At 72.1% G+C, this 109,783-nt stretch carries 125 protein-coding genes and 1 pseudogene (2 of these 126 running past the window's edge); 27 read left to right on the top strand and 99 right to left on the bottom strand.

Annotation, left to right across the window (positions count from 1 at the left end; genetic code table 11):
- Positions 1 to 322, bottom strand: partial view of an alcohol dehydrogenase catalytic domain-containing protein gene (locus ASD16_RS02250; protein WP_055912333.1) — the 5' end (the start) only. 791 nt of this gene lie to the left of the window's left edge; only the first 322 of its 1,113 coding nucleotides appear in the window; its start codon is at positions 320 to 322; the stop codon falls past the left edge of the window.
- A 138-nt stretch (positions 323 to 460) separates the two neighbouring features.
- Between ASD16_RS02250 and ASD16_RS02245 the strand changes: the two genes are divergently transcribed.
- The gene (locus tag ASD16_RS02245) at positions 461 to 1,591 is read left to right on the top strand and encodes a serine hydrolase domain-containing protein (protein WP_055915581.1); all 1,131 of its coding nucleotides are present in this window, start codon (positions 461 to 463) and stop codon (positions 1,589 to 1,591) included.
- Here ASD16_RS02245 and ASD16_RS22145 read toward each other — a convergent pair.
- From ASD16_RS22145 to ASD16_RS02220, 5 genes are all read right to left on the bottom strand, one after another.
- Positions 1,588 to 3,972, bottom strand: a complete 2,385-nt coding sequence (locus ASD16_RS22145) for a ricin-type beta-trefoil lectin domain protein (RefSeq protein WP_055912331.1) — start codon at positions 3,970 to 3,972, stop codon at positions 1,588 to 1,590. The genes ASD16_RS02245 and ASD16_RS22145 overlap by 4 nt on opposite strands.
- A gap of 243 nt (positions 3,973 to 4,215) precedes the next feature.
- Positions 4,216 to 4,632 (bottom strand): NUDIX hydrolase, encoded by a 417-nt coding sequence (locus ASD16_RS02235; RefSeq protein ID WP_055912330.1) that lies wholly within the window; start codon positions 4,630 to 4,632, stop codon positions 4,216 to 4,218.
- 49 nt (positions 4,633 to 4,681) lie between these two features.
- A complete protein-coding gene (locus ASD16_RS02230; RefSeq protein WP_055915579.1) occupies positions 4,682 to 5,155 on the bottom strand; it encodes an NUDIX hydrolase in 474 nt (157 codons plus the stop codon).
- Between the two features lie 2 nt (positions 5,156 to 5,157).
- Entirely contained in the window at positions 5,158 to 5,814 is a 657-nt protein-coding gene (locus ASD16_RS02225; protein WP_055912328.1) for a response regulator transcription factor, read from the bottom strand.
- Positions 5,811 to 7,115, bottom strand: coding sequence for an ATP-binding protein (locus ASD16_RS02220; RefSeq protein WP_055912326.1), 1,305 nt, complete (start codon positions 7,113 to 7,115; stop codon positions 5,811 to 5,813). The genes ASD16_RS02225 and ASD16_RS02220 overlap by 4 nt, the downstream gene beginning before the upstream one ends.
- A 136-nt stretch (positions 7,116 to 7,251) precedes the next feature.
- Between ASD16_RS02220 and ASD16_RS02215 the strand changes: the two genes are divergently transcribed.
- Complete coding sequence (locus tag ASD16_RS02215; protein WP_055912323.1) at positions 7,252 to 8,679, top strand: PspC domain-containing protein; 1,428 nt, start codon at positions 7,252 to 7,254, stop codon at positions 8,677 to 8,679.
- The gene (locus ASD16_RS02210; protein ID WP_055912322.1) at positions 8,679 to 9,317 is read left to right on the top strand and encodes a hypothetical protein; all 639 of its coding nucleotides are present in this window, start codon (positions 8,679 to 8,681) and stop codon (positions 9,315 to 9,317) included. Before ASD16_RS02215 ends, ASD16_RS02210 begins: the two co-directional genes overlap by 1 nt.
- 60 nt (positions 9,318 to 9,377) lie before the next feature.
- On the opposite strand, the gene ASD16_RS02205 is transcribed toward ASD16_RS02210, so the two are convergent.
- From ASD16_RS02205 to ASD16_RS02160, 10 genes are all read right to left on the bottom strand, one after another.
- Positions 9,378 to 9,947, bottom strand: a complete 570-nt coding sequence (locus ASD16_RS02205) for an aromatic ring-opening dioxygenase LigA (protein WP_082570550.1) — start codon at positions 9,945 to 9,947, stop codon at positions 9,378 to 9,380.
- 137 nt (positions 9,948 to 10,084) lie between these two features.
- Positions 10,085 to 11,224 (bottom strand): glycosyltransferase family 4 protein, encoded by a 1,140-nt coding sequence (locus ASD16_RS02200; protein WP_055912319.1) that lies wholly within the window; start codon positions 11,222 to 11,224, stop codon positions 10,085 to 10,087.
- Between the two features lie 51 nt (positions 11,225 to 11,275).
- Positions 11,276 to 11,686 carry a DUF3817 domain-containing protein gene (locus tag ASD16_RS02195; protein ID WP_235523074.1) on the bottom strand — a complete coding sequence of 137 codons (411 nt, stop codon included), beginning with the start codon at positions 11,684 to 11,686 and terminating at the stop codon, positions 11,276 to 11,278.
- Complete coding sequence (gene guaA, locus ASD16_RS02190) at positions 11,683 to 13,269, bottom strand: glutamine-hydrolyzing GMP synthase (RefSeq protein ID WP_055912317.1); 1,587 nt, start codon at positions 13,267 to 13,269, stop codon at positions 11,683 to 11,685. The genes ASD16_RS02195 and guaA overlap by 4 nt, the downstream gene beginning before the upstream one ends.
- Positions 13,270 to 13,345: 76 nt before the next feature.
- On the bottom strand, positions 13,346 to 13,939 hold the full coding sequence (locus ASD16_RS02185; protein WP_157453761.1) for a hypothetical protein: 594 nt from the start codon (positions 13,937 to 13,939) through the stop codon (positions 13,346 to 13,348).
- A 113-nt stretch (positions 13,940 to 14,052) separates the two neighbouring features.
- Positions 14,053 to 15,882: a hypothetical protein gene (locus ASD16_RS02180; RefSeq protein WP_055912313.1), complete on the bottom strand. Its 1,830-nt coding sequence runs from the start codon at positions 15,880 to 15,882 to the stop codon at positions 14,053 to 14,055.
- Between the two features lie 100 nt (positions 15,883 to 15,982).
- The gene (locus ASD16_RS02175; protein ID WP_055912312.1) at positions 15,983 to 16,534 is read right to left on the bottom strand and encodes a hypothetical protein; all 552 of its coding nucleotides are present in this window, start codon (positions 16,532 to 16,534) and stop codon (positions 15,983 to 15,985) included.
- A complete protein-coding gene (locus ASD16_RS02170; RefSeq protein WP_157453760.1) occupies positions 16,531 to 16,983 on the bottom strand; it encodes a hypothetical protein in 453 nt (150 codons plus the stop codon). The genes ASD16_RS02175 and ASD16_RS02170 overlap by 4 nt, the downstream gene beginning before the upstream one ends.
- Positions 16,980 to 18,395 (bottom strand): hypothetical protein, encoded by a 1,416-nt coding sequence (locus ASD16_RS02165; RefSeq protein WP_055912308.1) that lies wholly within the window; start codon positions 18,393 to 18,395, stop codon positions 16,980 to 16,982. Before ASD16_RS02165 ends, ASD16_RS02170 begins: the two co-directional genes overlap by 4 nt.
- Positions 18,392 to 18,805, bottom strand: a complete 414-nt coding sequence (locus ASD16_RS02160) for a hypothetical protein (RefSeq protein WP_055912307.1) — start codon at positions 18,803 to 18,805, stop codon at positions 18,392 to 18,394. The genes ASD16_RS02165 and ASD16_RS02160 overlap by 4 nt, the downstream gene beginning before the upstream one ends.
- A gap of 163 nt (positions 18,806 to 18,968) precedes the next feature.
- Here ASD16_RS02160 and ASD16_RS02155 point away from each other — a divergent pair, with 163 nt between their 5' ends.
- Entirely contained in the window at positions 18,969 to 19,391 is a 423-nt protein-coding gene (locus tag ASD16_RS02155) for a hypothetical protein (protein ID WP_055912304.1), read from the top strand.
- Positions 19,392 to 19,406: 15 nt separating this feature from the next.
- Here ASD16_RS02155 and ASD16_RS02150 read toward each other — a convergent pair whose 3' ends face one another.
- From ASD16_RS02150 to ASD16_RS21910, 16 genes are all read right to left on the bottom strand, one after another.
- Positions 19,407 to 19,970: a hypothetical protein gene (locus tag ASD16_RS02150; RefSeq protein ID WP_157453759.1), complete on the bottom strand. Its 564-nt coding sequence runs from the start codon at positions 19,968 to 19,970 to the stop codon at positions 19,407 to 19,409.
- Positions 19,963 to 20,529, bottom strand: coding sequence for a hypothetical protein (locus tag ASD16_RS02145; RefSeq protein WP_055912300.1), 567 nt, complete (start codon positions 20,527 to 20,529; stop codon positions 19,963 to 19,965). The genes ASD16_RS02150 and ASD16_RS02145 overlap by 8 nt, the downstream gene beginning before the upstream one ends.
- An 83-nt stretch (positions 20,530 to 20,612) precedes the next feature.
- Positions 20,613 to 22,016 (bottom strand): hypothetical protein, encoded by a 1,404-nt coding sequence (locus ASD16_RS02140; protein WP_055912299.1) that lies wholly within the window; start codon positions 22,014 to 22,016, stop codon positions 20,613 to 20,615.
- A gap of 132 nt (positions 22,017 to 22,148) precedes the next feature.
- A complete protein-coding gene (locus ASD16_RS02135) occupies positions 22,149 to 22,901 on the bottom strand; it encodes a hypothetical protein (RefSeq protein ID WP_157453757.1) in 753 nt (250 codons plus the stop codon).
- A complete protein-coding gene (locus ASD16_RS02130) occupies positions 22,898 to 23,518 on the bottom strand; it encodes a hypothetical protein (RefSeq protein ID WP_055912295.1) in 621 nt (206 codons plus the stop codon). The genes ASD16_RS02135 and ASD16_RS02130 overlap by 4 nt, the downstream gene beginning before the upstream one ends.
- A complete protein-coding gene (locus tag ASD16_RS02125) occupies positions 23,515 to 24,555 on the bottom strand; it encodes an OmpA family protein (RefSeq protein ID WP_055912293.1) in 1,041 nt (346 codons plus the stop codon). Before ASD16_RS02125 ends, ASD16_RS02130 begins: the two co-directional genes overlap by 4 nt.
- Before the next feature lie 154 nt (positions 24,556 to 24,709).
- Positions 24,710 to 24,910: a hypothetical protein gene (locus ASD16_RS02120; RefSeq protein WP_055912292.1), complete on the bottom strand. Its 201-nt coding sequence runs from the start codon at positions 24,908 to 24,910 to the stop codon at positions 24,710 to 24,712.
- 172 nt (positions 24,911 to 25,082) lie between these two features.
- Positions 25,083 to 25,769 (bottom strand): response regulator transcription factor, encoded by a 687-nt coding sequence (locus tag ASD16_RS02115; protein ID WP_200942800.1) that lies wholly within the window; start codon positions 25,767 to 25,769, stop codon positions 25,083 to 25,085.
- Positions 25,759 to 26,928, bottom strand: a complete 1,170-nt coding sequence (locus tag ASD16_RS02110) for a sensor histidine kinase (RefSeq protein WP_055912290.1) — start codon at positions 26,926 to 26,928, stop codon at positions 25,759 to 25,761. The genes ASD16_RS02115 and ASD16_RS02110 overlap by 11 nt, the downstream gene beginning before the upstream one ends.
- Complete coding sequence (locus ASD16_RS02105) at positions 26,925 to 27,827, bottom strand: type II secretion system F family protein (protein WP_055912288.1); 903 nt, start codon at positions 27,825 to 27,827, stop codon at positions 26,925 to 26,927. Before ASD16_RS02105 ends, ASD16_RS02110 begins: the two co-directional genes overlap by 4 nt.
- Complete coding sequence (locus ASD16_RS02100; RefSeq protein ID WP_055912286.1) at positions 27,824 to 28,747, bottom strand: type II secretion system F family protein; 924 nt, start codon at positions 28,745 to 28,747, stop codon at positions 27,824 to 27,826. The genes ASD16_RS02105 and ASD16_RS02100 overlap by 4 nt, the downstream gene beginning before the upstream one ends.
- The gene (locus ASD16_RS02095) at positions 28,744 to 30,177 is read right to left on the bottom strand and encodes a CpaF family protein (RefSeq protein WP_055912284.1); all 1,434 of its coding nucleotides are present in this window, start codon (positions 30,175 to 30,177) and stop codon (positions 28,744 to 28,746) included. The genes ASD16_RS02100 and ASD16_RS02095 overlap by 4 nt, the downstream gene beginning before the upstream one ends.
- Positions 30,177 to 30,539: a TadE/TadG family type IV pilus assembly protein gene (locus tag ASD16_RS02090; protein WP_055912281.1), complete on the bottom strand. Its 363-nt coding sequence runs from the start codon at positions 30,537 to 30,539 to the stop codon at positions 30,177 to 30,179. The genes ASD16_RS02095 and ASD16_RS02090 overlap by 1 nt, the downstream gene beginning before the upstream one ends.
- Positions 30,536 to 32,128 (bottom strand): AAA family ATPase, encoded by a 1,593-nt coding sequence (locus tag ASD16_RS02085; RefSeq protein WP_055912279.1) that lies wholly within the window; start codon positions 32,126 to 32,128, stop codon positions 30,536 to 30,538. The genes ASD16_RS02090 and ASD16_RS02085 overlap by 4 nt, the downstream gene beginning before the upstream one ends.
- Positions 32,128 to 32,856 carry a Flp pilus assembly protein CpaB gene (gene cpaB / locus ASD16_RS02080; protein ID WP_055912277.1) on the bottom strand — a complete coding sequence of 243 codons (729 nt, stop codon included), beginning with the start codon at positions 32,854 to 32,856 and terminating at the stop codon, positions 32,128 to 32,130. The genes ASD16_RS02085 and cpaB overlap by 1 nt, the downstream gene beginning before the upstream one ends.
- Complete coding sequence (locus ASD16_RS21910; RefSeq protein WP_055912275.1) at positions 32,853 to 33,662, bottom strand: hypothetical protein; 810 nt, start codon at positions 33,660 to 33,662, stop codon at positions 32,853 to 32,855. The genes cpaB and ASD16_RS21910 overlap by 4 nt, the downstream gene beginning before the upstream one ends.
- Here ASD16_RS21910 and ASD16_RS22415 point away from each other — a divergent pair.
- The 5 genes from ASD16_RS22415 (at position 33,646) to arfB (ending at position 38,870) form a co-directional block, all read left to right on the top strand.
- Complete coding sequence (locus ASD16_RS22415; protein WP_369817890.1) at positions 33,646 to 34,239, top strand: DUF192 domain-containing protein; 594 nt, start codon at positions 33,646 to 33,648, stop codon at positions 34,237 to 34,239. The genes ASD16_RS21910 and ASD16_RS22415 overlap by 17 nt on opposite strands.
- A gap of 167 nt (positions 34,240 to 34,406) precedes the next feature.
- The gene (locus tag ASD16_RS02065; RefSeq protein ID WP_055912271.1) at positions 34,407 to 34,823 is read left to right on the top strand and encodes a hypothetical protein; all 417 of its coding nucleotides are present in this window, start codon (positions 34,407 to 34,409) and stop codon (positions 34,821 to 34,823) included.
- Between the two features lie 51 nt (positions 34,824 to 34,874).
- Positions 34,875 to 36,710, top strand: a complete 1,836-nt coding sequence (locus ASD16_RS02060) for an ABC transporter ATP-binding protein (RefSeq protein WP_055912269.1) — start codon at positions 34,875 to 34,877, stop codon at positions 36,708 to 36,710.
- Entirely contained in the window at positions 36,707 to 38,440 is a 1,734-nt protein-coding gene (locus tag ASD16_RS02055; protein ID WP_055912267.1) for an ABC transporter ATP-binding protein, read from the top strand. The genes ASD16_RS02060 and ASD16_RS02055 overlap by 4 nt, the downstream gene beginning before the upstream one ends.
- A gap of 1 nt (position 38,441) precedes the next feature.
- Positions 38,442 to 38,870 (top strand): alternative ribosome rescue aminoacyl-tRNA hydrolase ArfB, encoded by a 429-nt coding sequence (gene arfB, locus ASD16_RS02050; protein WP_055912266.1) that lies wholly within the window; start codon positions 38,442 to 38,444, stop codon positions 38,868 to 38,870.
- On the opposite strand, the gene ASD16_RS02045 is transcribed toward arfB, so the two are convergent.
- Positions 38,836 to 39,735: an SURF1 family protein gene (locus tag ASD16_RS02045; RefSeq protein WP_235523072.1), complete on the bottom strand. Its 900-nt coding sequence runs from the start codon at positions 39,733 to 39,735 to the stop codon at positions 38,836 to 38,838. The two genes, arfB and ASD16_RS02045, sit on opposite strands and share 35 nt — an antisense overlap.
- A gap of 280 nt (positions 39,736 to 40,015) precedes the next feature.
- Between ASD16_RS02045 and ASD16_RS02040 the strand changes: the two genes are divergently transcribed.
- The 3 genes from ASD16_RS02040 to ASD16_RS02030 all read left to right on the top strand — a co-directional run bounded on the left by ASD16_RS02040 (position 40,016) and on the right by ASD16_RS02030 (position 45,937).
- Positions 40,016 to 42,493: a phosphoketolase gene (locus ASD16_RS02040; protein WP_055912264.1), complete on the top strand. Its 2,478-nt coding sequence runs from the start codon at positions 40,016 to 40,018 to the stop codon at positions 42,491 to 42,493.
- A gap of 100 nt (positions 42,494 to 42,593) precedes the next feature.
- Positions 42,594 to 44,666 (top strand): phosphate acetyltransferase, encoded by a 2,073-nt coding sequence (pta, locus tag ASD16_RS02035; RefSeq protein WP_055912262.1) that lies wholly within the window; start codon positions 42,594 to 42,596, stop codon positions 44,664 to 44,666.
- Complete coding sequence (locus tag ASD16_RS02030; protein ID WP_055912260.1) at positions 44,663 to 45,937, top strand: acetate/propionate family kinase; 1,275 nt, start codon at positions 44,663 to 44,665, stop codon at positions 45,935 to 45,937. Before pta ends, ASD16_RS02030 begins: the two co-directional genes overlap by 4 nt.
- Positions 45,938 to 45,952: 15 nt before the next feature.
- Here the strand turns inward: ASD16_RS02030 and ASD16_RS02025 are convergent, their stop codons facing one another.
- The 8 genes from ASD16_RS02025 to ASD16_RS01990 form a co-directional block, all read right to left on the bottom strand.
- Positions 45,953 to 47,584: a succinic semialdehyde dehydrogenase gene (locus tag ASD16_RS02025; protein WP_055912258.1), complete on the bottom strand. Its 1,632-nt coding sequence runs from the start codon at positions 47,582 to 47,584 to the stop codon at positions 45,953 to 45,955.
- A gap of 65 nt (positions 47,585 to 47,649) precedes the next feature.
- The gene (ptsP, locus tag ASD16_RS02020; protein WP_055912257.1) at positions 47,650 to 49,359 is read right to left on the bottom strand and encodes a phosphoenolpyruvate--protein phosphotransferase; all 1,710 of its coding nucleotides are present in this window, start codon (positions 49,357 to 49,359) and stop codon (positions 47,650 to 47,652) included.
- Positions 49,356 to 49,634 carry an HPr family phosphocarrier protein gene (locus tag ASD16_RS02015; protein WP_055912255.1) on the bottom strand — a complete coding sequence of 93 codons (279 nt, stop codon included), beginning with the start codon at positions 49,632 to 49,634 and terminating at the stop codon, positions 49,356 to 49,358. The genes ptsP and ASD16_RS02015 overlap by 4 nt, the downstream gene beginning before the upstream one ends.
- Before the next feature lie 31 nt (positions 49,635 to 49,665).
- Positions 49,666 to 51,180, bottom strand: a complete 1,515-nt coding sequence (locus ASD16_RS02010; protein ID WP_055912254.1) for a PTS fructose transporter subunit IIC — start codon at positions 51,178 to 51,180, stop codon at positions 49,666 to 49,668.
- Positions 51,177 to 51,632, bottom strand: coding sequence for a PTS sugar transporter subunit IIA (locus tag ASD16_RS02005; protein ID WP_055912253.1), 456 nt, complete (start codon positions 51,630 to 51,632; stop codon positions 51,177 to 51,179). The genes ASD16_RS02010 and ASD16_RS02005 overlap by 4 nt, the downstream gene beginning before the upstream one ends.
- Position 51,633: 1 nt before the next feature.
- Positions 51,634 to 52,581 carry a 1-phosphofructokinase gene (pfkB, locus tag ASD16_RS02000; RefSeq protein ID WP_055912251.1) on the bottom strand — a complete coding sequence of 316 codons (948 nt, stop codon included), beginning with the start codon at positions 52,579 to 52,581 and terminating at the stop codon, positions 51,634 to 51,636.
- Positions 52,578 to 53,339 carry a DeoR/GlpR family DNA-binding transcription regulator gene (locus ASD16_RS01995; protein WP_055915571.1) on the bottom strand — a complete coding sequence of 254 codons (762 nt, stop codon included), beginning with the start codon at positions 53,337 to 53,339 and terminating at the stop codon, positions 52,578 to 52,580. Before ASD16_RS01995 ends, pfkB begins: the two co-directional genes overlap by 4 nt.
- A 222-nt stretch (positions 53,340 to 53,561) precedes the next feature.
- On the bottom strand, positions 53,562 to 54,686 hold the full coding sequence (locus tag ASD16_RS01990; protein WP_055912249.1) for a GuaB3 family IMP dehydrogenase-related protein: 1,125 nt from the start codon (positions 54,684 to 54,686) through the stop codon (positions 53,562 to 53,564).
- Between the two features lie 124 nt (positions 54,687 to 54,810).
- Here ASD16_RS01990 and ASD16_RS01985 point away from each other — a divergent pair, with 124 nt between their 5' ends.
- Positions 54,811 to 55,530 carry an exonuclease domain-containing protein gene (locus ASD16_RS01985; protein ID WP_055912247.1) on the top strand — a complete coding sequence of 240 codons (720 nt, stop codon included), beginning with the start codon at positions 54,811 to 54,813 and terminating at the stop codon, positions 55,528 to 55,530.
- 111 nt (positions 55,531 to 55,641) lie between these two features.
- Positions 55,642 to 57,216, top strand: a complete 1,575-nt coding sequence (locus ASD16_RS01980; protein WP_055912246.1) for a UDP-N-acetylglucosamine 1-carboxyvinyltransferase — start codon at positions 55,642 to 55,644, stop codon at positions 57,214 to 57,216.
- On the opposite strand, the gene ASD16_RS01975 is transcribed toward ASD16_RS01980, so the two are convergent.
- The 5 genes from ASD16_RS01975 to ASD16_RS01955 all read right to left on the bottom strand — a co-directional run bounded on the left by ASD16_RS01975 (position 57,213) and on the right by ASD16_RS01955 (position 61,660).
- A complete protein-coding gene (locus tag ASD16_RS01975) occupies positions 57,213 to 57,542 on the bottom strand; it encodes a MazG nucleotide pyrophosphohydrolase domain-containing protein (RefSeq protein ID WP_235523071.1) in 330 nt (109 codons plus the stop codon). The two genes, ASD16_RS01980 and ASD16_RS01975, sit on opposite strands and share 4 nt — an antisense overlap.
- A gap of 17 nt (positions 57,543 to 57,559) precedes the next feature.
- Positions 57,560 to 58,297: a class I SAM-dependent methyltransferase gene (locus tag ASD16_RS01970; RefSeq protein ID WP_055912244.1), complete on the bottom strand. Its 738-nt coding sequence runs from the start codon at positions 58,295 to 58,297 to the stop codon at positions 57,560 to 57,562.
- Positions 58,298 to 58,304: 7 nt separating this feature from the next.
- Entirely contained in the window at positions 58,305 to 59,816 is a 1,512-nt protein-coding gene (gene guaB, locus ASD16_RS01965) for an IMP dehydrogenase (protein WP_055912242.1), read from the bottom strand.
- A gap of 40 nt (positions 59,817 to 59,856) precedes the next feature.
- Complete coding sequence (locus ASD16_RS01960; RefSeq protein WP_055912240.1) at positions 59,857 to 60,582, bottom strand: response regulator transcription factor; 726 nt, start codon at positions 60,580 to 60,582, stop codon at positions 59,857 to 59,859.
- A gap of 160 nt (positions 60,583 to 60,742) precedes the next feature.
- The gene (locus tag ASD16_RS01955; RefSeq protein ID WP_055912238.1) at positions 60,743 to 61,660 is read right to left on the bottom strand and encodes a MerR family transcriptional regulator; all 918 of its coding nucleotides are present in this window, start codon (positions 61,658 to 61,660) and stop codon (positions 60,743 to 60,745) included.
- A 253-nt stretch (positions 61,661 to 61,913) separates the two neighbouring features.
- On the opposite strand from ASD16_RS01955, the gene ASD16_RS01950 reads away from it, so the two are divergent.
- Positions 61,914 to 62,210, top strand: a complete 297-nt coding sequence (locus tag ASD16_RS01950) for a WhiB family transcriptional regulator (RefSeq protein WP_055912236.1) — start codon at positions 61,914 to 61,916, stop codon at positions 62,208 to 62,210.
- A gap of 144 nt (positions 62,211 to 62,354) precedes the next feature.
- On the opposite strand, the gene groES is transcribed toward ASD16_RS01950, so the two are convergent.
- Entirely contained in the window at positions 62,355 to 62,651 is a 297-nt protein-coding gene (groES, locus tag ASD16_RS01945; protein ID WP_055912235.1) for a co-chaperone GroES, read from the bottom strand.
- Positions 62,652 to 62,855: 204 nt separating this feature from the next.
- On the opposite strand from groES, the gene ASD16_RS01940 reads away from it, so the two are divergent.
- The 4 genes from ASD16_RS01940 to ASD16_RS01925 all read left to right on the top strand — a co-directional run bounded on the left by ASD16_RS01940 (position 62,856) and on the right by ASD16_RS01925 (position 66,124).
- On the top strand, positions 62,856 to 64,037 hold the full coding sequence (locus ASD16_RS01940; protein ID WP_055912233.1) for a class I SAM-dependent methyltransferase: 1,182 nt from the start codon (positions 62,856 to 62,858) through the stop codon (positions 64,035 to 64,037).
- A complete protein-coding gene (locus ASD16_RS01935) occupies positions 64,037 to 65,185 on the top strand; it encodes a glutamate--cysteine ligase (RefSeq protein WP_055912231.1) in 1,149 nt (382 codons plus the stop codon). Before ASD16_RS01940 ends, ASD16_RS01935 begins: the two co-directional genes overlap by 1 nt.
- Positions 65,186 to 65,261: 76 nt before the next feature.
- Complete coding sequence (locus ASD16_RS01930) at positions 65,262 to 65,609, top strand: PadR family transcriptional regulator (RefSeq protein ID WP_055912229.1); 348 nt, start codon at positions 65,262 to 65,264, stop codon at positions 65,607 to 65,609.
- Positions 65,606 to 66,124, top strand: a complete 519-nt coding sequence (locus ASD16_RS01925) for a hypothetical protein (protein WP_055912228.1) — start codon at positions 65,606 to 65,608, stop codon at positions 66,122 to 66,124. Before ASD16_RS01930 ends, ASD16_RS01925 begins: the two co-directional genes overlap by 4 nt.
- Here ASD16_RS01925 and tsaD read toward each other — a convergent pair.
- The gene (gene tsaD, locus ASD16_RS01920) at positions 66,121 to 67,161 is read right to left on the bottom strand and encodes a tRNA (adenosine(37)-N6)-threonylcarbamoyltransferase complex transferase subunit TsaD (protein WP_055912226.1); all 1,041 of its coding nucleotides are present in this window, start codon (positions 67,159 to 67,161) and stop codon (positions 66,121 to 66,123) included. The genes ASD16_RS01925 and tsaD overlap by 4 nt on opposite strands.
- An 86-nt stretch (positions 67,162 to 67,247) precedes the next feature.
- Between tsaD and ASD16_RS01915 the strand changes: the two genes are divergently transcribed.
- Positions 67,248 to 67,889: a malonic semialdehyde reductase gene (locus ASD16_RS01915; protein ID WP_055912225.1), complete on the top strand. Its 642-nt coding sequence runs from the start codon at positions 67,248 to 67,250 to the stop codon at positions 67,887 to 67,889.
- 6 nt (positions 67,890 to 67,895) lie between these two features.
- Here the strand turns inward: ASD16_RS01915 and ASD16_RS01910 are convergent, their stop codons facing one another.
- The 7 genes from ASD16_RS01910 to ASD16_RS01880 all read right to left on the bottom strand — a co-directional run bounded on the left by ASD16_RS01910 (position 67,896) and on the right by ASD16_RS01880 (position 73,843).
- Positions 67,896 to 68,732 carry a sulfurtransferase gene (locus ASD16_RS01910; RefSeq protein WP_055912224.1) on the bottom strand — a complete coding sequence of 279 codons (837 nt, stop codon included), beginning with the start codon at positions 68,730 to 68,732 and terminating at the stop codon, positions 67,896 to 67,898.
- Positions 68,729 to 69,202: a ribosomal protein S18-alanine N-acetyltransferase gene (gene rimI / locus ASD16_RS01905; RefSeq protein ID WP_055912222.1), complete on the bottom strand. Its 474-nt coding sequence runs from the start codon at positions 69,200 to 69,202 to the stop codon at positions 68,729 to 68,731. Before rimI ends, ASD16_RS01910 begins: the two co-directional genes overlap by 4 nt.
- Positions 69,199 to 69,945 (bottom strand): tRNA (adenosine(37)-N6)-threonylcarbamoyltransferase complex dimerization subunit type 1 TsaB, encoded by a 747-nt coding sequence (tsaB, locus tag ASD16_RS01900; protein WP_055915567.1) that lies wholly within the window; start codon positions 69,943 to 69,945, stop codon positions 69,199 to 69,201. The genes rimI and tsaB overlap by 4 nt, the downstream gene beginning before the upstream one ends.
- 4 nt (positions 69,946 to 69,949) lie before the next feature.
- Positions 69,950 to 70,480, bottom strand: a complete 531-nt coding sequence (gene tsaE / locus ASD16_RS01895; RefSeq protein ID WP_055912221.1) for a tRNA (adenosine(37)-N6)-threonylcarbamoyltransferase complex ATPase subunit type 1 TsaE — start codon at positions 70,478 to 70,480, stop codon at positions 69,950 to 69,952.
- Positions 70,477 to 71,643: an alanine racemase gene (gene alr, locus ASD16_RS01890; RefSeq protein WP_055915565.1), complete on the bottom strand. Its 1,167-nt coding sequence runs from the start codon at positions 71,641 to 71,643 to the stop codon at positions 70,477 to 70,479. Before alr ends, tsaE begins: the two co-directional genes overlap by 4 nt.
- A 95-nt stretch (positions 71,644 to 71,738) precedes the next feature.
- Positions 71,739 to 72,353 (bottom strand): nucleoside/nucleotide kinase family protein, encoded by a 615-nt coding sequence (locus ASD16_RS01885; protein ID WP_055912219.1) that lies wholly within the window; start codon positions 72,351 to 72,353, stop codon positions 71,739 to 71,741.
- On the bottom strand, positions 72,350 to 73,843 hold the full coding sequence (locus ASD16_RS01880; protein ID WP_082570547.1) for a bifunctional ADP-dependent NAD(P)H-hydrate dehydratase/NAD(P)H-hydrate epimerase: 1,494 nt from the start codon (positions 73,841 to 73,843) through the stop codon (positions 72,350 to 72,352). Before ASD16_RS01880 ends, ASD16_RS01885 begins: the two co-directional genes overlap by 4 nt.
- A 106-nt stretch (positions 73,844 to 73,949) precedes the next feature.
- Between ASD16_RS01880 and ASD16_RS01875 the strand changes: the two genes are divergently transcribed.
- Entirely contained in the window at positions 73,950 to 74,936 is a 987-nt protein-coding gene (locus tag ASD16_RS01875) for an LLM class F420-dependent oxidoreductase (protein WP_055912215.1), read from the top strand.
- A 4-nt stretch (positions 74,937 to 74,940) separates the two neighbouring features.
- Here the strand turns inward: ASD16_RS01875 and ASD16_RS01870 are convergent, their stop codons facing one another.
- Together ASD16_RS01870 and glmS are read right to left on the bottom strand one after the other, a co-directional pair.
- Positions 74,941 to 75,294, bottom strand: coding sequence for a holo-ACP synthase (locus tag ASD16_RS01870; RefSeq protein WP_055912214.1), 354 nt, complete (start codon positions 75,292 to 75,294; stop codon positions 74,941 to 74,943).
- Positions 75,291 to 77,147: a glutamine--fructose-6-phosphate transaminase (isomerizing) gene (glmS, locus tag ASD16_RS01865; protein WP_055912212.1), complete on the bottom strand. Its 1,857-nt coding sequence runs from the start codon at positions 77,145 to 77,147 to the stop codon at positions 75,291 to 75,293. Before glmS ends, ASD16_RS01870 begins: the two co-directional genes overlap by 4 nt.
- Before the next feature lie 119 nt (positions 77,148 to 77,266).
- Here glmS and ASD16_RS22140 point away from each other — a divergent pair.
- Together ASD16_RS22140 and coaA are read left to right on the top strand one after the other, a co-directional pair.
- Positions 77,267 to 77,758: pseudogene (locus ASD16_RS22140) on the top strand (TetR/AcrR family transcriptional regulator); the annotation flags it as partial.
- Positions 77,759 to 77,884: 126 nt separating this feature from the next.
- Entirely contained in the window at positions 77,885 to 78,847 is a 963-nt protein-coding gene (coaA, locus tag ASD16_RS22135; RefSeq protein WP_055915562.1) for a type I pantothenate kinase, read from the top strand.
- A 9-nt stretch (positions 78,848 to 78,856) separates the two neighbouring features.
- On the opposite strand, the gene ASD16_RS01855 is transcribed toward coaA, so the two are convergent.
- The 7 genes from ASD16_RS01855 to ASD16_RS01825 all read right to left on the bottom strand — a co-directional run bounded on the left by ASD16_RS01855 (position 78,857) and on the right by ASD16_RS01825 (position 84,755).
- Complete coding sequence (locus tag ASD16_RS01855) at positions 78,857 to 79,474, bottom strand: hypothetical protein (protein WP_157453756.1); 618 nt, start codon at positions 79,472 to 79,474, stop codon at positions 78,857 to 78,859.
- 120 nt (positions 79,475 to 79,594) lie between these two features.
- Positions 79,595 to 80,296: a DedA family protein gene (locus tag ASD16_RS01850; RefSeq protein WP_235523070.1), complete on the bottom strand. Its 702-nt coding sequence runs from the start codon at positions 80,294 to 80,296 to the stop codon at positions 79,595 to 79,597.
- Positions 80,297 to 80,462: 166 nt separating this feature from the next.
- A complete protein-coding gene (locus tag ASD16_RS01845) occupies positions 80,463 to 81,098 on the bottom strand; it encodes a peptide deformylase (RefSeq protein WP_055915559.1) in 636 nt (211 codons plus the stop codon).
- A 29-nt stretch (positions 81,099 to 81,127) separates the two neighbouring features.
- The gene (gene glmM / locus ASD16_RS01840; RefSeq protein ID WP_055912207.1) at positions 81,128 to 82,477 is read right to left on the bottom strand and encodes a phosphoglucosamine mutase; all 1,350 of its coding nucleotides are present in this window, start codon (positions 82,475 to 82,477) and stop codon (positions 81,128 to 81,130) included.
- Between the two features lie 124 nt (positions 82,478 to 82,601).
- Positions 82,602 to 83,090 (bottom strand): 30S ribosomal protein S9, encoded by a 489-nt coding sequence (gene rpsI, locus ASD16_RS01835; protein WP_055912205.1) that lies wholly within the window; start codon positions 83,088 to 83,090, stop codon positions 82,602 to 82,604.
- 38 nt (positions 83,091 to 83,128) lie between these two features.
- The gene (gene rplM, locus ASD16_RS01830; protein WP_055912203.1) at positions 83,129 to 83,578 is read right to left on the bottom strand and encodes a 50S ribosomal protein L13; all 450 of its coding nucleotides are present in this window, start codon (positions 83,576 to 83,578) and stop codon (positions 83,129 to 83,131) included.
- Positions 83,579 to 83,819: 241 nt separating this feature from the next.
- A complete protein-coding gene (locus tag ASD16_RS01825; protein WP_055912201.1) occupies positions 83,820 to 84,755 on the bottom strand; it encodes a LysR family transcriptional regulator ArgP in 936 nt (311 codons plus the stop codon).
- Between the two features lie 72 nt (positions 84,756 to 84,827).
- On the opposite strand from ASD16_RS01825, the gene ASD16_RS01820 reads away from it, so the two are divergent.
- Positions 84,828 to 85,424 (top strand): LysE/ArgO family amino acid transporter, encoded by a 597-nt coding sequence (locus ASD16_RS01820; protein WP_055912199.1) that lies wholly within the window; start codon positions 84,828 to 84,830, stop codon positions 85,422 to 85,424.
- 3 nt (positions 85,425 to 85,427) lie between these two features.
- Here ASD16_RS01820 and ASD16_RS01815 read toward each other — a convergent pair whose 3' ends face one another.
- Positions 85,428 to 87,110, bottom strand: coding sequence for an ABC-F family ATP-binding cassette domain-containing protein (locus tag ASD16_RS01815; protein ID WP_055912197.1), 1,683 nt, complete (start codon positions 87,108 to 87,110; stop codon positions 85,428 to 85,430).
- Positions 87,111 to 87,212: 102 nt separating this feature from the next.
- Here ASD16_RS01815 and ASD16_RS01810 point away from each other — a divergent pair, with 102 nt between their 5' ends.
- On the top strand, positions 87,213 to 87,650 hold the full coding sequence (locus ASD16_RS01810) for a DUF5709 domain-containing protein (RefSeq protein ID WP_055912195.1): 438 nt from the start codon (positions 87,213 to 87,215) through the stop codon (positions 87,648 to 87,650).
- Between the two features lie 31 nt (positions 87,651 to 87,681).
- Here ASD16_RS01810 and truA read toward each other — a convergent pair whose 3' ends face one another.
- Positions 87,682 to 88,599 carry a tRNA pseudouridine(38-40) synthase TruA gene (gene truA, locus ASD16_RS01805; protein ID WP_055915557.1) on the bottom strand — a complete coding sequence of 306 codons (918 nt, stop codon included), beginning with the start codon at positions 88,597 to 88,599 and terminating at the stop codon, positions 87,682 to 87,684.
- Between the two features lie 108 nt (positions 88,600 to 88,707).
- Here truA and ASD16_RS01800 point away from each other — a divergent pair, with 108 nt between their 5' ends.
- A complete protein-coding gene (locus ASD16_RS01800) occupies positions 88,708 to 89,475 on the top strand; it encodes an ROK family protein (RefSeq protein WP_055912193.1) in 768 nt (255 codons plus the stop codon).
- Between the two features lie 18 nt (positions 89,476 to 89,493).
- Here the strand turns inward: ASD16_RS01800 and ASD16_RS01795 are convergent, their stop codons facing one another.
- The 32 genes from ASD16_RS01795 to rpsJ form a co-directional block, all read right to left on the bottom strand.
- A complete protein-coding gene (locus tag ASD16_RS01795; RefSeq protein WP_055912191.1) occupies positions 89,494 to 90,225 on the bottom strand; it encodes an alpha/beta fold hydrolase in 732 nt (243 codons plus the stop codon).
- A gap of 95 nt (positions 90,226 to 90,320) precedes the next feature.
- The gene (rplQ, locus tag ASD16_RS01790; protein WP_055912190.1) at positions 90,321 to 90,857 is read right to left on the bottom strand and encodes a 50S ribosomal protein L17; all 537 of its coding nucleotides are present in this window, start codon (positions 90,855 to 90,857) and stop codon (positions 90,321 to 90,323) included.
- A gap of 74 nt (positions 90,858 to 90,931) precedes the next feature.
- Positions 90,932 to 91,945 carry a DNA-directed RNA polymerase subunit alpha gene (locus tag ASD16_RS01785; RefSeq protein ID WP_055912188.1) on the bottom strand — a complete coding sequence of 338 codons (1,014 nt, stop codon included), beginning with the start codon at positions 91,943 to 91,945 and terminating at the stop codon, positions 90,932 to 90,934.
- Between the two features lie 143 nt (positions 91,946 to 92,088).
- Entirely contained in the window at positions 92,089 to 92,490 is a 402-nt protein-coding gene (rpsK, locus tag ASD16_RS01780; RefSeq protein ID WP_055912186.1) for a 30S ribosomal protein S11, read from the bottom strand.
- Between the two features lie 60 nt (positions 92,491 to 92,550).
- Complete coding sequence (gene rpsM / locus ASD16_RS01775; protein ID WP_055912184.1) at positions 92,551 to 92,931, bottom strand: 30S ribosomal protein S13; 381 nt, start codon at positions 92,929 to 92,931, stop codon at positions 92,551 to 92,553.
- Between the two features lie 198 nt (positions 92,932 to 93,129).
- The gene (gene rpmJ, locus ASD16_RS01770) at positions 93,130 to 93,243 is read right to left on the bottom strand and encodes a 50S ribosomal protein L36 (protein WP_013117849.1); all 114 of its coding nucleotides are present in this window, start codon (positions 93,241 to 93,243) and stop codon (positions 93,130 to 93,132) included.
- 60 nt (positions 93,244 to 93,303) lie between these two features.
- Positions 93,304 to 93,525, bottom strand: coding sequence for a translation initiation factor IF-1 (gene infA, locus ASD16_RS01765; RefSeq protein WP_013770189.1), 222 nt, complete (start codon positions 93,523 to 93,525; stop codon positions 93,304 to 93,306).
- Positions 93,526 to 93,820: 295 nt separating this feature from the next.
- Positions 93,821 to 94,786, bottom strand: coding sequence for an LPXTG cell wall anchor domain-containing protein (locus tag ASD16_RS22130; RefSeq protein WP_055912182.1), 966 nt, complete (start codon positions 94,784 to 94,786; stop codon positions 93,821 to 93,823).
- A gap of 254 nt (positions 94,787 to 95,040) precedes the next feature.
- Complete coding sequence (gene map / locus ASD16_RS01755) at positions 95,041 to 95,883, bottom strand: type I methionyl aminopeptidase (RefSeq protein WP_055912180.1); 843 nt, start codon at positions 95,881 to 95,883, stop codon at positions 95,041 to 95,043.
- 2 nt (positions 95,884 to 95,885) lie between these two features.
- Positions 95,886 to 96,467, bottom strand: a complete 582-nt coding sequence (locus ASD16_RS01750) for an adenylate kinase (RefSeq protein WP_055912178.1) — start codon at positions 96,465 to 96,467, stop codon at positions 95,886 to 95,888.
- Positions 96,464 to 97,759 carry a preprotein translocase subunit SecY gene (gene secY, locus ASD16_RS01745; RefSeq protein WP_055912177.1) on the bottom strand — a complete coding sequence of 432 codons (1,296 nt, stop codon included), beginning with the start codon at positions 97,757 to 97,759 and terminating at the stop codon, positions 96,464 to 96,466. The genes ASD16_RS01750 and secY overlap by 4 nt, the downstream gene beginning before the upstream one ends.
- 161 nt (positions 97,760 to 97,920) lie before the next feature.
- Positions 97,921 to 98,655, bottom strand: coding sequence for a 50S ribosomal protein L15 (gene rplO, locus ASD16_RS21305; protein WP_082570543.1), 735 nt, complete (start codon positions 98,653 to 98,655; stop codon positions 97,921 to 97,923).
- A 2-nt stretch (positions 98,656 to 98,657) separates the two neighbouring features.
- Positions 98,658 to 98,840 (bottom strand): 50S ribosomal protein L30, encoded by a 183-nt coding sequence (gene rpmD / locus ASD16_RS01735; protein ID WP_028045050.1) that lies wholly within the window; start codon positions 98,838 to 98,840, stop codon positions 98,658 to 98,660.
- The gene (rpsE, locus tag ASD16_RS01730) at positions 98,840 to 99,505 is read right to left on the bottom strand and encodes a 30S ribosomal protein S5 (protein ID WP_055912175.1); all 666 of its coding nucleotides are present in this window, start codon (positions 99,503 to 99,505) and stop codon (positions 98,840 to 98,842) included. The genes rpmD and rpsE overlap by 1 nt, the downstream gene beginning before the upstream one ends.
- Positions 99,506 to 99,539: 34 nt before the next feature.
- Positions 99,540 to 99,911: a 50S ribosomal protein L18 gene (gene rplR / locus ASD16_RS01725; RefSeq protein ID WP_055912174.1), complete on the bottom strand. Its 372-nt coding sequence runs from the start codon at positions 99,909 to 99,911 to the stop codon at positions 99,540 to 99,542.
- Positions 99,912 to 99,913: 2 nt separating this feature from the next.
- The gene (gene rplF / locus ASD16_RS01720) at positions 99,914 to 100,453 is read right to left on the bottom strand and encodes a 50S ribosomal protein L6 (RefSeq protein WP_055912173.1); all 540 of its coding nucleotides are present in this window, start codon (positions 100,451 to 100,453) and stop codon (positions 99,914 to 99,916) included.
- 24 nt (positions 100,454 to 100,477) lie between these two features.
- Positions 100,478 to 100,876, bottom strand: a complete 399-nt coding sequence (gene rpsH / locus ASD16_RS01715) for a 30S ribosomal protein S8 (protein WP_055912171.1) — start codon at positions 100,874 to 100,876, stop codon at positions 100,478 to 100,480.
- A gap of 75 nt (positions 100,877 to 100,951) precedes the next feature.
- Complete coding sequence (locus ASD16_RS01710) at positions 100,952 to 101,137, bottom strand: type Z 30S ribosomal protein S14 (RefSeq protein WP_028045055.1); 186 nt, start codon at positions 101,135 to 101,137, stop codon at positions 100,952 to 100,954.
- 2 nt (positions 101,138 to 101,139) lie between these two features.
- Entirely contained in the window at positions 101,140 to 101,712 is a 573-nt protein-coding gene (gene rplE, locus ASD16_RS01705) for a 50S ribosomal protein L5 (protein WP_055912169.1), read from the bottom strand.
- Positions 101,712 to 102,053, bottom strand: coding sequence for a 50S ribosomal protein L24 (gene rplX, locus ASD16_RS01700; protein ID WP_055912166.1), 342 nt, complete (start codon positions 102,051 to 102,053; stop codon positions 101,712 to 101,714). The genes rplE and rplX overlap by 1 nt, the downstream gene beginning before the upstream one ends.
- Before the next feature lie 2 nt (positions 102,054 to 102,055).
- Complete coding sequence (gene rplN / locus ASD16_RS01695; RefSeq protein WP_034625870.1) at positions 102,056 to 102,424, bottom strand: 50S ribosomal protein L14; 369 nt, start codon at positions 102,422 to 102,424, stop codon at positions 102,056 to 102,058.
- A gap of 155 nt (positions 102,425 to 102,579) precedes the next feature.
- Positions 102,580 to 102,873, bottom strand: a complete 294-nt coding sequence (rpsQ, locus tag ASD16_RS01690) for a 30S ribosomal protein S17 (RefSeq protein WP_055912164.1) — start codon at positions 102,871 to 102,873, stop codon at positions 102,580 to 102,582.
- Positions 102,874 to 102,878: 5 nt separating this feature from the next.
- Positions 102,879 to 103,118, bottom strand: a complete 240-nt coding sequence (rpmC, locus tag ASD16_RS01685) for a 50S ribosomal protein L29 (RefSeq protein ID WP_055912162.1) — start codon at positions 103,116 to 103,118, stop codon at positions 102,879 to 102,881.
- A complete protein-coding gene (gene rplP, locus ASD16_RS01680) occupies positions 103,118 to 103,534 on the bottom strand; it encodes a 50S ribosomal protein L16 (protein WP_055912160.1) in 417 nt (138 codons plus the stop codon). Before rplP ends, rpmC begins: the two co-directional genes overlap by 1 nt.
- A gap of 3 nt (positions 103,535 to 103,537) precedes the next feature.
- Positions 103,538 to 104,371, bottom strand: coding sequence for a 30S ribosomal protein S3 (gene rpsC / locus ASD16_RS01675; RefSeq protein WP_055912158.1), 834 nt, complete (start codon positions 104,369 to 104,371; stop codon positions 103,538 to 103,540).
- Entirely contained in the window at positions 104,371 to 104,739 is a 369-nt protein-coding gene (gene rplV, locus ASD16_RS01670; RefSeq protein ID WP_055912156.1) for a 50S ribosomal protein L22, read from the bottom strand. Before rplV ends, rpsC begins: the two co-directional genes overlap by 1 nt.
- 57 nt (positions 104,740 to 104,796) lie before the next feature.
- Positions 104,797 to 105,078 (bottom strand): 30S ribosomal protein S19, encoded by a 282-nt coding sequence (gene rpsS / locus ASD16_RS01665; protein WP_055912154.1) that lies wholly within the window; start codon positions 105,076 to 105,078, stop codon positions 104,797 to 104,799.
- A gap of 12 nt (positions 105,079 to 105,090) precedes the next feature.
- Entirely contained in the window at positions 105,091 to 105,930 is an 840-nt protein-coding gene (gene rplB, locus ASD16_RS01660; RefSeq protein ID WP_055912153.1) for a 50S ribosomal protein L2, read from the bottom strand.
- Between the two features lie 18 nt (positions 105,931 to 105,948).
- Positions 105,949 to 106,251, bottom strand: a complete 303-nt coding sequence (gene rplW, locus ASD16_RS01655; RefSeq protein WP_055912151.1) for a 50S ribosomal protein L23 — start codon at positions 106,249 to 106,251, stop codon at positions 105,949 to 105,951.
- Complete coding sequence (gene rplD, locus ASD16_RS01650) at positions 106,248 to 106,916, bottom strand: 50S ribosomal protein L4 (protein ID WP_055912149.1); 669 nt, start codon at positions 106,914 to 106,916, stop codon at positions 106,248 to 106,250. Before rplD ends, rplW begins: the two co-directional genes overlap by 4 nt.
- A gap of 2 nt (positions 106,917 to 106,918) precedes the next feature.
- On the bottom strand, positions 106,919 to 107,578 hold the full coding sequence (gene rplC, locus ASD16_RS01645; RefSeq protein WP_055912147.1) for a 50S ribosomal protein L3: 660 nt from the start codon (positions 107,576 to 107,578) through the stop codon (positions 106,919 to 106,921).
- A 22-nt stretch (positions 107,579 to 107,600) separates the two neighbouring features.
- Complete coding sequence (gene rpsJ, locus ASD16_RS01640) at positions 107,601 to 107,909, bottom strand: 30S ribosomal protein S10 (protein WP_013117879.1); 309 nt, start codon at positions 107,907 to 107,909, stop codon at positions 107,601 to 107,603.
- 361 nt (positions 107,910 to 108,270) lie between these two features.
- Here rpsJ and ASD16_RS01635 point away from each other — a divergent pair, with 361 nt between their 5' ends.
- Positions 108,271 to 108,654 (top strand): hypothetical protein, encoded by a 384-nt coding sequence (locus ASD16_RS01635; RefSeq protein ID WP_157453755.1) that lies wholly within the window; start codon positions 108,271 to 108,273, stop codon positions 108,652 to 108,654.
- Between the two features lie 87 nt (positions 108,655 to 108,741).
- Here ASD16_RS01635 and tuf read toward each other — a convergent pair whose 3' ends face one another.
- Positions 108,742 to 109,783, bottom strand: partial view of an elongation factor Tu gene (gene tuf, locus ASD16_RS01630; RefSeq protein ID WP_055912143.1) — the 3' portion only. The gene runs 152 nt beyond the window's last position; the window shows 1,042 of its 1,194 coding nt (coding positions 153-1,194); its start codon lies off the right edge, out of view; its stop codon occupies positions 108,742 to 108,744.

The raw sequence follows: 109,783 nt of genomic DNA, 5'->3' as shown, positions 1-109,783 counted from the left end.
CGGTCGCGCACTCCGGGCAGTCGCCGCAGCGGGGCAGGAAGGTCATGACGACGCGGTCGCCTTCCGCAAGGTCGTCGACGCCGTGGCCGAGCTCCTCCACGATCCCCGCCGCCTCGTGCCCCAGCAGCATGGGCGTGGGCCGGACGCGGTTGCCGTCGACCACGGACAGGTCGGAGTGGCACACCCCGGCGGCCTCGATCCGGACCAGCACCTCGCCGGGGCCGGGGCCATCGAGCTCCAGAGGGCCGACGGTGAACGGCTTCGACTGCGCGAACGGTGCGGGCGCGCCGGAGCGTTCGAGCACGGCACCCACGATCTGCACCAGGACCTCCCGGGTCGACGTCGTTGTCTGCGGGGTTGTCGACGAAAGGCCAGGAGCGCCAAGCCTTTCAACGCATACCGACCGCGCGGTATGTTGCAGCCACACAGTACACACGATCCGCCGATGCAGGAGGGCTCGATGACGAGCACACCGGTCCAGGGCGTCGCCGACGAGCGGTTCTCCGCTCTGCGCGACACGTTCCAGCAGCACCTCGACAGCGCCGAGGAGCTGGGCGCGAGCCTCGCCGTCGTCGAACGCGGCACGCTGGTGCTCGACCTCTGGGGCGGCTGGGCCGACGAGGCGCGGACGACGCCGTGGACCGCGGACACCCTGACCAACGTCTGGTCGATCTCCAAGACCATGACGTCGCTGGCGGCGCTCGTCCTCATCGACCGCGGCCTGCTCGACCCCGACGAGCCCGTCGGCACCTACTGGCCGGAGTTCAAGGCCGCCGGCAAGGAGGGCGTGCTCGTCCGGCACCTCCTCCAGCACACCTCGGGCGTCTCCGGCTGGGACCAGCCCGTCACGGGTGAGGACATCCTCGACGTCCCCGCAGCGACCGCCCGCCTCGCCGCGCAGGCGCCGTGGTGGCCGCCGGGCACGCTGTCCGGCTACCACCTGCTCGACTACGGGCACCTGGTGGGCGAGCTCGTCCTGCGCATCACCGGGCGCACCCTCGGCGAGTACTTCCGCGCCGAGATCGCCGAGCCCTTGGACGCCGACTTCTGGCTGGGCCTGCCCGCGTCGCAGGACGGTCGGGTGAGCCACGTCGTGCCGCCGCCCCCGTCGCAGATCGACCTGTCGCGGATGCCCCCGGAGGCTCCCGCGCGCCGCACCCTCACCGGTCCGGGCCTCGACGCCTCGATCACCTGGACCCGGGCGTGGAAGGCCGCCGGCATCGGCGGCGCGGGAGGCCACGGCAACGCGCGCTCGGTGGCGCAGGCGCAGTCCGTGCTCACCGACGGCGGCGGAGGGCTCCTCTCCCCGGAGACGATCGACCTGGTGTTCGCCCAGCACACCGACAACGTCGACCTCGTCCTCGGGCTCCCCCTGCGGTTCGGCCTCGGCTACGCGGTCTCGAACCCCGCCAGCACTCCGTACATCCCCGAGGGGCGCGTGGCGTTCTGGGGCGGCTGGGGCGGCTCGCTCGTCGTCAACGACGTCGACCGGGGGCTCACCTTCGCCTACGTCATGAACCGGATGTCCCCGGGCATCCTCGGCTCGCCCCGCTCGGACGCGTACCTGCAGGCGCTGTACGCCTCCCTCTAGGTGCGGGCCCACCTCTGGTTGCTGCCGCCGGTGCAGGTCCACAGCTGTACCGCGGTGCTGTTGGCCGTACCCTGGCCGGCGGCCTCGAGGCACAGCCCGGACTCGACCCCCACGACCGTGCCGTCGGCGTTGACGCGCCACTGCTGGTTGGTGCCGCCGTTGCAGCTCCAGATCTGCACACGCGTCCCCGCGGCGGTGGCGTGGTTCGGCACGTCCAGGCACTTGCTGCCGTAGACCCGCAGCTCGTTCGTGGACGTCTGGGTCCACTGCTGGTTGGGGCCGCCGTTGCAGTCCCAGAGCGCCAGCCTGGTGCCGTCCGTCTGGACGGCGCCCGGCACGTCGACGCAGCGACCGGAGCCGGCGCCGCGCAGCACGCCCGTCGAACCGCCCGGCGTGCCGGTCCCCGGAGTGATCGACAGGTTGTCGAACTGCGCGGTCACGCCCTGCCCGGTGCCGTAGCCGACCTGACCCGCCCCGTAGGTCAGGTCCGAGAGGGTGCTCACGGTCGCGCCGTCGAGGGTGGCCGTGATCGCGGTGCCGCTGAACTTCAGCGCCAGGGTGTGCCAGCGTCCGGTGCCCAGGGCGGCCGTGGTGCCGCTGGCCAGGGTCCGCACGGTGCCCGACGTGCTGTTGGTGAGGATCGACCAGCGCCCGGCATCCGTCACGCGGAAGTAGTACGCGTTGAGGTTGCCCGGATAGGTGTGCGGGAAGTTCGACGCGCGGCCGATGAGCTGCACGTAGCCGGACTTCTCCAGCATGACGTCCGAGGAGACGGTGTAATTGCTCCAGCCCACGTCGCCCAGCAGTGCGAACGGCTCGGCGAGCTGGGCCGTCCAGTAGATCGGCGCCTGCTCCGACATCTGGCGCTGGCACTGGCCGGTGCGCCCGCCGCCGCAGGCCACGGACTCGAACGCCCCCTGCATGTCCATGAGGTACGTCGCCTCCTTGCCGGTGGCGTACCCGTCGAAGGTGTCGCTGTAGGGCAGGGCGAGGCCGTGCGGCGCCGGGCTGGTCGCGGTGCCCTTGCCCTGGCCGGTCGTGGTGGTGATCGTGTACACGCGTCCGGGCTGCACGGTGAGCGAGTACGTGCCGTTGGTCGGCGTGAGGTCGGCACCACGGACGAAGTAGTCGGCCGAGCTGTTCGAGCGCACGTTGGTCGACCAGACGTGCACGGCTCCTGTGGACAGCCCGCCGGTCACGGCGAAGTCCAGGGTCTGCGCGGCCGTCGCGTCCATGGTCTCGACGACCGTGCTGTAGTCCCGGTTGTTGGTCGACTTGAGCGTGACGTAGCTGCCGTTGTTCCGGTTGCCGCCGACGTAGCCGCTCGACGCGTCGAGGTACTGCCAGCCGGGCTGGGCGAACTGCGTGGTCTGCGCCATCACCCAGGCGTTCTTGCCGATGGAGTAGCTCCCGGACCACGGCTGGGAGGCCACCGCGACCCCCATGGTGGGCCACGGGATGTTGGGCGTGATGGCGGCGATGAGCGGCCAGTTGATGTACGCGGTCATCTTCCCGTCGATGTAGCCACGGTTGATGCCGCGCGCGACCGCGTTCGCGCCGGTGTTGTAGTCGTCCGACCCGTTCTCGCTGGCCCACAGCGGCTTGCCGGTGGCCACCGCGTTGCCGGAGCTCGGGCAGCTCGTCTGCGCGCTGCGGTACCCGCAGACGTAGTGCGAGCCGAACACGGACACGGCGGCCGCGAACGCCGGGTCACGCCGGGCCTCGTCGGCGGCCCCCCAGCCGAAGTCGTCGGAGGCCACGATCTTGACGCTGCCGTAGCCGTGCGAGTTCAGGGACGCGCGCAGGTTCTTGTACCAGGTGGCGTTGTAGCCCTTCTCGTTCCACCCGCCGAGGTAGTCGATCGTCAGCCCGTGCGTCTTGGCGCAGTCCAGGTAGGCGACCAGGTAGTCGATCGAGTCGTTGGACCAGAAGTTGCCGTTGCCGATCCAGCCGGGCGCACCCCAGGACAGGGCGTAGAGCTTGATGCCGGGGTTGCGGGCCTTGGCCTGCTCGGCCAGCCACCACTCGTAGCCGCGCTCGCAGCTGATGCTCCCGCGGGTGTGCTCGATGCTCGGCTCGGAGCCCGACGTCGAGTTGGTGTCGCCACCGATCTCGAGCTTGAGGATCTGCGTGGCGGCTCCGTACCCGGGCTTGAACAGGTAGTCCAGGATCTGGCCGCGCTGCGGTTCGGGATAGTCGACGAGCAGCCGGGAGTTGCCGCCGCCGCCGCTGATCGCCCCGACGCCGTCGAAGATGCGCCCTCCCGAGGAGCCGTTGAGGGTGATCGCGGTCGCGGCCTGCGCCGGCGGGGCCGTGACCACGGCGACCCCGGGCGCAGCCAGCGCGAGGGCGGCGATCACCACCGCGACGCGGACGAGCATGCGACCGGACCATCCCTGGACCGCGGAACCACTGGGCAGCAACGTCACCAGGCCGACCTTCCTGTCCGGTGGCGTGCCCGGACGGCGCGCGCAGCTCGTCGTCGAGCCGCGGGGTGAGCCGATCCTGACCGCTCCGTGCCGCCGGCCGCCAGGTTCTGAATCGATTCGTGTGACGTATGCTCTTTGCGCGTGCGCCCCGGGCATCCGCTCGGACGCCCACCTGGAGGCGCCCTCCGCGTGGCTCTAGTACCCCGCCATCCGCAGGGCGATGTCGACCAGCTCGACCCGGTCGAGCGCCGCCACGTCGGCCAGGTCGAACCACGCCGCGGTGTCGGTGCTGCCGTCCGCCTCGTTGCGCAGCTCACCACCGACGACGTGCGCGCGCCAGACGATCCGCACGCCGTGCAGGTCGCCGTCGGCAGGGTCCAGGCGGGAGGCGGCCAGCATGACGATCGAGTCGATGCCGAGCAGCTCGTCGAGCACCACGTGGTAGCCGGTCTCCTCGAAGACCTCCCGCACCGCGGCGTCGGCAGGGTGCTCGCCGGGGTCGATGCCGCCACCGGGCAGGGTCCACCCCGACCGTCCGCCCTCGACCCAGTGCGGGAGCAGGACCCGCCCCGACTCGACGATCACGGCGTAGGCGGCGACGCGTTGTTTCACCCGCAGGAGCCTAGAGGTCCCGCCGACGCGCCGACTCGTCGGGCGACGCTCAGAAGTCGACGGGGCGCACACCCCAGGCGACGCGCGGCGGGTCGAGCTCGATGGCGTCCGTTCCCGCGAGCCGCAGACCCACGTCCACCAGCGACACCCGCCGCAGGTTCGGCACCTCTGCGAGGTCGAACCAGGCCACGGCGTCCGTGCTGCCGTCGGCCTCGTCGCGCAGCCCGCCTCCGACCACGTGCGCGCGGTACAGGATGCGGAGCCACTGGAACGCACCCAGCGACGGGTCGACCAGCTCGCCCGCCGGGACCACGACCGAGTCGATCCCCAGCAGCCCGTCGAGCTCCACGTGGTAGCCGGTCTCCTCCAGCACCTCGCGCACGGCGGCGTCGGCGGGGTCCTCGCCCGGCTCGATCCCGCCGCCGGGCAGGGTCCATCCTCCGACGACGTCGTCCGGCCAGTGCGGGAGCAGCACACGCCCGTCCTCGACGACCACGGCGTAGGCCGCGACGCGCAGCCGCATGGTCACAGCAGCCGGCGCGCTGCCGCCCAGCGGGTCAGCTCGTGGCGGCTGGACAGCTGTAGCTTGCGCAGCACCGCGGAGACGTGCGTCTCGACCGTCTTGATCGAGATGAACAGCTCGGAGGCGACCTCGCGGTAGGAGTACCCGCGCGCGATGAGCCGCATGACCTCGCGCTCGCGCGCGGACAGGCGGTCCAGCTCGTCGTCGCCGATCGCGACGTCCCCCGCGGCGGCGCCGAAGGCGTCGAGCACGAACCCCGCCAGCCGCGGCGAGAAGACCGCGTCGCCGCCGGCCACGCGGCGGACCGCGTCGGACAGGTCGGTGCCGTCGATGGCCTTCGTGACGTACCCGCGAGCGCCGGCTCGGATGACGGCGACGACGTCCTCGGACGCGTCCGAGACCGAGAGCGCGAGGAACCGCGTCTCGCCCAGCAGGTCGGTGCACGCCTTGATGACCTCGGCACCGCCGCCGCCGTCGCCGCCTGGCAGGTGCACGTCGAGCAGCACCACGGGCGGCTTCAGCTCACGGACCAGGCGGATCGCCTCGTCGACGCTGTCCGCCTCCCCGATGACCCGCACGCCGGCGTCGAGCGACGCCTTCACGCCGGTCCGGAACATGTGGTGGTCGTCGACGAGGACGACATCGACTGCTTCGCTCATGACTGGACTCCTTGTTCGTCCGAGGTCCTGATCGGCACCACCAGGTGCACCTCGGTCCCACGCTCCGGGCTGCTGGTCACCTTCGCCGTGCCCCCCCGCCGTCGGACCCGCCCGATGATCGACTCGCGCACCCCGAACCGGTCGGTGCCCACCTCGTCGAGGTCGAACCCGTCGCCATGGTCCCGCACGAACACCTCGACCTCCGACGCGCCGACCTCCAGGTACAGCGACACGGGCGGGCGGCCGTGCACCACCGCGTTGACCAGCGCCTCGCGCGTGGCCTGCAGCAGCGCCTCCGAGTCGGCGTCGGGCACGCGGTCGCCGACCACGACCGACTCGATGGCCACCGGGTCACCCGTCGGGCCGGACCGGGAGTCCTCGACCTCGGCGACGATCCCCCGCAGCGCCGCCGCGACGGAGGTGCCCGGCGCGGGGCGGTCGTCGTAGAGCCACTCGCGCAGCTCACGCTCCTGCGCACGCGCCATGCGGGCGACCTCCGCGGAGTCGTCGGCCCGCGACCGGATGAGAGCGAGCGTCTGCAGGACCGAGTCGTGCAGGTGGGCCGCGATGTCGGCACGTTCCGACTCCCGCGCCCGGGCGGCGCGCTCGTCGCCGAGCTCCCGCACCAGCCGCAGCCACCACGGGGTCAGGACGAGAGCCACCCCGCCGAGCATGACGACGGCCGCGATGATCGACTGCGCGAGGGTCGCGGTCTCCACGCCCTCCCCCGACGCCAGCCCGACGAACAGCAGCACCCCGACGCCGGCCAGCAGGATCCCCCCGGCGACGCGCAGCACGCTGACCGGGGTCCGACCACCCGCCCGGTCCTTCAGGCGACCGCGCTGCACGGCGTCCAGCTGGCTCCACGCCAGCCAGAGACCTGCCAGGACGATCACCGCCGGCAGCAGCCAGTCGGCCTGCACGTCCGCGCCCTGCCGGACCGCGATCATGAGCGCCGCCGCGACCACGAGGACGCCGCCGATCGCGATGTCGGTCACCGGGATGCGTCGGCCCGGCTCGATGATCGCCTGCCGCCGCGCGAGCCGCGTCAGCGCGCTCGGTCGCACCTCCTGCGCCGCATCCGCCGGGTCGCCCGCCGGGATCGCGAGCCACCAGAACAGGTACAGCAGAGCACCGATCCCGGCGACGGGAGTGAGCACGACGAACACCAGCCGCACCAGACCGACGGGCACGTCGAGGTGCGCCGCGAGACCGAGCGCGACGCCGCCGACGATCCGCCCGCGCGCAGGTCGGCGCAGCGGCAGCCGGCGGGGCGCGGAGACGGGCGGGGCGGGGTGCACGGTCCGATCGTCACATGCCCTGAGCCGTTCCGGGGTCGGGTCCGGGGTCGGTTCAGGGGTGCCGTGCACCAGGTTCAGGGTGCGGTCAGGGGACCACCCGATGCCGTGCGCGCGGCGCGAGCGTCAGGATCGAGACATGGACACGAGCACTCCCACCGGCGCTGCCGGACCCGACCCGGCACCGGGCAGCCCCGCGCCGGACTCGACCCCGGCGCCGGGGACCGCGCCGAACAGCTTCTTCGCGAACGTTCGCCGTCTCGGCATCACGCGGTCCGACGACCGCTGGATCGGCGGCGTCAGCGGCGGCCTGGGCGACCGCTTCGGCATCGACCCGCTCCTGGTGCGCGGCATCTTCTTCGCGACGCTGCTGCTGGGCGGGATCGGGCTGGTCGCGTACGGCGTCGCCTGGGCCCTCCTGCCCGAGCGACGGGACGGTCGCATCCACGTGGAGGAGATGATCCTCGGCCGCTTCGACATCGCCCTGCTCGGTGCCCTGGCGTTCGTCATCGTGGGCTTCGGCCGCGGTGACAACTGGTTCTTCTTCTGGGGTCCTCCGGGCTGGGTCCAGGGGATCCTCTGGGTGACCCTGATCGGGGCCATCGTCATGGTGATCGCCGTCGTCTCCAACCAGTCCTCCAAGCCGCGACCGCCCAGCGGGCACCACGGCCAGAGCTTCCAGTACGGGACACCGCCCGCGGCGCCCACCTACCGCGCCGCGACCTACCCGCAGGCCGCGGACGTCCCGGGATCGACGGCGACCGTGCCCGTCGACGGCGGCCAGCCCGCACCCGCGGCTCCGCCGGCCGCCCCTGCGTGGTCCGCCTCGTACGCACCCGCGCCGGTTCCCGCACCGCCGGCACCGCGACCGGTGCAGCCGCCGCGGCCCGTCGCGCCGCCTCGCCCCCGCACGCCGGGCGCGGGGGTCGGCACCGTCGGTGTCGTCGTCGCCCTGAGCCTGCTCAGCCTCGCGGTCCTGCTCATCGCGGAACGGCAGGGCGACTTCACCGGCCCGGTCGGCCTCACCGCGCTCGGCATCGGGATCGTGCTCTGCGGTCTGGGCATCATCGTCTCCGGCCTGCGCGGCCGGACCAGCGGCGGCCTCGGCGGCCTGGCCGTCGTCGGCATCCTCGTCGCGGTTCCTCTCGGTGCCGTGCAGAACGCCAGCTGGGTCTGGTCGAGCGACTCGCAGCACGACTTCTCCGCGGACGGCGCCGTCTACGTGACGGACCGCGCCGAGGCCGCCAACGGCTACTCGATCGGGTTCGGTGACGTCACGATCGACCTCAGTGACGTGCCGATGACCTCCCAGACCCTCGTGGTCCCCATCTCGCTCGCGGCCGGCGACCTCACCGTCGTCGTCCCCAGCGACGCGAGCATCTCCGCCGACGTCGACGCCGGCGCCGGCACCGTGCGCTGGGACGTCGACGGCGAGAGCAAGAGCGTGGACGGCGTCGGCCTCAACCCCCGCACCTTCACCACCGGAGCGATCGACGACGACGGACCCCAGCTCGCGCTGCAGGTCCAGATCGGCGCCGGCGACGTCTCGATCATCGAGGAGAACTGATGCCCACCGACCAGACCCCGCGCGACGCCGACGAGACGCTCGCCCTGCCGGTCACCGACCCGGAACCCACGACGGAGACGTCGACCGACGACACCATCGTGGTCGCCGCCGACGACTCCACCACGGTGCTGCCGCTCAAGGAGAACGAGCCGCTCGAGGAGAACGAGCCGCCCGCCGACGACACGGCCGTGCTCGCCCTCGAGCCGGTCGAACCGGCCGCCGACGAGACCGCGGTGCTCGTGCCCGACGAGACGCGAGCGCTGCCGGTCACCGACGAGGCCAGCCCGTACCCGAGCACGTCGGCGTGGTCGTCGCAGGACCAGCCGGAGCCGTACACGTCCCCGATCGGGGCTCTGTACGCGCCGACCGACCGGCCCATCGACCGCGTCGAGCCGGACACGGTCGCCGAACCCGCGCCGGTCGTCGAGCCGCTCCCGGCCGACCCGCCGCGCCGTCGGCTGCGCGTGGGCACGGTCGTCTGGGGCCTGGTCATCGCCGCGATCGGTGTCGGCCTGCTCGCCTGGGCGGCCGGCTTCGCCATCGACCTCCAGCTGGCGATGATCATCCTGCTCGCGGTCGCCGGCACGGCACTGCTGGTCGGGTCGATCGTCAGCGGAGCCCGCGCCGCCCGCCGGTGACGCACGACGTCCGAGCAGGTACGGCCCCTGTGCCGTACCTGCTCGGACGTCGTCGTGCGGTCAGGCCTTCGGGCCCGTCGGGGCCGGCGGCGGGGTCGTGGGCGCGGTCGGGGCCGGCGGCGCGGTCGGCCGTCCGGCAGGGACCGGGTCCGGGTAGGCCGACGAACCGGTCGACGTGACCGAGGACGTCGCCACACCGGCGTAGTCAGCGGCCTTGCGCAGGGCCCACCCGATGAGGATGAACACCACGCCGATACCGACGACGAGCAGGGCGACGCCGAACGCCACCACGGATGTGAACAACGACGCCCGCAGGAACGACGCCGTCATGACGGTCTGCCGCGTCGGGTCGTCCTGAGGCAGCTGGGCGTAGGTCTGACCGCCCGAGGCCTCCAGCGCGTGGGTGTTGATGATGTCGGCCTGGAACCAGGCCTCCCACGGTGTGTCGACCAGCTGTCCCCCGAACGCCTGGGCGTCGTCCGAGACGGTGATCTGCTCCGCGGCGAGGTTGCTGGCAACCGCGCCCCAGGTCACACCACCGGCAATGATGAAGATGATCCCGAAGATGATCGTCAGCAGTCCCAGCACGCGGACCGTCTTCGAGCTCCCCGTGGTCGTGGTCGTCGTCATGTCTCCCCTTCCGAACCCCAACGGACGGGTCCGAACCCCCTGGACCCGGTAGGTCGCGAGCGACCCATGACAAAGCGTCCAACGACTTCACTGTAGTGACATGTGACCTGGACGAATACGGCGAATCGCCGGATATCTCAGACGTGCGCGAGGTCCCGGGCGCGGCGGTACTCCGCCTCTGCGGCGCCCAGCACGTCGTCCCACCCGAAGCGCGGACGCACGACGCGGTTGTGCGCGAGCATCCCGTCGAGCAGCCGGCCGTCGCGCGCCAGGTGCACGACGGCTTCCGTCATCTCGGCGTCGTCGGACACCAGCAGGCCGTCGATGCCGTCCTCGACGAACTCGGCGATGCCCGTGCCACGACGGGCGACGACGGCGAGCCCCGCCGTGCGAGCCTCCAGCGCGGCGATGCCGAACGCCTCCAGCTCGGCGGGGGCGAGGAACACGTCGGAGTCGGTGTAGGCGTCCCGGACCTGCGCCCGGGTCAGCCGACCGCGCAGCTGCACCACGTGCTGCAGACCCTGACCCGCCACGGCGGACGCGACCCGGCCCTGGGCGGGTCCGGAGCCGATGATCGACAGGCGCAGCCGGTCCGGCGGCAGGCGCCGGGCGGCGTGGCCGACCAGCTCGACCAGCGGCACCGCGCGCTTGCGGGGTGCCAGGCGCATGGTCGACACCAGCCGCAGCGGTCCGCGCTCGCCGGGACGACCCCGCCCGTCGGGGAGCGTCGTCGGCGCCCACAGGTCGAGGTCGATCCCGTTGGGCATCACGGACACCTCGGCGCCGAACACCTCCCGCACGCGCGCGGCCGCCGCGTGGCTGACGGCGCTGAGGGCGGCGGGGGTCTGGTCCCAGCCGGTGCGGTGGACGAGCGTCCGCAGTGCCCCGACGACACCGTCGAGCATGCAGTGCCACGTGATCGCGGTCGGCAGGCCGACGTCGAGGGCGATCCGGGCGCCGTCGAACGCGAACGGTGAGAGCACCCCGGCGTGCACGTGGACGACGTCGGGCCGCAGGTCCGCGAAAGCGGACCGCATCAGGCGCGGGCCGACGGGGTTCACCGGCAGGTCGAACGGGAGCCGTGCCCCGAGCCGGTGCACGTGGACGCCGCCTTCCAGGTCGACGACTCCCCCGCGCTCGCCACCGGCACCCAGCGTCGCGGTCAGGACGTGCACCTCGTGCCCGGCGGCGGCCTGCCGCGCGGCGAGGTCACCCACCTGCGACTCGATCCCACCGGTACGCGGCGCGTAGCAGTCGGAGACGTGGACGATCAGCACAGGGTCACCGTAACCGCGTGAACCGGACGTCCGTTCACGATCCGGTCCACATCACCCGCGTGCGCCACCGGCGGCCGCGATGCGCGCGAGCGCCTGGGCGTGCACCTTGCGCTCCAGCACGAACGACATGACCGGGACGACGCCGGCGGCGGCCATGGTCGCCAGCCGCCCGACCCGCCAGCGCATCTTCGACCACAGGTCGAAGACGGTGACCAGGTAGACGACGTAGACCCAGCCGTGCGCGTACGCGATCCACGCGCCGATCACCGGGTTCGGGGTCCCCGAGGCGTCCACCCCGTTGGCGTGGAACACGTACTTGAGGATCAGCTCGACGCAGAGCAGCAGCAGGAGCGTGCCGGTGATCCAGGCCATCACGCGGTAGCGCAGCGTGGCGCCACGGGCCTTGCGGACCCACGGGTCGGCGCTCGTCGTGGTCGGGCTCTCGGTCACGTTCTCACTCACTCCCACTCGATGGTGCCCGGCGGCTTGCTCGTCACGTCGAGGACCACCCGGTTGACCTCGGGCACCTCGTTGGTGATCCGGGTCGAGATGACGGCCAGCACGTCGTACGGCAGCCGGGTCCAGTCGGCGGTCATCGCGTCCTCCGACGACACCGGCCGCAGCACCACGGGGTGCCCGTACGTGCGGCCGTCGCCCTGCACGCCCACGGACCGCACGTCGGCGAGCAGCACGACCGGGCACTGCCAGATGTCCCGGTCCAGGCCGGCACGGGTCAGCTCCTCCCGGGCGATCACGTCGGCCGCCCGCAGGATGTCCAGCCGTTCCGCGGTGACCTCGCCGATGATCCGGATGCCGAGCCCGGGGCCGGGGAAGGGCTGCCGCCACACGATGCCCTCGGGGACGCCCAGCTCCAGGCCGACGGCACGCACCTCGTCCTTGAACAGGGTGCGCAGCGGCTCGACCAGCTCGAACTGCAGGTCGTCGGGGAGCCCGCCGACGTTGTGGTGCGACTTGATGTTGGCCGCGCCCTCGCCGCCACCGGACTCGACGACGTCGGGGTAGAGGGTCCCCTGCACGAGGAACTTGACGTCCTCGCCCTCGCCGGCCTCCTCGATGACCTCGCGCGCCGCGTCCTCGAACACCCGGATGAACTCGCGGCCGATGATCTTGCGCTTGGTCTCGGGGTCGGTGTGCCCGGCGAGCGCCCGCAGGAACCTCATCCGGGCGTCGACCACCTTCAGCTGCACGCCCGTCGCGGCGACGAAGTCCTTCTCGACCTGCTCGGCCTCGCCCGACCGCAGCAGCCCGTGGTCGACGAACACGCAGGTCAGCTGGCTGCCGACGGCCTTCTGCACCAGCGCCGCGGCGACCGAGGAGTCCACCCCGCCGGACAGCCCGCAGATCACCCGCGCCGAACCGACCTGCGCGCGGATCTTCTCGACCTGCTCCGCGACGACGTTGCCCGGGTTCCAGTCGGGCGTCAGTCCGGCGCCCTCGTAGAGGAAGTTCTCGAGCGCCTTCTGCCCCAGCGGTGAGTGCTTGACCTCCGGGTGCCACTGCACGCCGAACAGGCGGCGGGTGCGGTCCTCGAACGCCGCGACGGGGCTGCCGGACGACGTCGCCAGCACCTCGAAGCCCTCCGGCGCCGCGTGCACCGCGTCCCCGTGGCTCATCCACACGGTCTGCGACGCCGGGCTGCCCGACAGGACGGTGCCGGCCGACGTGACCTCGACGGCGGTGCCGCCGTACTCGCGCTGGCCCGTCTGGGCGACCGTCCCGCCGAGCGCGGCGGCCATCGCCTGGAAGCCGTAGCAGATGCCGAGCACCGGCACACCGGCCTCGAACAGCGCCGGGTCCACGAACGGGGCACCGGTGGCGTACACCGACGACGGGCCGCCGGACAGGATGATCGCGGCCGGGTCCTTGGCCAGCAGGTCCGCGACGGACGCGGTGTGCGGCACGATCTCGGAGTAGACGTTGGCCTCGCGCACGCGTCGTGCGATCAGCTGCGCGTACTGCGCGCCGAAGTCCACGACGAGCACGGGACGGTGGGTGGTGGCGGCCGGGTCAGGCGTCTGCGTCACGACGTCAGGGTAGTCGGCGACCGCGGGTGCCCGTGCACGCCGCCCAGCGCCGCAGCCTGGCTCCGGACGCCCGCCGTCACGACAGCGTGATGCTCCGGAGCGCCTCGATCGAGCTGGAGTCGGCGTCGCCGGCCGGGGAGAACGCGATGGCCAGCACGACCGTCCCGTCGGGGCTCTGCAGCCACAGCGCGGTCGCGTCGACGTCGACGCTGTCGCCGGTCTGGAGCGCCACCTCCTCGGTCCACGTCGAGACGACGGAGGCGTCGGACCCCGGCCACTCCACGGGCGAGCGCACGTAGTCGGAGACCGTCGTGTCGACCTTCTTCGTGTTCTCGGTGGACCACGACTGCTCGTACACCCCGGCGGGGGCGTCGGGCTGCCACGTGATCTGCAGCGCCGGGAAGCCCTGCGCGTCCCCGTCCGGCATCCGGTAGACGATCTGCTCGGCACCTGCCGTGGTGGGCGTCCCGGGGGTGGCGGTGGTGCCCTCGGGCACGGTCACGGTCCCGACGTCGCCGAAGCTCTCCTCGTCGCCCGTCCCCGCCTGGGGCGTGAGGTCCGACGCGGTCCCCACCGGCGCCATCGAGGACACCGGTGACGCCGACGGGTCGGTCGTGCTCGAGCCGTCGGAGCACGCCCCGAGAACCAGGACGGCGACGGCGACGGACACGACGGTCAGGCTCCTGCGGTGCACTGCGACCCACGCTCTCTGTAGTAGTTCTCGAGTCGGAGGCGACACCTTATCGTCCGGGATCATCCGTACTCGTCGGGCTCTCGACCTCGTCACGCCGCGCAGTCGGTCCACGGGCGCCAGCCCGTGCCGTCGAAGTACGACGCCTCACCGGAGGTGACCGTGTCGGTGGAGTTCTTGAAGCTGCCTCCGAGTGCCACCGGCCCGATGGCACCACCGGCCTGGATGCCGAACGCGGTGTCGGAGTCCGTCTGGACGGCCTGCGACGTGAGGATCCCGCGGTCGCGCGCCGCCGCCGTGAAGGTGCTCAGCGCGTCGTACGCGCTCCGCGCCTGGCCGACCGGCCCTGCCTGGGTGATGCCCGTCGCCTGCAGGAGGTCCAGGGCGATGCGCTGGGTCTCGGGTCCGGTGATCTCCACCGACGCGTTGAGCAGGGCGCCACCGGAGGCCCGCTCGTTCGCCAGCTCACCCAGGAACAGCGAGTTGGCGGTGGCCTTGGCGTTGCCGACGGCGAGCCCCTGCGTGGCCACCTTCACCGGGTTGCCCTCGGTGTCGATCGTCACGGCGACCAGCACCTTGACCTGGCCCTCGGCCTGCGCGATCCCGCCCTCGACGGGACCGTAGCCCTGCGTGGCGGCCGCGGCGCCCGAGACGGTCGTGGCGTAGTAGAGGGTCGTCTGGCCCGTCTTGATGTTCACGCGCGAGCCGAGCGCGGTGCTCGCCGCTGCGGAGACCGATGCGCCCTGCGCGATGCTCGCGGCACTGGCGCTGCCGTCGGCCCCGATCCCTGCCTGGGCGTACAGCTCGTCGGGCTGGGGCGGGGTGTAGTCGTTGCCCGTGAGCCAGTTCCACAGCTCCTTGCCCGCCCACGTCACGCCCGTCGCGGCCGGCCCGACGACCGGCGTGCTGGACAGTCCCGCCTGCACGGTGGCCCAGTTGCGCTCGTCCTTGAGGTAGTTGACCAGCTTGTCCTTCTCCTGGGCGTTCACCTTCCAGGTCGCACCGCCCGCCGCCTCCAGGTACGCGGCGCCCTGCAGCTGCGCCTCGCCACCGTGGATGCTGTCGTTGATCGTGAGGCTCACCCCGCCGCCGAGACCCTCCGTCACGCCCACGCCACCGTTGCCCTCCGCCGAGACGCGGAACGTCCGGTCCGAGAGCTCCTCGACGCGGATGGTGCCGCCACCCTTGACCGAGATGAACGTGACCTGGACGGACGCCTGACGGACGTCGTTCGACGTCGACAGGACGCACGGGTCGGTCGGCTTGTGGGACGCGGCCTGCAACGAGATCGGCGCCTCGCACGGACCCTGCCCGAGCGTGACGATCTGGCACAACCCTGCCTTGATGTTGTCCGTGAGCCAGCGCCCGGCGGGCGTCATGACGGCGAGCAGGGCCGTGATGAGCAGGACCGCGACCACGGTCACGCCGAGGTGCTCGAGCGTCGCCTCGCCCGCCTCCCGGTCCGCCCGTGCCGGGATCCTCGTCGACCGGTCGGCGTACGCCGGGCCGCGCGCGGGCCCGGGGGCGACGAGGAGGGAGCCGAGGGCCGTGCCGCCCAGCCACACCACCGCGTTGGTGAGCAGGATCCCCGGGGTGAGCCCGGGGGCGCTCGTCGCAGCGGCGGCCGCGGCCCCGAGGACCAGGACGATGGTGAGCCCCACCGCCCCCGCGGTCAGCGCCGTGCGCACGGCTGCCGTGCGGGTGTCCAGACCGAACCGCCGGCGCTGCCGCGACGCCACCAGGGCACCGACGAGCACGAGCAGACCGAGCTGCACCAGGGTCAGGACGATCGCCGTGCCGACGTCACCGAGCGCCAGCAGCGAGCCCGCGAGCGCGGGCGCGACCATGACGAACGAGACCAGGTAGCCGCCCAGCGCCACGAGGACTCCGACGACTGCCGCCCTGACGTCGATCTGGTTCATACGGTGAGGTTAGGGGCTCACCGGGCGTGCGAAGCGGGCCCGGCGGCTCGCTCCGGGTCCGAGAGTTGGGACCTGGGACCCACCCCGGTCGTGCTTGTCGTCAGGTGCCGGGGGTGGCGTCGGTGTCGAGCACCGCGATGCTGTCCTGCACCTGGTCCACGACGTCGGCCGGCAGGTCGGGGCCGGTGAGCTGGACCGCGACCGCCTTCGTCGTGGCGGGGTCGGAACCGACCCACAGGACACCCTCCAGCCGGTCTCCTCCGTCCTGCGCCGCGTACGTGAAGTCGGTGCGCGTCAGCTCCAGGTCACCGGAGTCGACCGGGTCGGACTGCTCGACGACCGCGAAGTCCGGGTAGCCGCCCACCTGCATGGACGCCAGCAGGATCCCGCGACCTTCGGCCGCGCGGTAGTAGCCCAGCGTCGGGGCGCCGGCGAGCTCGACGGTTGCGTCGTCGCCGTCGTGACGGCTCAGGGTCCACGGGTCGTCCAGAGCGCCGGCGTCGGTCCAGTCGTCGGGCACGTCCACCTGCAGCCACCCGTCCTGCACGCGGGTCCAGCCGTCCGGGGCACCGGACCCGCCGGAGCACCCCGCGAGCGCGAGGCTCAGAGCCAGGGCGACGCCCGTCGCTGCGGCGCGGTGGGGTGAGGTCATGCTCGCTGGTCCTCCGGGTGGGGGGTCGTGTAGGTCACGGGCTGCGCCGGGCGGCGGGCGTACCGGGCGGACCGCCATGCTCCCACCCCGGCCGCGACGGCGGCGCACAGGAGCACCTGCACCACGATCGAGAGCACGAGTCCTGCGGCGGTCGAGCCGGAGGCGACCACCACGGCGGTCGTCACCACCGCGGCGCCGAGCGGCACCGGGACGGTCGCGACGAGCCACTGCCACCGGGCGGTCACCCGCGCGACGGGCAGCACCGCCGCACCCAGCAGCCCGGCGAGCACCGGCGCCGCGAGCCACGGGAGCCACAGCAGCCCCAGCGCCGCGTCGGCCCGCAGCACGAGCAGGACCCCCGAGCCGTACTCACCCACCAGGAAGCCGGCCAGGGCAGCAGCCCACGCCCACAGCAGGTCCGCGGCGCGCAGCCGCCCGCCCGCGCTCATCGGCACGTCTCGTCGGGCAGGAACGGCCGGATCCCGTCACCGCGCGGGGCGCCCAGGTAGTCGGCGTCGACCGCGTCGGCGGTGGCGCTCTCCCCCGAGATGCCGAACCCGAACTGCCAGCCCTTCTTGATCGCGGCCTCGAACTCCCAGGAGTCCTTGACGTTGTGGTAGACGATCTGGCTCGTGGTGGCGCTGCGGTAGAGCAGGTCGAGGAACGGGTCGTCCGACGGGCCGGCCGGGACCATCGCGGCGAACGGCAGCGACACCGCGACACCGGCGTCGTTGCGGTCCGCGAGCCACGTGTCGACGAGGTCGCGGTTCTCGTCGTCGACCGTGAGCCGTGTGGTGGTCACCACCTCGTCCGACTCGCTGTGGTCCGCGCTGCCGGACGCCTGGTCGAACGAGTCGTTGCCGAGACCTCCCGACACGCCACCCTCCCGGGACGACTGGAACACCACCTCCGTGACCTCGCCGTCCTTGTTGCGCGTCACCGTGAACGCCCCCTCGATCTTTCCGGCCGCCTCGCCGTGACCGACGACGACGTCCGCACGGACCGCGCCCTCCCCGGACACCTCGTAGGTCCAGCTCTGCTCACCGGTCTCGTGGTTGGTCTCGACCACCACGGCCGCGCCCGCCGTCGCCGACAGGGTCACACCGACGTTCGGGTCGAAGAACTCCGGGTCGCCCGCCGCGTCCGTCGCGCCGGTGGGGTCCTGCAGGCCGAAGGCCGCGTCGAGCGACAGCTCCAGCTCGGTCATGGTGAAGGACACCTGTGGGTCCTTGGGCGGGTCCTTCCAGCCCATGGACTTCGCCGCCCAGACGCCGCCCTCGTGCTTGAGCATCTCCTGCTGCATCAGGTAGTCGTCCAGCTGCTCCTTCATCTCGGCCCACTGCTCCGGCGAGTCGAACGCCCAGGTGTCGCCGTAGGAGAACGTGACGCCGCCGCCGAGGTCGATGTCGAGCCCCGCGTTGTCGCCGTTGCCGAGCTTGCCCGCGTCGAACGTGCTGGACGTCACCGAGCCGCCCGCGCCGATGCCGACCCCGTCCGTGACGGTGGCCCGCACGGTCCCGTCGGCGAACTCCTGCACGACGAACCCGGAGTCCTGGCCGAGCTCGAAGAACCACACCTTGACCGTGGCCGAGTACTGCTCGCTCTCCTCGTGGAACATGCACGCGGGCGGCACGTAGTCCTCGTCCGTCGGCTCCTGCGCCGTCGGCCCCGCTCCGCACGACGCGCCGTCGGACCCGCTGGTCACGGCGACGAGCCTGCACAGCTGCGCCGCGAGCCGGTCCGGGTAGCTCGAGACCCCCGCCACCACCCCGACGACGAGCAGCGCGGCCACGACGACGACTCCCAGCAGCTCCGTCGTGGAGGCGCCACGATCGCCCGACGGCAGCCTCGCCGGTCTCACGACACGACGCCGACGGCCCGGACGCGCGCGTCGCCGGGTCGCACGAGGACACAGCCGAGCGCCGGCCCGCCGAGCCACACCACCGCCTCGACCAGGACCGTCACCGGCATGACCCCCGGCCCGCCCTGCACGGCCACGGCCGTGGCCTCGAGGACCAGCGCGACCACCAGGCCCGCCCCTCCGGCGGTGAGCGTCGTGCGCAGGGCGGCCGTGCGCGTCCACACGCCGAGCCGACGCCTCTGCAGCGCGGCCACGAGCGAGCCGACGACGATGAGCAGCGCGAGCTGCGCCACCGCGAGGACCAGCGCCGGGCGCGGACCGCTCAGCCCGACCAGCACCGCCACCACGCGGGCCCCGAGCACACCCGTGACGAGGCCGACGACCGCGGCCCGGAGATCGATCTGGTCCATGGCTTCGACGCTAGGACCGCACCGCGCGCCTGCTCCGGGTCCCACGGTTCGTCCGTGGACCCACGCCTGGGCCTCGAGGCCCAGCCCGGGTGGGCCCTGCGGTCGGGATACCCTCCTGGCGGACCGCCGCGCCGGCGGATGACCGACGAAGGGACACCCGAGCATGCGCCTGGCGCTCACCGTGCAGATCGCGCTCGCGACCGCCATCGGCGGCTTCGTCGCGGGACTGCTCGCGCTGTGGGTCGGCAGCACCACGCTCTCCGTGGGGGCCGGCGTGACCGTCCGGGCCGTGCTCGTCGTGCTCGTCCTGGTGCTGGTCCCCGCGATCGCCGTGCGACGGCACCTGCTCGATGTCGACCGCACCGTCCTGCGCCGCTCGGCGGCCGTCGGCCTGGTGCTGGGGTACCTGCTCAACCCGCTGTCGTGGCTGGGACGCGCGTTCGTCGCGCAGACGTTCGTCCCCGTGGGTCTCGCCTCTGCGGCGGTCGACCTCGCGCTCTGGACCGCGGTCGGGATGGGTGCCGTACTCCTGGCGACCCGGTCCGCGACGAACCGCGAGCCGCTCGGCTACGAGCCGGCTGCCTGACCACCGGCTACAGGCTCAGCGCTCCTGCGGTGAGGTCACGCGGCGCAGGACGAGGCCCAGGACGACCAGGAACGCCGCGAACACGAGGAACGGTGCACCCGGTGTGCCGCGCTTGCCGTCCCCGGGGTCGACGGACACGCCGACCAGCTCCAGCCCTCCGCCGCTGCACGTGACCAGCGAGACGCCGTCGAGAGTGGTGGTGGTGGTCGCCAGCCTGATCCACGTCCCGGTGCCCTGCGCGTCGTCGGCCTCCGTCAGGCCGTCCGTCGCACCGACCGTGAGGTCCTCGGTCCTCGCTCCGTCCGAGCTCGACGCCTCGCAGGCCACCGCGGACAGGTCGACGGCCGGCTGGCCCCAGACGGCGTCCCCGTGGACGCTGTTGGCCAGCTCGACCGGGGACCCGGCCGGTGCCGACCGGAGGATCTCCACCGGTGCGGTGCCGCCGAAGGAGCCGAGACCGAGGATGCCGGCGATGCCGAGCAGGGCGAAGAGCGGTGCCGCGAACAACGCGGCGGTCCCGAAGAACCGCGCGGTCCGCTTGATGTTGCTGCCCGAGTAGATGCCCATGCGGTCACTCACCGACCGTCACGCTCGCGAGCACGTCGTGCTGGCCGGTCTCCTCGTACCTCGACACCGGACCCACCACCGTCACGATGGACTGGCTCCCGTCGGGCAGGTCGAGGGTGAGCGTCTCGTACCGGAACCGCACGTCGTCGCCCGAGGGCATCGGCAGGTCCGCCTCGTACCTCAGGTAGGCCGCCGCGTCCGCGCCGGGCCACGTCAGCTGCTCCTCGACGACGTCCTCTGCGCCGAGGGTGGCCTCCCCGACCGTCCGGCTGTTGGCGCTCGACGCCTTGGCGTCCCTGGTCGGCGAGCCCGAGGTGACCACGTACACCGAGCCTCCGGCGCCGTCGGGTCCGAGCGGCATCTTCAGGCCGGCGGCCGTCACGTCGTCACCCTCCGGGGGGTCCGTCTCGTACGGCTCCCAGTCCGTGGGGGTCGCCAGCTGCACGCCGGCGAGCTCCTGGGCGGTCCACCCGGAGGGGGCGGGGCTCGGGGTCAGCACGCTGTCCGTTCCGTCGCCCGAGGACGACGTGCAGGCCGCGAGCAGGGCGAACGCCCCGACGAGGACGGCCACCCGGGCTCCGATGAGCTGGTGGGGACGCAAGGAAGACCTCCGAGAAGGGTGGGGGCGCGAGCCGGTGTGCCGCGAGAAGGTTGTCACACCACGCACCCGGCACGGTCCACCATCTCGGTCCCGTTCCAGTACTTGTGGTCCGACGTGGACCGGGTGCTGCTGACGGAGCTGTGCGACAGGCCCAGCTGGACCCCCAGCTCACCCTCGGCGTTGAACCCGTTCTCGCTGGTGCCCAGCGTGTACGTCTGCTCCGAGATGTGCCCGCGCGCCGCGGCGAGCATGCCCAGCTCGCGGCCGAGCCCCGCCGGGTCGATCTTGTCCCGCGCGATCTGCGGGATGTCCACCGAGTCGGTGATGCCCGGGTAGTACGGGACGCCGGCCGCCTGCAGGACCCGTGCGGCCGTCTGGCGACCGGCCTCGGTGTCGAGCGGGATGTCGATCGTCCGCTCCGTGTACTCGGGGTCGTCGTCGACCGTCCCGCTGTACGAGCTGTCGCCGGTGGCGTTGCCCATCAGCACGCTCTTGATGCGGAAGGTCGTCGGGTTCCCGTTCTTGTCGCGGTCGACCTCGATCACCGCACCGGCGGACCCCTCGGCCGTGAGCTGCACGAAGGTGTCGTACCCCTGGGCGTTCGGGCCTCGGCCCTTCATGCCGCCACCGATCGACATCTCGGCGCGCAGGTAGTCCGTGCTGGTGCCGTCCGCCCGGTTGGTCCGGCCGAGGTACGCCTCGATCGCGGCTTCCGCACCGACCGTCCCCAGCGGCGTCGACGCTCCGGCTGACGCCGCACCCTCGACGCCCGCCTCGACGAACCACTCGTCGGGGTCCAGCTGCTCGTACTTGTTGCTGCCGCCCAGCTTGTCGTTGAGCCAGTCGACGCCGTCGCGGACCGGGTTGTCGTCGCCGACGAGCGAGTCCTTGGTCTCGTCGTTGCGCTTCTGGTCCAGGATGTTGCGGGCCTGCTCCTCGGACGTGGCGATGTACGACTCGCCCCCACCGACGACGAGCGCGACGTTCGCCTTGGCGGTCGCGCCCACGCCGTACGTCTGGTCGTCGAGCGTGGCGGAGAAGTCGAACCCGACACCCACGCCGATACCCACCCCACCCGACCGGGCACGAGTCAGCCGGTACGTGCCGTCACCCAGCTTCTCGATGACCCACGTCTCCCCGCTCTGGACGTCGACGACGACCGTCAGGCCGGTGTTCGACTCCTCACCGCTCGACGAGATGACGCACTCGTCCGGCGGGATGTAGTCCTCCGGCGACCGCTCCACCGGGGGGACGGGGCACGAGCCGCCGCCGACGGCCGACGTGAGCCTGCACAGCTGCGCGGACAGGTTCTCGCCGTAGTGGCTGTTGACGAAGCCCAGCACGAGCGCACCGACCAGGACGGCGACGACGGCGACCACGCCGACGTACTCGAGCGACCCCGCACCGCGGTCGTCGAGCCGGAGGCCGCGGCGCCGGAGCGCGCGTGTCGGTATCACTCGGCCAACCTTTCGTCTGCGTGGTGCGTCACGTCGCCCACGGTAGGTGCGTTCGCACAGCGTTCCGCCGGGCCCCGCGACCTCGATCGGCCGCTGCCCGTGGGCCCACGGACCCAGGTGGACGGAGTCGTGTCAGGAGATGAGGCGGGGCTCCAGGTCGCCGAGCCGGGACTTCGCGCGGTCGACCAGCTGGTCGATGTCCGAGTCCGAGTCGCTGAACCCGTCCGCGCCGTCACAGGTCATCCGGTACTCCCATGGGCCGTAGATCGGCTGGGGGACGAACGGCGGCGTGGGAGTCGGGGTGGGCGTCGGGCTCGGCGTCGGCGTCGGCTCGGGCGTCGGGGTCTCCTCCGGCGGCTCGGTGTAGCCGACGATGTCCCGCTCGGCGACGATCTCGCAGCTGGCCAGCTCGACGCCCACCCGGGCGGTCCCACTGGACCGGGCGATGCGGTTCTCGGGACCGCGTGCGTCGAGGCGCACGTCCACGGTGACCTGGTCACGCGCAGCGTCGTGGTGGTAGGACTCCACCGACGCGTCGTTGCGCACCGCGTACTGCTGCGCTCGGGCGAAGCCGCTCCCGCCGGTGGCGGCATCGTGGAACCGCCACGTCTCCCGCGTCCCGAACAGCGCGGCGATCCGCAGGTCCCAGACTGCGCCGTCGATCTCGTCGACCGCCCGGTCCCTGGCCCCGACCGCACCCGCCAGCGCCGCCGCGTCCGCCGCGGTCTGCGTCTGTCCGGCCTTGTCCGTGCCGGCCAGGAGCGGGATGACGTAGACGAACAGGAGCACGAGGACCCCCACCACGACGGTGAGGATGACCGCCGTGGCGGCCAGCCCGTCGTCGCGACGGGTCACCGCGCGCACCCGCGACTGCCAGGACCTCACGATCGCGTCACCGGGAGGTTCTCGATCGGAGCGAAGCCCGGGATCTCGAGGGTGACGGTCGAGGTCGACTGCTCGACCGGCGGGAAGACCCCGGAGAGCAGCATGCCGACCGACGACATGCCCAGAGGAGCGTCCGAGCACGTGCACCTGTTCGAGTCCGTGCCCGCCCGCTGGCCGATGTACGGCTGGAGGCGCTGCTCGGCCACGGTGTCCACCAGGGCGATGTCCCGGATGTCGTCGGAGAGCGGCCGCAGCTTGTTGAAGGCCGAGAACTGCAGCAGAGGATCGGTGTCCTCGGTGTTGACCAGCGTGAACCACACCGTCGTGCTGGTCTCGTCCGCGATGACGGCGTTCACGTCGATCCGCGCCGGGTGCGGGGCGAGCGGGTCCGGCACGGCACCCTCCGCCGAGCCGAGGACCTCGCTGCTGCCGGACTCCTCGTCGAAGACGGCGGACTCCAGCTCGGCGCGGGTCATCGACTCGGCGGACGACTCGCTCGGCTGCACGGAGCTCGATCCGGTGGGCGACGGGTCGTCGTCACCGGTGCATCCGACCAGGACCACGGCCGCGGCGAGCGACAGCGCGCCGATCGCGAACGTGCGTGCTGTGCTTCTCACGACTCCCCCTCGACGCCGTAGACGACCGTCACACGGCGGTTGGCCTGCTTGCCCTCGTCGGTCGCGTTGTCGGCGACCGGCTCGGACTCGCCCTTGCCCACCGCGACGAACGTGACGTTCGATCCCGCTGCGGGCTGGAGCACCGCCAGCACGGAGGCGGCGCGCTGCTCGGACAAGGTCTGGTTGAAGCTGTCCGACCCGTCGGAGTCGGTGTGGCCCGCGACGACGACCTCGCCGGTCCCCCGGGCCGCGATGTCTGCCGCGACGGCCGACAGCGCGCTGCTCGCCTCCGGCGTCAGCTCGGCCGACCCGGACGCGAAGAGCACGTTGGCGTCCAGCGTGACCGCCACGCTCTCGATCGACTCCTCCACCTTGGCGGTGCCGGCCAGGTCGCCCGAGCGTCGCACGAGGTCGTAGGTGAAGCGGGCGGGGTCTGCCGACGCCGTCTCCGCGGCATCAGGGAGGGCGGGCCACCCCTCGCCCACGTAGGGCGCCGGGGCGTCGCCGATCGGCTCCAGGGGGCCGTCCTCGACGGGGATCGTCCCGGCGGCCGTGCTGAACGGCATCAGGACCTGCACCTCGGTGACGTCGGCTGCGAGCTCGGGGAACAGCGCCCAGCCGACGCGAAGCTCGCCCGGCCCGGAGCCGAGGTCGCCCGTGGCCGAGGTGAACGTCGTCTGGTCGGTGGCGAGGGGCGCGTACGAGAGGAGGTTGCCGGTGTCGACGAGGCTGACATCCGTGGCGTACGCGCGCTGGTACGGGTTCTCCGAGAGGGGGAAGGCAAAGGTCGCGACGAAGTCCTCCGTGCCGTTCCAGCCCATCGAGTAGTACAGGACGGTGCCGCCCTCGACGCGACGCACGCCGTGGATGAGACCGCGCACCTCGGGCTCCGTGTCGCCGTTCGCGTAGTGGAACGCGTAGCTGCCCAGCACCGGGACGTCCTGACCGTCGACCTCCACCGTGCCCGTCGGTACACGTCCGCCGTCTCCCGCGTCTGCGGAGGCGGTCGTCAGCACGAGCGCGATGGCTGCTAGCACAATCACTGGAGCGCGTCTCACGTGTCCCTCTTCCTCGTCGTGGTCGTGCCAGCGTAGAGGTCGGCACCCGCCCGGACCGACCTCGCGCCGTCCGCGACGCGGCGAAACGGCCCCACGCCAGGAGCGTGGAGCCGTCGCGTCGCGTCCGTCCGGATCAGCCGCCGGGGAGGATCTTGTTGAGCTCGGTCGTGAGCTTCGTGCCGAGGTTGAACGCCTGGAAGGCCGCGATCATCGCGCCGACGAGGAGGACGACGACGACGACGATGCCGAGGTACTCCAGCGTGCCCTGGCCGGCCTCACGAGCCTCGATGGCCTTCTCGATGCGGATCTTGGTGTTGACGAACATGCGGGTCATGAGTGTGCTCCTCCACGTGTGCCGCCCGGGGACACCGGTCGGATGCTCTCTCTGCGGTCCCGGTCTCCCGAGCCCCTTGCTGACACCGGAAACATTACGGACGCTCCGGACGTCCCCGGCGGGTCCGTGGGCCCAACCTCGGGCCCATCTGTGACCGACCGGACCTGGGGCGTCAGACCCCGCCGAGCCACACCGAGACCGCCTCGGCGCGGGTCCGGACACCCAGCCGGGCGAAGATGTGGTTGACGTGGTTCTTGACCGTCTTCTCCGACAGGTAGCACGTCGCCGCGATCTCGCTGTTGGTGCGACCGGCGGCGATGAGCTCCATGACCTCACGCTGGCGCTCGGAGAGACCCACGTCGGGACGCGCCGGGGCCGCGGGCTCCGCCGGGACGACCCACGTCTCCCGCAGCGCCTGCGCCGCCGCCGGCGAGAGCAGGAACGAGCCCTCGGCGACGGCGAGGATCGAGCGCTCGAGCTCGTGCGAGGCGAACTGACCGTGCACCAGGTACCCGCTCGCTCCGGCGTCCACGGCGGCACGGACGATCTCGGGAGCGTCGGAGTAGGTGAGCATGAGGATCTTGCACCACTGCCGGACCTCGGCCGCCACCTGCACACCGTCGCGCCGCGGCATCCGCACGTCGAGGAGGACCACGTCGGGCTGCACGGCACGCACCACGCGCACCGCCTCCTCGCCGTCACCCGCCTCGCCCACCACCCGGATGCGGTCCGACGCCTCGACGAGGCTGCGCAGCCCCATCCGGATCACCGCGTTGTCGTCCACGATCACCACGGTGACCTGCGTCAGTGCGGGGTGGTCGGACGCCACCCCCGCGATCGTCGAGCCGTCACCGGACACCTGAGGACTCCTTCGTCGGATCGAGATCGAGGACCACGCGGGTGCCCGCACCGGGGCGGGACGTCACCGTGAGGTCCGCCCCCGCGTGCGCCGCGCGCTCGTGCATGCCGGTCAGGCCGAAGTGGTTCGGCGGGCTGACACCGCCGCTGGGCACGACGAACCCGCGCCCGTCGTCGACGACCTCGACCCGGACCGTGCCACCGGCAGCGCCGGCCAGCGACACGCTCACGCGGTCGGCGTCCGCGTGGCGCTGCACGTTCTCCAGGGCCTCGGAGACGATCGCCAGCGCCTCGTAGCGGGCGTCGGTCGACAGGTCGACCGCGCCGTGCGTCTCGAAGACGCACTCGATGCCCGTCTCCGCCGCCCACGTCCGGCACTGCTCGGCCAGCACCTGCGCCAGCGGTCGGTCCGGCTCGTCCGCGCGCAACCGGACCAGGAGCGAGCGAGCCTCGGCCGCGGCCTGGTTGGCGGCGTCCGCCAACCCGTGCGCGTACCGCACCGCCGTCGGCGGGTCGCGCTCGACCCAGACGGGCAGCGCCTCGGCGGCCAGGGCGATGCCGTGCAGCGTCTTGCCCAGCGAGTCGTGCATCTCCCGCGCCAGGCGCGCCCGCTCGTCGGCGGACGCCAGGGCCCGATGCGCGTCGACCAGCTCCTTGGCCGCCGCCACCTCACGCTCGTGGGCGTGGCGTACGACCGAGCCGATGGCCACCAGCGCGACATACATCGCCGGGATGCCGAGGTTGATCATGAAGCCGTTCGTCGGCGACGCCTGGAGCTGGTCGACGAGCAGGAACCCGGAGACCAGCGCCGTCGCACCGAGGATCGCGATCCGACGATCGAAGAGGATCCCCATGATCAGCGCGGTCGAGAACGTGGCCAGGACCAGCGGGCTCTCGACCCCCAGTGCAGCCAGCACGACGAGGGTGAGCAGCAGGTCGGCCACGACCGCGAGCGGGTGGTGCACGACGAAGTTCGCGACGCTCGGGTACATGAGGAACGAGAAGCTGGTCGCCGACAGCACCAGGACGGCGGCCAGCATCGTGCCCGTGATGGGCTCGCCGATCATGCCGAAGAGCGCCACCGTGATCGCCAGCAGGCGCACCAGGAGCGCGACGGCGACGATGCGCTGCGTGAAGTCGCGCTGCACGGTGCCGCTCATCCCAGCAACGACGCGACGTCGACGTCGGCACCGAGGAACAGGCCGACGACGATGAAGATCAGGGCCCCCGGGACCAGCACCAGGGAGGTCACCAGCGTCACCCGTGGAGCGGTCCTCGCTGCGGCCCGTCGCTGCCTCTGCCCGCTCTCACGGCGCATGTCCTCGGCGATCTGCTTGAGCGACTCGGCGAGCGGCGCACCCAGCTCCTGGGACTGCAGGAGCGCGGAGACGAACTGCGCCACGGCCTCCGACGAGCTGCGCCGCCGCAGGTCCTGGAACGCCTGCCGCACCGACGCGCCGTTGGCGATCTGGTGCAGGGTCAGCGTGATCTCCTCGCCGAGCGGACCCTCGAACCGCTCCGCGACCCGGGCGAGGGCGGCGCGGAAGTTCACGCCGGCCATGACCGTGACCGCCAGGACGTCGAGGAAGTCGGGCAGGTCGCGGTCGATCTGCTCGCGCCGCCGACGCTGAGCACCCGAGACCGCGGCGAGCGGCAGGAGCACGGGGACGACCAGGGCCAGCGCGGCGAGCAGCAGGTTGCCGAGCAGCAGCAGCATCAGGAACAGCGGCAGGGTGAGCAGGGCCCACCAGGCGGTCCGGGTGAGGTAGCCATCCACGGTGAGCCCGTCGGGCCGCCCCGCCTCGTCGATCATGCGCTGCAACCGGGCCAGGCGTGCCGGCCCCAGGAGCCGGCGCAGCCGGGGCACCTGGCTCCGCGCGAGCTTGCTCAGCGGGAGCTCGCCCTCGGCACGTCGGCGCTGCTGCCCTCGCAGGAGGTTCAGGTCGTCGACCGCCAGGGTGTCCATGGCGTCCGACCGCATCTGGCGGTAGCCGACCATGAACAGCACGGCGGCCCCGGCCGCAGCGAGCCCCACGAGCAGTCCCAGCCAGGCGCTCATCCGTCGTACCTCGTCATCCGGCGGATGAGCAGGAAGCCGCCGACGAACAGCGACGACCCGACGAGCAGGGCAGCCCGACCGATCCACGACTCGGTCATCGCCTGCACCGTGCCCGGCTGGATGAGGTTCAGCACGAACAGCAGCGCGAAGCCCATCCCGATGACGAGGTAGCCGGTGGACGTGGACTGCGCGAGCGTGGTGCGCACCTCGCGGCGGGTCTCGCGACGGGCCTCGAGCGTGTCGGCGATGTCCCGCAGGGCGCTGACCAGCGACCCACCGCTGCGGGCGCTGACCAGCAGGGTCGAGATGAGGACGGTGACCTCACGCGACGGAAGTCGGGCCTCGAGGCCTTGCATGGCCGTGTCCAGGCTGTCGCCGAAACGCATGCGCGACGCAACCCGCGCGAGCTCGGGGCCGGCGGGCTCGGACAGCTCGCTGGCGGCGATGCTGACGGCCGAGGCGATCGACAGCCCCGCGCTCGTCGCGTTGGACAGCACCCGCGCGAGCTCGGGCATCTGGGCGATGAACTGCTCGTTGCGCCGGTCCTTCGCACGGGCGAGGTAGGCCCGGACGCCGACCACGACCGCGGCGATGCCGAGCAGCCCGAAGATCGGTGCCAGGCCCACGGCGAGCACCCAGCCGATGGCGACGCCAACGCTGACCGCGATCACGGCGACGAGCAGCGGCGCGCGCCTCTCCTCGCCCGCCAGGAGCAGCTGGCCCTCGACCCACCGCCCCGGTCCGGTGCGGCGGAACGCCCGGTCCCACTGCTCGAAGCGCGTCTGCGACCCCAGGTCGTCCGAGACGACCCCGGCCACCAGCGACCGGCGCCGCGCCATCGCGCCACCGAGGTTGCCGACGCCGAGCACGAAGAAGATCGCCGCCGCGAGCACGCCGAGCAGGATGACGAGGATGATCACGGCGCCACCCTGCGACCCGAGGCCGTCGGCGGGGCCTGCGGGGTGCTGACCCCCGGGCCGGGCGCGACCGTCGGGCGCACGGCGGACAGCCCGATCGGCTCCCCGGCGATGCGCAGCTTGTCCAGGATCGGCTGCGGGATGGGATAGCGCACGAACCGGCCGGGAGGACCGGACGGGTTGGGGATCTCCGGGTCCCACCTCATGAGCGGCTGGACCTCGAAGTCCTCACGGTGCCGGGAGGACACCCACCCCACCTCGACCACGCGACGGGTCCCGTCCGAGCCGCGGAGCAGCTGGACGACGAGGTCCACGGCGTTGTTCACCTGGTCCCGCAGGGCGTGGAACGGCACCTCGACGTCGCTCATCGACGCGAGCGTCTCCAGGCGGATCAGCGCGTCGACGGTCGAGTTCGCGTGCACGGTGGCCAGCGAGCCCTCATGGCCGGTGTTCATGGCCTGCAGCATGTCGAGCGCCTCGCCGCCGCGGACCTCACCGACGATGATCCGGTCCGGGCGCATGCGCAGGGCGTTGCGGACCAGGTCGCGGATGGTGACCTGGCCCTGGCCCTCGACGTTCGCCGGACGCGTCTCGAGCCGCACCACGTGGTCCTGGACCAGGGACAGCTCGGCGGCGTCCTCGATGGTGATGATGCGCTGCCGGCCCTGGATGAACGCCGACAGCGCGTTGAGCATCGTCGTCTTCCCCGACGAGGTGCCGCCGGAGACGATGATGTTCAGCCGGGCCCGGACGCACGCGGCCATCAGCTCCGCGGTCGGCTCGTCGAGGCTGCCGCGGTTGAGCAGCTCGTCGAGACCGTAGGACTTCGGGAACAGCCGGATGGTGACCGTCGGCCCGTTGAGGACCAGCGGCGGCAGCACGACGTGGACACGGGCGCCGCGGGGCATCCGCTCGTCGGCGGGGAGCCGTGCGTCGACCATGGGGCTCGACTCGTCGACGCGGCGGTTCACGGTGGACACGATCCGGTCGATCGTCTGGCGCAGCTGCTCCTCGGACGCGAACGACGCCGACACCCGCTCGACCTGGCCGAACCGCTCCACGTAGATGGTGTCGGGGCCGTTGATCATGATCTCGGATACGGTCTCGTCGGCCAGCAGCGGCTCGAGGACACCGAGACCGATCGACTCGTCGACGACGCGGCGGATGAGCGCGTTGCGCTCCCGCGTGGTGAGGATGACGCCCTCGGTGGACACCAGGTGCGCCACCACGCGCTCGAGCCGGATGCGGCGCTGGCCCGGGTCCAGGCGCCCCAGCTCGTGCAGGTCGACCTCGTCGAGCAGCTTGCGCTTGAAGGTGGAGACGAGGCCCTCGTCGAGGTCGCTGCGCGTCGGCGCGAGCGCGCCGAGGACGGCCTCCGGGGTCGACGGGAGCGGGTCCGTGCGGTGCGCCCACTCACCGAAGCCCGCGCGCATCAGGGCGCCGTCCGCGGCATGGCGGCCTCACGGACCACCGTGAAGCTGGGGAAGATGCCGATCCGCAGCACCGGGACCTCGATCCGCACGCCGTTGGCCGGGTACGTGATCTGGTCCGCGTGCATGCCGCCGGGGAGCGAGGCCTCGACCGCCGCCGGGACCGAGCGGCCCAGGCTCATCGCCCGGGCACCGTCGCGGACCGCCTGGTTGGCGGCGAGCGTGGTGACGGCCGCGGCAGCGACCTGCAGGAGCGCGAGGATGACGATGACGACGACCGGCATGATGCCGAGCACCTCGATCGCCGACGACCCGCGCTCACCCTCCGGACGCCGCTGTGCTCGTGCTCGTGCTCGTGCGATCACGGCTCCCTCACCACATCTCTGCTGATCGTCGCGGTCCACGGGGTGTTGAGCACACCGGGCATCACCACGGGGATGCGCACGCTGACGTCGACCGACGACGGCCGCGGCGTCGCGACGTCCACGTCGACCGTGGACCGCATCCCCGCCGGGAACGCGTCGAGCGTCGCCGCCCGCACGTCCGCCGGGCTGGCCCCCAGCGCGACGGACCGTGCCGCCGCCGCAGCACCGTAGCCGGTCCACACGTAGGTGAGGCCGGTCAGGCCCAGCTGCCACAGCACCGCGCAGACGAGCACGATCGCCGGGAGCAGCGCGACCAGCTCGATCGCCACCGAACCGGACTCGTCGGCCGCCGCCCGCTCCCGTCGCCCGCCCGAGCGCCGCGGTCGCGGGGCGGGGGCCGCCGACGCCGGGTCGCCCGCCGCCGAGGGCCTGCGCACCACGCCGACCTCGCGGCCGAACGCGCGCAGCGCGCGCCACCACGCCGGGTCGGTGACCAGCTCGGGGGCGCGCGAGTTCATCGCGGTCTCGAGCTTGTGGCCCATGTCCGGCAGCACGGTGGCGAGCACGGGGCCGGGCGACAGGCGCTTGACCGTCTCCGGCTGCACCTCGTCGGTCCGGGACGCCTTGTTGATCAGGACGTGCACGGCCTCGGGCTTGCGCACCTGCAGCGACTCCCACCAGCCCAGGGTGCGGCGCAGGGCGCGGATGCTCACGAGGTCCGGCGTGACCACCGAGACCACCTCGTCGGCGATCTCCACGACCGCCGCCTGCACCGGGGTCACGTGCGCGCCGACGTCGATCAGCACCAGGTCGTACTGCTGGCGCAGCAGCCCGACGATCTGACGGATCGCGGCCGGGGTGACCCACTCGACGTCGCGGACGTCGTCGGGCGGCAGGAGCAGGTGGATGCCGGACTCGTGCTCGAAGACGGCGTCGGCGACGGTGCGGACCGAGAGGTCCTGCGCCACCTTCGCCAGGTCCGCGACCGAGGTGCGCGCACGCGCCTCGATGAGGCTGGAGACGTCGCCCTTCTCCAGGTCGAGGTCGACGACGAGCACCTTGTGCTCGGGCAGCTCGCGGCGGACGTCCCACGCGAGGTGGGTGACCAGCGTCGTCGTGCCCACCCCGCCCTTGGTGCCGGTCACCGCCACGACGGTCGCGCGGCCCCGGGCGCTCCCGCCGTCGCTGGACGCGCTGACCAGCAGGCTCTCCATGTGCCGCGACCAGTCGAGCGCGGTGTTGACGCGCTGCTGCACGTCGGCGAACGACAGAGGGTAGGAGAGCACGCCACGGGCGCCGGCATCCATCGCGGAGGCCAGCGACTCGGGGTCGCCGTCGCTCGTCACGACGATCGCCACGCTCGCGGGCCTGCGCAGCCCGAGGTCCCGGATGACCTGGTGCACGGGCTCAGGCCCGAGCAGGTCGTGGACGAGCACCAGGTTCGGCTCGCGCTGCAGCACGAGGTCCGCCATCTCGGTCGTCGTCTCGGCGACCCCCACGACCTCGACGTCGGCGGCCTCGGCCAGCTGGGAACGCAGCTCGTAGGCGAGCGACTGGTCCGCGCACCCGATGACGACGGTGCCTGCCATCAGCCCTGCTCCCCTTCCGGCACAGCGACCCCGCCGAGGTTGGTGGCGTCGAACTCGTCCTCCTCGCCCGTGCGGTCCTCACCGGAACCGGCCGGCAGACCCACGAGCCGGACCTCCTGCGCGAACGCGGAGGCGTACGTGACCGCGAGCGCGTCGTTCGGCTCCAGCGCGAGCGTCACGGGGACGACGGACGTCTGACCCGTCTCGCTGTCCTCGTCCACCAGCACCTGGCTCCCGCGGACGGACACCACCCGGACGTCCTCCACCAGCACGCGCACCTGCTTGGGCAGCCCGGGCACGTCGGCGAACACCGCGTAGATGTCGACGTGGTCGCCGGGCACGATGCGGTCCGCGATCCCCGTCACCTCGTCGACGTTGATGGCGATCTCGCGCTCCGTCGGGCTGAGGTCCGACGGCGGCACGAGCACGTCCGTCGTGATCATCGTGCCCTCCTCGAGGTTGACCCCCACCTTGCGGCCCAGGAGATCGTCCTGCGTCACGCGTGCCGAGGTCGAGAGCCAGCGGTCGGGCACCTCGTCGGCGACGATCGACGACTCGTCGAGCGTGGTGAACGCGGGGAGGTCGTCGGCGGCCCGGTAGACCGTCACCACGGAACCCACCTTGCTCGACACGTTGCCCACGTACGAGGCCACGAGGAAGAAGACCACGACGGCGATGACGACGGACAGCAGGATGAACAGGACTCCGCGTCGCTGGCGGGGGTTCACGCAAGGGCTCCTCGGAGGTCGGTCGGATCCGTCCGCCGCACGTGGCAGAACGGGCAGAAGTCGGTGAAGACGGTGGTCGCGCAGGTGGGGCAGGTGCCGCGCGCGGCCGGCAGCTGCACGCCACCGCCGCCGGGCAGCGCGACCGCCTCGACGGCACGGTCGGTGCCCAGGCGACCGACCACGCCGACGTGCATGAGGGGCACCTCGACGACGGTCGAGCAGCGGCTCGCGGCGAGCAGGTGCTCGCGTGCCGCCGGCGTCAGGAGGTCGGGGGTGGCGCAGTACAGCGTCCCGCGGTCCGGCCCCGGCTCGGGCGCGACCGGTCTGCCGACCGGCTCCACGGAGGGGTGCGCGCCCGACAGGGTGACGACGAAGCCCTTCCCGCCGGGCGTCAGCGACCGCAGGTGCTCACCGATCGACGGTGCGGGGTCCGAGAGGTTGGCGACGGACGGCGTCCAGGCGCCGCTCCACGTCAGGCTCGCCACGGCGTCGAGGAAGGCCACCGTCTGGCCGGCGTCGAGGCCGATGGACGCCGCCTGGTTGGCCAGCACCAGGAGCGCCCCGGGACCGTGCGGGAACGTCCGCCACGCGACGGCCGGTCCGCGGTCCGCGAGCGCGGCGGCGTACCGCCGGACCAGGGTGTCGTGGCGGCGCTCCCCGATGACGAGCGCGTGCGTGGCATCGGCCAGGTCCGTGCTGCTCACACCGGCCAGGTCGGTCGGCGCGACGACCGTGACGCGCGACGCTCCCGTGGCGGGAGCATCCGTCCCGACGTCGAGGAGCGCGGTGATGACGATCGCTGGCATCCGGCGTGAGCTCCCCCTGTGCGCGGTCCGAGACAGACGTGCCGATCCTGCCGAACCTGAACAACCTGACAGCCGCCACGGACACGACGAGTGCGTCGACCCGCGGGACAGGATTCCGGGGCCCGCGCGCCCCTGCGACGATGGTCCCCGCCAGCTTCCGGACGAGGCCCGCGGGGCGGCAGACCACGCACATGATAGGGGGACGATGAGCGCATTACCGTCCAGATCACTCTTGCTGGTGAACGGCTCCGCGGTGGCCACCGTCGAGGTCGCGGACACCTGGGGGGCCCGGTTCCGGGGCCTTCTCGGACGCCGCGAGTTGCCTGAAGCACTCTGGCTCGAGCCCGAGTCGTCGGTGCACGGCATCGGCATGCGGGTGAGTCTCGACGTCGCGCTGCTCGACGCCGCGGGGGGCGTCGTCGAGACCCTCGTGCTCCGCCCGTGGGGCGTCACCAAGCCTCGTCGCGGCGTCGTTGCCGTGGTCGAGGCGCCGGTGGGCAGCTTCGAGCGCTGGGACCTGCGCCCCGGGGGCGTGGTCTCGCGGGGTGGTCCGGGCGGTGTCGCCGGCGGGTCGTGAAGCACCTGTCCATCGTCGCCGCGTCAGGTGCTCGCCCGGCGGGTCCGTGGCACCGGGCGTGCGGGTACACGGGCCCACCGGCTTTGAGCCCGAGGGCCCACGACGCCGTCTCCTTTTCACCCGCACGATGGAGCGGGACGGGGGGATCGACGACGAAAGGCTCGCGCATGCGTGCAGCGCTCAGCGCTCGGATCGCGATCGGCACCGCCGTCGGGGCCTGCGCCGCGGCCCTCACCGGGTCCTGGGTCGCCGGAGCGACCCTCGACGACCGGGCGGGGACGGCGGTGCGCGCGGTGCTCGTGGTCGTGGTGCTGGTCGTCGTCGTGGTCTGGTGCACCCGTCGCGAGCTCCTCGCCGCGCACCGGTCGGCACTGCGCACGTCGGCCGCGGTCGGTCTGCTCGTCGGCTACCTGGCCGACCCGTTCGCCTGGCAGGGCGAGGCCTTCGTCGCGGGCGCCTTCCTCGACGGACCTCTCGCGTGGGCGGCCGACCTGGTCCTGTGGATGGCGGTCGGGACCGTGGCCTGTCTCGTCACCAGCCGTCCGGCGGCCCGCACCCCGCAGGCGGTCGGCTACACCGGCTGACGTGGAAAACCGTTCGGGCCGTGTGGGTACCGCCCCGTAACGTTGCTCCTCGTGCGTTCTCTCCCCCTCGACGACCCCGGCATCCCGCCCCTGAGCGGGCCCACGGCGCTGCTCTGGTGGCTGGCCGGTCGGCAGTGGGGCATCCTCCTGACCGCCGTCGGCCTGGGCGTCCTGCAGTTCGCGGCGCAGGCGTTCACCCCGTTCGTCGTCGGCCGGGCCATCGACGACGGCCTGGCGAGCGGCTTCGGTCCGGATCTCTGGCGCGCGTGCGGCACGCTCCTGGCGCTCGGCGCGGTCATCATCACGACGTCCGCGATCGGTCACCGCTACGACGTGAACAACTGGCTGCGCGCCGCGTTCACGTCCTCGCAGCTGGTCGGTCGGACCGTCGCCCGGTCGGGCCACACCATCACCAAGGAGCTGCCGACGGGCGAGGTCGTCTCGGCGGTCGCCAACGACGCGCTGCGCATCGGTGAGGTCTTCGCGCTCGCCGCCCACTTCCTCGGCAGCCTGGTCGCCTACGGCATCGTCGCGGTGCTGATGCTCCGCGTCTCCGTGCCGCTCGGGCTCGTGGTCGTCCTGGGCCTACCGACGGTCGCGGCGATCCTCGGCCTGCTCGTCAAGCCGCTGTCCCGGCGGCAGTCGGCGCAGCGGGAGGCGTCGGGCCGGCTGACCACGCTGGGCTCCGACACGGTCTCCGGCCTGCGCATCCTGCGCGGGATCGGCGGCGAGGAGGTCTTCACCGGGCGCTACCGCGCGCAGTCGCAGGAGACGCGGCGCCGCGGCGTCGAGGTGGCCCGGACGCAGTCGGTGCTCGACGCCCTCCAGGTACTCCTGCCCGGTGCGTTCGTCGTCACGCTCATCTGGCTCGGCGCCCACATGGCGCTGGCGGGCACGATCACGCCCGGCCAGCTGGTGTCGACGTACGGGTTCGCGGCGTTCCTGTCGTGGCCGGTGCAGAACGCGACGCAGATGCTCCAGGCGGCGACGCGGGCGCACATCGGCGCGACCAAGGTGGTCAAGGTCCTGCAGGTCGTCCCGGCGACCGGCGCGACGCCCGGCACGGCCGACGCGCCGGCGCCCCACGTGCCGCTGGTCGACGAGGTCAGCGGGCTGCACCTGGAGCCCGGCACGGTCGTCGCACTGGTGAGCGCCGACCCCGACGAGTCAGCCCGCATCGCCACCCGGCTCGGCCGGTTCGACGACGCGGCGGAGCAGGACACCCCGGTGCGCCTCGGCGGCGTGCTGCTGTCCGAGCTCGACAAGGAGCTCGTGCGCGAGCGCATCGTCGTCGCGGAGGCGACGCCGCACCTGTTCTCCGGCTTGCTGGAGGAGGAGCTCGACGTGCGCGGCTCGGCCACGCAGGACGACCTGCTGCGCGTCATCGCCACGGCCGACGCGCAGGACGTGCTCGACTCGGTGCCCGACGGTCTGGCCGGCGAGCTGCCCGAGAAGGGCCGCTCGCTGTCCGGCGGGCAGCGCCAGCGCGTCGCCCTCGCCCGTGCGCTGCTCATCGACCCGGAGATCCTCGTGCTCGTGGAGCCGACCAGTGCGGTCGACGCCCACACCGAGGCCCGGATCGCCGCACGGCTGGCCGACGTCCGGCGCGGTCGCACCACGCTCGTGGTCACCGCCAGCCCGCTGGTGCTGGACCACGTGGACGAGGTCGCGTTCGTCCAGGACGGTCGGGTGCGCGCCCGCGCCAGCCATGACGACCTGCTCCTGCACGGCGCCGACGACCCCGAGGTCGCGCGCGCCTACCGGGCGGTGGTCGGCCGGCAGATGGACGAGGAGTCCGTCGAGAACAGCAGCATCGAGGTCCTCGCGGACGACGAGCGGATTTACCAGGAACTGATGGCCGAGCAGCAGAGCGGAGGACAGTCATGAAGCTCCCCATCGCCGACACGGCGACGGTCCGGGCCTACACGGGCGTGCTCTTCCGCAAGCACCGCCGCCCGCTGGTCCTCATCGCGGTCCTGCACACGCTCGCCGCGACCGCCGGCCTCGCCGGGCCGTGGCTGCTGGGCATGCTCATCGACGCCGTCACCGGCGGCACCACGGCGACGTACATCAACACGCTGATCGCCGTCGGTGCCCTCGCCGTGCTCGCGCAGACCGTGCTCATCCGGTTCGCGCAGCGCGCGTCCATGGTGTTCGGCGAGGAGGTGTTCGCCGAGCTGCGCGAGGAGTTCATCGAGAAGGTCACGGCCCTGCCGCTGTCCGTGGTGGAGCGGGCCGGCACCGGTGACCTGGTGGCGCGCACGACGAACGACGTCAACAAGCTGCAGCACGCGGTCCGCTTCGGCGTTCCCCGGGTCATCGTCGCGGTGGTCACCATCTCGCTCACGATCGTCGCCTGCCTCGTGCTCTCGCCCGTGGTGTCGCTGGCGATGTTCATCGGCGTGCCCACGCTGCTGCTGGTCGTGCGCTGGTACCTCAAGCGCGCCACGCCGGCCTACCAGCGGGAGTCGGCCGCGTACGCGGTGCTCAACGGGACCATCACCGAGTCCGTCGAGGGCGCGCGCACGGTCGACGCCCTGCGGCTCGGCCGGCGCCGGATGGGCCGCGTCGACGCCGACCTGCGCGAGGCGTTCGAGGCCGAGAAGGTGACGCTGCGCCTGCGCACGATCCTGTTCCCGGGCATCGACGCGGCGTTCGTGCTGGCACCGGCCGCCGTGCTGCTGTGGGGCGGCTACCTCGCGTCGGAGGGCTACGTGACGGTCGGCGCGGTCACCACGATCGTGCTGTACACCTACCAGGTCACCGGGCCGGTGTGGGAGCTGATCTTCTGGGTCGACGAGATCCAGGTGGCGGCGACCTCGCTCGCGCGCATCGTGGGGGTGCAGCTGGTCGAGCCCGACCGCGAGTCGCGCGAGGGCACGCCGGTCGACGAGGACATCGCCTCGCGTGGGCTCACCTACGCCTACCGCGAGGGCCACAACGTGCTGCACGGCATCGACCTCGACCTGGCCGCGGGTGAGCGGCTGGCCGTGGTCGGACCGTCCGGTGCCGGCAAGTCGACGCTCGGGCGGATGCTCGCCGGCATCCACCCGCCCACCGACGGCACCGTCACGGTCGGTGGCGTGCCGCTCATCGACCTGCCGCTCGAGGAGCTGCGCGGGCACGTCGCCCTGGTCACCCAGGAGCACCACGTGTTCGTCGGGTCGGTCGCGGACAACCTGCGCCTGGCCCAGGTGGACGCCGACGCGGCCGCGCTCGAGCGTGCGCTGCGCGCGGTCGACGCGTGGGAGTGGGTGCAGGCGCTGCCCGAGGGCCTGGAGACCGAGGTGGGGTCGGGCGGTGCTGCGCTCACCCCGGCGCAGGCCCAGCAGATCGCGCTCGCCCGGCTCGTGCTGCTCGACCCGCACACGCTGGTGCTCGACGAGGCGACCTCGCTGCTCGACCCGCGGGCGGCCCGGCACCTCGAGCGCTCGCTGTCCGCGGTGCTCTCGGGCCGGACCGTGGTCGCGATCGCCCACCGCCTGCACACCGCGCACGACGCGGACCGCGTGGCGGTGGTCGACGGCGGCCGGATCACCGAGATCGGGCCGCACGACGAGCTGGTCGCGGCCGGTGGCGACTACGCCGCGCTGTGGCACTCCTGGCAGCACGACTGACATGACCGGTCCTCTGGTGCTGCGCGGGGGCGTCGTCGTACCCGACGACGCCCTCGCGTGGCGCTTCTCGCGCTCCAGCGGCCCCGGCGGTCAGTCGGTGAACACGACCGACTCCCGCGTCGAGCTCACGGTCGACCTCGCACGCATCCCGTGGACCAGCCCGACGCAGCAGGACCGGGTCCTGGCACGCCTGGCGGGCCGGCTGCGCGGGTCGCTGCTCACGCTGAGCGCCCAGGAGTACCGGTCCCAGCTGCGCAACCGCGAGGCCGCCCTCACGCGTGTGCACGCACTCCTCGACGACGCCCTCGCTCCCCCGGGTCCGACGCGCCGCGCCACCCGGCCCAGCCGGGGATCACAGGTGCGCCGCGTGCAGGGCGAGCAGAAGCGCCGCGCCGTCAAGGAGCTGCGACGTCGCCCTCCGCTGGGCTGACGTCGGCTCCCGAGCCGCGGGCCTCGTCGCGGACCAGCCGCAGCCACAGCAGCACGGCGAACGCGCCGAAGATCCACCACTGGGCGGCGTAGGCGAGGTTCTGGATGTTGAGGCCGGCGCCGGGCTTGGTCGGCGGGTCCAGCAACGCGACGGACCCGGACTGCGCGGGGTCCGACGACGAGACCACGAGGTAGCCGGTGTAGATGGGGCCGCCCCAGGAGTTGAGCAGCTCCGCGGAGCTGATCGCGTCGGTCTGCCCGTCGGCCACCCCGGTGCCTGCCTGCTCCGACGCCTGCAGGTAGCCCGTGACGTCGACGGTCCCGTCCGGGGGCACGTCGGCGTCGGCGGGTGTCGCCACCCAGCCGCGCACGACCGGGAGCACGGCGCCTTCGGTCGTGGTCAGGGGCGTCAGGACGAGGAGGCCCGTGGTCCCGTCGTGCGCCCGACCGGTCACCAGCAGCTGGCCGTCGGCGTCGTACGTCCCGGTCACAGCCACCTTGCGGCCGACCAGGTCGCCGGTGAACGTCGTCTGCGGGACCAGCACGTCGTCGAGCGGGACGGCGGGGGCGGCGACGAGCTCGGCGGTGTGGCGCTCCGCGGCAGCGGCGCCGTGCACCTGGGCGCGGTCCAGCTGCCACGCGCCCAGGCGGGCGCACAGTGCAGCGGCTGCGAGCAGCAGGACGAGCAGCAGCAGCATCCGGGGCCGCACCGCCGCCCGGAGCATCGTCGTCGGCGGGCGACGCTCGGCCTGCTCCCACGCCGGGACCGCGCGCAGCGCCCGGTCGTCGCTGTGGTCGTCCGGAGGAACCTCCGCAGGACCGTCCGCGCGCTCACGCGCGACGGCGGCGGGGGTCTGCTCGGTCACGCCTCACGGTACCCCGCAGCAGCGGACCGGCCCGAACCCCGTCGAGCCGCCGGGAACCGCCCACAACCCCGCTGACCTGCGCAGCGACCGGGTCGGGGCACCACCGGACGTTCGGCGTGCGTTCGCCCACACCTACTGCGCCGACGCCCGGAGTGCGGTTGTATGACAAGTGGGCGCGCACACACGACACACGGGACCAACGACCCTCGTCCACGACGTGCGCCCGACGGAAGGCTGACACCGCGCCGGTGGCAGACCGGAACGACGACTGGGGAGCGCGATGAGCACGACGACGTCGGCACGCAACACGTGGCAGACCGGGAGCGGCACGGTGGTCGACGCCGAGACCGTGGCCCGCATCGACCAGTGGTGGCGGGCCGCGAACTACCTGTCCGTGGGCCAGATCTACCTGCTGGACAACCCGCTCCTGCGCGAACCGCTCACGCGTGACCACGTCAAGCCGCGGCTCCTCGGTCACTGGGGCACCACCCCGGGGCTGAACTTCCTGTACGCGCACCTGAACCGCGCGATCGCGGAGCGCGAGCAGTCGACCATCTACGTCACCGGCCCGGGCCACGGCGGCCCGGGACTGGTCGCGAGCGCCTACCTGGACGGCACGTACTCGGAGTTCTACTCGGACATCACCGAGGACACCGAGGGCATCCACCGGCTGTTCCGGCAGTTCTCGTTCCCCGGTGGCATCCCCAGCCACGTCGCCCCCGAGACGCCGGGGTCGATCCACGAGGGCGGCGAGCTGGGCTACGCGCTGAGCCACGCCTACGGCGCCGCGTTCGACAACCCGGACCTGCTCGTCGCGACCGTCATCGGCGACGGCGAGGCGGAGACCGGCCCGCTGGCCACGAGCTGGCACTCGAACAAGTTCGTCAACGTCGAGAACGACGGCGTCGTGCTGCCGATCCTGCACCTCAACGGGTACAAGATCGCGAACCCGACGGTGCTGGCACGCATCCCCGACCACGAGCTCGAGTCGCTCATGGTGGGCTACGGACACAAGCCGCACATGTTCGTCGCCGGCTTCGACGACGAGTCGCACGAGGACATCCACCGCCGGTTCGCGACCCTGCTCGACGAGGTGCTCGACGAGATCGCGGAGATCAAGCGCAGCGCGCACGCGGGCAACGAGCAGCGTCCGCAGTGGCCGATGATCGTGTTCCGCACCCCCAAGGGCTGGACGGGGCCGGACTACATCGACGGCAAGAAGACGACGGGGTCGTGGCGGGCACACCAGGTGCCGCTGGCGAGCGCCCGGGACACCCCCGAGCACCTGGACGTCCTGCGCCAGTGGCTCGAGTCGTACCGGGTCAACGAGCTGTTCGACGAGAACGGCCGGCTGCACGACGACATCCGCTCGCTCGCGCCGACGGGTCCCCTGCGGATGAGCGACAACCCGCACGCAAACGGCGGGATCCTGCTCAAGGACCTGCGCCTGCCGGACTTCCGCGAGTACGCGGTCGACGTGCCGGTGCCGGGCGGCTCGATGAGCGAGGCGCCGCGCGTGCTGGGCGACTGGCTGACCGACGTCATCCGGCTCAACCCGGACAACTTCCGGATCTTCGGACCCGACGAGACGGCGTCGAACCGGCTGCAGTCGGTGTTCCAGACCACGGACAAGCAGTGGAACGCGGAGTTCTTCGGTGCCGACGTCGACGAGCACCTGGCCCGCGCCGGCCGCGTGCTGGAGATGCTCAGCGAGCACCAGTGCCAGGGCTGGCTCGAGGGCTACCTGCTGACCGGGCGGCACGGCCTGTTCAACTGCTACGAGGCGTTCATCCACATCATCGACTCGATGTTCAACCAGCACGCCAAGTGGCTGAAGGTCACCAACGACATCCCGTGGCGCCGCCCGATCGCGAGCCTGAACTACCTGCTGTCCAGCCACGTGTGGCGGCAGGACCACAACGGCTTCAGCCACCAGGACCCCGGGTTCATCGACCACGTGGTCAACAAGAAGGCCGAGGTCGTCCGCGTCTACCTGCCGCCGGACGCCAACACGCTGCTGTCGACGTACGACCACTGCCTGCGCAGCCGGCAGTACGTCAACGTGGTCGTCGCGGGCAAGCAGCCGGCGCCGAACTTCCTGACCATGGACCAGGCGATCGCGCACTGCACGCGCGGTCTGGGCATCTGGGACTGGGCGGGCTCGGAGGTGCACGGGGAGAAGCCGGACGTCGTGCTCGGCTGCGCGGGCGACGTGCCGACGCTCGAGGTGCTGGCGGCGGCGGACATCCTGCGCCGCGAGCTGCCGGACCTGAAGGTCCGCGTCATCAACGTGGTCGACCTCATGCGCCTCCAGGACGCGCGGGAGCACCCGCACGGGCTGTCGGACGCGCAGTTCGACGGGCTGTTCACGTCGGACCGGCCGGTCATCTTCGCGTACCACGGGTACCCGTGGCTCATCCACCGGCTCACCTACCGCCGCCACGGCCACAGCAACATCCACGTGCGCGGCTACAAGGAGGAGGGCACGACGACGACGCCGTTCGACATGGTCATGCTTAACGACCTCGACCGGTTCCACCTGGTCATCGACGTCATCGACAACGTGCCGTCGCTGGGCAGCTCGCAGGCCAACCTGCGGCAGAAGATGGTCGACGAGCGCCTGCGGGCCCGCGAGTACACCCGCGCGTTCGGCGACGACCTGCCCGAGGTCCGTGACTGGGTCTGGCCCGACGCACAGGACCAGGCCGACTCGGGGCAGGTCGAGGCGACGCTCTCGACCGGCGGAGACAACGAGTAGCACCCCTGTTGTCCGTGGGGCGGGCGCCGCTGCCCGCCCCACGGTCCCGCACGGCACCCGCAACACCCGCACCACCCGCACCGCATCGGAGACACCCACCGTGGCCCGCAGCATCTACGTCACGTCCCCCGAGGGGGACTCCGGCAAGTCCATGGTCGCTCTCGGCCTGGTGGACCTGCTGGCCCGCACCGTCCAGCGGGTGGGGGTGTTCCGTCCGGTCGCGAGGTCCACCGACGTGCGCGACTACGTGCTGGAGCTCCTGCTCCACCACGACGGCGTCGACCTCACGTACGACGAGTGCGTCGGGGTGACGTACGAGCAGGTGCTGGCCGACCCGGAGGCCGCCCTCGCCCAGATCGTGTCCCGGTACCACGACGTCGAGCGGCGGTGCGACGCCGTCGTGGTGGTCGGCACCGACTACACGGACGTCGCCGGGCCCACCGAGCTGGCCTACAACGCCCGCATCGCCGCGAACCTCGGGGCGCCGGTGGTGCTCGTCATCAACGGCAGCCACCGCAAGCCCGCCGTCATCGCGCAGGTGGCCGACATCGTCGTCACGGAGATGCACGCCAACCACGCCCAGGTGGTCTCCGTCGTGGCCAACCGCTGCGCCCCGGGCTCGGTCAGCGGCGTCCGCGACGCCCTGCGGGACGGCACGGGCCTCCCGTCGTGGGCCGTGCCGGAGAACCCCCTGCTCACCGCCCCGACCGTCCGTCAGCTGTCGGAGGCCGTGCGCGGGACCCTGATCGCCGGCGACGAGGCACTGCTGTCGCGCGAGGTGCTCGACGTCATCGTCGGCGCCATGTCCGTGGAGCACCTGCTGGGCAAGCTCACCGACGGGTCCGTCGTGATCACGCCGGGCGACCGGTCGGACGTGCTGCTCGGGCTTCTCGTGGCGCACCAGGCCGAAGGGTTCCCGTCGCTCGCCGGGATCATCCTCAACGGCGGGTTCCGGCCCGCGCCGCTGATCACGCGCCTGGTCAACGGCCTCGGCAGCAAGCTCCCGATCCTGTCCACCGAGCTGGGCACCTTCCGGTCGGCGAGCGCCGTCGGTGACACCCACGGGCGCCTCACGGCCGACTCGCAGCGCAAGGTCGACACCGCCCTGTCGCTGTTCGAGCAGCATGTCGACGGGGCGGCGCTCCTGGCCGCGCTCGACGTGGAGCGGCCCGAGGTGGTCACCCCGCTGATGTTCGAGTTCGCCCTGCTGGACCGGGCCCGTTCCGACCGCCAGCACGTGGTGCTCCCCGAGGGCGGCGACGACCGGATCCTGCGCGCCGCGTCGACCCTGCTCCAGCGCGGCGTCGCCGACCTCACGATCCTCGGCGAGGAGCCGGCCATCCGCGCCCGCGCCACGGAGCTGGGGCTCGACCTCGACGCCGCGGCGATCATCGACCCGCACGACGGCGAGCTGCTCGAGCGGTTCGCCGTCGAGTACACCGAGATGCGCAAGCACAAGGGCATGACCGTGGACCGCGCGCGGGAGATCGTCTCCTCCGTGTCGTACTTCGGCACGATGATGGTCCAGCTCGGGCTGGCCGACGGCATGGTCTCCGGGGCCGCGCACACCACCGCGCACACCATCAAGCCGTCGTTCGAGATCATCAAGACCGAGCCCGGCGTCTCCAGCGTGTCGAGCGCGTTCCTCATGTGCCTGGAGGACCGGGTGCTCGTCTACGCCGACTGCGCCGTGATCCCGGACCCGACGGCGGAGCAGCTGGCCGACATCGCGATCTCGTCGGCAGGCACCGCCCAGCAGTTCGGCATCGAGCCGCGCATCGCGATGCTGTCCTACTCGACGGGCGAGTCGGGCTCGGGCGCGGACGTCGAGAAGGTCCGCGCGGCCACGGCGCTCGTCCGGGAGCGGCGCCCCGACCTGTCCGTCGAGGGGCCGATCCAGTACGACGCGGCCGTCGACGCCTCCGTGGCCAAGACGAAGATGCCGGACTCGGCGGTGGCCGGCAGGGCGACCGTGTTCGTGTTCCCCGACCTGAACACCGGGAACAACACCTACAAGGCCGTGCAGCGCTCCGCAGGAGCGGTCGCCATCGGGCCCGTCCTGCAGGGTCTGCGCAAACCGGTCAACGACCTGTCGCGCGGCGCGCTCGTGCAGGACATCGTCAACACCGTCGCCATCACAGCGATCCAGGCGCAAGCAGAGGACCCCTCATGAGCCCCACCGCCCCAGCCCACCCGGGATCCGTGCTCGTCGTGAACTCCGGCTCGTCGTCGATCAAGTACCAGCTGGTCGATCCCGTCGGCGGCGAGGCGATCGCCTCGGGGATCGTCGAGCGGATCGGCGAGGACGAGGGCTCCGTGCGGCACACGTACGGCGGCAGCACGACGACGCGCACCGACCCCGTCGCCGACCACGGCGCCGGCCTGCGCGCGGTGCTCGCGCTGTTCGCCGAGGTCGGTCCGGACCTCACCCAGGCGCACGTGGTCGGGGTCGGGCACCGGGTGGTGCACGGCGGGGCGGTCTTCGGCGCGCCGGTCGTCGTCGACGACGAGGTCGTCGCGCAGATCGACGCCCTCTCCCCCCTGGCGCCCCTGCACAACCCGCCCAACCTCACCGGCATCCAGGTGGCCCGCGAGCTGCTCCCGGACGTCCCGCACGTCGTCGTGTTCGACACCGCGTTCTTCCGCACGCTGCCCGAGGCGGCCGCCACGTACGCGATCGACCGGGAGGTCGCCCGCGAGCACGGGGTGCGCCGGTACGGCTTCCACGGGACGTCGCACCAGTACGTGTCCGGGAAGGTCGCGCGCGTGCTCGGTCGCCGGCTCGAGGACCTCAACCAGATCGTGCTGCACCTGGGCAACGGGGCGTCGGCGTCGGCGGTGCGCGGGGGCGTCGCGGTCGAGACGTCCATGGGCATGACCCCGCTGGAGGGCCTGGTCATGGGCACCCGGTCGGGCGACCTCGACCCCGCCGTGCTCATCCACCTGCAGCGCAACGCGGGGCTGTCGGTCGACGACGTGGACGACCTCCTCAACCGCCGGTCCGGGCTCAAGGGTCTGGCGGGCGAGAACGACTTCCGGGAGCTGCACGCGCTGGTCGAGTCGGGCGACGAGGATGCGTCGCTGGCCCTCGACGTCTACCTGCACCGGCTGCGCAAGTACATCGGCGCCTACTACGCCGTGCTGGGCCGCGTGGACGTCATCACGTTCACGGCCGGCGTCGGCGAGAACGACGACATCGTCCGCGCCCGCGCGCTCGAAGGCCTGGAGCCGCTGGGCATCGCGGTGGACCCGGTACGCAACGCGGGCCGCAAGAAGGAGCCGACGATCATCTCCCCGGACTGGACCAGCACCCTGGTGATGGTGGTCCCGACCAACGAGGAGCTCGCGATCGCACGTCAGGTGATCAGCACGATCGAGTCGGCCGGCTACGAGGGCACCAGCGACGAGTCCGACCCGGCCCCGGCCGCCACGGGCCACGCCTGACGGTCTGCACGGCCGCTACGGCAGACGGAGCTTCTTCATCGTGCGCAGGACCTCCGTGTAGACGCGGGGCCACGTGTCGGTGCCCAGGTCGAACAGGCGGTGCAGGCCGATGCCCGGGGCGCCGAGGACACCGTGCGCGCCGTGCTGGACCGCGACCGTCTGCACCCGGGTGGTCTCCCAGAGGCCCTCGCGTCCGTGGCGGCTGCCGATGCCCGACGCGCCCACGCCACCCTGCGGCGCCGCGACGGAGCCCCAGGTGGTCACGTACCCCTCGTTGACGTTCACGGTCCCGGCCCGGACCCGTGCGGCGATCGCGGCGCCACGACGGGTGTCCGCCGTCCAGACGCTCGCGTTCAGGCCGAGGTCGCTGTCGTTCATCGCGGCGACCGCCTCGTCGTCGGAGGCGACGCGGTAGATGCTCACGACCGGCCCGAACGTCTCCTCGCGCACCAGCCGCGCCTCGTTCGGCACGTCGGTCAGGATGGTCGGCTCGTAGAACCACGGCCCGAGGTCGGCGCGGTGGACCGCCCCGGTCAGCACGGTCGCCCCGTGCCCGACGGCGTCCTCGACGTGCTCGACGACGGTGGCCAGCTGGGCCGCGGAGGTCAGCGACCCCATGTCCGAGCGGTAGTCGAGCCCCGACCCGAGACGCACCTCGCGCGTCCGGCGGACGAACGCCGCGATGAACTCGTCGGCCACGTCCTCGTGCACGTAGATCCGCTCGATGCTCACGCAGACCTGCCCGGCGCCGACGAAGCACGCGCGCACGGCCCCCTCGGCGGCGACCTCGACGTCCACGTCCTCGGCGACGTACATGGGGTTCTTGCCGCCCAGCTCGAGGGTGGCCGGCACGAGTCGCTCCCCCGCCTGCGCGGCCACGACGCGGCCGGTGCGGGTGGAGCCGGTGAAGCTGACGTGGTCGACGTTCTCGACCACGGCCGCGCCGATGGTGGGCCCGTCGCCGACGACCACCTGCAGGAGCCCGTCGGGAAGCCCGGCCTCCTCCAGCAGCTCGGCCGCCCACAGGGACGTGAGGGCCGTCTGCGGGTCGGGCCGCAGGATGACGGCGTTGCCGGCGACCAGCGCGGGCAGCACGTCGCCGAGCGTGAGCGTCAGCGGGAAGTTCCAGGGTGCGACGATCCCGACGACCCCGACGGGGTGCCGCAGCACGCGGACGCTGGTCAGTCCGGGGAGCAGCCCCGGGACCCGGCGCGGCGCGAGGTACCGGCCGGCGCGCGCGGCGTAGTGCCGGGCGACCAGCGCGATGTCACAGACCTCCTCGAACGCCGAGACCCGCGCCTTGCCGGACTCCAGCTGGATGAGGTCGAGCACGTCGCTCTGCCGTTCGAGCACCAGGTCGTGCACGCGGGACAGCACCGCCGTGCGGTCGCGCAGGGGGCGCGCCGACCACAGTCGCTGCGCGGCCCGGGCGTTCTTGGCTGCGCGGGCGACGTCGTCCCGCGTCGAGAGCGGGATGGCGGCGATCGGGCTGCCCGTGAACGGCGCGTGCGACGTGAACGTCCCCGCGCCGGGCGAGGAGACGACGCGCCGCAGCAGGGGTCGGACGTCGTCCGGCTCGAGCACGTAGGTCGCGAGGGGGTCGGTCTCAGGGTCGTGGAGCTCGATGTGTCCCGGGTCGTGCGCCATAACGGCGAGAGTACGCGCGCGACCGCAGAAATCCGCGCGCGTGCCCTCGCCCGGCCTGTCGCGCCCTAGACGCCCAGCGTCTCGCGCACGTCCGCGTGCAGGAGCCCCACCACGGCCGCCCGTCCCTCGTCCGCCGACGGCGCCGCGAGGGCCGCGGCCGCCATCGTCGCGCACTCGGCGGTGGTGTGGTGACGCAGCGCGTACCGGACCGCGGGGACGGCCCCGGCGGACATCGACAGGCTGGTCACGCCGAGCCCGACGAGCACCAGCGCGAGCACCGGGTCGGACGCGGACTCCCCGCAGACGCCGACGGGCTTGCGCGCCTGCAGCCCCGCGCGGGCGGTCGCGTCGACGAGGTCGAGGACGGCCGGCTGCCACGGGTCGAGCAGGTCGGCCAGCTCCCCGCGCAGGCGGTCGGTCGCCATCGTGTACTGCGCGAGGTCGTTGGTGCCCAGGGAGACGAAGTCCACCTCCGCGAGGATCTCCTGCGCGCGCAGCGCCGCGGCCGGCACCTCGATCATCACGCCGACCGTCGCGACGCCGGCCGCTCGTGCCCGTCGGGCGAACTCCCGGGCCTCGGCGGCCGTGGCGATCATCGGCGCCATGACCCAGGGCGTGGTCCCCGTCTCGGCCTGCGCGTGCGCGAGGGCCTCGAGCTGGGTGTCCAGGAGCTCGGGGTGCGTCCGCACGAGGCGGTAGCCGCGTACGCCGAGCGCCGGGTTCTCCTCGTCGGGCTGCGTCGCGAACGCCAGCGGCTTGTCCGCGCCCGCGTCGAGCGTGCGGACGACGACCTTGCGGTCGCCGAACGAGCGCAGCACGCGGGTGTAGACGGCGGTCTGGGCCTCCTGCGTCGGCGCCGTGGTGGTCTCCAGGAACAGCACCTCGGTCCGGAACAGGCCGACCCCCTCGACGCCACCCCCGGCGACGCGCGCAGCGTCCTCGGCGGTGCCGATGTTGGCCAGCAGCGCGACCGCGCGGCCATCGGCGGTGGACCCGGGGGCCGTGTCCGACTCCAGCGTCCGCTCGACGCTCGCGCGCCGCTCCAGCTCGGCACGCTGACCCTCGGACGGGTCGAGGGTGACGGTGCCGTCGGCGGCGTCGACGGCGACGTCCGCGCCGTCCGCGAGCGCCGTCGCCCCGGCGACCCGCACGATGCACGGGAGCCCGAGCTGCCCGGCGATGATCGCGGTGTGGCCGGTGGGGCCGCCGAGCTCGGTGACGATCGCCAGCACGTTGGCCAGGTCGAGCGCGGCCGTGTCGGCGGGGGCGAGGTCCTTGGCGACGATGACGGACGGCCGGTCCAGCGCGGGCACGCCCGGGGCGGGCAGGCCCATCGCCGCCGCGACCACGCGGTCGCGCACGGACCGCAGGTCGGTGACGCGCTCGGCGAGGTAGCCGCCGGCCTGCTCGAACATCGTCGCGAACATCTCGACGACGCCGTCGACGGCGCTGACCACGGGCTCACCGGCGTCGATCCGCTGCAGCACCCCGCTGCGCAGCGCCTTGTCGTCGGCCATCTGCGCGGTGGCCGCCAGGACGTCCTTCACCGTGCCGGTCGACTTCCCGGACTGCTCGCGCAGCCGCGCGGCGACGTCGGCGAACGCCTGCTCGACGTGGGCGTGCGCGGTCGGGAGGTCGGCCGGGACCCCGTCGACCAGCAGGGGGGCGTCGGCGGCGACGTGCGGTGCGGGCCGGACCTGGGCGACCGGGCCGACGATCGCGCGGCGGCCGACACCCACCCCCTGGAGCACACGGGCCGTGCTCGTCGTGCTCATGAGGCTTCCTCCGCGTCGAGGTCGGTCGCCAGGAGGTCGACCAGCCCGTCGAGCGCGGCGTCGGCCCCCTCCCCCTCGGCGGTCAGGGTGACGACCTCGCCGCTGGGGACTCCGAGCGACATCACGAACAGGATGCTGCCGGCGTCCACCGGCTCACCGTCCGGGCGGGCGATGGTGACGGGCAGCCCGGTCTCGGCGACGGCCTGCGTGAAGAGCATGGCGGGGCGGGCGTGCAGGCCGACGCGCGAGGCGACGGCGACGGTGCGCTGAGGCATGGGAGGTCTCCGATCGAAGGTCAGGGTGAGGTCAGGCGGCGGTGGCGACGAGCGCCTGTTCGTCGGCGGCCTGCTCGGCCTTGACGATCTCGTTCGGCTTGGCGCTCTTGAGGGCGATCACGAGCCCGGCGGAGATCACCGTGCCGACGGCGACGGCCATGAGGAACCCGAGCGGGTTCGAGATGAGCGGCAGCACCCAGATGCCACCGTGCGGGGCACGCTGGCCGGAGCCGACCGCCATCACGAGGGCGCCGGTGACGCTGGAGCCCACGAGCGAGGACACGATGACGCGCCACGGGTCGGCCGCCGCGAACGGGATGGCCCCCTCGGAGATGAACGAGAGACCCAGCAGCCACGCGGCCTTGCCGTTCTCCTGCTCGGCGTGCGTGAACAGCCTCTTGCGCACGGTCGACGCGAGCGCCATGGCCAGCGGGGCCACCATGCCGGCCGCCATGACCGCGGCCATGATCCGGTACTGCACGGCGTCGGTGGCGAGCCCCTCGGTCGCCAGGCCGGTGACCGCGAACGTGTAGGCCACCTTGTTGATCGGGCCGCCGAGGTCGAAGCCCATCATCGCGCCCAGCAGGGCGCCCAGGAGGATCAGGTTGGAGCCGGAGAGGCCGTTGAGCCAGCTGCTCAGCCCGTTCATGAGGCTCGCGATCGGCTGCCCGATGATGAGGAACATCACGAGGCCGACGACGAAGGTCGACAGCAGCGGGATGACGACGACCGGCATCACGCCACGGACGCCCTTGGGCACCTTCCAGCGGCTGATCCACAGGGCCAGGAACCCGGCCATGAAGCCGGTCACCAGGCCACCGAGGAACCCGGCGCCGACGGCGACCGAGATCGCGCCACCGACGAAGCCGGGCACCAGGCCGGGCCGGTCGGCGATCGCGTACGCGATGAACCCGGAGAGCACCGGGACCAGGAACCCGAAGGCGACGACACCGGTCTGGAACAGCAGAGCCGCCCAGTCCATGCCGACCGTGGCGTTGAAGTCGTTGAGCAGGTGCGAGACCGGGATCGACGTGACCTCGATGACGCCGTCGGAGCCGCCCGCGAACTGCGCGACCATGAACCCGAGCGCGATGAGGATCCCGCCCGCGGCGACGAACGGGATCATGTACGAGACACCCGTCATGAGCCACTGCCGGATCCGGGTGCCGACGCCGGCGTTCCGGTCGACCTTCGTCACCGGGGCTGCCGAGGGCGCTGCCGGCCCTCCGGCGGGCACCCCCGCCTCGACGGCGGCGACGGCCGCGGCGATGACGCCCGGGGCGTCGTGCACGGCCTTCTTCACGCCGACGTCGATGAACGGCTTGCCGGCGAACCGGTCCTTGTCCTTGACCTCGAGGTCGGCGGCGTAGATGACGCCGTCGGCCGCGGCGATGATCGCCGGGTCGAGCGGCGTCGAGCCGGCGGCACCCTGCGTCTCGACGTGGACCTCGTGGCCGGCAGCCTTGCCGGCCTGCTCGAGGGCCTCGGCGGCCATGTAGGTGTGCGCGATGCCCGTGGGGCAGGAGGAGACGGCGACGAGCTTCATGAGGGGACGACCTCTCGGGTGACGATCTCCGCGACGGTGGCTGCGTCGGGGGCGTCCTTCAGCGACGTGCGGAAGGACTCGTGGACGAGGCGGCGGGCGAGCGCCGCGAGGATCTTGAGGTGGTCGCCGTCGCCCGCGTCGGGGGCGGCGATGAGGAAGACCAGGGTGGCCGGGCCGTCGGGGGCGCCGAAGTCGACGCCGGCCGGGACCTTGCCGACCGCGAGGCTCGGCACGGTCACGTGGCTGGACCGGGCGTGCGGCAGGCCGATGCCGCCGGGCATGCCGGTGGCCATCTGCGCCTCGCGGGCACGCACGTCGGCGTGGAACCCGTCGGCGTCGGTCACGCGACCGGCGGCGTACAGCAGGTCGATCAGCTGGCGGGTCGCGTCGTCGCGGTCCGTGGCGACGAGGTCGACGGCGACCAGGTCCGGGGTGATCAGCGGGGTGCTCACGTCACAGCTCCTTGAGGGCGAGTCGGGGATCGGGGTTCTCCACGACCCGGACGGCGTCCAGGTCGATGTCGGTGGGGTCGGGGACGGCGGTGCCGGGCAGCAGGACCGCCGCGCGGCCGAAGGCGACCGCGGTGCGCAGGCGGTCGCCGGGCGACCCGTCCGCGGTGAGGAAGCCGGCGAGGGTCGAGTCCCCCGCGCCGACGGTGGACAGCGGGACGAGCGGCGGGCCGCCCGCCCACCACACGCCGTCGGCGAGCACGAGCAGAGCGCCGTGCGCGCCGAGGCTGACCAGGACGGCCCGGGTGCACGCCGCGATGACCTCGCGGGCGGCGGCGACGACGTCCCCCACGGTCGTGAGCTCACGCCCGACGAGCTCGGCGAGCTCCTCGTCGTTGGGCTTCACGAGCGTGAGCCCGCCCTGCCGGACGGCGCGGGTGAGCGGCACCCCCGAGGTGTCCAGGACGAACGGCACGCTGTACCGGGCAGCCAGACCGGCGACCTGCACGAAGAACGTCTCCGGTGCGCCCAGCGGCAGGCTGCCCGCGCACACCAGGGCGGCGGGCCGCGTCGCCAGCTGCGTCTCGAGCGCGGCGAGCAGCGCGTCGACCTCGTCCGGCGTGAGCCTCGGGCCCGGCGCGTTGATCTTCGTGGTCACACCCGTGCCGTCGACGAGCGTGAGGTTGCTGCGGGTGTGGTCGACCAGCGGGACCGCCAGGGTCGGCACGTCGATCTCGGCGAGCATCTCGACCAGGCGCGCCCCGTCGGCACCGCCCGTCGGCAGCACCGCGAGGGTCGGGACGCCGTGGCGGACCAGGACGCGGGAGACGTTGATGCCCTTGCCGCCGGGGTGCAGGTGACCGCCGTGGGCTCGGTTGACCTCACCCACCCGCAGCTCGTCGACCTCCAGCGCGCGGTCGAGGCTCGGGTTCGGGGTCAGCGTGATGATCATGCGGTCACCACCCGGGGGCCGGCGGCCTCGAGCTCCTCGACGAGCTCGGGCTCGACCCCGCTGTCGGTGATGATCGTGTCCACCTGGGACAGCGGCACGACGTGCGCGAACTCGACGCGACCGATCTTCGAGTGGTCCGTGAGCACGACGGTGCGCCGCGCGTTGGCGACGAGCGCCCGCTTGACGGCAGCCTCCGCGAGGTCCGGGGTGGTCAGTCCGTGCTCGACGCTGAGCCCGTTGGTGCCGAGGAAGGCGACGTCGGCGTGGATGTCGGCCAGCTCGCGCTCCGCCCACGACCCGACGGCGGCGAGCGTCCGGCCGCGCACCGTGCCACCGACGAGGTGCAGCGTGATGTTCGGCCGCATCGCCAGCACCATCGCCACGGGCAGCGCGTGCGTCACCACGGTGAGCTCCCGGTCCGACGGCAGGAGCTCGGCGAGCCGGACGGTCGTGGTGCCGGCGTCGAGGATGACGGCGCCGCCGTCGGGAAGCTCGTCGAGCGCCGCCTTCGCCACGCGCTCCTTCTCGCCCGCGAAGCGTGTCTCGCGGTCGGCGATGCCGGGCTCGAAGCCGAGCCGCTCGACCGGGATGGCGCCGCCGTGCACCCGGCGGACGAGCCCGTGCCGCTCGAGCACCGTGAGGTCGCGGCGGATGGTCTCGGGGGTGACGTCGAGGTCCTCGGCCAGCCGGTTCACGTCGACCCTGCCGTCGGCGCGAGCCGTGGCGAGGATCTGCTGGTGCCGCTCGGGTGCGTACACATCGACTCCGTCGTCCTGCGCGCCGGCCCTGACACCGGCGTCCACTCCGTCCAGAGTGCGCCCCATCACACCGCCATGTCAAGCGATACGGACATAGTCGGCGGTAATCAAATGTTGGTTCGGGCAATGCGCCTGGTCAGGCGACCGTGACCCACTCATCCGGACACACAAAGACGCCCGGCTGCGCCCGTTTCGGGGCGCCGCCGGGCGTCGTCGGACGTGTCAGTGCGGCTGGTACGGGCTCACCACGACCTCGACCCGCTGGAACTCCTTGAGGTCGGAGTAGCCGGTCGTCGCCATCGCGCGGCGCAGTGCCCCGACGAGGTTGAGCGTGCCGTCCGCGGTGTGTCCCGGGCCGAACAGGATCTGCTCCAGCGACCCGGCGGTACCCACCTCGACCCGCTCGCCGCGCGGGAGCTTCGGGTGGTGCGCCTCCGGTCCCCAGTGCCAGCCGCGGCCGGGCGCCTCGGTGGCCCTGGCCAGTGCGGCACCGAGCATGACCGCGTCCGCGCCGCACGCGACCGCCTTGACCAGGTCGCCCGAGCGGCCCACGCCGCCGTCGGCGATGACGTGCACGTACCGGCCGCCCGACTCGTCGAGGTAGTCCCGCCGGGCCGCAGCCACGTCGGCGACCGCGGAGGCCATCGGCGCGTGGATGCCCAGCGACAGCCGCGTCGTGTGCGCCGCGCCGCCGCCGAAGCCGACGAGGACCCCCGCCGCCCCGGTGCGCATGAGGTGCAGCGCCGCCGTGTACGTCGAGGCGCCGCCGACGATGACCGGGACGTCGAGCTCGTAGATGAACCGCTTGAGGTTGAGCGGCTCCACCCGGCCGGAGACGTGCTCGGCCGAGACCGTGGTGCCGCGGATCACGAAGAGGTCCACCCCGGCGTCGACCACCGTGCGCCAGAACTCGTTGGTGCGCTGCGGCGACAGGGCGCCGGCGACGGTCACGCCGGCGGCGCGGATCTCCTTGAGACGCGCGGTGATCAGCTCGGGCTGGATCGGGGCCGCGTAGATCTCCTGCATCCGCGCGGTGGCGCGCGCGCTGTCGAACGTCGCGATCTCCGCCAGCAGAGGCGTCGGGTCCTCGTACCGGGTCCACAGCCCCTCGAGGTCGAGGACCCCGAGCCCGCCGGCCTGGCCGAGCGCGACTGCCGTTGCAGGGCTCATCACCGAGTCCATAGGGGCCGCGATGATCGGCAGGTCGAAGTGGTAGGCGTCGATCTGCCAGCCGACCGAGACCTCCTCGGGGTCACGGGTCCGCCGTGACGGGACGACCGCGACGTCGTCGAAGGAGTAGGCGCGGCGTCCGCGCTTGCCGCGGCCGATCTCGATCTCGTTGCTCACCAGGTCAGGCTACCGGGGCGCGGCCCCGGTCCCCGATCCCGCGGCACGCGGGGCACCCTCCGCGGCAATGTCGGACGTCGGTGCGAGTCTGGTCGCAGCAAGAGCACCGAAGGAGCACCACGAGATGAGCTGGACGGACGGGCCGCTGCTCGGCTTCGACACCGAGACCACCGGCATCGATGTCGACCACGACCGCATCGTCACCGCGGCCCTCGTGCGTCGCGACGCCACCGGCACCCACGTCCGCAGCTGGCTCATCAACCCCGGCGTCCCCATCCCGGACGCGGCGGCCGCGATCCACGGGGTCAGCACCGAACACGCCCGCACGCACGGCCGCCCGCCGCGCGAGGCGCTGGAGGAGATCGCCACCGACCTGGCCGAGGCCCTGCGCGGCGGCGTCCCGGTCGTCGCCTACAACGCCGCGTTCGACCTGTGCCTGCTCGACGCGGAGCTGCGGCGGCACCGCCTCAAGACCCTGCCCGACCGCCTGTGCAGCGACGCGCGCCCCGTCATCGACCCGCTGGTCCTCGACCGCGCGGAGGACCGGCTGCGCCAGGGCAAGCGCAAGCTCGTCGACCTCTGCGGCTACTACCAGGTGGTCGAGTCCGGGAACCTGCACACCGCGGACGTCGACGTCGTCGCCACGCTCGACGTGCTCGACCGGATCGTCGGCCGCTTCCCCCACCTCGCCACGCTCGACCTCGACACGCTCCACGAGTACCAGTCGACTGCGCACCAGGCGTGGGCCGAGAGCTTCAACGCATGGCGCGCCGAGCAGGGCTTCGACGGGCCCGGGGCGTCCGACGTCTGGCCGACGCGGGAGCCTGTCGGCACGCTCTGGTGAGACCTATGTCATATCGCGGGTGAGTTCGGAATGGCTCCGGCCGCCGGATCCGACCGATTCGAGGCACGCGTTCGTGTGGCGATATCTCATCCATGAGTTAACGTCGTCCCCATGACGACGATCATCACCCCGGTTCCGACGAGCACCGGATCCTTCCCGGTCATCCAGGACCCGCTCGCGCACGTCGGTTCCCTCGTCCGCTCGGCCCGCCAGCACCGCGGCCTGACGCAGGCCCAGCTGGCGGAACGCCTGAACACCAGCCAGTCCGCGATCCACCGCATCGAGCAGGGCGCGCAGAACGTCAGCCTGGAGATGCTGACCCGCATCGGCGCCGCGCTCGACTCCCCCATCGTCACGCTCGGCGGTCCGCAGCGCACCCACCTGCGCGTGCAGGGCGGCCAGACGCTGAGCGGCCGGATCGACGTCAACACCAGCAAGAACGGCGCCGTCGCCCTGCTGTGCGCGTCGCTGCTCAACCGTGGCACCACCCGCCTGCGGAACGTGGCCCGCATCGTCGAGGTCGACCGGATCGTCGAGGTCCTGCGCTCCGTCGGTGTGCGCGCCACGTGGTCGACGGACGGCCGCGACCTCGAGATCGTCGTCCCGCGGCACCTCGACCTCGACGCCATCGACGTCGACGCCGCCCGCCGCACGCGCTCGATCATCATGTTCCTCGGGCCGCTGCTCGGTCTGGAGGACGAGTTCCGCCTCCCCTACGCCGGTGGCTGCGACCTCGGCACCCGCACCGTCGAGCCGCACCTGATCGGTCTGCGCCCCTTCGGTCTCGACGTCACCGCCACCGCCGGCGACTACCACGGGCTCGTCACCCGGGCCGGCGGACAGGACCTCTCGATCGTCCTGACCGAGCGCGGCGACACCGTGACGGAGAACGTCATCATGGCCGCCGCCGGCCGCGAGGGCGTGACCACCATCCGCAACGCGAGCCCCAACTACATGGTCCAGGACCTGTGCTTCTACCTCGAGCTGCTCGGGGTGCGCATCGACGGCATCGGCACCACGACCCTGCGCGTGCACGGCCTGGCCACCATCGACGCGGACGTCGAGTACGCGGTGTCCGAGGACCCGGTCGAGGCGATGAGCCTGCTGACCGCCGGCATCGTCACCGGCTCCGAGATCACGGTCGGCCGCGTGCCGATCGAGTTCATGGAGATCGAGCTGGCGACCCTCGCGGAGATGGGCCTGCGCTACACGCTGTCCGACGAGTACTCCGCCGCCAACGGCCGCACCCGCCTCGTCGACGTCACGGTCCACCCGAGCGACCTGCGCGCACCGATCGACAAGATCCACCCGATGCCGTTCCCCGGGCTGAACATCGACAACCTGCCGTTCTTCGTCGCGATCGCCGCGTGCGCCGACGGCTCGACCCTGGTCCACGACTGGGTCTACGAGGGTCGCGCCATCCACCTCACCGACCTGACCCGGCTCGGCGCCGACGTCCGCCTCCTCGACGCCCACCGCCTGCAGGTCAGCGGCCCGACGCACTGGTCCGGTGCCGAGGTCTCGTGCCCCCCGGCGCTGCGTCCCGCGGTCGTCATCCTGCTCGCGATGCTCGCCGCCAAGGGCACGTCCGTCCTGCGCGACGTCGACATCATCGCCCGCGGCTACGAGCAGCTCCAGGACCGCCTGGTCGAGCTCGGCGCCCAGATCGAGACGTTCCGCGACTAGGCCGTGCTCTCGGGGTCGGCCAGGTGCGCGGCCAGCTCGTCCATGGTGCGTCCGAACGCCGCCTCCAGGTCGACCCCGTAGGCGTCGGCCAGCGACAGCACGGACCAGAGGCAGTCGCTGAGCTCGTGCGCGAGGGCAGCGTCGAGGTCCGCACGTGGACGCACCCCCGCCTTGCCCTGCACCAGCTTCGCCAGGTCGCCGACGTCCCCGAGGAACCCGAGCATCAACTCCTCGTGGTTCCAGCTGCGCCCGTACTGCGCCTTCTCCCGCGCGGCGTAGGCGTCTCGGACCGCACGAGCCTTGGCCTGCATCTCCTGGAACTCCACGCGCCCAGTATCGGGCGCTACGTGCCTGCGCGGCCGAGCCGGAAGGTGAACTCCTCGGCGTCGTCACCGTCGGGCCCGTCGAGGACCGCGAGCCCGGCCTGCGCCGCCAGCGCGCGGAAGCCCGCCGGGGTGTGCCAGTGCAGCAGCCACACGCGTTCGACGTGCTCGACTCCGGCCTCGGTCACCCGCTCGTAGCGCAGCGTGGTCCGACGGGTTCGGGCGGCAGCGTCCCAGTCCTCGTCGACCACGCCCACCCGGATCGTCGCGCCGCCGTCCGTGACGACGGACCGGAACGCGCCGACCTGGTCAGCCGGTGTTGGTGCGGGGACGAACAGCGGGACGAGTACGCTCCCGCCGTCGGTGAGGTGCGCGCGGATCGCCCGCAGCGCGCGCAGGGCGAGGTCGTCGGTGGCGAGCAGCGTGAAGGTGGCGCCGGCCAGGAAGATCGACCGGTACCGCCGCGGCAGGTCGAGGTCCTCCATGCGCTGCTGGTGGACGGTCACGGACAGCCCACGAGCAGTGGCGGCCGCGCGGAGCCGGTCGAGCATGTCCGCGGACGAGTCGATGCCGTCGACGTCGAGACCGAGCGCACGCAGGTCCAGCAGCGGGTCGCCGTCGCCGCAGCCGAGCTCGAGCGCGGGCTCGCCGGACGAGGCGATGAACGCCGCGTACTCGGCCGGGTCCGAGGTGAAGGACCGCAACGGCGCGTACAGCTCGGCGACGAGCCCGGTGTAGAAGTCCGCCGGGTCCGTCACGGACGGCTCAGCGGCCGGTGTAGTTCGGCGCCTCGACGGTCATCTGGATGTCGTGCGGGTGGGACTCCTTGAGCCCGGCCGCGGTGATCCGGATAAACTTCCCGCGGTCCTGCAGCTGCGGGATGGTGTGCGCGCCGACGTAGAACATCGACTGGTGCAGGCCGCCGATGAGCTGGTGCGCGACGGCGGACAGGGGGCCGCGGTACGGGACCTGGCCCTCGATGCCCTCGGGGACGATCTTCTCGTCGGAGGACACGTCGGCCTGGAAGTAGCGGTCCTTGGAGTAGGAGATCCGGCCGCGGGACGCCATCGCGCCGAGCGAGCCCATCCCGCGGTAGTGCTTGAACTGCTTGCCGTTGACGAACACGAGCTCACCGGGCGACTCGTCGCAGCCGGCCAGCAGGGAGCCGAGCATCACGGTGTCGGCGCCGGCGACCAGCGCCTTGGCGATGTCCCCGGAGTACTGGAGCCCACCGTCGCCGATGACCGGCACCCCGGCGGGCTTGCAGGCGCGGGCGGCGTCGTAGATGGCGGTGACCTGCGGGACGCCGACACCGGCGACGACGCGGGTGGTGCAGATGGAGCCCGGCCCGACACCGACCTTGACGGCGTCGACGCCCGCGTCGACGAGCGCCTGCGCGCCCGGGGTCGTCGCGACGTTGCCGCCGATGACCTGGACGTGGCGCGTCGACGGGTCGGACTTGAGCTTGCGGACCATGTCGAGCATGAGGCGCGCGTGCCCGTTCGCGGTGTCGACGACGAGCGCGTCGACGCCGGCCTCGACCAGCGCGGTGGCCCGCTCCCAGGCGTCCCCGAAGAAGCCGATGGCGGCGCCGACGACGAGCCGCCCCTCGCCGTCCTTCGTCGCGTCCGGGTACTGCTCGGACTTCACGAAATCCTTGACGGTGATGAGCCCGCGCAGGATGCCGGCCTCGTCGACCAGCGGCAGCTTCTCGATCTTGTGCTTGGCCAGCAGGGCGGCTGCGTCGTCGCGTGCGATGCCGACGGGCGCGGTGACCAGCGGCATCGGCGTCATGATGTCGCGGACGCGACGCGTCTCGAAGTCGCCCGGCGGCACGAAGCGCAGGTCGCGGTTGGTGATGATGCCGAGCAGCAGCCCGTTCTCCGCGATGACCGGCAGGCCGGACACCCGGTAGATGCCGCAGAGGTGGTCCAGCTCGGCGAGCGTCGCGTCGGGCGACACGGTGACCGGGTCGGTGATCATGCCGGACTCGGAGCGCTTCACCAGGTCGACCTGGTGGGCCTGGTCCTCGATGGACAGGTTGCGGTGCAGGATGCCGATGCCGCCCTGGCGCGCCATGGCGATCGCCATGCGCGACTCGGTGACGGTGTCCATCGCCGCGGAGAGCAGCGGGACGCGCACGGAGATCTCCCGCGTCAGGCGCGAGGAGGTGTCCACCTCGCTCGGGATGACGTCCGTCTCCCCCGGCAGGAGGAGCACGTCGTCGTAGGTGAGCCCGATGCGGGCGAACGGGTCGGCAGGCGAGTGCTCCGTCATCCGGCAAGGATACGCGGGCGCGCGCGTGGTCCGGGCCTGCCTACTGGATCAGGCCCCGGCGCAGTCCGATGGCGACCGCCTGGGCACGGTCGTTGGCGCCGAGCTTGCGGAACAGCCGGCGCGCGTGGGTCTTGACGGTGTCCTCGGACAGGTAGAGCTCGGCGCCGATCTGGGCGTTCGACCGTCCGTGGCTCATGCCGGTGAGGACCTCGATCTCCCGCTTGGTCAGCGGGACCCCGGGGATCGCGCCCGTCGTCGGCACCCCGACCGGGGCACCGTTGGCGTCGGGTGCGGTGACGGTCGGGTTGCCGGTCGAGGGGGTGCGCAGGTCGCTGGCCCGGAAGCTGCCCTGGCTGGGCACGTCGACGTTCACCCGCGACTGCGGCTGCGCGGGGAGCACGGGGCTCGCCAGCACGTGTGCCGCGACCGCGGAGAGCTCGGCGCGGCCGACGTCGGGCGCGAGGAAGCCGCGCGCTCCGAGGGCGAGCGCCCGGTCGAGCGCCACGGTGTCGTCGGGCAGAGCGAGCAGCACGATGGCTGCCGACGGTGCGACGGCGCGCAGGCGACGGATCGCCTCGATCGCGCCGGGCGCCGCGAGGTGCGCGTCCAGGAGCACGACGGTCGGCGGCATGCGCCGCGCGAGGCTCAACAGCTCGTCCACCGACGACGCCGCTCGGACGGGACCGAGCGCGGGCACGCCGATGGAGGTCACGACGAGCCGCTCTCGAACGACCGCCGAGCCGTGACAGACCACGACTCCCGCCATGTTTGTATCCCCTCTCGGGCCCCGTGCGGGCCACCCTGAGTCTTATCGGCCGTGCATCACGCAGAAGTTAGCCGGTGAGGCGAACCGCACCCGCGCCGGGCGGGGCTTCGTCCGCCCGTGCGCCACCTGGGTGGAATGTCTCCCCCGCTCGGCGGCGATCTCACCCGTCCACGCTCGCAGTCGCGACGGCGAGCACCTCGTGCAGGAGCCCTGTGAACGTCCGTGCGCGGTGGACGGAGCGGCCGAGCGGGACCGCTCCCGCGGCCCGGTCGGGCACCATCACGAACTGCGGGAGGTCCGGCTGCTCGCGCGCCAGCCTGTCCACCACCTCGAGGTCGACGTCGACGCGCTCCCCGAGCGTGACGACGGCCCGCGCCCGGGTCATCGCGGTGAGCTCGACGGCGTGGTGCGGTCCCACGGGCCCGCCGACGATGCGCGCGTCGACGCCCTGCGCCGCCAGCGCCCCGGCCAGGACGTGCGCGACGAGCGGGCGTGCCTCGCGCGCGGCGACCAGGACGAGGACGACCGGTCGGCGGCCGGCGCCCAGCGTCACGGGCCGGTCCCGGAGGGCCGACAGGACCCCGGCGTGCACCGCGAACGTGGCATCCACGCCGGGCGGGTCGACGACCGTGCGCCGGGCGAGGGCGAGGAGGACCGGCTCGACCAGGCCCGTCCACCAGAGCACGACGTCCGGGTGCCCGTCGAGGGTGAGCAGCCGCGAGCACCGCGCGACGTCCCCCGCGAGCGCCGCGTCGACGACCGCGGTCGGCGTCGTGGGCGCCGCGTCCTGGGAGCTCGTCCCGGGTTCGGCGACGACGTCGGTCGCGAGCGCGATCCGCGCGGACTCCGAGGGTGCCACGCCGTCGAGCGTGAGCCGCCGCATGATCAGCAGCCGCTCCACGTCGGTCGCCGAGTACCGGCGGTGCGCGCCGGCGGAGTGCTCGGAGGGGCCGAGGCCGTACCGGCGGTCCCAGGTCCGGAGCGTCGCCGGAGCGACACCGAGGCGTCGGGCGACCGCGGCGACGGCCAGCGCGGGCGTCGGCGCCGCCGCCGGTTCGTCGTCCTCGCGCGTCACCATGGCGCGATTCTGCCAGGCCGACGCGATTCGGCCCGATGTGGGCGTGTCGCCGCCGACACGCCGACCTGCGACAACATCGTCAATCGCGCCATCACACAAATGTGTGACACGGTCTTGAACAACTTCTGGCGCGGTTGTAACGTCCTCTCCAACGCGTCATCCCCGGTGGAGCTCTCACCGGACGTCCGTGTTCACGACTTCCCGTCGCAGCCGCCACCGCGGGCCCTGCGCCGGATCGACTGAGGAGGATCTGATGGCCGAGATCTCGCGCCTTCCCGGACCGGTGATGGACCTGTGGGAGTGGCAGTTCGACGGAGCCTGCCGTGACGAGGACCAGGACCTGTTCTTCCACCCCGAGGGCGAGCGTGGCTCTGCCCGCCGCCGCCGCGCCGAGGCCGCCAAGGCCATCTGCGCGACCTGCCCGGTGATCAAGGAGTGCCTCAAGCAGTCCCTCGCCGTGCGCGAGCCGTACGGCGTCTGGGGCGGCCTGTCCGAGGACGAGCGCGCTGCCGTGCTCGCCCAGCGGGGCCGCGCCACCCGCGTCGGCTGACCCCACGCCTCGACCCGAGCCCCCCTCCCCGTCGGCACGACCGGGGAGGGGGGCTCTGGCATGTCCGGCTCAGGACGCCGGAAGGCCCCCACGGCAGCTGCCGTGGGGGCCTTCCGAGCGAGCGGGGCGCGGGCGCCCCTCAGCTCACTTGACGACGATCGCGAGGATGTCGCGGGCCGAGAGGATGAGGTACTCCTCGCCCGAGTACTTGACCTCGGTGCCGCCGTACTTCGAGTAGATGACCTTGTCGCCGACGGCGACGTCGAGCGGGATCCGGTTGCCGTTGTCGTCGACACGGCCGGGTCCGACCGCCAGGACCTCGCCCTCCTGGGGCTTCTCCTTGGCGCTGTCCGGGATGACGAGACCGGAAGCGGTCGTCGTCTCTGCCTCGAGCGTCTTGACGACGATCCGGTCCTCGAGGGGCTTGATGGAGACCGACACAGCGGACCTCCCCTTCGCATGTGAGTAGTTCTCTGAGGTTCGTGCGCGCTCGTCGACCACGTCGTCGCGGGTGCCGTGGTCTGGAGCGCAGCTGGCACACTCACCGGGAGAGTGCCAGCCATCACTCTAGGAACCGGTTAGCACTCGGTCAAGGCGAGTGCCAACGAGCCCTCCGGGAGAGTCCCTGCGTGCGAGGATCGCGACATGGATCGCGACGGCATCGCCCAGCTGCTCAGCCCCGCCGGGTGGGCCCTGCTGTCGGCGCTGCCGCCCTACGACGAGAGCCGCACCCTGGCGCTGTCGGAGCGGATGCGCGACGAGGGCATCGACCCCGCGCTGGTGGCCGCCGCGCTGACACAGTCCCGCCTGCGCGCGAAGGCTGCCGGGAAGTTCGGGACGTTCGCGGACGGCATGCTCTTCACGGCGGCCGGGCTCGAGCAGGCCACCCGCCTCAGCGTCGCGGCGCACCACGCCCGCCGGTTCCGCGACGCCGGCAGCACGCGCGTGGCGGACCTCACCAGCGGGATCGGGGCGGACGCGATGGCCTTCGCGGGCATCGGCCTGCGGGTGCTGGCCACGGACGTCGACGAGGCCACGGCCGCGATCGCGACCGTGAACCTGCGGCACTTCCCCGACGCCGAGGTCCGGCACGGCGACGGGCTCGCGCTCGACCTCGAGGCGGAGGGCATCGACGGGGTGTACGCGGACCCGGCCCGTCGGACGTCGTCGGGGAGCCGCGTCTTCGACCCCGCCGCCTACGAGCCGTCGCTCGACGCCGTGCTCGCCGTCCGCGAGCGCGTGCCGGCGCTCGGCCTGAAGCTGGGTCCCGGCATCCCGCACACGGCCCTGCCCGCCGACGCGCAGGCCCAGTGGGTGTCGGTGGACGGCGACGTCGTGGAGGTCGGGCTGTGGTTCGGCCCGCTCGCTCCGGAGGGGCCCGGCCGCTCGGCGCTCGTGCTGCGCGACGGTGAGGCGCACGTCGTGCAGCAGACGTCGGAGGAGCGACCGCCGACGGGCGCCCTCGGCGGCTACCTGTACGAGCCGGACGGGGCGGTCATCCGGGCGGGCCTGGTGGGCGAGACGGCCGCGCAGGTGCAGGGGCGCCTGCTGGACGCCACGATCGCCTACGTGACGTCCGACGCCCCCGTCCCGGTCCCCACCGCGACGGCGTACCGGGTGCTGGACTCCATGCCGTTCGGCCTGAAGCGGCTCCGCACGTACCTGCGAGGACGTGACGTGGGCACGCTGACCATCAAGAAGCGCGGCACCGCGGTCGTCCCGGAGCAGCTCCGGCGCCAGCTGGACCTGCGCGGCAGCACGCGGGCGACGATCATCCTCACGCGCGTGGCGGGGAGCCAGCAGGTGCTCGTGGTGGAGCCGGTCTGATGGCCGCACCCGTCACGGTCCCCTTCGGCCACTCGGAGCGGTCCACCGTCGGCATCGAGTGGGAGGTCGCGCTCGTCGACGCCGACTCCGGGGACCTGCGACAGGCCGCCGAGGCGATCCTTGCCGCCGTCCGGCCCGCCGGTGGCGGCGAGCACCCGCTGATCACCCAGGAGCTGCTGCTCAACACGGTCGAGATCCGCTCGGGCAAGTGCCGCACGATCGCCGAGGCGACGGCGGACCTGCAGCGGGCGCTGGACGAGGTCGAGGCGGTGGCGACGCCCCTGCGCATCCAGCTCATGGGCGGCGCGACGCACCCGTTCGCCAACTGGGCCCAGCAGAAGGTCACCGACAAGCAGCGGTACGCCACGCTCATCGACCGCACGCAGTGGTGGGGCCGGCAGATGCTGATCTACGGCGTGCACGTCCACGTCGGCATCGAGGACCGCGCCAAGGTGCTCCCCCTGTCCCGGGCGATGCTCACTGTCTTCGCGCACATCCAGTCGCTGTCCGCGTCGTCGCCGTTCTGGGGCGGCAGGGACACCGGCTACGCCTCGAACCGCGCGCTGCTCTTCCAGCAGCTGCCGACGGCCGGCCTGCCGTTCGCCTTCGAGGACTGGTCCCAGCTCGAGCAGTACGTCGGCGACATGATGCACACGGGCGTCATCGACCAGTTCGACGAGGTCCGCTGGGACGTCCGCCCGTCGCCGCGGTTCGGCACCCTGGAGATGCGGATCGCCGACGGCGCGTCGAACCTGCTCGAGGTCGCGGCGATCTCCGCCCTGACCCACTGCTTCGTCGAGCACTTCTCCTCGATGCTCGACCGCGGCGAGACCCTGCCGACCCTGCCGCCGTGGTTCGCGCAGGAGAACAAGTGGCGCTCCGCGCGGTACGGCATGGACGCGATCATCATCACGAACGCGGCCGGCGACGAGGAGCTGGTGACCGACGCGGTCGGTCGCTGGCTGGTCGAGCTGGCGCCCGTCGCCGAGCGGCTGGGCTGTGCGGCCGAGCTCGAGCAGGTGCGGGTCATCCTGCGCCGGGGAGCCTCCTACCAGCGGCAGCGGGCGGTCGCGCGCCGCCATGCGGGCGAGCTGGACGCGGTCGTCCGGTCGCTCGTGGCCGAGCTCAAGGCCGGACGCCCCCTGTAGGCCCCTCTGTCGGACGTTCCGAATCCGGCGTGACCTACTACTTGTCTATACCTACTAGCGGGCATAGCCTGAGCGCATGGACGAGCCCCGCGACCCGCAGCTCCTCAAGGGAGTGCTCCCGATGCTCGTGCTGGCTCTGCTCACCGAGCGGGAGTCGTACGGGTACGAGCTGGTCACCCGCCTGCACGAGGGCGGTCTCGACGACCTGAGCACCGGAACCCTCTACCCGGTGCTCAACCGCCTCGAGCGCGACGGTCAGATCTCGTCGCGCCTCGTCGCCTCCAGCGCGGGCCCGGCCCGCAAGTACTACGTCCCCACGCCGACCGGCACGGACCAGCTGTGGGCCACCGCCCGGTCCTGGCGGCAGCTCTCCGCGACGGTCGACCGGCTGCTCGCCCGCGCCACCCCGAAGGAGTCCTCATGAGCCCGTCGTTGCGCGACACCCTCGTCCGCGAGCGCTACCTGACGCGCCTCAGCTGGGCGTTGCAGGACCACCCGAAGGACAAGCAGATCGTGCGGGAGCTGCGCACCGAGCTGACCGCCACGGCGACCGAGGTCGGCATGCGGCAGGCGGTCGCCGACCTCGGGCACCCCCGCGTGCTGGCCGACGCCTACCTGAGCGAGCTCGGCCGACCGGTGCCCCGCTGGGCCACCGGGGCGGTCTGGGGCGCGCTCGCCGTCGGCGCCGTGGCGTACCTGGCCTTCGCGTACGGCATCGGGACGCTCGACACGATCGGGCAGATGGGCGGCGGCACCCTCGAGCGGGTGTTCCTCGGCGCGACGACCACGTTCACCAACGACGACGACGCCGTCTCGGTCGCCTCGACCCTCACCTGGCAGGTCCTGGTGTTCTACGCGTGCGTCTTCACGGTGCCGTTCCTGCTGGGTGCCCGCGTCTGGCGCGCCTGGGCGGCCGAGCCGGCCGCCGTCCCCGCCTAGACCAGCACCTGGGTCAGCGGCATCGACGAGTCGACCGGCAGGTCCAGCGACGACGGCGGCAGCCCACGGCGCACGACGGCCGAGCCGAGCGCGGCGATCATCGCGCCGTTGTCGGTGCAGTAGCGGATGGGCGGGATGCGCAGCGTGATGCCGGCCTCGGCACACCGCTTCGCCGCCATCTCCCGCAGCTGGGAGTTCGCGGAGAACCCGCCGCCGACCACCAGGGTGTCCACGCTGTGCGCACGGCAGGCCGCGATCGTCTTGGCGGTCAGCACGTCGGCCACCGCCTCGGCGAACGACGCGGCGACGTCGGGCAGCGGCACCTCCTGGCCGGAGTCCTGCCGGGCCTCCACCCAGCGGGCCACGGCGGTCTTGAGCCCGGAGAACGAGAAGTCGGCGGCGTGCGCGGCCTGGTCCTTCGCGGCGGTCAGGCCGCGCGGGAAGCGGATCGCGGCGGGGTTGCCCTCACGCGCGAGACGGTCGATGTGCGGCCCGCCCGGGTACGGCAGGCCCAGCAGCCGGCCGACCTTGTCGAAGGCCTCCCCCGCCGCGTCGTCGAGCGTCGAGCCGAGCTCGGTGACGTTCACCGCGTCGTCGAGGAGCAGCAGCGACGAGTGCCCGCCGGAGACGACGAGGGCCATGACCCGCTCGGGGAACGCGCCGTCGACCAGCTCGTCGACGACCGCGTGCCCGATCACGTGGTTGACGCCGTACAGCGGCTTGTCGAGCGCGAGCGCGAGCGCCTTGGCGGCGGAGGCTCCGACGGTCAGGGGTCCGACGAGCCCGGGGCCGGCCGTGACGGCGACGGCGTCGACCTCGCCGAGCGAGACGTCGGCGGTGGCCAGCGCCCGCTCGATCGTCGGCACCATGGCCTCGAGGTGGGCCCGCGACGCGATCTCCGGGATGATCCCGCCGAACCGTGCGTGCTCGTCGACCGAGCTGGCGACGGCGTCGACCAGCAGGTCGTAGCCGCGCACGAGTGCGACGCCGGTCTCGTCGCACGAGGTCTCGATCCCGAGGACGAGGGGGTCTGCCATGCGCCCAGGATAAGTGGCCGCGCCGCTGTGACGACCGCCACCCCGCTGCTCGGAACAACCGGAGGTGGTTGACGCTTCAACCAACCATGACCACTGACACCACTGTCCTCGACGGCCTCGACTTCCCGACACCGCGCCTCGCGGTCGCCGACGACGTCGCGGACCTCCTGTTCCGCGAGGCGCGCACCGCCGCCGCGTTCACCCCCGACGAGGTCAGCGACGAGCAGATCGCCGCGGTCTACGACCTGGTCAAGTGGGGCCCGACCGCCCTCAACACCGTTCCGCTGCGCCTCCTGGTCGTCCGCACGCCCGAGGCCCGTCAGCGCCTCGCCGCGCACATGAGCGAGGGCAACCGCGACCGCGTCCTGGCCGCCCCCGTCTCGCTCGTCCTGGCGGCCGACACCGGCTTCCACGCGCACATCCCCACGCTCGCGCCGCACATGGCCGCGCTCGCCGACTCGCTCGCGGGCCAGCCCGAGCAGCGCGAGTCGATGGCCCGGACGAACGCCCTCATCCAGGCCGGCTACCTGATCGTCGGCCTGCGCGCCGCCGGCCTGGCCGCAGGCCCGATGGGCGGCATGGACGCCGACGCCATCGACAGTGAGTTCTTCGCCGACAACGGCTGGAAGTCGCTCCTCGTCGTCAACGTCGGCCACGTCGACGGCGCCGGCACGCACCGGCCCCGCGCCGAGCGCCTCGACTACGCGCAGGCGTCGCTGACCGTCTGACCGTCGCTAGACCCGGGCCGCGGCCGGCCCTGTCTCCACCGGCCGCGCCGGGTCGTTCGACCACTGCGACCACGAGCCCGGGTACAGCGCCGCCTCGACGCCGATCGACGCGAGCGCCGCGACCTCGTGCGCGGCCGTCACGCCCGAGCCGCAGTACACGGCGACCGGGCCCTCGACCGCCGCGAACCGCTTCCGCAGCGCCGCATCGGACAGGAACGTGCCGTCAGGGCCGAGGTTCCCCGCCGTCGGGACCGACAGGGCCCCGGGGATGTGGCCCGCGCGCGGGTCGACGGGCTCGACGTCGCCGGCGTACCGCTCGGCCGCGCGCGCGTCGAGCAGCGAGCCGTCCCACGCGGCCGCCTCGTCGGCGTCGATCGTCGGCAGCGCGCCGGGCTCCAGGACGACGTCCCCCGGCTCGGGCGTCACGGCTCCTGCCTCGAGCGGCAGGCCCGCGTCCGTCCACCCTGCGAGCCCACCGTCGAGCAGCCGCACGTCGCGCACACCTGCCCAGCGCAGCAGCCACCACACGCGGGCGGCCGACGTGCCGCCGACGGCGTCGTAGGCGACGACCGGGCGGTCCCCCGAGACGCCCCAGCGACGGGCGGCGGCCTCGAACGCGGCGAGGTCGGGCAGCGGGTGGCGACCGTCCTGCGGGGAGGCCGGGCCGGCGAGCTCGGTGTCGAGGTCCACGAACACGGCGCCGGGCAGGTGGCCGTCGAGGTACCGGTCGTGGCCGTCCGTCTGCCCGAGCGCCCAGCGCACGTCGAGCAGAACCGGCGGGTCGGCGCTCGCGAGCGCCGTGTTCAGCGCGACCGCGTCCACGATGACGGCGTCCCTGGTCATGCAGGCTCCTCCCGACCACGCAGGTCCAGCCGCATGGTCCACGCGTCGATGTTCCCGGGCTGGTAGTACGCCCGGCGCATGCCGAGCCGTTCGAAGCCGACGCTCTCGTACAGCTGGATCGCGGGGTCGTTGTCCACCCGCACCTCGAGGAGCACGACGGCGGCACCGACCGTCCGGGCATGGTCCAGCAGGTTGTCGAGCATCCGCCGGCCCAGACCGCGACCCTGGAACCGCTCGTCCGTGCCGATCGTCATGACCTGCGCGTCGAACCCGTCGAACCACAGGCCGGCGTACCCGACCAGCTCGCCGCCGACCACCGCGCCCACGTACCAGCGCCCGGGACCGACGATCTCCGAGGCGAGGCTCTCCGGGGACCACGCGGCCGCGCCGAACAGCTCGATCTCCATGCGCTCCAGGGCCGGCAGGTCCGCAGCCGTCAGGACCCTGATCTCCTCGGGCTGGTCCGTCATCCGAGCACGCGCTTGCGCGCAGCCTGGGGCACCGCGTCGGGCCGACGCAGGTACAGCGGCTCGGTGCGGAGCACCTGACCCGCGACCACGCGGTCGAGGGCCAGCCGAGCGAGCTCGGCCGGGTCGGGGTCGAGGAGCCCGGCCGCCTCCAGGTCCACGCCGTCCTGCACGGGCGGGAGCTCGGCGCCGGCAGCGACGACCGGGCCCGTCGCCGGTCGTCCGAACGCGTCGGCGAACAGCAGCGCGCCGCGCCCGACCACCAGAGCACCCGCGGTGCGCTCGTCGGCGGCCACGTCCGCGGCCGCCGCGACCTCCGGTGCGACGAGCACCTCGATCCGGCCGGCGCCGACGAGCCGGTACAGCGACCAGTACACCTCGCGACGCCGCGCGTCCGTCGCGACCAGCACATCGGTCCCGGCCGGCAGGACCCGTGACGCCCGCAGCGCCACGGCGTCGAGGCTCGGGACCCCGCGCGCCGGGATGCCCAGCGCGAGCGCGAGCGTCCGCGCGGTGACGAGCCCGACGCGCAGCCCGGTGAACGGCGCCGGACCCGTGCCGACGACGACGGACGTGAGCTCGCGCCGGTCCACCCCCGCGTCGGCCAGGACGGTGGCGATCATCGGGGTCAGCAGCTCCGCGTGGTGCCGCTGCTGCGGGTCCGAGCGTTCCGCCAGCATGGCACCGGCGTCGTCGGTGAGGGCCACCGCGACGGCGGCGGACGTGTCGAGAGCGAGGACGGGCACGAGGTCAGCCTGCCACCGGCTCGGCGTCGGGCAGCGCGACGTCCGCCCAGCGTGCACCGACGGCCCGCACGGTGACGACGCGCTCCCCCGCGGCGGCGTCGTCGAGGTCGTCGTCGGCCAGGGCCCCTCCGCGCGGCCGCTGCAGCGTGACCTCGAGACGGTCCTGCGCGAGCGACTCGACCCACCCCTCGCCCCACTCGACCACGGTCACGGCCTCGTCCAGGCTCGCGTCGAGGTCGAGCGCGTCCACCTCGTCGAGCGATCCCAGCCGGTACGCGTCGACGTGCACGAGCGTCGGCCCACGGCTGCCGTCGGGCCGCGCGACCGGCGGGTGCTCGCGCGCGATGATGAACGTCGGCGAGGCCACCTGCCCGCGCACCTGCAGACCGGCTCCGATGCCCTGCGTCAGGGTGGTCTTGCCCGCCCCCAGGTCCCCGGTGAGCACGACGAGGTCGCCCGCCCGCAGGACGTCCGCGAGCGCGCGTCCGTACGCCCGGGTGGCCTCCGCGTCGGGAAGGCGGACCGTGACGCTCATCGGCCGACCGCCTCGCTGTCGACGTGCACCCGCGGCACGCGCGCACCGATGCGCGTGACGATCTCGTAGGAGATCGTGCCGGCGGCGACCGCCCAGTCCTGCGCGGTCGGACCGCCGTCGCGCCCGGTGCCGAAGAGCTCGACGCGGTCCCCGGCCTGCTCGGTGGCACCCGGCCCGAGGTCGACCACCACCTGGTCCATGCAGACCCGGCCCGCGACGCCGAGCGTGCGACCGCCCACGCGGACGGGACCGCCGAGCTGCTCCTGCGTGCCCGACGCGTGCCGCGGGATCCCGTCGGCGTAGCCCAGCGGCACCAGCCCGAGCACCGTGTCGTGCGTGGTGACGTACTGGTGCGCGTACGAGACCCCGTGCCCGCCGGGCACCGTCTTCACGTTCGCCAGCTCGGCCTCCAGCGTCATCGCCGGCACGAGCCCGTAGTCGTCGTGGTCCCCGAGCTGCGGGACGGGCGACAGACCGTAGACGGCGATGCCCGGCCGCACCAGGTCGTAGTGCACCGCCGGGGTGGTCAGCGTCGCCGCGGAGTTGGCCAGGTGCCGGACCTCGAGCGCGACCCCGGCATCCTCGACGGTGCGCAGCGCGTCCGCGAACACCTCGCCCTGGTGCTTGACGGTCGGGTGCTCGGGCTCGTCGGCGAACGCGAGGTGGCTCCACAGCCCGACGACCTCGACGGCGCCCTCCGCGCGCAGCCGCAGGACCTCGGGCAGGATCGCCGCGAGGTCGGCGGGGGTCAGCCCGTTGCGGCCCAGCCCTGTGTCGACCTTGAGGTGCGCGCGTGCGGGACGACCGGCCGCGCGGGCGGCGGCGGCGAGCTCGTCGAGCGCCCACGGCGCGGACACGGACACGTCCACGTCGGCATCGACGGCCTCCCGCAGCGGCGCACCGGGCGCGTACAGCCAGGTCAGCACCCGCGCGCCGGTGATCCCGCCACGTCGCAGGGCGAGCGCCTCGTCGACCTGCGCGGCGCCGAGCCACGTCGCGCCCCCGGCGACGGCAGCGGTGGCGGTCGGCAGGAGGCCGTGGCCGTAGCCGTCGGCCTTCACGACGGCCATGACCTGGGCGGTCGGTGCGTGCGCGGCCAGCGACCGGACGTTGGAACGGACAGCCGCCAGGTCGACGACGGCGCGGGCAGGGTACGAGCTCACGGCGCCCAGTCTCGCACCGGTCGCCGACCGAGGGCGCACGACGACGTCGGCACAGACCGCCGTCGCCGAGAGACCAGTCACGCGCCTCGACGTCGTCAGGCGAGGCGCACGACGACGTCGGCGCGGACGGCCGTCGCCGCGACGAGCCGGGCGTTGTTCTCGTCGGGACCGTGCGACCAGGCGCGCGCCGCCTCGGGCGACTTGCCGAACGCCTCGTGCCGAGCCACCAGCCGGGCCAGCCGCAGCCCGTCGTCGGGCGCCAGGTACCACGACTCGTCGAGCAGCGCGGCGACGGGACCGAAGCCGTGCTCGTCGAGCAGCAGGTAGTTCCCCTCGACGACGACCAGCCGCGCCTCGGGCGGTACCGCGATCGCGCCGGCGACCGGGTTGCGCAGGTCCCGGCGGTACTCGGGCGCGTACACCGTGCGCTCCGGGTGGCGGAGCCGGGTGAGCAGCGCGACGAACCCGTCGGCGTCGAACGTGTCCGGGGCCCCCTTCCGGTCCGCCCGCCCGATCCGCTCCAGCTCCGTCTGCGCGAGGTGGAACCCGTCCATCGGCACGACGACCGCCGCGGGTCCGACGGCGTCGGCGACCTGCGCGGCGACCGTCGACTTGCCGGCGCCGGGCGCGCCGACGATGCCCAGGATCCGCCGCGGCCCGCTCGCCAGCAGCGCGTCCACCCGGGCGGCGAGGTCAGGGGTCAGCGTCACCTGCCCAGCAGCTCCGCGATCGTGCCCGGCAGCGCGTCCGCGACCGCGCGCGCCGAGATCGGACCGCCGGGGTTGGCCCGGTGCGCCGCGCGACCGTGCACCAGCGCGGCGGTCGCCGCGAGCGCTGCGGCCAGCGACGGGTCCTCGTGGATCGCGTCGGCACGTCCGGCCAGCAGCGCGCCCAGCAGTCCCGCCAGCACGTCGCCCGCTCCCGCCGTCGACAGCCACGCCGGGGCGTCGGCCTGCGCGTACGCGGCTCCCCCAGCGCCCGCGACGACGGTCACCGGTCCTTTGAGCAGCACGGTCGCGCCGGTCAGCTCGTGCGCGCGGCGCGCCCACCGCAGCGGCTCCGCCTCGACCGCGGTCCGGTCGACGGACTCACCGCGCTGGGTGAGCACCCGCGCGAGCTCACCCGCGTGCGGGGTCAGCACCGCGTGCGGTCCGACGCGGGCAGGCAGGAGCTCGAGCGCCCCCGCGTCCACCACCGCCGCCTCGCCGCGCTCCAGCACGTGCTCGAACGCGTACCCGATGCGTCGCCGCTGCCCGGCGTCGTCCGGCGAGACCCCCGGTCCGAACACCCACGCCTGCACGCGCCCGTGGCCCACCACGACCTCCGGGTGCGCCGCGACGACCACGTCCCCGACGTCGCCGAGGTAGCGGACCATGCCGACGCCGGCCTGCACGGCCGCGCTCGTCGTGAGGACCGCTGCTCCCTGGTAGGCACGCGAACCGGCCACGACACCGACGACCCCACGGGTGTACTTGTGCGCGTCGGGCGCGGGCACCGGCCACAGGTCGGCGACGTCGTCCGGCTCGAGCCGCACCACGGCGGGCACTTCCGACAGGTCCAGCCCGATGTCCACCAGCTCCACACGGCCTGCCGCGCGAGCACCGGGCGGCAGCAGCAGTCCGGGCTTCAGCCCGCCGAACGTCACCGTCAGGTCGGCGTCCAGGACGGTCCCGTCCCGCCGTCCGTCGTCGACCCCGAGGCCCGACGGGACGTCGACCGCGACGACGTAGGGACTCCCACGCTCGAGGAGGGCCTCGACGAGCTGGCCCGGCACACCGCGCAGGCCGGTCCCGTCAGAGCCGATGCCGAGCAGGCCGTCCAGCACCACGTCCGCCCCCGCCGCGAGCTCGGCCGCGTCGTCGACCGGCCCGTCGACGCGCAGCACCCGTCCCCCGGCGTGTCGGAAGGCGGACAGACCGCCCTCGTGGACGCGCGAGCCGGTGAGCACCGCGTGGACGTCGATCCCGCGCCGAGCCAGCAGCGCACCCGCGTGCAGGGCGTCGCCGCCGTTGTTGCCCGGCCCCGCGAGCACGACCACCCGCGCACCGGCGACAGCGCCGCGCAGCTCGCGCAGCACCGCGGCAATGCGCACGTGCAGGGCGAACGCGGCCCGCTCCATCAGGGGGACGCCGAGCGCCAGCAGCGGTTCTTCCGCTGCCCGCACCTGCGTGGAGGTCCAGGTCTGCAGCACGTTCCTCATCCTGACGGGTGGGAGCGCAATCGCACGCAGGCGCGGGCACCGATGTCCGATTGCATCGATTCGAGCGGACCGCGCGCGAGCGCCGCAGCGCAGGTAACGTGCCCGCATGCGCTTCGGACTCTTCATCCCCCAGGGCTGGCGGCAGGACCTCACCGGCATCGAGCCCCGTGACCACTGGCAGACCATGAGCGGCCTGGCCACCCACGCCGACGAGGGCGACGCCTTCGAGTCGATCTGGGTCTACGACCACTTCCACGCGGTCCCCGAGCCCAACGGTGAGGCCACCCACGAGGCGTGGAGCCTCATCAACGCGTTCGCCGCGTCGACCAGCCGGGTCCGGCTCGGGCAGATGTGCACGTGCATGGCGTACCGGAACCCCGCCTACCTGGCGAAGGTGGCCACGACCGCGGACATCATCTCGGGCGGCCGTGTCGAGATGGGCATCGGCGCCGGCTGGTACGAGCACGAGTGGCTCGCGTACGGCTACGGCTTCCCGTCCGCCGGCACCCGGATCGCGATGCTCGACGAGGGCGTCCAGATCTTCAAGCAGATGTGGACCAACGGGACAGCGACGCTGGCCGGCGAGCACTACCAGGTCGACGGCGCCCAGCTGTCGCCGCTCCCCCTGCAGGTGGACGGTCCGCCGCTGTGGATCGCGGGCGGCGGCGAGAAGAAGACGCTGCGCATCGCGGCCGAGCACGCGGCCTACACCAACTTCGCGGGCGCCCCCGAGGCCTTCGCGCACAAGTCCGAGATCCTGCGCGGGCACTGCGAGGCCATCGGCCGGCCGTTCGAGGAGATCACCCGGTCGGCCAACTACAACGTGGTCATCGGTGCCACCCAGGCCGAGGTCGACGACCGCATCGCCTGGGTCGAGGAGCACCTGAGCAACACGGTCCCGGCGAAGGCCGCCGAGGTGGCCGAGGACTTCCGGAACGGCCCTCTGGTCGGCACCCCGGAACAGATCGTCGAGAAGCTCCGCGCCCTCGAGAAGCTCGGCATGACCTACGCGATCACGTACTTCGCGGAGGCCGCCTACGACCGCTCGGGCATCGAGCTGTTCGAGTCCGAGGTCGTCCCGGCGCTGCGCTGAGCCCTCAGTCGCGCTCGGCGATCACCACCGCCGACGCGATGCCGGCGTCGTGGGAGATCGACAGGTGGAACCGGTCGACGCCCGCGGCGGCCGCCGCGGCGGCGACGGTGCCGACGACCTCGACCACCGGCTGCGCACCGGCGACGCGGCGCACGGTCGCGTCCTGCCAGCTCATCCCGGCAGGTGCGCCGAGCGCCTTGGCGATGGCCTCCTTGGCGGCGAACCGCGCCGCCAGGGAGGTCTCCGGCATCTCCCGCTCCTCGGGCGTGAACAGCCGCGCGCGCAGTCCCGGCACCCGGTGCAGGGTGTCGACGAACCGCGCGACGTCGACGACGTCGATACCGACGCCGACGATCACTCGACCGTGACGGACTTCGCGAGGTTGCGCGGCTGGTCCACGTCCAGCCCCTTGGCGGTCGCCAGCTCGCACGCGAAGATCTGCAGCGGCACGACGGCCAGCAGCGGCGCCAGGAGCGTCGGCGACTGCGGCACGAAGAACACCTCGTCGGCGTACGGCAGCACGTCGTCGTCGCCGTCCTCCGCGATGACCAGGGTGCGGGCGCCGCGGGCGCGGATCTCCTGGATGTTGGAGACGACCTTCGAGTGCAGCGAGTCACGTCCGCGCGGCGACGGCACGACGACGAACACCGCCTGCCCCTCCTCGATGAGCGCGATCGGCCCGTGCTTGAGCTCGCCCGCGGCGAAGCCCTCGGCGTGGATGTAGGCGAGCTCCTTGAGCTTGAGCGCGCCCTCCATCGCCACCGGGAAGCCGACGTGCCGACCCAGGAACAGCACCGACCTGGTGTCGACCATCGAGCGCGCGGTCTCGCGCACCCGGTCGGACCGGTCGAGCACCTGCTGGATCTTGTCCGGCATCGCGCGGAGCTCGGAGAGGATCGCGGAGACCTCGTCGGCGAACTTGTTGCCGCGCAGCTGCGCGAGGTACAGGCCGAGCAGGTACGCCGCCGTGATCTGGGCGAGGAACGCCTTGGTGGAGGCCACCGCGATCTCGGGCCCGGCGTGCGTGTAGAGCACCGCGTCGGCCTCGCGCGGGATGGTCGAGCCGTGGGTGTTCACCAGCGCGAGCACCTTGGCGCCCTGCTCCCGGGCGTGCCGCACCGCCATGAGCGTGTCCATGGTCTCGCCCGACTGCGACACCGCCACCACCAGCGTCCGCTCGTTGACCACCGGGTCGCGGTAGCGGAACTCGTGCGCCAGCTCGACCTCGACGGGGATCCGGCACCAGTGCTCGATCGCGTACTTGGCGACGTGGCCCGCGTACGCGGCGGTGCCGCAGGCGACCACGACGATCTTGTCGACGGACCGCAGCACCGACTCGTCGATCCGGATCTCGTCCAGCACGAGCCGCCCGTGCGCGTCGGTCCGGCCGAGGAGCGTGTCCGCGACGGCGTGCGGCTGGTCGTGGATCTCCTTGTCCATGAAGGACGCGAAGCCACCCTTCTCCGCGGCCGCCGCGTCCCAGTCCACCGTGTAGCGACGGGCCTGCGCCGGACGGCCGTCGAAGTCCGTGACGGTGACGGCGGTCGGGGTGATGGTCACCACCTGGTCCTGGCCGAGCTCGAGAGCCTCCCGCGTGTGCGAGATGAACGCCGCGACGTCGGACCCCAGGAAGTTCTCCCCGTCACCGATGCCGACGACCAGCGGCGAGTCGTGCCGGGCACCCACGACCACGTCGGGGGCGTCCTCGTGGACGGCGAGGAGCGTGAACGTGCCGCGCAGCGTGCGAGCGACGGCGGCCATCGCGGCGGTCAGGTCGCCCGTGGTCTCGTACGCCCGCGCGATGAGCTGTGCCGCGACCTCGGTGTCGGTCTCGGAGACGAACCGGACGCCGTCGGCCTCGAGGCCGGCCTTGAGGCTGGCGAAGTTCTCCACGATGCCGTTGTGGATCACGGCGAGCTTGCCGGCGACGTGCGGGTGGGCGTTCACGTCGGTGGGACCGCCGTGCGTGGCCCACCGGGTGTGCCCGATCGCCGCGGTCGACTCCGGCAGCGGGCGCAGGTCCAGCTCCTCGACGAGGTTCGCCAGCTTGCCGGCCTTCTTCGCGGTGGCCAGCGTCCCTTCCGGACTGACGAGCGCGACCCCCGCAGAGTCGTATCCGCGGTACTCGAGGCGCCGCAGGCCCTCCAGCACCACGTCCAGGGGGCGATCGCTGGCTACCTGGCTACCGACGTAGCCGACGATTCCACACATGCCCGCGAGTCTAGTCGGCGACCGTCACGCACCCCGCCCGCTCCTCGGACGCGGCCCTCCGTCGGCCGGGGGCCCAGAGCGGGAATGGCATTACGCCGTTATGGCCATAACGTAGTGATGTGACCACAGCGACGTCAACGCTGCCCCTCCGTGACCGGATCCTGGCCGAGACGGTCAGGATCCTCGGTACCGAGGGGCCGGCGGCCCTCACCGTGCGTCGGGTCGCCGCGCTCTCGGGCTGCTCGACCATCGGGGTGTACACGCACTTCGGCAGCAAGGCGGCGCTCGTCGACGCGGCGATCATGGAGGCGTTCGCCGGGCTCGACCGCGCCCTCACGCCGGTCGATGAGCTCCACGGCGTCGAGCGGCTGCTGCGCGGGTCGCACGCGTACCGGGACTGGGCACTCGTGCACCCGCTGGAGTACACGGTGATGTTCGCGCCGAGCATCACGGGCAACGACGCCACCGACGCCTCGGCGCAGCGCGGCGCCCTGTCGCTCGAGGACCACATCGCCCGCACGCAGGACGCCGTCGACCGCGGCGAGCTGACCGGCGACACCGAGACGATCGCGCGCAGCATCTGGTCCCAGGTCCACGGCTGGGTCATGACGGAGATCCTGCAGTCCGAGCCCGGCCGGGTCGCCCCGACGGAGGCAGCACGCACGGAGTTCGACGCGGGGGTCCGGGCGGTGCTCGCGGGGTTCGGCGCGACGACCAGCGTCGACCGCGTGCCGGTCATGGACGCGCCCCGTCGCGCCGCGGTCGCACCGGCGTCGCCCTACGTCGACCTCGACCGCGACGCGTGGACCCGGCTCTCCGCCTCCACCCCGCTGCCGCTGACCGACGCCGACGTCGAACGCCTGGCCGGCCTCGGGGACCCGATCGACCTGGCCGAGGTCGACGCCATCTACCGCCCGATCTCCCGGCTGCTCGACCTGCACATCGAGGCCACCCGTGGCCTGCACGCCGCGTCGAGCACGTTCCTGCGCGAGGACGTCGGCGGGACCCCGTTCGTGATCGGCGTGGCCGGCTCCGTGGCCGTCGGCAAGTCGACCACCGCGCGGCTCCTGCGCGAGCTGCTCGCGCGGTGGCCCGCGACACCGCGGGTCCAGCTGATCACCACCGACGGCTTCCTCTACCCCAACGCCGAGCTCGAGCGCCGCGGGCTCATGGGACGCAAGGGCTTCCCCGAGTCCTACGACCGCCGGGCCCTGCTCCGCTTCGTCTCCAAGGTCAAGGCGGGCCGCCCGGAGGTCCGGGTGCCCGTCTACGACCACCTCACCTACGACATCCTCCCGGGACGCGAGATCGTGGTGAACCGCCCCGACGTGCTGATCGTCGAGGGCCTCAACGTCCTGCAGCCGGCCCGGCCGACCGCCGAGGGCACGTCGAACCTGGCGGTGAGCGACTTCTTCGACTTCTCGATCTACGTCGACGCCCGCACGAGCGACGTCCGACGCTGGTACGTGGACCGCTTCCTCGCGCTGCGCCAGACCGCGTTCGCCCGGCCCGAGTCGTACTTCCACCGGTACGCCGCGCTGTCCGACGACGAGGCCGTGGAGCGGGCCGAGCGGATCTGGGACTCGATCAACCAGCCCAACCTCGTGCAGAACATCCTGCCCACCCGCAGCCGCGCCACCCTGGTGCTGACCAAGGACAGCGACCACGCGGTGGAGCGGGTCCGGCTGCGCAAGCTGTAGGGCCTCGGCTCACCGCTGCGCTGTCGGCTCCGCCGGGATCACGAGCCGGACGGGGTACTGCTCGTGGTCGGTCTCCTCGAGCGCGTCCAGGGCGGCGGTCACCGTCTCCTGCGGGGAACCGCACCGGTCCGTCGGCCACACCGGCCGGATCGCGCGGCCCAGGGCGTCGACGAGCCAGAGGGACGGCGGCACCACCGCGGCGCTGCTGCACGTCCCACCGTGCTGCGCGGACGGCCGACGCAGCGCCGCCACGAGCGGGTCCAGGTCGCCCTCGCGTCGGCTCGCGGTCAGCGCCACCCAGGTCCCGGACGAGTCCTGCAGGGTGCCGCCCGGCGCGCACACGACCACGCTGACCGGCACGAAGTCGTCGGGCACACGGCCGGCCTCGGGGGCGTCCGCGTGCGGGGTGCCCGTGCGGCCGGACGTTCCGGCCGCCACCAGGCCCAGGTCTGCGAGCACCTGGGAGGAGAGGCAGTCGGCGGCGCCGACGACGACCGCGGTGGGTGCGTCCTGTGCGGTCTCGGCCGGGGCGGCGCTGCACGCAGCGAGGCCCAGCAGGAGGGCAGCGGGCAGCGCGAGACCGGCGACCCACCGCGCACGCACGTCCATCTCGCCCCCTGTCTGCATCGACCCATGCCGATGGACACCCCCGGGGGTGTGGTGAGGCACGGGAGCGCCGACCGCGACGTCGACACAGTCAGAGAGTAAGCACAGTCATGGGCGAAATGACGCAGTGATACCGGATCGTTAGGCAGCGGGGTCGGATCGTGAGCGTCCTGTGACCGGAGCAGTCGTCTCGACCCGGGGCGCGTCCGACTCGTCGGCCACGCGGAGCGCTGGTGCGCTCGCCTCCGGGGCCGGGCGGTGGTGGGTGAGCTTGCGCAGCACCCAGTCGACGACCAGACCGATCGCCAGCCCACCGACGACGCCGACAGCCACGGCGACGAGCGTGTGGTCGTGGAGCCAAGCCCCGGCACCGATCCCGATGAGCGCCGAGTAGCAGCCCCAGGTGACGGCCGCGATGGCCGTGAGCCACATGAAACGGCGCCGGCTGTAGCCGACCGCGCCCGCGGTCATGTTCACGGCGACGCGGCCGATCGGGATGTAGCGGGCCGCGATGATGAACGCCGCCCCGCGGTTCGCCAGCGCGTTCTCCGCCCAGTCGACGGCCGCCTGGCCCCGCGGGGACCGCAGGAAGCGCAGCTCGCGCACCTTGACCTTGGTGCCGATCTGGTACGCGATCTGGTCCCCCGTCCACGCACCGGCCGCGGCGACCAGCATGATCAGTGCCAGGTTCGGCGTGCCCTCCGTCATGGCCACCGCGGACAGCGCGATGACGATCGACTCGCTGGGGATCGGCGGGAAGAACCCGTCGATGGTGGCGAACAGATAGAGCACGACGAAGATCCACGGGGAACCTACGAGGGCCAGGGCCCACCCCTCCAGCACGTGACATCAGCTCCTGCGTCGTGCACCGCGTGGTGATCCGCCCGGTGTCGTGCTTCAAAGGTAAGTCGCGGTGCGCCCCGGATACATAGGGGTGACCCCCGGTTCATCCCTGGTGCAGCCCCGAATCATCCCCCAGGCGGACCCCGACTCCCCCCGGGGAACCCCCTCAGTCCAGCGGGAAGTCGAGCGCCCGGGCTGCGGCGGCCGGCTTCGGCTCCGCCGCCCACCGGGCGCCGAACTCGTCCGACGCTGCGAGCGAGCGCAGCTCGGCACGGTCCAGGTACAGGGTCCCGGCGAGGTGGTCGGTCTCGTGCTGGACGATGCGCGCGGACCAGCCGCCCACGATCTCGTCGACCGCGGCACCGTGCTCGTCGGTCCCGGTGAGGTGGACGTGCCGCGCCCGGGCGACCACGGCCTGGTAGCCGACGACGCTCAGGCAGCCCTCGTAGAAGCCGACCCGCTCGTCGCCCACCGGCGTGTACTGCGGGTTCACGAGCACCTGGTAGGGCAGCGGCTCACGCTCCCGGACCTCCGCGTGCTCCTCGGAGAGGGAGCCCGGGTCCTCGAGCACCGCGAGCGCCACCGGCAGCCCGAGCTGGGGAGCCGCGAGACCGACGCCGGGCGCCGCCCGCATCGTCCGGTGCATCACGTCGAGGAGCGCCGCCAGCTCCTCGTCCGAGAGCTGGCCGTCGTACGGCGTCGCCACCGCCCGCAGCGCGGGGTGCCCCGCCTGGACGATGGGCGCGACCCCGTCGTCGGAGCGCGTGCCGGACTCGATGATCCAGAGCGCCACGTCACGCAGCGCCTGGTCCCACTGGGGCCCGGACGGCACTACAGCGCCAGCCGGTGCAGGACGACGTCGGCCAGCTCGTGCGCCACCCGGTCCGCCTCCGCCTGCGTGCCCGCCTCGACCATGACACGGACCAGGTCCTCGGTGCCCGACGAGCGCAGGAGCACGCGCCCGGTGCTGCCGAGGTCCGACTCGGCGGTCCGCACGGCGTCGAGCAGCGACTCGTCCGTCGACGCCCGGCGCTTGTCGACCCCCGGCACGTTGACCAGGGTCTGCGGCAGCCGCCGGACGACCCCCGCGAGGTCGGCGATCGTGGTCCCGGTCGCGGCGACGCGTGCGGCCAGCTGGAGCGCCGTCAGCACGCCGTCGCCGGTGGTCGCGTGCGCCGCCATGATGATGTGCCCGGACTGCTCGCCGCCGAGGGAGTAGCCCCCGGCACGCATGGCCTCGAGCACGTACCGGTCGCCGACCGCGGTGTCGATCGTGGCGATCCCGGCCTGCGTCATCGCGATCTTCAGGCCGAGGTTGCTCATGACGGTGGTGACCAGCGTGTCGGCCACGAGGTCACCGCGGTCGCGCATCGCGATCGCGAGGATCCCCATGATCTGGTCGCCGTCCACCAGCGCACCCGACGCGTCGACGGCGAGGCACCTGTCGGCGTCCCCGTCGAAGGCCACCCCGAGGTCCGCCCCGGAGGCCACGACGGCGGCCTGGAGCTGCTCGGGGTGCGTGGACCCGCACTTCTCGTTGATGTTGCGACCGTCGGGCGAGGCGTTGATGACGACGACGTCCGCGCCCGCCGCCCGCAGCGTCGCGGGACCGACCTCGCTCGCCGCACCGTTCGCACAGTCGACCGCGATGCGCAGACCGGCCAGCGGCACGTCGATGGTGCCGACGAGGTGCTCGATGTACTGCTCGCCGGCACGCCCGGTGTCGACCCGGATGCGCCCGACGTCCCCGCCGAGCGGCCGCTCCCAGTCCTCGCCCATGCGCGCCTCGATGGCGGCCTCGAGCTCGTCGTCGAGCTTGTGCCCGCCGCGGGACAGGAACTTGATGCCGTTGTCCGGCATGGGGTTGTGCGACGCGGACAGGACGACGCCGATGTCCACCCCGAGCTCCGCGGTCAGGAACGCCACCGCGGGTGTCGGCAGCACGCCCACGTTGTTGACGTCGATGCCCGCCGAGGCGAGCCCCGCGGACACCGCTGCGGCGAGGAACTCCCCCGACGCCCGGCTGTCGCGCCCGACGATCGCCCGGGGGCGGTGCCCTTCGAACTCGCCGAGCGAGCCCAGCACGTGCGCGGCCGCGACCGAGAGGTCGAGCGCGAGCTCAGCGGTGACGTCCCGGTTGGCGAGCCCACGCACGCCGTCGGTACCGAACAGTCGGCCCATGGTCAGACTCCTTCGTCCTGAGGTGCCCCGGGGAGCCCTCGCACGTCCTTGCTGATGGTTGCAGACGTGCCGATGGCCCCGCTGGTCGTGAGACCGGCGGGGCCATCGGGCCGAGGCGCGAAGATCAGCGCTTCGAGTACTGCGGAGCCTTGCGGGCCTTCTTGAGACCGGCCTTCTTGCGCTCCACGACGCGGGCGTCGCGGGTCAGGAAGCCGGCCTTCTTCAGGGCCGGGCGGTTGTGCTCCTCGTCGATCGCGTTCAGCGCACGGGCGATGCCCAGGCGCAGCGCGCCGGCCTGGCCGCTCACGCCACCGCCGGTGATGCGGGCGACGACGTCGAAGCGACCCTCGACGTCGACCAGCTTGAACGGGGAGTTCACGAGCTGCTGGTGCACCTTGTTCGGGAAGTAGTCCTCGAGCGTGCGCCCGTTGACCTTCCACTGGCCGGTTCCGGGGACCAGGCGCACGCGCGCGATGGCCTCCTTGCGACGGCCGAGGGCGTTCGCGGGTGCCGTGATGCTCTGACCGCGGCCCGTCGGGGCAACCGTCTCGGAGGTGTAGCTGGTGGGGGTGTCATCGCCCTCGAGGTCGATGTCGACCGTGGTCTCTGCCACTGGTGTCCTCGCGTCCTTGTTCTCTGTACTCAGCCGGCTCACGCCTGCTGAGAGACCTGGGTGATCTCGAAGGGCTTCGGCTGCTGCGCCGCGTGCGGGTGCTCGGCACCGGCGTAGACCTTGAGCTTGGTGAGCTGCTGACGCGCGAGCGAGCTCTTGGGGAGCATGCCGCGGACAGCCTTCTCGATCGCGCGCTCGGGGTGCTTCTCCAGGAGGTCGGAGTAGGCCACGGCGCGCAGGCCACCCGGGTATCCGGAGTGGCGGTACGCGAGCTTGTTCTCGCGCTTGTTGCCGGTCAGTGCCACCTTGCTCGCGTTGATGACGATGACGAAGTCACCGCCGTCGACGTGGGGAGCAAAGGTTGCCTTGTGCTTGCCGCGCAGCAACGTGGCCACATGTGTGGCCAGGCGACCCAGGACGACATCGTTCGCGTCGATGATGTGCCAGGTCCGCTCGACGTCGCCGGGCTTCGGGGTGTACGTGCGCACGGTCGTCAGCCTTCGTTTCGTTGCGAATCTTGTCGCGGCGGGACTCCGCAGGGTGCGGGTCCGCCGATGAATGCTCTCGTCGGCATCCAGGCGGCGAGCGGGAACGCACCGGCCCTGCCGTTCTGGCTCGGTGCTGAGTACACCGGCATTGGAACGGGGACGCACAACGACTCACAAGATTACCTGGCAGTGCCGCGGAGGGTCAAAACGCGGGACTGCGCCACCCTCCATCCTCGGACCGTCAGCCCGCTGTCGACGGCGGACCGTGCCTGCGCACCGGTCGGAGCGCCTGCGCGGCAGCCCGCACCACGCGCTCCGTCAGGTCGTCCAGGGTCGGGGTACGCAGCGCCCAGTGCTGCCAGTACAGCGGCACGTCCAGGGAGCGGCCGGCCCGGATCTCGACGAGCGCCCCGGCCGCTATCAGCGGGGTGGCCGCGACCTCCGGCACCATCCCCCACCCGAGCCCCGCCTGGACCAGCCCCACGAAGGCCGACTGCGACGGCACGTAGTGGACGTGGGGTGTCACCGTGCGACGACCCACGACGGAGGCCACGAAGCGTTCCTGCAGGCCATCCTCGCGGTTGAACGCCAGCAACGGGGCTGCGGCGAAGACCTCCGCCCCCAGCCCGTCGGCGAACCAGCGGTCCCGGCGGTCGGGCGCCGCGACCGCCAGATAGCGCATCGCGCCCAGGCGGCGGACGCGACAGCCCTGGACAGCGCGCGGATCCGCGGTGACGGCGGCCATCACGGTGCCGTCCCGCAGCAGGTCGGCGGAGAGCTCCTGGTCCTCGCGCCGCAGGTCCAGCAGGACGTCCGCAGGAAGGTCGGCGACGGCGGCAGGGAACCACGTGGACATCGAGTCGTCGTTCACCGCGACGGGCAGCCGCCGGGTCGACGGTGCGGCGCGGGAGCCACCCGGAGCCGGCACCAGCTGCGCCAGGGCGTCGCGCCCGAGCAGCTCCATCTGGCCGGCGAGCCGGACGAGCACCTCGCCGTCGTCGGTGGGCCGGCAGGGTCGCGTCCGGAGCACCAGCACGCGTCCGACCTGCTGCTCGAGTGCCTTGATGCGCTGGCTGACGGCCGACGGGGTCACGTGCAGACGCTGCGCTGCCGCGTCGAAGCTCCCCTCGTGCACGACGGCGGCGAGGGCGCTCAGCTGATCCACATCGAAGGCCACATGAATGATCCTAACGCTTCTGTAGAACCATGAACTGGACTACAGATCAGCGAGCCGCCTACCGTCGTCGTCATGCCCGCCGCCGCCCTCTCGGGCTACCTCACCGCGCTCTCGCTCATCGTCGCCATCGGCGCCCAGAACGCGTTCGTGCTGCGACAGGGGATCCGCCGCGAGCACGTGCTGCCCGTCGTCGCCGTCTGCGCCACGGCGGACGCCCTGCTCATCGCCGCCGGCATCGCGGGGCTGGGGGCGCTGGTCACCGAGAACCCTGCCGTCCTCACCGTGACCCGGTACGCGGGGGCCGCGTTCCTCCTGGTGCTCGCCGTCGGAGCGGCTCTGCGGGCTCGACGACCGGAACGTCTCGACCCCGCCGCCGACGGGCCGGCCTCCCTCGGAGCCGTCCTGACGACGTGCCTCGCGCTGACGTTCCTCAACCCGCACGTCTACCTCGACACCGTCGTGCTCCTGGGGTCGCTGGCCCACCAGCACGACCCGGGCGCGTGGGTGTTCGGCGCCGGGGCCGTCCTCGCGAGCATCACCTGGTTCGCCGCGCTCGGGTTCGGCGCCACCTACCTGCGCCCGGTGTTCGCCCGTCCGCGGGCGTGGCAGGTGCTCGACATCGTCATCGCGGTCGTGATGGCGACGCTCGCCGTCACGCTGCTGGTCTGAGCGTCAGCGCACGCGGTCGACGCGGCCGACGTCCCACACGGGCTCCGGCGTCTCGACGACCTCGCCGTCCGCGCCGAACACCAGGAACCGGTCGAAGGTCCGGGTGAACCAGCGGTCGTGGGTGACCGCCAGCACGGTGCCCTCGAACGCCGCCAGCCCGGTCTCGAGCGCCTCCGCGGAGTGCAGGTCGAGGTTGTCCGTCGGCTCGTCGAGCAGGAGCAGCGTCGCTCCCCCGAGCTCGAGCAGGAGGATCTGCAGACGCGCCTGCTGACCGCCCGAGAGCGTCTCGTAGCGCTGCTCGGCCGCGGCCACGAGCTCGTACCGGTCGAGCGTCTTGCTGGCCTGCTCCCGGCCGAGCCCTGCCCGGTGCCCCTCGCCGCGGTGCAGGATCTCCAGCAGCGTCCGGCCGACGAGCTCGGGGTGCCCGTGGTTCTGCGCGAACCACCCCGGCCGCACGCGCGGGCCGAGCACGACCCGACCGGTGTGCGTCACCGGAGCGACCGGGAGGTCGTCGGCCGGCGCGTGCTCGGGACCCGGGTCGCTGCCGCCGGCCGCCAGGAGCCGCAGGAAGTGCGACTTCCCGGACCCGTTGGAGCCCAGCACCGCGACCCGCTCACCGAACCAGACCTCCAGGTCGAACGGCTTCATCAGTCCCGTCAGCTCGAGCCCGGTCGCGACGATCGCGCGCTTGGCCGTCCGTCCGCCGCGCAGCCGCACCCTGACGTTCTGCTCACGCGCCAGCAGCGTCGGCGGCCCCGCCTCCTCGAACTTGCGCAACCGCGTCTGTGCGGCGGAGTACCGTGACGCGAGCCCGTCGTTGAACGCGGCCTTCGTCTTGAGCGTGAGCACCAGCTCCTTGAGCTTGGCGTGCTCCTCCTCCCAGCGCCGCAGCAGCTCCTCCAGCCGCGAGCGCCGGTCCTCGCGGGCCTGGTGGTACGTCGCGAAACCGCCACCGTGCACCCAGACCGCCGCACCGTTGACGCCGGGCTCCAGCGTCGCCACCTGCGTCGCCACCCGCGCGAGCATCTCGCGGTCGTGGCTCACGAAGAGCACGGTCTTGTTCGACGCCCGCAGCCTGTCCTCGAGCCAGCGCTTGGTGGGGACGTCGAGGGCGTTGTCGGGCTCGTCGAGCAGCAGCACCTCGTCCGGGCCGCGCAGCAGCGCCTCCAGGACCAGGCGCTTCTGCTCACCCCCGGACAGGGTGCGCACCTCGCGGTGCTGCGCAGCGTCGAACGGGATGGACAGCACGGCGTCGGTGACGCGGTCCCAGCCCGCCTCCGCCTCGTACCCGCCGACGTCGGCCCAGTCGACGAGCGCCTGCGCGTACCGCATCTGCGCCGGCTCGTCGTCGACCTCCATGATCAGCAGCTCCGCCGCCGCGAGCTCCAGCGCAGCATCCCGGACGGCCGGCGACGCCAGCGACGCCAGCAGGTCCCGGATCGACCGGTCGTCGTCGATGCGGCCGATGTCCTGCCGCATGATCCCCAGCCCGCCGCTGCGCCCGACCGACCCGGCGTGCGGAGCCTCGTCCCCGGCGACGATCCGCAGCAGCGTCGTCTTGCCCGCACCGTTGGGCCCGACGAGCGCGACACGGGCGCCGTCACCCACCCGGAACGACACGTCGTCGAGGAGTGGACGGCCGTCGGGCAGGAAGTACCCGATGCCGCCGATGTCGAGGTGGCCCATGGGCCCAGTGTCCCCGGCCGCCGACCTCCCGGGACACCGGATTGATCGTGGCGTCCCCCACTCCCTCTGGCGCCGGGGCGCGCGCGGTGTAAGGGTCGGGGCATGAGCGAGACTCCCGGCACCAGCACCGACCCCGAGCTCGGCAGCGAGGGCGACACCGACCAGCTGCCCAGCGAGGACACCCTGATCGACCGCGGCGTCGACGACCTCCTCGACGAGGGCTACACCGTGCCGGACCGGCCGCGGACGAACCACTACGGCGAGACGGCCTGGGAAGAGGCGCACCGCGAGACGATCGACCAGCGGATCGGCCAGGAGGAGCCCGAGGTCTGGGAGGCCCGGCCTCGCCCCGACCGCGACGAGTCCCGTGCCGGTCGCCTGATCGAGGACGACGACGCCGTCGAGGCGGGAGGCACCGACGGGTTCGCCATCGACGCGGGCTTCTCCGGGGGTGCCGCGAGCGCCGAGGAGGCCGCCGTCCACCTCATCGAGGAGGAGTACGTCGACGACCGCCGGTACCGCGACGACGTCGAGGACTGACCTGCAGAGGGCCCCTGAGGACTGACTGGCGTCAGCCGCAGCAGCCGGCCGCGTGCTGCAGGTCCTCGGCCGCGCGTCGTGCCCGGGTCTGAACCGCTCGCGCCCCCAGCTCCTCGTCGGGCGGGTAGCCCACCTCCTCGAGCGTGAGTCCGTGGGCGGCGACCACGTGCACGCCCTCACCGCGGCGACGTGCGGCGAGCAGCTCGGCCGGCCAGCCCGGTCCGCGCCGCCCCTCCCCCACCGCGAGGCTCGCGCCGACGAGCGACCGCACCATCGAGTGGCAGAACGCGTCCGCCTGCACGGTCGCGACCACCAGGCCGGCGTCCGAGCCGTCGACCGGCCGGGACCACGCGAACGCCTCGAGCGTGCGGATCGTGGTCGCGCCCGGCCTGGGCTTGCAGTAGGACGCGAAGTCGTGGCGACCGACCAGCGGCCGCGCCGCCGCTGCCATCGCGTCGACGTCGAGCCCGCGGCGGTGCCACAGCACGTGCGTGCGGGACAGCGGGTCGCGCCGGGCTGCGTCGTCGCAGATCCGGTACGTGTAGCGGCGGCTCAGCGCGGAGAACCGGGCGTCGAAACCCTCGGCCGCCCGCGTGAGGGTGTGCACGACGAGGTCGGAGGGGAGGATCCCCCCGAGCCGGGTGAGCAGCACCTCGTCCACCGGTCGCGACGAGCGACCGCTGCTCTTCTCGATGAGCCCGGCGGGGATGTCGACGTGCGCCACCTGCCCGCGCGCGTGGACGCCGGCGTCGGTGCGACCGGCCACCGTCACGCGCGGGGGTCCGTCGGTCCGCAGGACGGTGCCCAGCGCGGCCTCCAGCACCCCCTGGACGGTCCTCAGGCCCGGCTGGACGGCCCAGCCGGCGAATCCGGTGCCGTCGTAGGCCAGCTCGAGCCGTAGCCGTACGGCGGGCTCCTGCGTCGGCACGCCCGTGGGCACGCCGTCCATGCTCTCGCTCACGGGTCCACACGGTAGTCGGCCACGCACCGGGTCCCCGCACATCCCCGCCGGTCGTGCTTCTGCGCGCCCGCGCCACCCGTCGCCTAGCGTGGGGCCGTGCCCACGTCCGGCTCCGACCCGTTCACGCTCGCCGTCGACTGCGGCGGCGGGGGGATCAAGGCGTCGGTGCTCGACGCGGCCGGCACGCTCCACGCGCCCGCGGTACGCGTGCCGACGCCCTATCCGCTGCCGCCCGAGCGCCTCGTCACCACGATCGCGGACATCGCCGCCGACCTCCCGACCGCCCAGCGCGTGACCGTGGGGATGCCCGGGATGATCCGGCACGGCGTCGTCGTCGCGACCCCGCACTACGTCACCCGCTCCGGCCCTCGGACCACGATCGACCCCCTGCTCGTGGCCGCCTGGGCGGGGTGCGACATCCGCGCGGCGGTCGAGGAGCGCCTCGGGCTGCCCACCCTCGTGCTCAACGACGCCGAGGTGCATGGCGCCGGCGTGATCTCCGGGACGGGCATCGAGCTGGTGCTCACCCTCGGCACCGGGCTCGGCACCGCGCTGTTCGACGGCGGGGTCCTGGCGCCCCACCTCGAGCTCTCCCACGCACCCGTGCGCTGGGGCACCACCTACGACGCCTACATCGGACAGGTCGAGCGCGCCCGGCTCGGCGACGCGCTCTGGTCCCGACGGGTCCGACGGGTCGTCGACGGCTTCCGGCCCGTGTTCGTGTGGGACCGGCTGTACCTCGGCGGCGGGAACGCCCGTCAGGTCACCGCGACCACGCTGGCGCGGCTGGGCGACGACGTCGTGGTCGTGCCGAACCAGGCCGGGATCGTCGGGGGCGTCCGGGCCTGGTCCCTGGGCGGCTGACCCGGAGCAACCACGTCGTCACGCCTCGGCCGCGACGCCAGCCCGCGCCTCGACCTCGTCCAGCGCCTCGAGCAGCACCCGCGTGAACCGTGCCGGCTGCACCAGGCTCACCAGGTGGGTCGCGCGCGGGACCACCACCAGCCGCCCGTCCCGGCACGCCGCCAGGAACCGGCGCTCCTCCCCGCGGAAGTGGTCGAACGCGCCGTTGACCAGCCACACCGGTGCCTCGACCCGCGCGAGGTCCTCCAGGGGCGTCGCGATCGACATCTCCCGCAGCACCTCGTTCGTGGCGTCGAGCGCGAACCCCCCGGCACCCACGTCCGCCGCGCCGACGGGCGGCAGCGCGAGGTCCACGAAGAACTGGTTCAGGCGGGCACCCCGGTCCGGCAGTCGCGCGATCCCCTGCGCACCGACCGACCACCCCGCCAGCAGCAGCCGGTGCGGGCGGGTCGAGCAGGACGCCGCCACCAGCCCGCAGACCTGCTCCGGGTGCCGCGCGGCGTGCCGGATCCCCACGTACCCACCGAGGGAGAGGCCGACGACGACCGCCGGACCCCCGAGCTCGTCGATCGCGTGCGCCACCGTGTCCACGGCCGCGTCCAGCGTGAAGGGCTCACCGATCCGGGTCCCGTGACCAGGCAGGTCCACCGCGACGGCACGGTGCCCCACCCGCTGCAACGCCTCGACCTGCGCCCGCCACATCGTGCGGGAGGTCCGCAGCCCGTGCACGAGGACGACCGGCAGGCTCATACGGCCGACTCTAGGCTCGCCCGCCACGCAGTGCCCCGGGACGACGGAAGGCCCGGGACCAGTCGGTCCCGGGCCTTCTCGGCGTAGCCGTCAGATCACGCCTTGTCGGCGTCATCCTTGCTCTCGGCGGGCGCGTCCTCGACCGGCGCGTCCTCGACGGGTGCGTCCTCGACGACGGCGTCCTCCACGGGCTTGTCCTCGGCCTTCTTCGCCTTGGGCGCGGCCTTCGAAGCGGCCTTGGTGGCCTCCTTCACGACGGCCTGCTTCGGGGAGAGCGGCTCGAGCACGAGCTCGATCACGGCCATCGGGGCGTTGTCGCCCTTGCGGGGGCCGATCTTGGTGATGCGCGTGTAGCCACCCTGACGCTCGGCCACGGCCGGGGCGATCTCGGTGAACAGAACGTGCACGACGGACTTGTCCTTGACGACGGTCATCACGCGGCGGCGGGCGTGCAGGTCACCACGCTTGGCGAACGTGATGAGGCGCTCGGCGAGCGGACGCAGGCGCTTGGCCTTCGTCTCGGTCGTCGTGATGCGCTTGTGCTCGAACAGCGACGTCGCGAGGTTCGCGAGGATCAGCCGCTCGTGCGCCGGTCCGCCACCGAGCCGGGGACCCTTGGTGGGCGTAGGCATGGTCTTTACTCCTTGAGTTCCAGTGATGGGCTGCGGACGGCCGGCCGTCAGGCCGACCGTCTACGTCCCCGGCGTCAGTACTGCTCGTCCTCGACGAAGTCGCCCTCGTCGTCGCCGTAGTAGGCGCCGGCGGCGGACGGGTCGAAGTCGAGCGGGCTGTCCTTGAGCGTCAGGCCGAGCTCGGCGAGCTTCTCCTTGACCTCGGTGATGGACTTCGCACCGAAGTTGCGGATGTCCAGGAGGTCCGCCTCGGACCGGGCGACGAGCTCACCCACGGAGTGGATGCCCTCGCGCTTGAGGCAGTTGTAGGAGCGGATCGTCAGCTGCAGGTCCTCGATCGGCAGAGCGAGGTCCGCGGCGAGCGCAGCGTCGGTCGGCGACGGGCCGATCTCGATGCCCTCGGCCTCGATGTTCAGCTCACGCGCCAGGCCGAAGAGCTCGACGAGCGTCTTGCCGGCAGAGGCCAGCGCGTCGCGCGGGCCGATCGCCGACTTGGTCTCGACGTCGACGACCAGCTTGTCGAAGTCCGTGCGCTGCTCGACACGCGTCGCCTCGACCTTGTAGGTCACCTTGAGGACCGGCGAGTAGATCGAGTCGACCGGGATACGGCCGATCTCGGTGTCGAACGACTTGTTCTGGTTCGCCGACACGTACCCACGACCGCGCTCGACGGTCAGCTCGATCTCGAGCTTCCCCTTGTCGTTGAGCGTGGCCAGGTGCAGGTCAGGGTTGTGCACCTCGACACCGGCCGGCGGCACGATGTCAGCGGCGCTGACCTCTCCGGCACCCTGCTTGCGCAGGTACATCACCACGGGCTCGTCGTTCTCCGAGGAGACGACCAGCTGCTTGATGTTGAGGATGATCTCGGTGACGTCCTCCTTGACGCCCGGCACGGTGGAGAACTCGTGCAGCACGCCGTCGATCCGGATGGACGTGACGGCGGCACCGGGGATGGAGGACAGCAGCGTCCGGCGGAGCGAGTTGCCGAGCGTGTAGCCGAAGCCCGGCTCCAGCGGCTCGATGGAGAACCGCGACCGGTTCTCCGAGATGACCTCTTCGGTCAGGGTGGGGCGCTGTGCAATCAGCACGGTGTGTTTCCTCTCAGCGGGCGTCCGCCATATGACGCTGCGCAGTACTACGGGCCGGCCTGGTCTCGGTCCACCTGGTCGGCGTAAGGATGTCCGGGTCGGTGCGCGCCTCGCAGCGCGCACCGACCCGATCGAGCCGAGGGTCAGACCCGGCGGCGCTTCGGCGGACGGCAGCCGTTGTGCGCCTGGGGCGTCACGTCCTGGATCGAGCCGACCTCGAGGCCGGTCGCCTGCAGCGAGCGGATCGCGGTCTCACGGCCGGAGCCGGGGCCCTTGACGAAGACGTCGACCTTCTTCATGCCGTGCTCCTGGGCGCGACGAGCGGCCGCCTCGGCGGCGAGCTGCGCCGCGAAGGGGGTCGACTTGCGCGAGCCCTTGAAGCCCACCTGGCCGGACGAAGCCGACGCGATGACGGCGCCGGTCGGGTCCGTGATGGAGATGATCGTGTTGTTGAACGTGCTCTTGATGTGCGCCTGGCCGTGGGAGACGTTCTTCTTCTCCTTGCGGCGCGGCTTGCGCACGGCGGAACGGGTCTTGGGAGGCATTCTCTTCTTCTCTCGAGGTCTGATCGGCGTGCCCTGGCGCGAGGCGCCTGGGGCGGAGGGCTACTTGCGCCCGGCCTTCTTCTTGCCGGCGACGGTGCGCTTCGGACCCTTGCGGGTACGCGCGTTGGTCTTGGTGCGCTGGCCGCGCACCGGAAGGCCACGGCGGTGGCGCAGGCCCTCGTAGCAGCCGATCTCGACCTTGCGGCGGATGTCCGCAGCGACCTCACGGCGAAGGTCACCCTCGAGCTTGTAGCTCGACTCGAGGTAGTCACGCAGCGCGACGAGCTCGGCGTCGCCGAGGTCCTTCACGCGCAGGTCCGGGCTGATGCCGGTCGCGGCCAGAGTTGCCTGGGCGCGGGTACGGCCGACCCCGTAGATGTAGGTGAGCGCGATCTCGAGCCGCTTCTCGCGGGGGAGGTCGACGCCGATAAGACGTGCCATGTGCCTGGTGGCTCCTGAACTGCTTCGGAGGTCTGCCGCACTGCCCTCCCGCGTGCTGCGGGCCCCGGCCTCCGACCGAGGGTGCACCGGCGAGTGATCGCCGGAGTGGCTGTGCGCTTGCTGGTCCCTCAGAGAAGTCTCTCTGGGGAACCGGTGGTGCTGGTCGAGCTGCTGGTCCGACGGACCGGCGTCAGGGCATCAGCCCTGGCGCTGCTTGTGGCGCAGGTTCTCGCAGATCACCTGGACGCGACCGTGCCGGCGGATCACCTTGCACTTGTCGCAGATCTTCTTGACGCTGGGCTTGACCTTCATCGCGTGTTCCTCCGCCGCCGTTACGCCCCTGACGAGGCTGACGGCGTGATCGAGTGGCTGTTACTTGTAGCGGTAGACGATCCGGCCACGGGACAGGTCGTACGGGCTCAGCTCCACCACGACCCGGTCCTCGGGGAGGATCCGGATGTAGTGCTGTCGCATCTTGCCCGAGATGTGGGCGAGCACCTTGTGGCCGTTGGTGAGCTCCACGCGGAACATCGCGTTCGGCAGAGCCTCCACGACGCTGCCCTCGATCTCGATGACACCGTCCTTCTTCGCCATATCCTCCGCTAACTGTCGGTTCTGATGGATCAGCCCACATCGACTGTCCCGCCCAAGTAAGGACGGGGTAGGCGTGGTGGGATCATGCTGGAAACATCGGTGGGCACAGCGCGCCGCGAGAACCGGGCGCACACCCAACGGACAATCTTACGCCATCTGGCCCACGGGACGAAACCACGCCCGGCCTGGGCCGACGCGATCCCCTGTGCCGTCCACCACATTCGCTCCTGCGTCACGTCCGGCGCACACGAACGGAGGGCCGCCGTCGGATCGACGGCGGCCCTCCTGCGCTCGATCAGCTGGTGCGGTGTCGCCGCAGCAGGAGCAGGGCGGCGCCCGAGAGCACCAGGATCCCACCGGCGAGCAGACCGGGCAGCGGGGACGAGCCGGTCGCGGCGAGCGCCGCACCGCCCGTGCCGGCGGCCAGCACCTGCGAGTAGACCGACGCGCTGGGGCTCGGCGTCGAGGCCAGGACGACGGCGGTCGGAGTCGGCGTCACGGACGGCGTCGGTGTCGGCGCGTCGCCGACCTCGGCGATCGGGGTCGGCGTTGCCGACGGCGTCACCGACGGGGTCGGAGTCGGCGTCTGGGTGGGGGCCGCCGTCACGGTCTCCGACGGGAGCGGCGTCGGGGTCGACGTCACCGACGGCGTCGGGGTCGGGGTCGACGTGGCGGACGGCGTCACGGTCGGTGTCGGCGTGGAGCCGCACTCAGGCACGGTCACCATCGCGGACAGGTCCCAGTGCTTGGCGGCGAAGATCGCGCCCTTCGGGTTGTCCTTGGACCGCCAGCCGATGAAGTCCTTCGGGTAGGACGGCGCCTTGTTCCCGGTGAAGACGGTCGCGTCGCCCCAGGCCTTGTCCTCCTGGACCCCCCACGCGGGGCCGCAGAGCGTCAGCTCGGCCGGGAGGGCTGCGGCGACCTCCTCGAGCGTGAGGTCCCGCCACGAGGCGCCGGGCCACGTGGCCACGAGGTACTGCTGGGTCGAGTTCTCCCACGACGCCGGCTTGCCGGCGTCCTTCTTGACGTAGACGTAGGCGCCCGTGGTCTGCGGCTCGGACGACTGGGTCGGCTTCGGCGAGGACTTGCCGCCGCCGTAGCCACCGCCGTGGCCACCGCTGCTGTCGCGGTCGTGCGCCTGCGCCGCACCGGTGCCGAGCGCGACGAGGAGGGCCGAGGTGATGGCGACGGCACCGAGCGCGCGGGCGCGCCGACGGCCGTGCCGAGGGGAGGTCAGGGAGGGAGGAACGCTGCGCTGCATGAGTCACCCATCACGTCGAGTGCAGGCGCGCGCTGACCACGTGCCTGCCGGAGTCGGGCGCTCACACCCCTCACCGCACGGATCAGACGACCGCGCGGGCCCCGAGGAGCACCCGTGGCGGATCGTTCACCGCCGGGCAGGACCGTATCCGACAAACCGGTCATCGCGCGCGCATTTCGGCCGCTCACGGGCGATTTGTGGATAACTGGACGCAAGTTCACCTGGTCGGACCTACTCGCGGGTAGCGGTGGCCCTCAGCCGAGCGGTGCGACGGTCACGCCCCGCGCGGCGAGCTCCTGCGCGCCGCCGTCCACGGCCGTCAGCACCCAGATGCCGCCGTCGAGGATGGCGACCGTGTGCTCCCAGTGCGACGCACGTGAACCGTCGGACGTGACGACCGTCCAGTCGTCGTCCAGGACCTGCGTGAACCGCTGCCCACGGACGACCATCGGCTCGACGGCGACGCACAGACCCGGGCGGACGCGAGGGCCGCGATCACGGCTGCGGAAGTTCGGGACGTCCGGCGGCTGGTGCATCGACGTGCCGATCCCGTGCCCGACGTACTCCTCGACGAGCCCGTACCGTGCGCCGCCGTTCAGGCCGGCCGCCTCGGCGGCGTCGACGACGTCCTCCACGGCCTCCCCCACGGCCCCGAGGCGCTCGGCGCCGGCCAGCGCGGCGATGCCGGACCACATGGCTCGCTCGGTGGTGGCCGCCAGGTCGACGTCCTCGGGCGCCGCACCGTCGAGCACGACCGTGATCGCGGAGTCACCGTGCCACCCGTCGACGATCGCGCCGCAGTCGATCGAGACGACGTCACCCGGCTCCAGCACCCGGGCTCCCGGGATGCCGTGCACGACCTCGTCGTTGACCGACACGCAGAGCGTGGCCGGGTACCCGTGATAGCCGAGGAAGGACGCCGTCGCGTGGTGGTCGGCGATGACCTCGGCCGCGACCGCGTCGAGCTGCCCGGTGGTGACGCCCGGCGTCGCACGCTCACGGACCGCGGCGAGCGCCTCGGCGACCACCAGGCCCGCGCGCCGCATGAGCAGCACCTGCTGCGGGCTCTTGTACTCGATCCGCTCGCGACCGAACACCGTCAGCGCCCGGTGGTGGCGCCGATCGCCGCGACCAGACGCTCGGTGACCGCGTCGACGTCGCCGATCCCGTCCACCTGGACGAGCAGGCCGCGCTCGGCGTAGACCCGCGCGATCGGGGCGGTCTCGGCGGCGTAGACGTCGAGCCGGTGACGGATGACGTCATCGGTGTCGTCGTCGCGGCCCTCGATCTCGGCACGCTTCAGGAGCCGCTCGGCCACGATGTCCGCGTCCGCCGTGATCTCCACCGCGAGGTCGAGCGTCAGGCCGGCGTCGGCGAGGATCGCGTCGAGCTCCCCGACCTGCGCCACGTTGCGGGGGTACCCGTCGAGCAGGAACCCCTCCGTGGCGTCGTCCTGCGCCAGCCGGTCGCGCACCATGTCGTTGGTGACGGAGTCCGGCACCAGCGCACCGCGCGACGTGTACTCCTGCACGGTGCGACCGAGCGGCGTACCGCCCTTGATGTTGGCGCGGAAGAGGTCACCGGTGGAGATGGCGGGCACCCCGAACCGCTCGGCGAGCCGCGCGGCCTGGGTGCCCTTGCCCGCCCCCGGAGGGCCGAGCAGGACGAGACGGGTGCTCAACGCAAGAACCCTTCGTAGTGCCGCTGCTGCAGCTGGGACTCGATCTGCTTGACGGTCTCGAGGCCGACACCGACGACGATGAGGATCGACGCCCCACCGAACGGGATGTTCGAGCCGACGCCCAGGACGATGAACGCGATCGTCGGGATGAGGGCCACGATCGCCAGGTACACCGACCCGGGCGCGGTGATCCGCGAGATGACGTAGTCGAGGTACTCGGCGGTCGGCCGCCCGGCACGGATGCCGGGGATGAAGCCGCCGTACTTCTTCATGTTGTCGGCGACCTCGTCCGGGTTGAACGTGATCGCGGTGTAGAAGTAGCAGAAGAAGATGATCAGGACGACGTAGATCGCCAGGTGCAGCGGCGCGCTCGGCGACGCCAGGTACCGGCTGACCCACTGGACCCAGCCCGCGGCCGGGTCACCGAACTGCGCGAGCAGCCCGGGCACGGCGAGCAGCGACGACGCGAAGATCACCGGGATGACACCGGCCATGTTGATCTTGATCGGGATGTAGGTGCTGGACCCGCCGTACATGCGGCGACCGACCATGCGCTTGGCGTACTGCACCGGCACGCGACGCTGCGACTGCTCGACGAACACCACCAGCGCGATGACCAGGACCACGATCGCCATGACGACGATGAACTTCGAGACGCCGTTGTCGCCACCGGCGATCGACCACATGGCACCCGGGAAGCTCGCGGCGATCGAGGTGAAGATGAGGAGCGACATGCCGTTGCCGACGCCGCGCTCCGTGATCAGCTCACCGAGCCACATGATCAGGCCGGTACCCGCGGTCATGGTGATGACCATGATCAGCAGCGTCTGCCAGCTGTCGTTCGGGATGACGTCGACGGTGCACCCGCTGAACAGCTGACCGCTGCGCGCGACGGTGATGATCGTCGTCGACTGCAGGATCGCCAGACCGATGGTCAGGTACCGCGTGTACTGCGTGAGCTTCGCGGTGCCGGACTGACCCTCGCGGTGCAGCTCCTCGAAGCGAGGGATGACCACCCGGAGCAGCTGCACGATGATGCTCGCCGTGATGTACGGCATGATCCCGAGCGCGAACACCGAGAGCTGGAGCAGGGCTCCGCCGCTGAACAGGTTCACCAGCCCGAGCAGGTCGTTGCCCTGCGACTGCTCGATACACGTCTGCACGTTCGGATACGACACACCCGGCGTCGGCAAGAACGAGCCGACACGGAAGAGCACCATGATCCCGATGGTGAAGAGCAGCTTGCGCCGCAGGTCGGGCGTCCGGAACGCCCGCACGAATGCGCCTAGCACCTGGTCCTCCTGGGCCGCCGGAGCGGCATCTCGTACGACCGGGCCATTCCGGCCGTGCAGCCCGCGACGAGTCGCGAGCACCGGGGCACCCTAACTGATGCCCGCCGACATACGGAACGGGACCGGTGGGTAACTACGTCCCCACCGGTCCCGTCCTTCGATCAGTCCTGCGCGACGCTTCCGCCGGCAGCCACGATCGCGTCCTTCGCGGACGCCGAGTAGGCGTCGACCGCGACAGAGACCTTGACCGTGAGCTCACCGGTACCGAGCACCTTGACGGGCTTGCCCTTGCGGACAGCGCCCTTCGCCACGAGGTCGGCGACCGTCACGTCGCCACCGCTCGGGTACAGCGCCGAGAGCTTGTCCAGGTTGACGACCTGGTACTCGACACGGAACGGGTTCTTGAAGCCGCGCAGCTTCGGGAGGCGCATGTGCAGAGGCATCTGCCCACCCTCGAAGCGCGTCGGCACCTGGTAGCGGGCCTTGGTGCCCTTGGTGCCACGACCGGCCGTCTTGCCCTTGGACGCCTCGCCACGACCCACGCGGGTCTTGGCGGTCTTGGCGCCCGGAGCCGGACGGAGGTGGTGCACCTTGAGCGTGCCACCGTTGCCGGGCTGCGCAGCGGCCTCGGCCGCCTTCGCCGCCGCGGCGGAGACCGTCTTCTTCGGCGCAGCAGCCTTGGGCTCGGCCTTGGCGGCCTTCGCCTTCGGAGCAGCCTCGGTCTTCGCCTCGGCCTTGTCGGCCTTCGCCGGCTTGTCCGCAGCAGCAGCCTTCGCCTTGGTCGCCTTCGGAGCGGACTCCGTGTCGGCGGCCTTCTTCGCGGGGGCCTTCTTGGCAGCGGCCTTCTTGGGGGCCGTCACCTCAGCCTCCGCCTTCTCGTTCTTCTCGTCAGCCATGGTCACTCCACCTCTTCGACCGCGACAAGGTGCGTCACCGTCTTGACCATGCCGCGGATCTCAGGGCGGTCCTCCTTGACGACGACGTCGCCGATCCGCTTGAGGCCGAGGGTGCGCAGGGTGTCGCGCTGGTTCTGCTTACCGCCGATGCCAGATCGCGTCTGGGTCACCTTGAGTCGAGCCATCAGGCACCTGCCTTCGAGCCCGCCGCTGCGGCCAGGCCGGCAGCCTGGGCACGGAGGAGGGCAGCCGGGACGACGTGCTCGACCGGGAGACCACGGCGCGCGGCCACGGCCTCGGGACGCTCGAGGCCACGCAGGGCCGCGACCGTGGCGTGCACGATGTTGATCGCGTTGGACGAGCCGAGCGACTTGCTCAGGACGTCGTGGATACCGGCGCACTCGAGCACGGCGCGCACCGGGCCACCGGCGATCACGCCGGTACCCGGCGAGGCCGGACGCAGGAAGACGACACCGGCAGCGGCCTCACCCTGGATGGGGTGCGGGATGGTGCCCTGGATGCGCGGGACCTTGAAGAAGTTCTTCTTGGCCTCCTCGACACCCTTGGCGATCGCCGCGGGCACCTCCTTGGCCTTCCCGTAGCCGACACCCACGGTGCCGTCGCCGTCGCCGACCACGACGAGCGCGGTGAAGCTGAAGCGCCGGCCGCCCTTGACGACCTTGGCGACGCGGTTGATCGTCACGACGCGCTCGAGGAACGCGCTCTTCTCTGCGGCGTCGCGGCCACGGCCGCCGCCACCGTCACGGCCACGACCGCCGTCACGACGGTCGCCGCCTCCGCCGGTGCCGCCCGCGGGCGCCCCGGTGTTGCTGCGCTGAGGAGCAGCCATCAGTGAGTCCTCTTCTTTCGGAAGGTCGTCGTCGTCACAGCTTCAGCCCACCCTCGCGGGCGCCGTCAGCCACCGCGGCGACACGGCCGTGGTACTTGTTGCCGCCGCGGTCGAAGACCACAGCGTCGAGGCCGGCAGCCTTCGCACGCTCGGCGATGAGCTCGCCGACCTTGCGGGCCTTGGCAGTCTTGTCGTCGTTCGAGCCACGCAGGTCGGCCTCGAGGGTCGACGCGGACACGAGGGTCTGGCCGATGCCGTCGTCCACGACCTGCGCCGTGATGTGCCGGGCGGACCGGGTCACGACGAGACGGGGACGAGCAGCCGAGCCCGAGACCTTCTTGCGAAGGCGCAGGTGGCGACGCTGGCGGGCAACACGCTTGCCCTTGCCGAGGATCTTGAGAGCCATGGTTACTTACCGGCCTTTCCGACCTTGCGGCGCACGTTCTCGCCCGCGTACCGCACGCCCTTGCCCTTGTACGGCTCAGGCTTGCGGATCTTGCGGATGTTCGCGGCGACCTCGCCCACCTGCTGCTTGTCGATGCCCTGCACCGAGAAACGCGTGGGGGCTTCGACGACGAAGGTGATGCCCTCCGGCGGGTTGACCGTGACCGGGTGGCTGAACCCGAGCGCGAACTCGAGGTCCGAGCCCTTCGCCGTGACGCGGTACCCGGTACCGACGATCTCGAGCTTCTTGATGTAGCCCTCCGTCACGCCGATGACGAGGTTCGCCAGCAGCGTGCGGGTGAGGCCGTGCAGCGAGCGCGAGGCGCGCTCGTCGTCGGGGCGGGTGACCACGAGGGCACCTGCCTCGTCGCGCGCCACCTCGATGGGGGCGGGGATCGTGTGCGTCAGGGTGCCCTTCGGGCCCTTGACCGTCACGACCGTGCCGTTGATGTCGACATCCACGCCGGTGGGGACCGGGACGGGGACTCTGCCGATTCGGGACATGGCTAGCTCCTTTCCGTCTCGGACTTACCAGACGTAGGCGAGGACTTCCCCACCCACGCCCTTCTTGGCGGCCTGCTTGTCGGTGAGGAGACCGGAGGACGTGGACAGGATCGCCACGCCCAGGCCGCCGAGCACCTTGGGCAGGTTGGTGGACTTGGCGTACACGCGCAGGCCCGGCTTGGACACGCGCTTGACGCCGGCGAGCGCACGCTCGCGGTTGGGGCCGTACTTGAGCTCGATGATGAGGTTCTTGCCGACGACGGCGTCCTCCACCTTCCAGCCCGTGATGTAGCCCTCCGCCTGGAGGATCTCCGCGATGTGCGACTTCAGCTTCGAGAACGGGATCAGCACGGTGTCGTGGTGAGCCGAGTTCGCGTTACGCAGCCGCGTGAGCAGGTCTGCGATGGGGTCGGTCATGGTCATGGGGCTTCCGCCCTTCCTCGCCGGGGTATCCCGCCCCCGAGGGGGCTGGACCTACCGACGTTCGTGTTGCTCGGGTTACCAGCTGCTCTTCGTGACGCCGGGGAGCTCGCCGCGGTGGGCCATCTCGCGCACGCAGATCCGGCACAGGCCGAACTTGCGGTACACCGAGTGGGGCCGGCCGCAACGCTGGCAGCGCGTGTAGCCACGCACCGCGAACTTCGGCTTGGCAGCAGCCTTGTTCTTGAGGGCGGTCTTCGCCATGGTCAGATCTCCTTGAACGGGAAGCCGAGGAGCTTGAGGAAAGCGCGACCCTCGTCGTCGGTGTCAGCCGTGGTGACGACCGTGATGTCCATCCCGCGGACGCGGTCGATCTTGTCCTGGTCGATCTCGTGGAACACGGACTGCTCCACGAGGCCGAACGTGTAGTTGCCGTGACCGTCGAACTGCTGCGGCGAGAGGCCACGGAAGTCACGGATGCGCGGCAGCGCGGTGGAGAGCAGGCGGTCCAGGAACTCCCAGGCACGGTCGCCACGCAGGGTGACGTGGGCGCCGATGGGCATTCCCTCACGCAGCTTGAACTGCGCGATCGACTTGCGAGCCTTGGTGACCTGCGGCTTCTGGCCCGTGATCTGGGTCAGGTCGCGGATCGCGCCCTCGATGAGCTTGGAGTCCTTGGCGGCCTCGCCGACGCCCATGTTCACGACGACCTTCACCAGGCGTGCGACCTGGTTGATGTTCTCGTGCGAGAACTGCTCGAAGAGAGCGGTCTTGATCTCGTCGTTGTACTTGGACTTCAGACGCGGGAGCGCCGGAGCCGTGAGAGTCGTCTCGGTCATCAGATGTCCTTACCGGAGCGCTTGGCGACGCGGACCCGAACGGTGCGGGTACGGCCGTCGCGCTCGACCTGCTCGGTGCGGTAGCCGACCCGGGTGCCCTTCTTGGTCTCCGGGTCCACGAGCATCACGTTGCTGATGTGGATGGGCGCCTCGATGGTCTCGATGCCGCCGGTGCGCGTGCCGCGCTGCGTCTGGCCGGCCTTGACGTGCTTGGTGACGCGCTGGACACCCTCCACGACGAGGCGCTGCGACTCGACGAGGACCTCGAGCACACGGCCCTGCTGTCCCTTGTCGCGGCCGGAGATGACGACCACGAGGTCGCCCTTCTTGATCTTCGCCATGGTCAGAGCACCTCCGGAGCCAGCGAGATGATCTTCATGAACTTCTTGTCGCGCAGCTCGCGGCCCACCGGGCCGAAGATGCGCGTGCCACGGGGCTCTCCGTCGTTCTTGAGGATCACTGCGGCGTTCTCGTCGAACTTGATGTACGAACCGTCCGGACGGCGGCGCTCCTTGCGGGTGCGCACGATGACAGCCTTGACGACGTCGCCCTTCTTGACGTTGCCGCCGGGGATGGCGTCCTTGACGGTGGCGACGATGACGTCACCGATGCCTGCGTAGCGACGGCCGGAGCCGCCGAGCACACGGATGCAAAGGATCTCCTTGGCACCAGTGTTGTCGGCGACACGAAGTCGCGACTCCTGCTGGATCATTACCTACTCCTGTCGTCTGGCGGGTTCTCGGGCCGGAACGGCTCGAGCCTGGCCGAACGGATAGTTGCCGTGATGCACACGTCGCGCCGGGTGTCGTCCTGTCGAACTCCACCCGGCGCCCGTGGGCAACTGGGGGTCGTACGGGAACTGCTGGCTTACTTGGCCTTCTCGAGGACCTCGACCAGGCGCCACCGCTTGGTGGCGCTCAGCGGCCGGGTCTCCATGATGACGACGAGGTCGCCCACGCCCGCCGAGCCCAGCTCGTCGTGCGCCTTGACCTTGCTCGTCCGCCGGATGACCTTGCCGTAGAGCGGGTGCTTGACCCGGTCCTCGACCTCGACCACGACGGTCTTTTCCATCTTGTCGCTGACCACGTAGCCGCGGCGCGTCTTGCGGTCGCCGCGCTTCTCGGCGACTGCGGTCGTCTTCTCGTTCTTCTCGTCAGTCATGGTTCTCACTCGCTCGCGCTCGGGGCGGTACGGATGCCGAGCTCGCGCTCACGCAGGATCGTGTAGATCCGCGCGATGTCGCGGCGAACGGCCTTGAGACGCCCGTGGCTCTCGAGCTGACCGGTCGCCGACTGGAAGCGGAGGTTGAACAGCTCCTCCTTGGACTTCTTCAGCTCGGCGACAAGCTTCTCGTCGTCGAAGGTGTCCAGCTCGCTGGGAGCCAGTTCCTTGGTGCCGATAGTCATCAGTTACCACCCTCGCGAACCACAAAACGTGTCTTCATCGGGAGCTTGTGCTGCGCGCGGCGCATGGCCTCGCGAGCCAGGGGCTCCGGGACGCCGGCGAGCTCGAAGAGAACTCGGCCGGGCTTGACGTTGGCGATCCACCACTCGGGCGAACCCTTGCCGGAACCCATGCGGGTCTCGGCAGGCTTCTTCGTGAGGGGGCGGTCCGGGTAGATGTTGATCCAGACCTTCCCTCCACGCTTGATGTGGCGGGTCATGGCGATACGAGCAGCCTCGATCTGCCGGTTGGTGACGTAGGCGGGCTCGAGAGCCTGGATGCCGTACTCACCGAAGGAGATCGCGGTACCACCGGTCGCGGCGCCGGAGCGCCCCGGGTGGTGCTGCTTGCGGTGCTTCAGCCTGCGCGGGATAAGCACGGCTCAGGCCTCCGTTCCGCTGTCAGTGGCCGGGGTCTCCGCCGGAGCGGAGGCGGCCTCGGTTGCCTCAGGAGCGTCGGAACGCTCGCGACGAGGAGCGCCGGCCCGGGGGCCACGGTCGCTGCGCTCGCCACGGTCCGTCCGCGGGCCACGAGCCGGGCGCGGGGCCTGGGTCGCCTGCTCGCGAGCAAACTCCTTCTCGGTCATGTCGCCCTTGTAGACCCACACCTTGACGCCGATGCGCCCGAAGGTGGTGCGAGCCTCGAAGAAGCCGTAGTCGATGTTCGCGCGGAGCGTGTGCAGGGGCACGCGGCCCTCGCGGTAGAACTCCGTGCGGCTCATCTCCGCGCCACCGAGGCGGCCGGAGACCTGCACGCGGATGCCCTTGGCACCGGCGCGCTGGGCCGACTGGATGCCCTTGCGCATGGCGCGGCGGAACGAGACGCGGCTCGCCAGCTGCTCGGCGATGCCCTGAGCGACCAGCTGAGCCTCGATCTCGGCGTTCTTGACCTCGAGGATGTTCAGCTGGACCTGCTTGCCCGTGAGCTTCTCGAGCTCGCCACGGATGCGGTCGGCCTCCGCGCCACGACGCCCGATGACGATGCCCGGGCGGGCGGTGTGGATGTCGACACGAACGCGGTCACGCGTGCGCTCGATCTCGACCTTGGCGATACCGGCACGCTCGAGGCCCGTGGCCATGAGCTTGCGGATCTTGACGTCCTCGCCCACGTAGTCGCGGTAGCGCTGACCCGGCTTGGTCGAGTCGGCGAACCAGCGCGACCGGTGGTCGGTGGTGATGCCCAGGCGGTACCCGAGCGGGTTGACTTTCTGTCCCACTATCGGGCCCGTCCCTTCGTCTCGCGCTCAGCGACGACCACGGTGATGTGGCTCGTCCGCTTGAGGATCTGGCTGGCCCGACCCTGCGCCCGCGGACGGAACCGCTTGAGCGTCGGACCCTCGTCGACGAACACCTCGGAGATGTAGAGGTCCGCCTCGTCCAGACGCTCGTTCGACCGCTTGGCGGTCTCCCGAGCGTTGGCGATCGCGCTCTCCACAACCTTGAGCACCGTCTCCCCCGCGGCCTGCGGTGCGAACTTCAGCACCGCCACAGCCTCGCCGGCCTGCTTGCCACGGATGAGGTCCACGACGCGCCGGGCCTTCTGGGGCGTGACGCGGACGAACCGCGCCTTCGCCTTGGCTTCCATTGCTGTCCTGCCTTCTTGTCTCTGCCGGTTAAGGGCGTCGCCTGGCTGACCCGGGGGTCAGCGGCGACGACCCTTCCGGTCGTCCTTCTCGTGGCCGCGGAACGTCCGCGTCGGAGCGAACTCGCCGAGCTTGTGCCCGACCATCGCCTCCGTCACGAACACCGGGGTGTGCTTGCGTCCGTCGTGCACAGCGAACGTGTGGCCGAGGAAGTCCGGCGTGATGACCGAACGGCGCGACCACGTCTTGATGACGTTCTTCGTGCCGGCGGTGTTCTGGACGTCGACCTTCTTCTGCAGGTGACCGTCGACGAACGGGCCCTTCTTCAGGCTACGTGGCATCTCAGGCTCCTATCAGCGCTTGTTCTTGCCGGTGCGCCGACGGCGCACGATGAGCTTGTCGCTCGGCTTGTTCGGACGGCGGGTACGACCCTCGGCCTGGCCCCACGGGCTGACGGGGTGACGTCCACCGGACGTCTTGCCCTCGCCACCACCGTGCGGGTGGTCGATCGGGTTCATGGCGACACCACGGACGGTCGGGCGCTTGCCCTTCCAGCGCATGCGGCCGGCCTTGCCCCAGTTGATGTTCGACTGCTCGGCGTTGCCCACCTCGCCGACCGTGGCGCGGCAGCGCAGGTCGACGTTGCGGATCTCACCGGACGGCATACGCAGCTGGGCGTAGGGGCCGTCCTTGGCGACGAGCTGCACGGACGCACCAGCCGAGCGGGCAATCTTCGCACCGCCACCGGGCCGCAGCTCGATGGCGTGGATGACCGTACCGGTCGGGATGTTGCGCAGCGGCAGGTTGTTGCCGGGCTTGATGTCGGCGCCGGGGCCGTTCTCGATGCGGTCACCCTGCGACAGCTTGTTCGGCGCGATGATGTAGCGCTTCTCGCCGTCCGCGTAGTGCAGGAGCGCGATGCGGGCGGTGCGGTTGGGGTCGTACTCGATGTGAGCGACCTTGGCCGGCACGCCGTCCTTGTCATGGCGACGGAAGTCGATGACGCGGTACGCACGCTTGTGACCGCCACCCTGGTGGCGCGTGGTGATGCGACCCGTGGAGTTACGGCCGCCCGTCTTGTGGAGGGGACGGACGAGCGACTTCTCCGGAGTGGAGCGCGTGATCTCGACGAAGTCGGCGACGCTGGAGCCGCGACGGCCCGGCGTGGTCGGCTTGTACTTGCGGATTCCCATGAGTTCTCAGTCCTTCGCTCAGCCGACCGGACCACCGAAGATGTCGATCGTTCCCTCGCGGAGGGTGACGATCGCACGCTTCGTGTCCTTGCGGCGGCCGATGCCGAAACGGGTCCGACGGGCCTTGCCCTGACGGTTCGCGGTGTTGACCGAGTCGACCTTGACGCCGAAGACCTGCTCGACGGCAATCTTGATCTCGGTCTTGTTCGCCCGCGGGTCGACGAGGAAGGTGTACTTCCCCTCGTCGAGCAGGCCGTAGCTCTTCTCGGAGACGACCGGCGCGAGCAGGATGTCGCGCGGGTTCTTGCCGATGTCGGTCACTTGGCATCGTCCTTCGCGTCGGCGGAGCCCTTGGCCGGGCCCGCGAGGAACGCGTCGAGCGCGCCCTGCGTGAACACGACGTCGTCCGAGATCAGGACGTCGTAGGTGTTGAGCTGGTCAGCGACCAGCAGGTGCACCCGCTCGACGTTCCGCAGCGACTTCCACGTGATCTCGTCCTGACGCTCGACGACGACCAGGACGTTCTTGCGTCCCGAGAGGTTGTCGAGCACGGCGAGCGCGGACTTGGTCGACGGCGCCGTGCCCGGGGCGAAGCCCGAGACGACGTGCACGCGGCCAGCGCGAGCGCGGTCCGAGAGAGCACCGCGGAGCGCCGCGGCCTTCATCTTCTTGGGGGTGCGCTGCGAGTAGTCACGCGGGGTGGGGCCGTGGACGACGCCACCACCGGCGAACTGCGGAGCACGCGTCGAACCCTGACGGGCGCGGCCGGTGCCCTTCTGCTTGTACGGCTTGCGCCCACCACCGCGCACCTCGCCACGAGACTTCGTGTCGTGGGTGCCCTGGCGTGCCGCCGCGAGCTGCGCGACGACGACCTGGTGGATCAGCGGGATGTTGGTCTGCACGTCGAAGACGTCCGCGGGCAGATCGGCCGAGCCGGTCTTCTTGCCCTGGGAGTCGACCACGTCGACGGTCAGCGTGTCACTCATGGTCACGCCCCCTTCACAGCGGAACGCACGACCACGACGCCACCCTTGGGGCCGGGAACGGCACCCTTGACGAGGAGCAGGCCCCTCTCGACGTCGACGGCGTGCACGGTCAGGTTCTGGGTGGTCTGGCGGTCCACGCCCATGCGACCGGCCATCTTGATGCCCTTGAACACGCGCGACGGCGTGGAGGCGCCACCGATCGAGCCGGGCTTGCGGTGGTTGCGGTGCGCACCGTGCGAGGCGCCGACGCCGTGGAAGCCGTGACGCTTCATGACACCGGCGGTGCCCTTGCCCTTGGTGGTGCCGATGACGTCCACGAGCGAGCCGGCCTCGAAGAGGGCGGCCGTGAGCTCCTGGCCGAGCGTGAACTCGGAGGCGTTCGGCGTACGGATCTCGGCCACGTGCCGGCGGGGGGTGACCCCGGCCTTCTCGAAGTGGCCCTTCAGCGGCTTGGTGACCTTGCGCGGGTCGATCTGGCCGTGGGCCAGCTGGACCGCGGCGTAGCCGTCAGCATCGGCGGAGCGCACCTGGGTCACGACGTTCGTGCCGACAGCGACGACGGTGACCGGGACGAGACGACCGTTGTCGTCCCACACCTGGGTCATGCCGAGCTTCGTGCCGAGCAGGGCCGTGACTGCGCGCTCGTTCTGCTGGGTAACCATAGAAATCAGTTCCTTCCCAGCGTCAGAGCTTGATCTCGATGTTCACGTCCGCAGGCAGGTCGAGACGCATGAGCGAGTCGACGGCCTTCGGCGTGGGATCGATGATGTCGATGAGCCGCTTGTGAGTACGCATCTCGAAGTGCTCGCGGCTGTCCTTGTACTTGTGGGGCGACCGGATGACGCAGAACACGTTCTTCTCCGTCGGCAGCGGCACCGGACCCACGACCGACGCACCAGCGCGAGTCACCGTGTCGACGATCTTGCGCGCCGAGCTGTCGATGACTTCGTGGTCGTAGGACTTGAGCCTGATGCGGATCTTCTGTCCCGCCATGGCGCTTCTACTTCCCTCTGTTTGGAACCGGCCCGTCCGACCCCCGCACTCGGGCGTGTCGCTTGGCACGACACACCGTTGCGCTGCGTACCCTCTCAGGCACGAGATCGGTGGTTGTTGTCGGGCGTCAACCACCGGGTGATCCCGGGGTCCAGACGCCGTCCACGTGTGTGAGCCCCGTCGTGTGCTGCGCGCGCTAACGCGCCGCCCTCAACTAGGCAACCTGAACAGTGTGCCAGAGTGCGCGGTGGAACTCCAATCGCCTGCGTCACAGCGAGCGCGCAGATCAGCGTGATCTCCCGCACAACCGCCGGCACTGTCGTCCTGCACCGAGCGCTCCCCCACCGCTACGGTGCGGTACATGCATCGACTGACCGCTCGCGGGATCGGCGTCACGGCCGCAGCGCTCCTGCTCACGGCGTGCACGCCGACGCCTGCTCCTGCGCCGACCGCGTCGCCCACGACCGCGCCGACGGCGTCCACGTCCGTGACCTCTGTGCCGACGCCGAGCGCGACACCGACCGCCGACACCTCGTCCGGCCCGACGCCGCGCGCTCTCCTCCCCGGCGACAGCTGCGACCCCGCCGACGGCTCCCCCGACTGCACCGACGCGACGGCCGACTCGGAGTTCCGCTACATCGAGGGCTACGCGGAGTGCGTCGCGTCCTTCAGCACGGACGAGAGCTACGGCCTGTGCACCGACCTCGACGGCGACGGGTACGCCGGCTATCCCGACTCGGGCTGAGCCCGCCGGGACGACACACGACGGAAGGGCCCGGGAGCCGAAGCTCCCGGGCCCTTCCGTCAGTTCAGCTGCCCCGAGGGGCGAGCATCACTTGATGATCTTGATGACCTTGCCCGAGCCGACGGTGCGGCCACCCTCGCGGATGGCGAAGCCGAGGCCCTCTTCCATCGCGATGGGCTGGATGAGGTTCACGTGGATCTCGGTGTTGTCGCCGGGCATGACCATCTCGGTGCCCTCGGGCAGCGTGATGACGCCGGTGACGTCGGTGGTGCGGAAGTAGAACTGGGGGCGGTAGTTCCCGTAGAACGGGTTGTGACGGCCACCCTCGTCCTTGGCCAGGATGTAGACCTGGCCCTCGAACTCGGTGTGCGGCGTGATCGAGCCGGGCTTGACGACGACCTGGCCGCGCTCGACCTCCTCGCGCTTCGTGCCACGCAGGAGCAGACCGACGTTCTCGCCGGCCTCGGCGTAGTCGAGCAGCTTGCGGAACATCTCGACGCCGGTGACCGTGGTCTTGATCGCCTTCTCCTTGATGCCGACGATCTCCACCTCCTCGTTCACCTTGAGCTTGCCGCGCTCCACGCGACCGGTGACGACGGTGCCACGACCGGTGATCGTGAAGACGTCCTCGATCGGCATGAGGAAGGGCTTGTCGATGTCGCGCACCGGGTCCGGGACGGACTCGTCGACAGCGGCGAGCAGGTCCTCGACGGACTTGACCCAGACCGGGTCGCCCTCGAGCGCCTTCAGGCCGGAGACGCGCACGACGGGGACGTCGTCGCCGTCGAAGCCCTGGGCCGAGAGGAGCTCGCGCACCTCGACCTCGACGAGCTCCAGGATCTCCTCGTCGTCGACCATGTCGGTCTTGTTCAGCGCGACGAGCAGGTAGGGCACGCCGACCTGACGGGCGAGCAGGACGTGCTCGCGCGTCTGGGCCATCGGGCCGTCGGTCGCCGCGACCACGAGGATGGCGCCGTCCATCTGCGCCGCACCCGTGATCATGTTCTTGATGTAGTCAGCGTGACCCGGAGCGTCGACGTGAGCGTAGTGACGCTTCTCCGTCTGGTACTCCACGTGCGCGATGTTGATCGTGATACCGCGCTGCTTCTCCTCAGGGGCCTTGTCGATC

The organism is Cellulomonas sp. Root485, assembly GCF_001426705.1.
Taxonomy (GTDB): domain Bacteria; phylum Actinomycetota; class Actinomycetes; order Actinomycetales; family Cellulomonadaceae; genus Cellulomonas.
Note: the sequence above shows the minus strand (reverse complement) of the source record. Positions and strands in the feature narration are given on the sequence as shown.

Coding starts and splice junctions, on each gene's coding strand:
- ASD16_RS02245 (WP_055915581.1), top strand. CDS start 461: ATGACGAGCACACCGGTCCAGGGCGTCGCCGACGAGCGGTTCTCCGCT.
- ASD16_RS22145 (WP_055912331.1), bottom strand. CDS start 3,972: ATGCTCGTCCGCGTCGCGGTGGTGATCGCCGCCCTCGCGCTGGCTGCG.
- ASD16_RS02230 (WP_055915579.1), bottom strand. CDS start 5,155: ATGCGGCTGCGCGTCGCGGCCTACGCCGTGGTCGTCGAGGACGGGCGT.
- ASD16_RS02225 (WP_055912328.1), bottom strand. CDS start 5,814: ATGAGCGAAGCAGTCGATGTCGTCCTCGTCGACGACCACCACATGTTC.
- ASD16_RS02215 (WP_055912323.1), top strand. CDS start 7,252: ATGGACACGAGCACTCCCACCGGCGCTGCCGGACCCGACCCGGCACCG.
- ASD16_RS02210 (WP_055912322.1), top strand. CDS start 8,679: ATGCCCACCGACCAGACCCCGCGCGACGCCGACGAGACGCTCGCCCTG.
- ASD16_RS02205 (WP_082570550.1), bottom strand. CDS start 9,947: ATGACGACGACCACGACCACGGGGAGCTCGAAGACGGTCCGCGTGCTG.
- ASD16_RS02180 (WP_055912313.1), bottom strand. CDS start 15,882: ATGAACCAGATCGACGTCAGGGCGGCAGTCGTCGGAGTCCTCGTGGCG.
- ASD16_RS02175 (WP_055912312.1), bottom strand. CDS start 16,534: ATGACCTCACCCCACCGCGCCGCAGCGACGGGCGTCGCCCTGGCTCTG.
- ASD16_RS02170 (WP_157453760.1), bottom strand. CDS start 16,983: ATGAGCGCGGGCGGGCGGCTGCGCGCCGCGGACCTGCTGTGGGCGTGG.
- ASD16_RS02160 (WP_055912307.1), bottom strand. CDS start 18,805: ATGGACCAGATCGATCTCCGGGCCGCGGTCGTCGGCCTCGTCACGGGT.
- ASD16_RS02155 (WP_055912304.1), top strand. CDS start 18,969: ATGCGCCTGGCGCTCACCGTGCAGATCGCGCTCGCGACCGCCATCGGC.
- ASD16_RS02120 (WP_055912292.1), bottom strand. CDS start 24,910: ATGACCCGCATGTTCGTCAACACCAAGATCCGCATCGAGAAGGCCATC.
- ASD16_RS02110 (WP_055912290.1), bottom strand. CDS start 26,928: ATGAGCGGCACCGTGCAGCGCGACTTCACGCAGCGCATCGTCGCCGTC.
- ASD16_RS02105 (WP_055912288.1), bottom strand. CDS start 27,827: ATGAGCGCCTGGCTGGGACTGCTCGTGGGGCTCGCTGCGGCCGGGGCC.
- ASD16_RS02095 (WP_055912284.1), bottom strand. CDS start 30,177: ATGCGCGCGGGCTTCGGTGAGTGGGCGCACCGCACGGACCCGCTCCCG.
- ASD16_RS02085 (WP_055912279.1), bottom strand. CDS start 32,128: ATGGCAGGCACCGTCGTCATCGGGTGCGCGGACCAGTCGCTCGCCTAC.
- ASD16_RS22415 (WP_369817890.1), top strand. CDS start 33,646: ATGACGATCGCTGGCATCCGGCGTGAGCTCCCCCTGTGCGCGGTCCGA.
- ASD16_RS21910 (WP_055912275.1), bottom strand. CDS start 33,662: ATGCCAGCGATCGTCATCACCGCGCTCCTCGACGTCGGGACGGATGCT.
- ASD16_RS02065 (WP_055912271.1), top strand. CDS start 34,407: ATGCGTGCAGCGCTCAGCGCTCGGATCGCGATCGGCACCGCCGTCGGG.
- ASD16_RS02055 (WP_055912267.1), top strand. CDS start 36,707: ATGAAGCTCCCCATCGCCGACACGGCGACGGTCCGGGCCTACACGGGC.
- arfB (WP_055912266.1), top strand. CDS start 38,442: ATGACCGGTCCTCTGGTGCTGCGCGGGGGCGTCGTCGTACCCGACGAC.
- ASD16_RS02040 (WP_055912264.1), top strand. CDS start 40,016: ATGAGCACGACGACGTCGGCACGCAACACGTGGCAGACCGGGAGCGGC.
- ASD16_RS02030 (WP_055912260.1), top strand. CDS start 44,663: ATGAGCCCCACCGCCCCAGCCCACCCGGGATCCGTGCTCGTCGTGAAC.
- ASD16_RS02025 (WP_055912258.1), bottom strand. CDS start 47,584: ATGGCGCACGACCCGGGACACATCGAGCTCCACGACCCTGAGACCGAC.
- ptsP (WP_055912257.1), bottom strand. CDS start 49,359: ATGAGCACGACGAGCACGGCCCGTGTGCTCCAGGGGGTGGGTGTCGGC.
- ASD16_RS02015 (WP_055912255.1), bottom strand. CDS start 49,634: ATGCCTCAGCGCACCGTCGCCGTCGCCTCGCGCGTCGGCCTGCACGCC.
- ASD16_RS02010 (WP_055912254.1), bottom strand. CDS start 51,180: ATGAAGCTCGTCGCCGTCTCCTCCTGCCCCACGGGCATCGCGCACACC.
- pfkB (WP_055912251.1), bottom strand. CDS start 52,581: ATGATCATCACGCTGACCCCGAACCCGAGCCTCGACCGCGCGCTGGAG.
- ASD16_RS01985 (WP_055912247.1), top strand. CDS start 54,811: ATGAGCTGGACGGACGGGCCGCTGCTCGGCTTCGACACCGAGACCACC.
- ASD16_RS01980 (WP_055912246.1), top strand. CDS start 55,642: ATGACGACGATCATCACCCCGGTTCCGACGAGCACCGGATCCTTCCCG.
- guaB (WP_055912242.1), bottom strand. CDS start 59,816: ATGACGGAGCACTCGCCTGCCGACCCGTTCGCCCGCATCGGGCTCACC.
- ASD16_RS01960 (WP_055912240.1), bottom strand. CDS start 60,582: ATGGCGGGAGTCGTGGTCTGTCACGGCTCGGCGGTCGTTCGAGAGCGG.
- ASD16_RS01955 (WP_055912238.1), bottom strand. CDS start 61,660: ATGGTGACGCGCGAGGACGACGAACCGGCGGCGGCGCCGACGCCCGCG.
- ASD16_RS01950 (WP_055912236.1), top strand. CDS start 61,914: ATGGCCGAGATCTCGCGCCTTCCCGGACCGGTGATGGACCTGTGGGAG.
- ASD16_RS01940 (WP_055912233.1), top strand. CDS start 62,856: ATGGATCGCGACGGCATCGCCCAGCTGCTCAGCCCCGCCGGGTGGGCC.
- ASD16_RS01935 (WP_055912231.1), top strand. CDS start 64,037: ATGGCCGCACCCGTCACGGTCCCCTTCGGCCACTCGGAGCGGTCCACC.
- ASD16_RS01930 (WP_055912229.1), top strand. CDS start 65,262: ATGGACGAGCCCCGCGACCCGCAGCTCCTCAAGGGAGTGCTCCCGATG.
- ASD16_RS01925 (WP_055912228.1), top strand. CDS start 65,606: ATGAGCCCGTCGTTGCGCGACACCCTCGTCCGCGAGCGCTACCTGACG.
- tsaD (WP_055912226.1), bottom strand. CDS start 67,161: ATGGCAGACCCCCTCGTCCTCGGGATCGAGACCTCGTGCGACGAGACC.
- ASD16_RS01915 (WP_055912225.1), top strand. CDS start 67,248: ATGACCACTGACACCACTGTCCTCGACGGCCTCGACTTCCCGACACCG.
- ASD16_RS01910 (WP_055912224.1), bottom strand. CDS start 68,732: ATGACCAGGGACGCCGTCATCGTGGACGCGGTCGCGCTGAACACGGCG.
- rimI (WP_055912222.1), bottom strand. CDS start 69,202: ATGACGGACCAGCCCGAGGAGATCAGGGTCCTGACGGCTGCGGACCTG.
- tsaE (WP_055912221.1), bottom strand. CDS start 70,480: ATGAGCGTCACGGTCCGCCTTCCCGACGCGGAGGCCACCCGGGCGTAC.
- ASD16_RS01880 (WP_082570547.1), bottom strand. CDS start 73,843: ATGAGGAACGTGCTGCAGACCTGGACCTCCACGCAGGTGCGGGCAGCG.
- ASD16_RS01875 (WP_055912215.1), top strand. CDS start 73,950: ATGCGCTTCGGACTCTTCATCCCCCAGGGCTGGCGGCAGGACCTCACC.
- glmS (WP_055912212.1), bottom strand. CDS start 77,147: ATGTGTGGAATCGTCGGCTACGTCGGTAGCCAGGTAGCCAGCGATCGC.
- coaA (WP_055915562.1), top strand. CDS start 77,885: ATGGACGCGCCCCGTCGCGCCGCGGTCGCACCGGCGTCGCCCTACGTC.
- ASD16_RS01855 (WP_157453756.1), bottom strand. CDS start 79,474: ATGCAGACAGGGGGCGAGATGGACGTGCGTGCGCGGTGGGTCGCCGGT.
- glmM (WP_055912207.1), bottom strand. CDS start 82,477: ATGGGCCGACTGTTCGGTACCGACGGCGTGCGTGGGCTCGCCAACCGG.
- ASD16_RS01820 (WP_055912199.1), top strand. CDS start 84,828: ATGCCCGCCGCCGCCCTCTCGGGCTACCTCACCGCGCTCTCGCTCATC.
- ASD16_RS01815 (WP_055912197.1), bottom strand. CDS start 87,110: ATGGGCCACCTCGACATCGGCGGCATCGGGTACTTCCTGCCCGACGGC.
- ASD16_RS01810 (WP_055912195.1), top strand. CDS start 87,213: ATGAGCGAGACTCCCGGCACCAGCACCGACCCCGAGCTCGGCAGCGAG.
- truA (WP_055915557.1), bottom strand. CDS start 88,599: ATGGACGGCGTGCCCACGGGCGTGCCGACGCAGGAGCCCGCCGTACGG.
- ASD16_RS01795 (WP_055912191.1), bottom strand. CDS start 90,225: ATGAGCCTGCCGGTCGTCCTCGTGCACGGGCTGCGGACCTCCCGCACG.
- rplQ (WP_055912190.1), bottom strand. CDS start 90,857: ATGCCTACGCCCACCAAGGGTCCCCGGCTCGGTGGCGGACCGGCGCAC.
- rpsK (WP_055912186.1), bottom strand. CDS start 92,490: ATGCCTCCCAAGACCCGTTCCGCCGTGCGCAAGCCGCGCCGCAAGGAG.
- rpsM (WP_055912184.1), bottom strand. CDS start 92,931: ATGGCACGTCTTATCGGCGTCGACCTCCCCCGCGAGAAGCGGCTCGAG.
- rpmJ (WP_013117849.1), bottom strand. CDS start 93,243: ATGAAGGTCAAGCCCAGCGTCAAGAAGATCTGCGACAAGTGCAAGGTG.
- infA (WP_013770189.1), bottom strand. CDS start 93,525: ATGGCGAAGAAGGACGGTGTCATCGAGATCGAGGGCAGCGTCGTGGAG.
- ASD16_RS22130 (WP_055912182.1), bottom strand. CDS start 94,786: ATGCAGCGCAGCGTTCCTCCCTCCCTGACCTCCCCTCGGCACGGCCGT.
- rplO (WP_082570543.1), bottom strand. CDS start 98,655: ATGGCTGACGAGAAGAACGAGAAGGCGGAGGCTGAGGTGACGGCCCCC.
- rpmD (WP_028045050.1), bottom strand. CDS start 98,840: ATGGCTCGACTCAAGGTGACCCAGACGCGATCTGGCATCGGCGGTAAG.
- rpsE (WP_055912175.1), bottom strand. CDS start 99,505: ATGGCTGCTCCTCAGCGCAGCAACACCGGGGCGCCCGCGGGCGGCACC.
- rplR (WP_055912174.1), bottom strand. CDS start 99,911: ATGGCTCTCAAGATCCTCGGCAAGGGCAAGCGTGTTGCCCGCCAGCGT.
- rplF (WP_055912173.1), bottom strand. CDS start 100,453: ATGTCCCGAATCGGCAGAGTCCCCGTCCCGGTCCCCACCGGCGTGGAT.
- rpsH (WP_055912171.1), bottom strand. CDS start 100,876: ATGACCATGACCGACCCCATCGCAGACCTGCTCACGCGGCTGCGTAAC.
- ASD16_RS01710 (WP_028045055.1), bottom strand. CDS start 101,137: ATGGCGAAGACCGCCCTCAAGAACAAGGCTGCTGCCAAGCCGAAGTTC.
- rplE (WP_055912169.1), bottom strand. CDS start 101,712: ATGACCGAGACGACTCTCACGGCTCCGGCGCTCCCGCGTCTGAAGTCC.
- rplX (WP_055912166.1), bottom strand. CDS start 102,053: ATGGCGAAGATCAAGAAGGGCGACCTCGTGGTCGTCATCTCCGGCCGC.
- rplN (WP_034625870.1), bottom strand. CDS start 102,424: ATGATCCAGCAGGAGTCGCGACTTCGTGTCGCCGACAACACTGGTGCC.
- rpsQ (WP_055912164.1), bottom strand. CDS start 102,873: ATGACTGACGAGAAGAACGAGAAGACGACCGCAGTCGCCGAGAAGCGC.
- rpmC (WP_055912162.1), bottom strand. CDS start 103,118: ATGACTATCGGCACCAAGGAACTGGCTCCCAGCGAGCTGGACACCTTC.
- rplV (WP_055912156.1), bottom strand. CDS start 104,739: ATGGAAGCCAAGGCGAAGGCGCGGTTCGTCCGCGTCACGCCCCAGAAG.
- rpsS (WP_055912154.1), bottom strand. CDS start 105,078: ATGCCACGTAGCCTGAAGAAGGGCCCGTTCGTCGACGGTCACCTGCAG.
- rplB (WP_055912153.1), bottom strand. CDS start 105,930: ATGGGAATCCGCAAGTACAAGCCGACCACGCCGGGCCGTCGCGGCTCC.
- rplD (WP_055912149.1), bottom strand. CDS start 106,916: ATGAGTGACACGCTGACCGTCGACGTGGTCGACTCCCAGGGCAAGAAG.
- rplC (WP_055912147.1), bottom strand. CDS start 107,578: ATGGTTACCCAGCAGAACGAGCGCGCAGTCACGGCCCTGCTCGGCACG.
- rpsJ (WP_013117879.1), bottom strand. CDS start 107,909: ATGGCGGGACAGAAGATCCGCATCAGGCTCAAGTCCTACGACCACGAA.
- ASD16_RS01635 (WP_157453755.1), top strand. CDS start 108,271: ATGCATCGACTGACCGCTCGCGGGATCGGCGTCACGGCCGCAGCGCTC.